The 113336-nt window shown below is 68.2% G+C and carries 110 protein-coding genes and 1 pseudogene (1 of these 111 running past the window's edge); 55 read left to right on the plus strand and 56 right to left on the minus strand.

Annotated features, from left to right (window positions below; translation table 11 throughout):
* Positions 1-47 precede the first annotated feature (47 nt).
* Positions 48-1139 (plus strand): IS630 family transposase, encoded by a 1092-nt coding sequence (locus LFM09_RS25835; protein ID WP_414099122.1) that lies wholly within the window; start codon positions 48-50, stop codon positions 1137-1139.
* 226 nt (positions 1140-1365) lie between these two features.
* Here the strand turns inward: LFM09_RS25835 and paaZ are convergent, their stop codons facing one another.
* Both paaZ and LFM09_RS25845 read right to left on the minus strand, forming a co-directional pair.
* Positions 1366-3387 (minus strand): phenylacetic acid degradation bifunctional protein PaaZ, encoded by a 2022-nt coding sequence (gene paaZ, locus LFM09_RS25840; RefSeq protein ID WP_414099123.1) that lies wholly within the window; start codon positions 3385-3387, stop codon positions 1366-1368.
* A gap of 62 nt (positions 3388-3449) precedes the next feature.
* The gene (locus LFM09_RS25845; protein ID WP_414099124.1) at positions 3450-4355 is read right to left on the minus strand and encodes a LysR family transcriptional regulator; all 906 of its coding nucleotides are present in this window, start codon (positions 4353-4355) and stop codon (positions 3450-3452) included.
* A 72-nt stretch (positions 4356-4427) separates the two neighbouring features.
* On the opposite strand from LFM09_RS25845, the gene LFM09_RS25850 reads away from it, so the two are divergent.
* Both LFM09_RS25850 and LFM09_RS25855 read left to right on the plus strand, forming a co-directional pair.
* Positions 4428-5093, plus strand: coding sequence for a nitroreductase family protein (locus LFM09_RS25850; protein WP_414099125.1), 666 nt, complete (start codon positions 4428-4430; stop codon positions 5091-5093).
* Between the two features lie 29 nt (positions 5094-5122).
* Positions 5123-5986 carry an AraC family transcriptional regulator N-terminal domain-containing protein gene (locus tag LFM09_RS25855; protein ID WP_414099126.1) on the plus strand — a complete coding sequence of 288 codons (864 nt, stop codon included), beginning with the start codon at positions 5123-5125 and terminating at the stop codon, positions 5984-5986.
* On the opposite strand, the gene LFM09_RS25860 is transcribed toward LFM09_RS25855, so the two are convergent.
* From LFM09_RS25860 to LFM09_RS25870, 3 genes are read right to left on the minus strand one after another with little or no spacing between them, the layout of a single operon-like run.
* A complete protein-coding gene (locus tag LFM09_RS25860) occupies positions 5964-7151 on the minus strand; it encodes a hypothetical protein (RefSeq protein WP_414099127.1) in 1188 nt (395 codons plus the stop codon). The genes LFM09_RS25855 and LFM09_RS25860 overlap by 23 nt on opposite strands.
* 3 nt (positions 7152-7154) lie before the next feature.
* Positions 7155-7970, minus strand: coding sequence for an SDR family NAD(P)-dependent oxidoreductase (locus LFM09_RS25865; protein WP_414099128.1), 816 nt, complete (start codon positions 7968-7970; stop codon positions 7155-7157).
* A gap of 34 nt (positions 7971-8004) precedes the next feature.
* Positions 8005-9654, minus strand: a complete 1650-nt coding sequence (locus LFM09_RS25870) for an AMP-binding protein (protein WP_414099129.1) — start codon at positions 9652-9654, stop codon at positions 8005-8007.
* Positions 9655-9733: 79 nt separating this feature from the next.
* Between LFM09_RS25870 and LFM09_RS25875 the strand changes: the two genes are divergently transcribed.
* Together LFM09_RS25875 and LFM09_RS25880 are read left to right on the plus strand one after the other, a co-directional pair.
* On the plus strand, positions 9734-10510 hold the full coding sequence (locus LFM09_RS25875) for a LuxR C-terminal-related transcriptional regulator (protein WP_414099130.1): 777 nt from the start codon (positions 9734-9736) through the stop codon (positions 10508-10510).
* A complete protein-coding gene (locus tag LFM09_RS25880; RefSeq protein WP_414099131.1) occupies positions 10511-10933 on the plus strand; it encodes a nitroreductase family deazaflavin-dependent oxidoreductase in 423 nt (140 codons plus the stop codon).
* On the opposite strand, the gene LFM09_RS25885 is transcribed toward LFM09_RS25880, so the two are convergent.
* From LFM09_RS25885 to LFM09_RS25895, 3 genes are read right to left on the minus strand one after another with little or no spacing between them, the layout of a single operon-like run.
* Positions 10889-11440: a hypothetical protein gene (locus tag LFM09_RS25885; protein WP_414099132.1), complete on the minus strand. Its 552-nt coding sequence runs from the start codon at positions 11438-11440 to the stop codon at positions 10889-10891. The two genes, LFM09_RS25880 and LFM09_RS25885, sit on opposite strands and share 45 nt — an antisense overlap.
* A complete protein-coding gene (locus LFM09_RS25890) occupies positions 11437-12000 on the minus strand; it encodes a TetR/AcrR family transcriptional regulator (protein WP_414099133.1) in 564 nt (187 codons plus the stop codon). Before LFM09_RS25890 ends, LFM09_RS25885 begins: the two co-directional genes overlap by 4 nt.
* Positions 12001-12019: 19 nt before the next feature.
* A complete protein-coding gene (locus LFM09_RS25895; protein ID WP_414099134.1) occupies positions 12020-13201 on the minus strand; it encodes an MFS transporter in 1182 nt (393 codons plus the stop codon).
* A 172-nt stretch (positions 13202-13373) separates the two neighbouring features.
* On the opposite strand from LFM09_RS25895, the gene LFM09_RS25900 reads away from it, so the two are divergent.
* On the plus strand, positions 13374-14291 hold the full coding sequence (locus LFM09_RS25900) for a hypothetical protein (RefSeq protein WP_414099135.1): 918 nt from the start codon (positions 13374-13376) through the stop codon (positions 14289-14291).
* A gap of 141 nt (positions 14292-14432) precedes the next feature.
* Positions 14433-15650, plus strand: a complete 1218-nt coding sequence (locus tag LFM09_RS25905; RefSeq protein WP_414099136.1) for an RICIN domain-containing protein — start codon at positions 14433-14435, stop codon at positions 15648-15650.
* 94 nt (positions 15651-15744) lie between these two features.
* On the opposite strand, the gene LFM09_RS25910 is transcribed toward LFM09_RS25905, so the two are convergent.
* From LFM09_RS25910 to LFM09_RS25920, 3 genes are all read right to left on the minus strand, one after another.
* On the minus strand, positions 15745-16602 hold the full coding sequence (locus LFM09_RS25910; protein WP_414099137.1) for an ornithine cyclodeaminase family protein: 858 nt from the start codon (positions 16600-16602) through the stop codon (positions 15745-15747).
* Positions 16603-16661: 59 nt separating this feature from the next.
* A complete protein-coding gene (locus LFM09_RS25915) occupies positions 16662-17177 on the minus strand; it encodes a hypothetical protein (protein WP_414099138.1) in 516 nt (171 codons plus the stop codon).
* Positions 17178-17259: 82 nt separating this feature from the next.
* Positions 17260-17790, minus strand: a complete 531-nt coding sequence (locus LFM09_RS25920) for a hypothetical protein (RefSeq protein WP_414099139.1) — start codon at positions 17788-17790, stop codon at positions 17260-17262.
* A 115-nt stretch (positions 17791-17905) separates the two neighbouring features.
* On the opposite strand from LFM09_RS25920, the gene LFM09_RS25925 reads away from it, so the two are divergent.
* From LFM09_RS25925 to LFM09_RS25955, 7 genes and pseudogenes are all read left to right on the plus strand, one after another.
* Positions 17906-18583, plus strand: coding sequence for a hypothetical protein (locus LFM09_RS25925; protein WP_414099140.1), 678 nt, complete (start codon positions 17906-17908; stop codon positions 18581-18583).
* A gap of 17 nt (positions 18584-18600) precedes the next feature.
* Positions 18601-18930: pseudogene (locus tag LFM09_RS25930) on the plus strand (ATP-binding protein); the annotation flags it as partial.
* Between the two features lie 1477 nt (positions 18931-20407).
* Positions 20408-20560, plus strand: coding sequence for a helix-turn-helix domain-containing protein (locus tag LFM09_RS25935; protein WP_414099340.1), 153 nt, complete (start codon positions 20408-20410; stop codon positions 20558-20560).
* A 54-nt stretch (positions 20561-20614) separates the two neighbouring features.
* Positions 20615-21862 carry a toll/interleukin-1 receptor domain-containing protein gene (locus LFM09_RS25940; protein ID WP_414099141.1) on the plus strand — a complete coding sequence of 416 codons (1248 nt, stop codon included), beginning with the start codon at positions 20615-20617 and terminating at the stop codon, positions 21860-21862.
* Between the two features lie 13 nt (positions 21863-21875).
* Positions 21876-22778, plus strand: coding sequence for an AAA family ATPase (locus LFM09_RS25945; protein WP_414099142.1), 903 nt, complete (start codon positions 21876-21878; stop codon positions 22776-22778).
* Positions 22779-23011: 233 nt separating this feature from the next.
* A complete protein-coding gene (locus LFM09_RS25950; protein ID WP_414099143.1) occupies positions 23012-23704 on the plus strand; it encodes a hypothetical protein in 693 nt (230 codons plus the stop codon).
* 302 nt (positions 23705-24006) lie between these two features.
* Positions 24007-27498, plus strand: a complete 3492-nt coding sequence (locus LFM09_RS25955) for an esterase/lipase family protein (protein WP_414099144.1) — start codon at positions 24007-24009, stop codon at positions 27496-27498.
* Here LFM09_RS25955 and LFM09_RS25960 read toward each other — a convergent pair.
* Both LFM09_RS25960 and LFM09_RS25965 read right to left on the minus strand, forming a co-directional pair.
* Complete coding sequence (locus LFM09_RS25960; protein ID WP_414099145.1) at positions 27482-27643, minus strand: DUF397 domain-containing protein; 162 nt, start codon at positions 27641-27643, stop codon at positions 27482-27484. The genes LFM09_RS25955 and LFM09_RS25960 overlap by 17 nt on opposite strands.
* Before the next feature lie 10 nt (positions 27644-27653).
* A complete protein-coding gene (locus LFM09_RS25965; RefSeq protein WP_414099146.1) occupies positions 27654-28487 on the minus strand; it encodes a helix-turn-helix domain-containing protein in 834 nt (277 codons plus the stop codon).
* A gap of 118 nt (positions 28488-28605) precedes the next feature.
* Between LFM09_RS25965 and LFM09_RS25970 the strand changes: the two genes are divergently transcribed.
* Both LFM09_RS25970 and LFM09_RS25975 read left to right on the plus strand, forming a co-directional pair.
* Entirely contained in the window at positions 28606-28803 is a 198-nt protein-coding gene (locus LFM09_RS25970) for a zinc finger protein (protein ID WP_414099147.1), read from the plus strand.
* Positions 28785-29027, plus strand: coding sequence for a hypothetical protein (locus LFM09_RS25975; protein WP_414099148.1), 243 nt, complete (start codon positions 28785-28787; stop codon positions 29025-29027). The genes LFM09_RS25970 and LFM09_RS25975 overlap by 19 nt, the downstream gene beginning before the upstream one ends.
* 49 nt (positions 29028-29076) lie before the next feature.
* On the opposite strand, the gene LFM09_RS25980 is transcribed toward LFM09_RS25975, so the two are convergent.
* Together LFM09_RS25980 and LFM09_RS25985 are read right to left on the minus strand one after the other, a co-directional pair.
* Positions 29077-32487, minus strand: a complete 3411-nt coding sequence (locus tag LFM09_RS25980; protein WP_414099149.1) for a DUF4062 domain-containing protein — start codon at positions 32485-32487, stop codon at positions 29077-29079.
* Positions 32488-32542: 55 nt separating this feature from the next.
* Positions 32543-33388, minus strand: coding sequence for a hypothetical protein (locus LFM09_RS25985; protein ID WP_414099151.1), 846 nt, complete (start codon positions 33386-33388; stop codon positions 32543-32545).
* A 23-nt stretch (positions 33389-33411) separates the two neighbouring features.
* Here LFM09_RS25985 and LFM09_RS25990 point away from each other — a divergent pair, with 23 nt between their 5' ends.
* Together LFM09_RS25990 and LFM09_RS25995 are read left to right on the plus strand one after the other, a co-directional pair.
* Positions 33412-36519, plus strand: a complete 3108-nt coding sequence (locus LFM09_RS25990) for a phosphodiester glycosidase family protein (RefSeq protein WP_414099152.1) — start codon at positions 33412-33414, stop codon at positions 36517-36519.
* A gap of 48 nt (positions 36520-36567) precedes the next feature.
* A complete protein-coding gene (locus LFM09_RS25995; RefSeq protein ID WP_414099153.1) occupies positions 36568-38229 on the plus strand; it encodes a DEAD/DEAH box helicase in 1662 nt (553 codons plus the stop codon).
* Here LFM09_RS25995 and LFM09_RS26000 read toward each other — a convergent pair.
* The 6 genes from LFM09_RS26000 to LFM09_RS26025 form a co-directional block, all read right to left on the minus strand.
* Entirely contained in the window at positions 38198-38959 is a 762-nt protein-coding gene (locus tag LFM09_RS26000) for a methyltransferase domain-containing protein (RefSeq protein ID WP_414099154.1), read from the minus strand. The genes LFM09_RS25995 and LFM09_RS26000 overlap by 32 nt on opposite strands.
* A gap of 50 nt (positions 38960-39009) precedes the next feature.
* Entirely contained in the window at positions 39010-39933 is a 924-nt protein-coding gene (locus tag LFM09_RS26005; protein ID WP_414099155.1) for a TIR domain-containing protein, read from the minus strand.
* Positions 39934-40083: 150 nt separating this feature from the next.
* On the minus strand, positions 40084-43506 hold the full coding sequence (locus LFM09_RS26010; RefSeq protein ID WP_414099156.1) for a S8 family peptidase: 3423 nt from the start codon (positions 43504-43506) through the stop codon (positions 40084-40086).
* A gap of 64 nt (positions 43507-43570) precedes the next feature.
* The gene (locus LFM09_RS26015) at positions 43571-43969 is read right to left on the minus strand and encodes a VOC family protein (protein WP_414099157.1); all 399 of its coding nucleotides are present in this window, start codon (positions 43967-43969) and stop codon (positions 43571-43573) included.
* A gap of 16 nt (positions 43970-43985) precedes the next feature.
* Positions 43986-44765 carry a helix-turn-helix domain-containing protein gene (locus tag LFM09_RS26020; RefSeq protein ID WP_414099158.1) on the minus strand — a complete coding sequence of 260 codons (780 nt, stop codon included), beginning with the start codon at positions 44763-44765 and terminating at the stop codon, positions 43986-43988.
* Positions 44766-44774: 9 nt separating this feature from the next.
* The gene (locus LFM09_RS26025) at positions 44775-45752 is read right to left on the minus strand and encodes an ROK family transcriptional regulator (RefSeq protein WP_414099159.1); all 978 of its coding nucleotides are present in this window, start codon (positions 45750-45752) and stop codon (positions 44775-44777) included.
* A 28-nt stretch (positions 45753-45780) separates the two neighbouring features.
* Here LFM09_RS26025 and LFM09_RS26030 point away from each other — a divergent pair, with 28 nt between their 5' ends.
* The 9 genes from LFM09_RS26030 to LFM09_RS26070 all read left to right on the plus strand — a co-directional run bounded on the left by LFM09_RS26030 (position 45781) and on the right by LFM09_RS26070 (position 56344).
* Complete coding sequence (locus LFM09_RS26030; protein WP_414099160.1) at positions 45781-46797, plus strand: Gfo/Idh/MocA family oxidoreductase; 1017 nt, start codon at positions 45781-45783, stop codon at positions 46795-46797.
* A complete protein-coding gene (locus LFM09_RS26035) occupies positions 46794-47261 on the plus strand; it encodes a heme-degrading domain-containing protein (RefSeq protein WP_414099161.1) in 468 nt (155 codons plus the stop codon). The genes LFM09_RS26030 and LFM09_RS26035 overlap by 4 nt, the downstream gene beginning before the upstream one ends.
* Before the next feature lie 405 nt (positions 47262-47666).
* Positions 47667-49073 (plus strand): family 2B encapsulin nanocompartment shell protein, encoded by a 1407-nt coding sequence (locus tag LFM09_RS26040; protein WP_414099162.1) that lies wholly within the window; start codon positions 47667-47669, stop codon positions 49071-49073.
* An 18-nt stretch (positions 49074-49091) separates the two neighbouring features.
* Complete coding sequence (locus LFM09_RS26045) at positions 49092-50177, plus strand: terpene synthase family protein (RefSeq protein ID WP_414099163.1); 1086 nt, start codon at positions 49092-49094, stop codon at positions 50175-50177.
* The gene (locus LFM09_RS26050; protein ID WP_414099164.1) at positions 50170-51183 is read left to right on the plus strand and encodes a terpene synthase family protein; all 1014 of its coding nucleotides are present in this window, start codon (positions 50170-50172) and stop codon (positions 51181-51183) included. The genes LFM09_RS26045 and LFM09_RS26050 overlap by 8 nt, the downstream gene beginning before the upstream one ends.
* A gap of 114 nt (positions 51184-51297) precedes the next feature.
* Complete coding sequence (locus tag LFM09_RS26055) at positions 51298-52656, plus strand: family 2B encapsulin nanocompartment shell protein (protein WP_414099165.1); 1359 nt, start codon at positions 51298-51300, stop codon at positions 52654-52656.
* A 14-nt stretch (positions 52657-52670) separates the two neighbouring features.
* The gene (locus LFM09_RS26060) at positions 52671-53705 is read left to right on the plus strand and encodes a family 2 encapsulin nanocompartment cargo protein polyprenyl transferase (RefSeq protein WP_414099166.1); all 1035 of its coding nucleotides are present in this window, start codon (positions 52671-52673) and stop codon (positions 53703-53705) included.
* A gap of 10 nt (positions 53706-53715) precedes the next feature.
* Positions 53716-54648 (plus strand): 4-hydroxy-3-methylbut-2-enyl diphosphate reductase, encoded by a 933-nt coding sequence (gene ispH / locus LFM09_RS26065; RefSeq protein ID WP_414099167.1) that lies wholly within the window; start codon positions 53716-53718, stop codon positions 54646-54648.
* Positions 54638-56344: a 1-deoxy-D-xylulose-5-phosphate synthase gene (locus tag LFM09_RS26070; RefSeq protein ID WP_414099169.1), complete on the plus strand. Its 1707-nt coding sequence runs from the start codon at positions 54638-54640 to the stop codon at positions 56342-56344. Before ispH ends, LFM09_RS26070 begins: the two co-directional genes overlap by 11 nt.
* Here the strand turns inward: LFM09_RS26070 and LFM09_RS26075 are convergent.
* Positions 56307-57413, minus strand: a complete 1107-nt coding sequence (locus tag LFM09_RS26075) for an acyltransferase family protein (RefSeq protein WP_414099170.1) — start codon at positions 57411-57413, stop codon at positions 56307-56309. The two genes, LFM09_RS26070 and LFM09_RS26075, sit on opposite strands and share 38 nt — an antisense overlap.
* Positions 57414-58901: 1488 nt before the next feature.
* Positions 58902-60023: a citrate synthase gene (locus tag LFM09_RS26080; protein ID WP_414099171.1), complete on the minus strand. Its 1122-nt coding sequence runs from the start codon at positions 60021-60023 to the stop codon at positions 58902-58904.
* Between the two features lie 42 nt (positions 60024-60065).
* Between LFM09_RS26080 and LFM09_RS26085 the strand changes: the two genes are divergently transcribed.
* Entirely contained in the window at positions 60066-60212 is a 147-nt protein-coding gene (locus LFM09_RS26085; protein WP_414099173.1) for a hypothetical protein, read from the plus strand.
* A 9-nt stretch (positions 60213-60221) separates the two neighbouring features.
* Complete coding sequence (locus tag LFM09_RS26090) at positions 60222-61181, plus strand: citrate/2-methylcitrate synthase (protein WP_414099174.1); 960 nt, start codon at positions 60222-60224, stop codon at positions 61179-61181.
* Between the two features lies 1 nt (position 61182).
* On the opposite strand, the gene LFM09_RS26095 is transcribed toward LFM09_RS26090, so the two are convergent.
* The gene (locus tag LFM09_RS26095; protein ID WP_414099175.1) at positions 61183-61332 is read right to left on the minus strand and encodes a hypothetical protein; all 150 of its coding nucleotides are present in this window, start codon (positions 61330-61332) and stop codon (positions 61183-61185) included.
* A 71-nt stretch (positions 61333-61403) separates the two neighbouring features.
* Between LFM09_RS26095 and LFM09_RS26100 the strand changes: the two genes are divergently transcribed.
* Positions 61404-62348, plus strand: a complete 945-nt coding sequence (locus LFM09_RS26100; RefSeq protein ID WP_414099176.1) for a helix-turn-helix domain-containing protein — start codon at positions 61404-61406, stop codon at positions 62346-62348.
* On the opposite strand, the gene LFM09_RS26105 is transcribed toward LFM09_RS26100, so the two are convergent.
* A complete protein-coding gene (locus LFM09_RS26105; RefSeq protein WP_414099177.1) occupies positions 62253-62786 on the minus strand; it encodes a MarR family winged helix-turn-helix transcriptional regulator in 534 nt (177 codons plus the stop codon). The genes LFM09_RS26100 and LFM09_RS26105 overlap by 96 nt on opposite strands.
* Before the next feature lie 95 nt (positions 62787-62881).
* Here LFM09_RS26105 and LFM09_RS26110 point away from each other — a divergent pair, with 95 nt between their 5' ends.
* A complete protein-coding gene (locus tag LFM09_RS26110) occupies positions 62882-63439 on the plus strand; it encodes a YceI family protein (protein WP_414099178.1) in 558 nt (185 codons plus the stop codon).
* Here LFM09_RS26110 and LFM09_RS26115 read toward each other — a convergent pair.
* Positions 63426-64229 carry a universal stress protein gene (locus tag LFM09_RS26115; protein WP_414099179.1) on the minus strand — a complete coding sequence of 268 codons (804 nt, stop codon included), beginning with the start codon at positions 64227-64229 and terminating at the stop codon, positions 63426-63428. The genes LFM09_RS26110 and LFM09_RS26115 overlap by 14 nt on opposite strands.
* 84 nt (positions 64230-64313) lie before the next feature.
* Between LFM09_RS26115 and LFM09_RS26120 the strand changes: the two genes are divergently transcribed.
* Entirely contained in the window at positions 64314-64964 is a 651-nt protein-coding gene (locus tag LFM09_RS26120) for a response regulator transcription factor (RefSeq protein ID WP_330855791.1), read from the plus strand.
* Here LFM09_RS26120 and LFM09_RS26125 read toward each other — a convergent pair.
* Positions 64961-66532, minus strand: coding sequence for a GAF domain-containing sensor histidine kinase (locus LFM09_RS26125; protein WP_414099341.1), 1572 nt, complete (start codon positions 66530-66532; stop codon positions 64961-64963). The two genes, LFM09_RS26120 and LFM09_RS26125, sit on opposite strands and share 4 nt — an antisense overlap.
* 238 nt (positions 66533-66770) lie before the next feature.
* Between LFM09_RS26125 and LFM09_RS26130 the strand changes: the two genes are divergently transcribed.
* The gene (locus LFM09_RS26130; protein ID WP_414099180.1) at positions 66771-67421 is read left to right on the plus strand and encodes a hypothetical protein; all 651 of its coding nucleotides are present in this window, start codon (positions 66771-66773) and stop codon (positions 67419-67421) included.
* 73 nt (positions 67422-67494) lie between these two features.
* Here the strand turns inward: LFM09_RS26130 and LFM09_RS26135 are convergent, their stop codons facing one another.
* From LFM09_RS26135 to LFM09_RS26145, 3 genes are all read right to left on the minus strand, one after another.
* Positions 67495-68184, minus strand: coding sequence for a family 16 glycoside hydrolase (locus LFM09_RS26135; protein WP_414099181.1), 690 nt, complete (start codon positions 68182-68184; stop codon positions 67495-67497).
* A gap of 109 nt (positions 68185-68293) precedes the next feature.
* Positions 68294-69451, minus strand: coding sequence for an alpha/beta fold hydrolase (locus tag LFM09_RS26140; RefSeq protein ID WP_414099182.1), 1158 nt, complete (start codon positions 69449-69451; stop codon positions 68294-68296).
* Positions 69452-69532: 81 nt separating this feature from the next.
* Positions 69533-70096 (minus strand): CGNR zinc finger domain-containing protein, encoded by a 564-nt coding sequence (locus LFM09_RS26145; protein ID WP_414099184.1) that lies wholly within the window; start codon positions 70094-70096, stop codon positions 69533-69535.
* An 82-nt stretch (positions 70097-70178) separates the two neighbouring features.
* On the opposite strand from LFM09_RS26145, the gene LFM09_RS26150 reads away from it, so the two are divergent.
* The gene (locus LFM09_RS26150) at positions 70179-70613 is read left to right on the plus strand and encodes a nuclear transport factor 2 family protein (RefSeq protein WP_414099185.1); all 435 of its coding nucleotides are present in this window, start codon (positions 70179-70181) and stop codon (positions 70611-70613) included.
* A 5-nt stretch (positions 70614-70618) separates the two neighbouring features.
* Positions 70619-71299, plus strand: coding sequence for an MOSC domain-containing protein (locus LFM09_RS26155; RefSeq protein WP_414099186.1), 681 nt, complete (start codon positions 70619-70621; stop codon positions 71297-71299).
* Positions 71300-71302: 3 nt separating this feature from the next.
* Here LFM09_RS26155 and LFM09_RS26160 read toward each other — a convergent pair whose 3' ends face one another.
* Both LFM09_RS26160 and icmF read right to left on the minus strand, forming a co-directional pair.
* Positions 71303-71659 (minus strand): hypothetical protein, encoded by a 357-nt coding sequence (locus LFM09_RS26160; protein WP_414099187.1) that lies wholly within the window; start codon positions 71657-71659, stop codon positions 71303-71305.
* 175 nt (positions 71660-71834) lie between these two features.
* Complete coding sequence (icmF, locus tag LFM09_RS26165; RefSeq protein WP_414099188.1) at positions 71835-75053, minus strand: fused isobutyryl-CoA mutase/GTPase IcmF; 3219 nt, start codon at positions 75051-75053, stop codon at positions 71835-71837.
* Positions 75054-75253: 200 nt separating this feature from the next.
* Here icmF and LFM09_RS26170 point away from each other — a divergent pair, with 200 nt between their 5' ends.
* Positions 75254-75631 (plus strand): hypothetical protein, encoded by a 378-nt coding sequence (locus LFM09_RS26170; protein WP_414099189.1) that lies wholly within the window; start codon positions 75254-75256, stop codon positions 75629-75631.
* Between the two features lie 50 nt (positions 75632-75681).
* Positions 75682-76533: an NAD-dependent epimerase/dehydratase family protein gene (locus LFM09_RS26175; protein ID WP_414099190.1), complete on the plus strand. Its 852-nt coding sequence runs from the start codon at positions 75682-75684 to the stop codon at positions 76531-76533.
* Here the strand turns inward: LFM09_RS26175 and LFM09_RS26180 are convergent.
* Positions 76439-77449: a polyprenyl synthetase family protein gene (locus LFM09_RS26180; RefSeq protein ID WP_414099191.1), complete on the minus strand. Its 1011-nt coding sequence runs from the start codon at positions 77447-77449 to the stop codon at positions 76439-76441. The genes LFM09_RS26175 and LFM09_RS26180 overlap by 95 nt on opposite strands.
* Before the next feature lie 176 nt (positions 77450-77625).
* Here LFM09_RS26180 and LFM09_RS26185 point away from each other — a divergent pair, with 176 nt between their 5' ends.
* Positions 77626-78591, plus strand: coding sequence for an aldo/keto reductase (locus LFM09_RS26185; RefSeq protein ID WP_414099192.1), 966 nt, complete (start codon positions 77626-77628; stop codon positions 78589-78591).
* Here LFM09_RS26185 and LFM09_RS26190 read toward each other — a convergent pair.
* From LFM09_RS26190 to LFM09_RS26205, 4 genes are read right to left on the minus strand one after another with little or no spacing between them, the layout of a single operon-like run.
* Positions 78588-80174: a SulP family inorganic anion transporter gene (locus tag LFM09_RS26190; protein ID WP_414099193.1), complete on the minus strand. Its 1587-nt coding sequence runs from the start codon at positions 80172-80174 to the stop codon at positions 78588-78590. The genes LFM09_RS26185 and LFM09_RS26190 overlap by 4 nt on opposite strands.
* A complete protein-coding gene (locus tag LFM09_RS26195) occupies positions 80171-80503 on the minus strand; it encodes an ArsR/SmtB family transcription factor (RefSeq protein WP_414099194.1) in 333 nt (110 codons plus the stop codon). Before LFM09_RS26195 ends, LFM09_RS26190 begins: the two co-directional genes overlap by 4 nt.
* A gap of 3 nt (positions 80504-80506) precedes the next feature.
* A complete protein-coding gene (locus LFM09_RS26200; protein ID WP_414099195.1) occupies positions 80507-80662 on the minus strand; it encodes a hypothetical protein in 156 nt (51 codons plus the stop codon).
* A 44-nt stretch (positions 80663-80706) separates the two neighbouring features.
* Complete coding sequence (locus LFM09_RS26205; protein WP_414099196.1) at positions 80707-81855, minus strand: ABC transporter substrate-binding protein; 1149 nt, start codon at positions 81853-81855, stop codon at positions 80707-80709.
* A 155-nt stretch (positions 81856-82010) separates the two neighbouring features.
* Between LFM09_RS26205 and LFM09_RS26210 the strand changes: the two genes are divergently transcribed.
* Together LFM09_RS26210 and LFM09_RS26215 are read left to right on the plus strand one after the other, a co-directional pair.
* Complete coding sequence (locus LFM09_RS26210) at positions 82011-82409, plus strand: TOBE domain-containing protein (protein WP_414099197.1); 399 nt, start codon at positions 82011-82013, stop codon at positions 82407-82409.
* Positions 82410-82431: 22 nt separating this feature from the next.
* A complete protein-coding gene (locus tag LFM09_RS26215) occupies positions 82432-83058 on the plus strand; it encodes a pyridoxal 5'-phosphate synthase (RefSeq protein WP_414099198.1) in 627 nt (208 codons plus the stop codon).
* A 1-nt stretch (position 83059) separates the two neighbouring features.
* Here LFM09_RS26215 and LFM09_RS26220 read toward each other — a convergent pair whose 3' ends face one another.
* From LFM09_RS26220 to LFM09_RS26230, 3 genes are read right to left on the minus strand one after another with little or no spacing between them, the layout of a single operon-like run.
* The gene (locus LFM09_RS26220) at positions 83060-83515 is read right to left on the minus strand and encodes an alpha/beta fold hydrolase (RefSeq protein ID WP_414099199.1); all 456 of its coding nucleotides are present in this window, start codon (positions 83513-83515) and stop codon (positions 83060-83062) included.
* 36 nt (positions 83516-83551) lie between these two features.
* Positions 83552-84565 (minus strand): hypothetical protein, encoded by a 1014-nt coding sequence (locus tag LFM09_RS26225; protein WP_414099200.1) that lies wholly within the window; start codon positions 84563-84565, stop codon positions 83552-83554.
* 59 nt (positions 84566-84624) lie between these two features.
* Complete coding sequence (locus tag LFM09_RS26230) at positions 84625-87174, minus strand: BTAD domain-containing putative transcriptional regulator (RefSeq protein WP_414099201.1); 2550 nt, start codon at positions 87172-87174, stop codon at positions 84625-84627.
* 63 nt (positions 87175-87237) lie between these two features.
* Here LFM09_RS26230 and LFM09_RS26235 point away from each other — a divergent pair, with 63 nt between their 5' ends.
* From LFM09_RS26235 to LFM09_RS26245, 3 genes are read left to right on the plus strand one after another with little or no spacing between them, the layout of a single operon-like run.
* A complete protein-coding gene (locus tag LFM09_RS26235) occupies positions 87238-88863 on the plus strand; it encodes a hypothetical protein (protein ID WP_414099202.1) in 1626 nt (541 codons plus the stop codon).
* Between the two features lie 41 nt (positions 88864-88904).
* On the plus strand, positions 88905-89369 hold the full coding sequence (locus tag LFM09_RS26240; protein WP_414099203.1) for a hypothetical protein: 465 nt from the start codon (positions 88905-88907) through the stop codon (positions 89367-89369).
* A complete protein-coding gene (locus LFM09_RS26245) occupies positions 89366-90085 on the plus strand; it encodes an alpha/beta fold hydrolase (RefSeq protein ID WP_414099204.1) in 720 nt (239 codons plus the stop codon). Before LFM09_RS26240 ends, LFM09_RS26245 begins: the two co-directional genes overlap by 4 nt.
* Here the strand turns inward: LFM09_RS26245 and LFM09_RS26250 are convergent.
* The gene (locus LFM09_RS26250; protein ID WP_414099205.1) at positions 90072-90674 is read right to left on the minus strand and encodes a TetR/AcrR family transcriptional regulator; all 603 of its coding nucleotides are present in this window, start codon (positions 90672-90674) and stop codon (positions 90072-90074) included. The two genes, LFM09_RS26245 and LFM09_RS26250, sit on opposite strands and share 14 nt — an antisense overlap.
* A 79-nt stretch (positions 90675-90753) precedes the next feature.
* Between LFM09_RS26250 and LFM09_RS26255 the strand changes: the two genes are divergently transcribed.
* Together LFM09_RS26255 and LFM09_RS26260 are read left to right on the plus strand one after the other, a co-directional pair.
* Positions 90754-91695, plus strand: coding sequence for a beta-ketoacyl-ACP synthase III (locus LFM09_RS26255; RefSeq protein ID WP_414099206.1), 942 nt, complete (start codon positions 90754-90756; stop codon positions 91693-91695).
* A gap of 80 nt (positions 91696-91775) precedes the next feature.
* Positions 91776-92657, plus strand: a complete 882-nt coding sequence (locus tag LFM09_RS26260) for a helix-turn-helix domain-containing protein (RefSeq protein WP_414099207.1) — start codon at positions 91776-91778, stop codon at positions 92655-92657.
* Positions 92658-92687: 30 nt separating this feature from the next.
* On the opposite strand, the gene LFM09_RS26265 is transcribed toward LFM09_RS26260, so the two are convergent.
* Together LFM09_RS26265 and LFM09_RS26270 are read right to left on the minus strand one after the other, a co-directional pair.
* A complete protein-coding gene (locus LFM09_RS26265) occupies positions 92688-94415 on the minus strand; it encodes a proprotein convertase P-domain-containing protein (RefSeq protein ID WP_414099208.1) in 1728 nt (575 codons plus the stop codon).
* Between the two features lie 104 nt (positions 94416-94519).
* Positions 94520-95422 carry a S1 family peptidase gene (locus LFM09_RS26270; RefSeq protein WP_414099209.1) on the minus strand — a complete coding sequence of 301 codons (903 nt, stop codon included), beginning with the start codon at positions 95420-95422 and terminating at the stop codon, positions 94520-94522.
* A gap of 198 nt (positions 95423-95620) precedes the next feature.
* Between LFM09_RS26270 and LFM09_RS26275 the strand changes: the two genes are divergently transcribed.
* Positions 95621-96130, plus strand: a complete 510-nt coding sequence (locus LFM09_RS26275; RefSeq protein ID WP_414099210.1) for a hypothetical protein — start codon at positions 95621-95623, stop codon at positions 96128-96130.
* A gap of 63 nt (positions 96131-96193) precedes the next feature.
* Here the strand turns inward: LFM09_RS26275 and LFM09_RS26280 are convergent, their stop codons facing one another.
* Genes LFM09_RS26280 through LFM09_RS26290 form a run of 3 tightly spaced genes read right to left on the minus strand, consistent with a single transcriptional unit; the run spans position 96194 to position 98924 of the window.
* Positions 96194-96838 carry a response regulator gene (locus LFM09_RS26280; RefSeq protein ID WP_414099342.1) on the minus strand — a complete coding sequence of 215 codons (645 nt, stop codon included), beginning with the start codon at positions 96836-96838 and terminating at the stop codon, positions 96194-96196.
* Positions 96839-96858: 20 nt separating this feature from the next.
* Positions 96859-98397 (minus strand): sensor histidine kinase, encoded by a 1539-nt coding sequence (locus tag LFM09_RS26285; protein ID WP_414099211.1) that lies wholly within the window; start codon positions 98395-98397, stop codon positions 96859-96861.
* A 32-nt stretch (positions 98398-98429) separates the two neighbouring features.
* Complete coding sequence (locus LFM09_RS26290; RefSeq protein WP_414099212.1) at positions 98430-98924, minus strand: hypothetical protein; 495 nt, start codon at positions 98922-98924, stop codon at positions 98430-98432.
* Positions 98925-99061: 137 nt separating this feature from the next.
* Here LFM09_RS26290 and LFM09_RS26295 point away from each other — a divergent pair, with 137 nt between their 5' ends.
* Positions 99062-100312, plus strand: coding sequence for a cation:proton antiporter (locus LFM09_RS26295; RefSeq protein WP_414099213.1), 1251 nt, complete (start codon positions 99062-99064; stop codon positions 100310-100312).
* Between the two features lie 367 nt (positions 100313-100679).
* On the opposite strand, the gene LFM09_RS26300 is transcribed toward LFM09_RS26295, so the two are convergent.
* The 4 genes from LFM09_RS26300 to LFM09_RS26315 form a co-directional block, all read right to left on the minus strand.
* Positions 100680-102062 (minus strand): NAD(P)/FAD-dependent oxidoreductase, encoded by a 1383-nt coding sequence (locus LFM09_RS26300; protein WP_414099214.1) that lies wholly within the window; start codon positions 102060-102062, stop codon positions 100680-100682.
* Complete coding sequence (locus LFM09_RS26305) at positions 102059-102952, minus strand: 4Fe-4S domain-containing protein (protein WP_414099215.1); 894 nt, start codon at positions 102950-102952, stop codon at positions 102059-102061. Before LFM09_RS26305 ends, LFM09_RS26300 begins: the two co-directional genes overlap by 4 nt.
* A 96-nt stretch (positions 102953-103048) precedes the next feature.
* The gene (locus tag LFM09_RS26310; protein WP_414099216.1) at positions 103049-103756 is read right to left on the minus strand and encodes a DUF4142 domain-containing protein; all 708 of its coding nucleotides are present in this window, start codon (positions 103754-103756) and stop codon (positions 103049-103051) included.
* 60 nt (positions 103757-103816) lie between these two features.
* A complete protein-coding gene (locus LFM09_RS26315; protein WP_414099217.1) occupies positions 103817-104413 on the minus strand; it encodes a hypothetical protein in 597 nt (198 codons plus the stop codon).
* 114 nt (positions 104414-104527) lie between these two features.
* Here LFM09_RS26315 and LFM09_RS26320 point away from each other — a divergent pair, with 114 nt between their 5' ends.
* From LFM09_RS26320 to LFM09_RS26335, 4 genes are all read left to right on the plus strand, one after another.
* Positions 104528-105097 carry a sigma-70 family RNA polymerase sigma factor gene (locus tag LFM09_RS26320; protein WP_030468711.1) on the plus strand — a complete coding sequence of 190 codons (570 nt, stop codon included), beginning with the start codon at positions 104528-104530 and terminating at the stop codon, positions 105095-105097.
* Positions 105094-105831 carry an anti-sigma factor family protein gene (locus tag LFM09_RS26325; protein WP_414099218.1) on the plus strand — a complete coding sequence of 246 codons (738 nt, stop codon included), beginning with the start codon at positions 105094-105096 and terminating at the stop codon, positions 105829-105831. Before LFM09_RS26320 ends, LFM09_RS26325 begins: the two co-directional genes overlap by 4 nt.
* An 83-nt stretch (positions 105832-105914) precedes the next feature.
* On the plus strand, positions 105915-106322 hold the full coding sequence (locus LFM09_RS26330) for a hypothetical protein (RefSeq protein WP_414099219.1): 408 nt from the start codon (positions 105915-105917) through the stop codon (positions 106320-106322).
* Entirely contained in the window at positions 106323-106793 is a 471-nt protein-coding gene (locus LFM09_RS26335) for a YkvA family protein (RefSeq protein WP_414099220.1), read from the plus strand. It abuts the gene before it with no gap.
* Here LFM09_RS26335 and LFM09_RS26340 read toward each other — a convergent pair.
* Positions 106728-107213 (minus strand): GNAT family N-acetyltransferase, encoded by a 486-nt coding sequence (locus tag LFM09_RS26340; RefSeq protein WP_414099343.1) that lies wholly within the window; start codon positions 107211-107213, stop codon positions 106728-106730. The genes LFM09_RS26335 and LFM09_RS26340 overlap by 66 nt on opposite strands.
* Before the next feature lie 65 nt (positions 107214-107278).
* On the opposite strand from LFM09_RS26340, the gene LFM09_RS26345 reads away from it, so the two are divergent.
* From LFM09_RS26345 to LFM09_RS26355, 3 genes are read left to right on the plus strand one after another with little or no spacing between them, the layout of a single operon-like run.
* A complete protein-coding gene (locus LFM09_RS26345; RefSeq protein ID WP_414099221.1) occupies positions 107279-108424 on the plus strand; it encodes a PP2C family protein-serine/threonine phosphatase in 1146 nt (381 codons plus the stop codon).
* A complete protein-coding gene (locus LFM09_RS26350; RefSeq protein ID WP_414099222.1) occupies positions 108421-109944 on the plus strand; it encodes a sensor histidine kinase in 1524 nt (507 codons plus the stop codon). The genes LFM09_RS26345 and LFM09_RS26350 overlap by 4 nt, the downstream gene beginning before the upstream one ends.
* Positions 109941-110381 carry a response regulator gene (locus LFM09_RS26355; protein WP_414099223.1) on the plus strand — a complete coding sequence of 147 codons (441 nt, stop codon included), beginning with the start codon at positions 109941-109943 and terminating at the stop codon, positions 110379-110381. Before LFM09_RS26350 ends, LFM09_RS26355 begins: the two co-directional genes overlap by 4 nt.
* Here LFM09_RS26355 and LFM09_RS26360 read toward each other — a convergent pair.
* Genes LFM09_RS26360 through LFM09_RS26380 form a run of 5 tightly spaced genes read right to left on the minus strand, consistent with a single transcriptional unit; the run spans position 110356 to position 113004 of the window.
* Positions 110356-110796, minus strand: a complete 441-nt coding sequence (locus LFM09_RS26360) for a ClpX C4-type zinc finger protein (RefSeq protein WP_414099224.1) — start codon at positions 110794-110796, stop codon at positions 110356-110358. The two genes, LFM09_RS26355 and LFM09_RS26360, sit on opposite strands and share 26 nt — an antisense overlap.
* A gap of 44 nt (positions 110797-110840) precedes the next feature.
* Entirely contained in the window at positions 110841-110993 is a 153-nt protein-coding gene (locus LFM09_RS26365; RefSeq protein ID WP_414099225.1) for a hypothetical protein, read from the minus strand.
* On the minus strand, positions 110990-111715 hold the full coding sequence (locus LFM09_RS26370) for a lysophospholipid acyltransferase family protein (RefSeq protein ID WP_414099226.1): 726 nt from the start codon (positions 111713-111715) through the stop codon (positions 110990-110992). The genes LFM09_RS26365 and LFM09_RS26370 overlap by 4 nt, the downstream gene beginning before the upstream one ends.
* Positions 111712-112701, minus strand: coding sequence for an MBL fold metallo-hydrolase (locus tag LFM09_RS26375; RefSeq protein WP_414099227.1), 990 nt, complete (start codon positions 112699-112701; stop codon positions 111712-111714). Before LFM09_RS26375 ends, LFM09_RS26370 begins: the two co-directional genes overlap by 4 nt.
* A gap of 33 nt (positions 112702-112734) precedes the next feature.
* Positions 112735-113004 (minus strand): GNAT family N-acetyltransferase, encoded by a 270-nt coding sequence (locus LFM09_RS26380; protein ID WP_414099228.1) that lies wholly within the window; start codon positions 113002-113004, stop codon positions 112735-112737.
* 38 nt (positions 113005-113042) lie between these two features.
* Between LFM09_RS26380 and LFM09_RS26385 the strand changes: the two genes are divergently transcribed.
* Positions 113043-113336, plus strand: partial view of an LLM class flavin-dependent oxidoreductase gene (locus LFM09_RS26385; protein ID WP_414099229.1) — the 5' end (the start) only. The gene runs 684 nt beyond the window's last position; only the first 294 of its 978 coding nucleotides appear in the window; the start codon lies at positions 113043-113045; its stop codon lies off the right edge, out of view.

The following is a 113336-nucleotide window of genomic DNA, read 5'->3' on the forward strand; positions in this document are numbered from 1 at the left end:
CTAGTGTCCTGCGCCGGAAATCCCATGACTAAGTCTAGTCTGGGTGGATGGCGCGGACTGGACGGCCGAAGGTCGAGTTGGTGTTGACCGCTGACGAGCGGGAGACGCTGGAGCGGTGGGCGCGACGGGCGACGAGTTCGCAAGCGCTGGCGCTGCGGTGCCGGGTCGTGTTGGCGTGCGCGGAGGGTTTGTCCAATGTGGAGGCCGCGGCCCGGCTGGGTGTGCATCGGACGATGGTGGGCAAGTGGCGTGCCCGGTTCGCGGACGGGCGCCTGGACGCGCTGATGGATGAGGACAGGCCGGGCCGGCCGCCGTCGATCACGGTGGACCAGGTGGAGGAGGTGATCGTGGCGACGCTGGAGGAGATTCCGCGCGATGCCACGCATTGGTCGCGGGCGTCGATGGCGGAGCGGTCGGGGTTGAGCAAGTCGACCATCGGCCGGATCTGGCGTGACTTCGGGCTCAAGCCTCATCGTGCGGACACGTTCAAGCTTTCGACCGATCCGATGTTCGTGGAGAAGGTCGTGGATGTTGTTGGCCTGTATCACAATCCGCCGGAGCGGGCGGTGGTGCTGTGTGTGGACGAGAAGAGTCAGATCCAGGCGCTGGACCGGTCCCAGCCGGTGCTGCCGATGATGCCCGGCATGCCTGAGCGGCGCACGCATGACTACGTCCGCAACGGTGTCACCAGCCTGTTCGCCGCGTTCGACATCGCCGACGGCACGGTGATCGGCGAGCTGCACCGTCAGCACCGTGCCGCCGAGTTCAAGAAGTTCTTGATCACGATCGACAAGACTGTGCCCGCCGAGTTGGACGTGCACCTGATCTGCGACAACTACGGCACCCACAAGACCCCGGCGATCAAAACCTGGCTGGCCCGCCATCCCCGGTTCCACATGCACTTCACCCCGACCGGATCCTCCTGGATCAACCAGGTCGAACGCTGGTTCGGGCTCCTCGCCGAACAGAAAATCAAACGCGGCGCCCACAAGAGCGTGCAGGCACTGGAGAAGGATGTCCGAGCCTGGATCGCAGACTGGAACACCCATCCCCGGCCGTTCCTCTGGACCAAGACCGCCGAAGAGATCCTCGAGTCACTCACCCGATTTTGTAAGCGGATTTCCGGCGCAGGACACTAGTACGAGAGCACCATCTGAGGGTCGGCTTCTTGCGGTTGCGACTAAAGGTTGTCCCGTAACGCCGTCTCGGTGCGATCGATGATCTTGGTGTGGATCAGGTGATCAGTGCGGAGCNGGTCCGGCTCGCAACGTTGACGCGCGAACTCGCGGTCAGACGGGCGCATCGTGGTGCCGCCCCCGCGTCCTGCTCGGCGTGAGTTCACCGCCAACGTTGCGAGTCGCACCACTAACTCTTGGCCACCAACGTCAACACGTCGTACTTCGCGACCGACTCGCCCTTCTGGTTCGCCACGTCGGCGTCCCAGCGGACCTCGCCGTACTCCTGGTCCTCGCGCGGCGTGATCTGCTTGACCGTCAACGTCACCGTCAACGTGTCGCCGGGGAACGTGGGCGTGACGAACCGCAGGTTCTCCAGCCCGTAGTTCGCCAGAACCGGCCCGGGCTCAGGAGAGACGAACAACCCGGCGGCGAACGACACCACCAGGTATCCGTGCGCGACGCGGCTGCCGAAGAACGGGTTGGCAGCGGCGGCTTCCTCGTCCATGTGCGCGTAGAACGTGTCCCCGGTGAACGAAGCGAAGTGCTCGATGTCCTCCAGCGTCACCTCGCGCGGCCCCGCCACGACCGTGTCGCCCAGCCGCAGTTCGGCCAGCGTCTTGCGGAACGGGTGCACCGCGTCCTCGTTGCGCGGTGCTCCGGTGACCCAGCGGTTCGTGATGGCGGCCAACGCGCGCGGGCTGCCCTGCACGGCCGTGCGCTGCATGTGGTGCAGCACGCCCCGCATGCCACCCATCTCCTCGCCACCCCCGGCACGCCCCGGCCCACCGTGCACCAGCATCGGCAACGGCGACCCGTGCCCGGTCGACTCCCCGGCGTCCTCCCGGTCCAGCACCAGCAACCGCCCGTGCCACGGCGCCACACCGATCACGACATCACGCACGAAGTCCGTGTCCGCCGAGACGATCGAGCCGACCAGCGAACCGGCACCACGAGCAGCCAGCTCGACAGCATCCGAAACCGAGTCGTACGGCATCAGCGTCGACACCGGCCCGAACGCCTCGACCTCGTGCGGCTGAACAGCATCGGCAGCGGCACGCAACAACATCGGCGACATGAACGCGCCACGCTCGGCGTCAGCGTCCACAAGCGACAGAGCACCGTCGCCGTAGACCACCGAAGCGTTCTCCTGCAACGCCTTCAACGACCGGCGAACCTCTTCGCGCTGCTCCAACCCGGCCAGCGCACCCATCTTCACCGACTTGTCGGCCGGGTTGCCGATCACGACCTCGGCCAGCTTCGCCGACGTCGCCTCGGCCACCGCGTCCATCAGCGACGCCGGCACCAGCGCGCGCCGGATCGCGGTGCACTTCTGTCCGGCCTTGGTCGTCATCTCGGTCACGAGCTGACCCACGAACAGGTCGAACTCCGGCGTGCCCGGCACCGCGTCCGGCCCCAGGATCGAGCAGTTCAGCGAGTCGGCCTCGGCGTTGAACCGCACCGAGGACCGGATCACGGCCTGGTGCGTGCGCAGGTGCTGGGCGGTCGACGCCGACCCGGTGAACCCGACGAGGTCCTGCGGGGTCAGGTGATCCAGCAGATCACCGGCCGAACCGCAGACCAGCTGCAGCGACCCCTCGGGCAGCAGACCGGAGGCGAGCATCAGCTCGACCATCTTCTCGGTCACGTAAGCGGTCTGCGAGGCAGGCTTGATCAGCGACGGCACCCCGGCGATGAACGCGGGCGCGAACTTCTCCAGCGGCCCCCACATGGGGAAGTTGAAGGCGTTGATCTGCACCGCGACACCGTGCAGCGGCGTGCAGATGTGCTGACCGACGAACGTGCCACCGCGCCCCAACGGCTCAACCGGACCGTCGACGTAGACCTTGTCGTTCGGCAGCTCGCGCTTGGCCTTCGAGGCGTACCCGAGCAGCACGCCGAAGCCACCGTCGATGTCGATCCACGAGTCGGACTTCGTGGCGCCCGTACGCGCAGACAGCGCGTACAGCTCAGCCTTGTGCTCCTTCAGGTACAACCCGAGAGCCTTCAGCAGCTGCGCCCGCTGGTGGAACGTGAGCTCGCGCAACGCGGGCCCTCCGACCTCGCGGCCGTACCGCAGCGCCGCACCCATGTCCACGCCCGCAGATGAGATCCGGGCGATCTCCTCGCCCGTGACGGCGTCGTGCAACGGCGCGCCCTCCACCGAAGGCGTGTGCCATCCACCCGACACGTAACTGCGCAGCAAGCCCATCGAGCCAACCTCCTGAAGCGGGGGCCGACGGATCCGCGTCGACCCGTCCCACCGGCAACGTATCAGGGGCTGAACAGGGTGGTGCAGTGCTCGGCGAACGCCTGCGCACGGCGCGTCAGCGGCCCGTCACCCGCCCAGCCCAGCACGACCGGAGTAGTGGGCACGGCGTCGCGCAACGGCACCGCCACGACCTCCAGCCCCTCGTACGACGAGGTCACGACCGGCTGCTGCACGGTGATCGAATAGCCGATGCCGCGAGCCACGAGCGATCGTGCGAGCTCGAAGCTCCGTGCCCGGTGCGTGACGACCATCTCGACGCCCGCCGCCGCGAACACGGACCGGAAATAGCGCTCGCTCGGCGGGACGTCGAGCAGCACGAACGGGTCGTCCGCGAGCTCTCGCAGCGCGACCGCGCGACGCCGGCGCAACCGGTGGCCGCCGGGCAGCAGGACCTTCGGCGGCTGGTCGTACAGCGTGCGGAACGCGATCCCCGGCATCAGGTCCTGGTCGTAGAGGAACGCCACCTCGCAGCGTCCGGCGATCAGGTCCTCCTGGATCTCGGGCAGGCTCCCCTCGACGAACCGCACGGACACCGCCGGGTGCGCGCGCTCGAACGTGGCGATCGCCGCCGGCAGGTGGAACGGCGCGATCGGCGTGTAGCAGCCAACGGTGAGCACACCGCTGACGTGCTCACGCAGCCCGCGCGCCTCGGCACCCAACTCCCCCATCGCGCCGACCACCCGGCGGGCGTCCGCGAGAACCTGCGTGCCCGCCGCCGTCAACGCGGCTCCACGCCGTGGCGACCGCACGACCAGCTGCAGGCCCAGCACACGCTCAAGCTCGCTCAACGCCAGCGAGATGGCCGACTGCGAGACGTGACACCTCAAGGCCGCCGTGGTCAACGACCCCGTCTCGGCCACCGCGATCAGGTACTCGAGCTGCCGCAGCGTCACGTTGGGCAGATTCACAAGCTGAGCTTATGACTCCAACAAGAAACCTGAGCTGGTCAGAAGAGTGCAGTCCACGGAATCGTGCGACCTGTGACCCGACCGCACCGCCACCCGTTCGTCCCGTACACCCCGCCACGGCTGCCCATCGACGAAGGACTCGACTGCGGCAGGGCTTTCCACCAGCACCTCGACAAGCGCCGCTCCGTGCGCTGGTTCTCGCCGGACCCCGTTCCCAAAGAGGCCATCGAGCTGGCGGTCCGAGCGGCGAACACCGCCCCGAGCGGCGCGCACCAGCAGCCGTGGAGGTTCGTCGCCACCCAGGACCCCGAGCTCAAGAGGCGCATCCGCGAAGCGGCCGAAGAGGAGGAACGCCGCTTCTACGACCGCGAGATCCCCGAGTGGCACGCGGCGCTGGCAAGGCTGGAGACCGACGCGACCAAGGAGTTCCTGGAGATCGCCCCGTGGCTGGTGGTCGCGTTCGCGCAGAAGCACCAGAACGGCCAGAAGACCTACTACACCAACGAAAGCGTCGGCATCGCGTGCGGGTTCTTCATCGCGGCGCTGCACTCGATGGGCCTCGCGACGCTGACCCACACCCCGAACCCGATGACGTTCCTGACCGACCTGCTCGGACGTCCCGGCGAACGGCCGTACATCCTGTTCCCCGTCGGCTACCCCGCGGACGACTGCGAGGTCCCGGACCTGCACCGCAAACCGCTCGACGAAGCCCTCACGTTCGTAGACGGACTTGCCTGATCATCCCACCAGCGAGGACCATCGCTTGAGTGGACGAACTACGCGCGTTGCTGGCCAAGCACGCCCGGCCGGACTTGACCACGGCCATCCCGGACGTACTGGTCTCCAAGACCACCTTCGCAGGTCCACCGGCACCGAGCACGACCGGCACGATCCTCGCGTTCGTCGCCCAGGGCCGAAAACGCATCGCGTTAGGTGAGCGCGTTTACGACTACCAGGCAGGCCAGTACCTGGTGGCCTCGATCGACATGCCGATCACCGGCAACTACGTCGACATCAGCCCGTCCGCACCCGCGCTGGGCCTCGGCCTGGTCCTCCGTCCACAGCAGGTCGCCGAGGTGCTCCGGAGCAACGACCTGCCGCCCACCCAGGGCACCCCGGAAGGCCTCACCGTCAGCGACGCCACGCCGGAGCTGATCGACGCCGTGACCAGGCTCGCCAGGCTCCTCGACCAGCCGCGCGACGCGAGAGCGCTGGCGCCGTTGATCAAGCAGGAGATCCTCTGGCGGGTCATGACCGGTGAACAGGGCGCGACGGTCCGCCAGCTCGGTTCCCAGGACAGCAGCCTCAGCCACATCGCCAAGGCCGTGCAGTGGATCCGGGAGAACTTCGCCGAGTCGTTCAAGGTCGAGAACGTCGCGCGGATCGCGGGCATGAGCGAGTCGGCGTTCTACCGCAACTTCCAAGCCGTCACGGCGATGAGCCCGATCCAGTTCCAGAAGCAGATCCGGCTGCAGGAGGCCCGGCTGCTGCTCGCCACGAACCGGGACGTCACGAGCGTCAGCCACCGGGTCGGCTACGACAGCCCGTCGCAGTTCAGCCGCGAGTACCGGCGCCAGTTCGGCCTGCCGCCGAGCCGCGACGCCCTGCTCAGGCCGGAACCTGCTCTCTGACCTTCAGGTACACCGCGCGGACCTCCAGGGTCCGCTCGACCTTCTCCAGCACCGGCGCGAAGAACTGGCGGCGGTGCTCGCCGTCGCTCATCGAGATCACCGAGAAGTACATGCTGCCGAACGCCGCGAACAGCGTCGCGTTGCGCAACATCGCCGACGGCACGCCGGGGATGATCGACTTCTGCGCCGGCTCGCCGATCCACTGCGCGGCGATCTCGGGTGTCACGACGATCAGTCCCAGCACCACGAAGAACGAGAACAGCCCGAACCCGACCACGGCCGCCTGCACGAGCTGCCGGATCGCGAGCACGACCAGCAGGTTGCGCTGCTGCCGCCCGTTCAACCGCTTGGGCTGCAACGGTTCGGTGATCTCCACCGACTCCAGCGGAGTCCCCTTGCACGCACCCGTCAGGATCTCCGGCCGCAGGTCCTGCTCCACGCGCCCGATCTCGTCACGCAGGCGCGCGGCGGCCGCGAGCACGGTGATCGCGGCGAACAGCAGCACGATCAGCGAGACCCGCGGCCACTTCAGCTTGTCCATCGCCTGCCACAGCTCGCCGGTGAAGAACAGGAACAGCGTCACGAACAGCATCGGCGGCAGCGCTCGCCCCAGCAGATGCACGCTGTTGCGCAGGTCGGCGATGACGTGCCGGATGGCTGCCTTCAACAACGCGCCCAGCCCGTAGGTGGTGGCCAGCATCGTCGCCACGAAAGCCACCCCGAAGAAGAGGACGAACCACACCACGGCGAGAAGCCACTTGTACTCCGGGTCGAACTCCGGAGCTCCGGGCGCGGTCAGCCTGTCGTTGATGATCATTTGCAACACCGGCACGATCACCGGCATCGCCGCGTACCCGACCAGCAGCAGGATGGTCGTGCGGCGCGAAAAACTCGGCAGTCGCCGCACGAACAGCGAGAGCAGGATCCACGCGGACACCATCACCGCGACGATCACGCCGAGCAGCACCCACTTCGACGGCCCCTTGGGACTCAGCAACACGAGCCACGCCAGGCTGCCGACCGCGACGAACGTCAGCGCCGGCAGCATCCGCGGCAGCACGTGCGAGCGGAAGCCGTAGCCCTCGATCATCGTCGGCGCACCCTGCCGGACGAACCACTGTTCAGTGCGCCGCACGAGCGTCGTGGAATCCACGGCGTGGATCATGCCTCAACGGTCGAAGAACCGCGCCATCACGCTGAAGTAGTGCGTCGGGGCGATGCGGGCGAGCGCGTCGAACACGTACGCGTCCGGCCCGACCAGGATCCGCGCCTTACCCCGTTCGACGCCCCGGTGGATGATCTCGGCGGCCTTGTCCGGCGTGGTCAGCGCGACCTTCTCGAAGTCATCCGCCATCTGCTCGTGCGTGCGTCCGCGCCCGTCCGGATCGCTGTGGATGCGCCCGTTGCGGACGATGTTGGTCTTGATGCCGCCGGGGTGCACGGTGACCGCGGAGACCCCGGTGCCGCGCAGCTCCTGCCGCAACGAGTCGGTGAACCCGCGCACGGCGAACTTCGCCGAGCAGTACGCGCTGTTGTTCGGCATCCCGACCAGGCCGTAGACGCTGGACGTGTTCACGATGACGCCGTAGTTCTGCTTGACCAGCTGCGGCAGGAACGCCCGCGTCCCGTTCACCACGCCCCAGTAGTTGATGTCGAACAGCCACGAGTCGTCCTCGGGCACGGCGTTCTGCACGCTCGTCGCGATCGCCACGCCCGCGTTGTTGAACACCGCCGCGAGGGGCAGGTCCAGCCAGGCCTGCACCTCCTTGGCGAAGCGGTGCACGTCGTCCGCGTCCCGCACGTCGAGCACCCGGCTGAGCACCGGGCCCTTCAGCGACGCGGCTGTCTCTTCCAGGCCGGCCTCGTCGACGTCGGCGATGACCACCGGAGAACCGTGCCGGGACAGCCGTTGCGCCAGGCTGCGGCCGATTCCGGAGGCGGCACCGGTGATCACCGCTGGACGACCCGCGATCTTTCGCACCATGGCGTCCAGTAGATCAGCAAGCGCAAGCGCCCGTTCAGGTGCGCAGCTCGGGGAACTGCTCGTCGCGCCAGTCCTGCTCGACGCCCTGCTCCTCACGCGTGCGCAGGTCGACCCGGCGGATCTTGCCGGACACCGTCTTGGGCAGCTCGAAGAACTCCAGTCGCCGGATCCGTTGGTAGGGCGCCAGGTTCGCGCGGGCGTGCCGCAGGATCGCGAGCGCCGTCTCGCGGTTCGGCTCCCAGCCGGTGCTCAGCGCCACGTAGGCCTTGGGCACCGCGAGCCGCAACGGATCCGGCGCCGGCACGACCGCGGCCTCCGTCACCGCCGGGTGCTCGATCAGCACGCTCTCCAGCTCGAACGGCGAGATCTTGTAGTCCGACGCCTTGAACACGTCGTCCGTCCGTCCGATGTAGAACAGGTAGCCGTCGTCGTCACGCGATGCGATGTCGCCCGTGTGGTAGTAACCGCCAGCCATCGCCTCGGCGTTGCGTTCGTCGTCGCCGTGATAGCCGACCATCAGCGACATCGGCCGTTGCGCCAGGTCGATGCAGATCTCGCCTTCTTCCGCCGGTTCGCCGCTGATCGGGTCGACGAGCACGACCGGAACGCCCTGCAGCGGGCGTCCCATCGAGCCGAGCTTGACCTGTGCGCCCGGCACGTTGCCGACCGACAGCGTGGTCTCGGTCTGCCCGAACCCGTCCCGCAGCGTCAGGCCCCACTGCTTCTGGACCTGCTCGATCACCTCGGGGTTCAGCGGCTCTCCGGCGGCCACGACCTCTCGCAGCGACCCCGGCCCACCGCTCAGATCTGCCTTGATCAGCATCCGCCACACGGTCGGGGGCGCGCAGAACGTCGTGACGCCCTTCTCCCGGATCTGGCCGAGCAACGCGGCCGCGTCGAACCGGGCGTAGTTGTGGACGAAGATCGTCGCTTCGGCGAGCCAGGGCGCGAAGAAGCAGCTCCAGGCGTGCTTGGCCCAGCCGGGCGAGCTGATGTTGAGGTGCACGTCGCCGGGCCGGATACCGATCCAGCGCATGGTCGTGAGGTGCCCGACGGGGTACGACGTCTGGGTGTGCTCGACGAGCTTCGGGCGGCTGGTCGTACCGGAGGTGAAGTACAGCAGCAGCCGGTCGTCGGCCCTGGTCTTCGGGTGCGGCAACGGCCCGTCCGGCGCCTCGGCGGTCTCGGCGTAGTCCAGCCAGCCCGGCTCGGCGCCACCGACCGCGATCAGCACCGGGCCGTCCTCGAACTTGTCGGCGTCGGCCTTTCGCGCGATCACGTGCCGGACGTCGCCGCGGGTCAGGCGGTCCGCGAGGTCCGCGGGCCCCAGCGCGGTGGTGGTCGGCATGATCACCGCGCCGAGCTTCATCACCGCGAGCATCGACTCCCACAGCTCGACCTGGTTGCCGAGCATGATCATCACGCTGTCGCCCTTGCCGACGCCGTGCCACGCGAGCCATCGCGCGACCCTGTTCGACCGGCGGCGCAGGTCGTCGTAGGAGTAGGCGCGCTCCGACCCGTCCTCCTCGACGATGTGCAACGCGGTGGCGGTGTTGCCCTCGGCGATGAAGTCGAACCAGTCGTGGGCCCAGTTGAAGCTCGTGGCGAAGCTCGGCCAGCTGAACGACTCGGGATCGGTCAGCATCAGGTCGCGGGCCGCGCGGTAGGTGTCGTGGCTGGACATTGGTCGAGGGTGCGAGGACCTGGGGCGATCGGTATACCCCCGGACGGGGGTGCACCCCTTTTCGAGGGTGCGCCCGTGGGTGAGACTGCGAGACGTGCTGCCAGACCGTTTTCAGGCATTGCTGCCGCAACGCCTGGACATGCTCCGCCGAGCCACCGGGTTGCCCGTCGTGTTCGGCGGCGCCGTCACGCCCGGCCGTGACCTGTTGTTGAGCAGCTTCTACGGAACGCACGGCACGTCGTTGCACGGTCTGCGCGTCGGCACCGGGCGCGGCCTGGGCGGCACGGCGATCGCGATGGGCACGGCGGTCCGCGTCAACGACTACGCCACGACCCGCGCGATCACCCACGAGTTCGACCAGATGGTGGTCGTCAACGAACGCCTGACCTCGGTGTTCGCCTATCCGGTCACGGTGCGCGGCACCGTGCACGGCGTGCTGTACGGCGCCGTGCGCGGGCAGACGACCATCGGTGACCGGTCGATCAGGCTGGCCGGCGCCATCGCGCAGGGCTTCGCACAGGACCTGGACATGCCTTCTCCGCGCTCCCAAGCCGCCCTGCGGGAACTCGCCGAGCTCACCAAGCTCGTCGGCGACCCGGCGTTGCGCGAACGCCTCCGCAAGGTCCACCAGGACCTCGGCGGTGAGGCGATCGTGACCGTCCCGACGGGACTGACCCCGCGCGAACTCGATACGCTCCGCCTGGCCGCGGTGGGTGCGTCGAACCGGGAGATCGCCGCCGAGCTCGGGTTGAGCACCGAAACCGTCAAGGCCTACCTCCGCGGCGCGATGCGCAAGCTGGGGGTGCACAACAGAACCGCCGCGGTCCACGCGGCGAGGTCGACGGGAGCGCTCTGAATGTCGTGGTTCGAGAAGGCCGTGATCGGCACCGACCGCCTGCTCTACAAACTGACCGGCGGCAAGGTCATGACCGTCTCGCTCAGCAAGCAGACAGGGCTGACGTTGATCACCGTCGGGGCGAAGTCCGGTGAGCAGCGGCTGAACCAGGTCCAGTACGTGGCCGACGGGGACGGCATGCTGGTCGTCGGGTCGAACTGGGGCAAGCCGAACCACCCGGCGTGGACCGCGAACCTGCTCAAGACCCCGGACGCCGCCGTGAACGTCCGCGGCGAGGTCCGGGACGTTCACGCGACGTTGCTCTCCGGCGCCGAGCGTGAGACCGCCTGGCGCAAGATGGTGGCGGCGTGGCCTGCGTTCGAGTCCTATGTGGAACGTTCAGGAGGCCGTGAGCTGCGGGTGTTCCGCCTTCTCCCGCGCTAGCCACACGCAACCGACGAGCACGAGCACGCCGTGCGCGATCCTGATCGCGGGCGGGGTGAAGAACTGCGGCAGGAACAACGCGAACCCGGCGGCGAACACCCACGCCGCCGTCGTGCGCAGCTTCAGCGCGACCATGACCGCCGCGACGCCCATGGTGACCAGGCCGAGCGCGAAAGTCGTGACGGCGACCGGGTTGTAGCGCACGGCCTCGGCGAGTTCGAGCAGGTCGGGCTGCGCGGCGATCTCGTGCAGCCCGAAGTTCTCGGCGCCGTAGTACGGCAACGTGAGCCCGGCGCCGACCCAGAACGTGATCGCGGCCGTGCGGTGGATCTCCAGCAACGCGATGGGCACCAGGATGAACCCGATCATCGCGAACAGGTGCGACCAGACCCACGCCTGCGACCCCATCGCGGCGGCGGCACCTGCAGCCGTCGTCTCGTCCTCCCACGGGCGGAATGCGGGGTACAGCAGGAAAAGCAGGCCGGCGGCGGCGAGCGTGACTCTCATCGTTGTCCCCTGAGATCGTTGAGATACATGCGGACGAGCTGGTCGTAGGTGTCATCGAGGCCTTCGGGCAGGCCGAACCCGCCGTTGGACTCGATCGACGCGAAGCCGTGCACGATCACCCGCAGCCGTCGTGTCGCGTGGATGGCCTCGGAGCCCTCCAAGCCGTAGCTGCGCAAGGTCGCGAGCATGACCTCCATGAGCCTCATGCCCGCTTCGCGTTGCTGGTCGTCGTGCAAGGGGTCCATCGGCGCGGCCCCGTACCGCTTCGGGTGTTCTTGGACGTACGCCCGATAGGCGTGCATCAACGCTTCGACTGCCTGGTCGCCCGCGAGGCCGAGGACGGCTTCCGTGAACCGGCCGGTCATCTCCTCCAGCACTCGCACGCCGACATGGCCTCTGAGCTCGCCGAGGCTCGCGACGTGCTTGTACAGCGAAGGCGTGGCGACGCCGGTCCTGGTGGCGACGGCGGCGAGCGTCAGTCCTTCGACACCCTGCTCGTCGACCAGGTCCAGTGCGGCGTCCACGACCTTGGCGGTGGTGAGACGTGGGCGAACAGCCATAGCTCAAAAGCTAATGCCATTAGCCTGCCGTGTCAACACGCTGGGTCAAGCGGCTCCTGACCAGGTGAATGAGCGCGATGACGGCCATCAACGCGACGAGCCCGCACACGCCACGCCAGCCGAACCTGACGTACGCCTGCACTCCCAGCCACGACCCGACAGCGCCGCCGACGTACGCACAGGTCATGTAGGCGGTGTTGAGCCGTCCGCGGTGGGTGTCGCTCAGGGCGTACATGCGAATCGAGTTCGCCACCATCCCGCACTGCATCGCGACGTCGAGCACGAGCGTGCCGAGCACCAGTGCAACCAGCCCACCAACCCCGCCTGCCGCCCCGAACGCCAGCACTCCGGCCGAGGCGATCACCGCCAGCAGGCACACGAGGTTCACCGGATCCGACCCGCGCCGGTCCACGACCCGCCCCGCGATCGGCGTAGCGACCATCGTGACGGCGTTGACCAACGCCAGCAGCCCCACCGCCTGCGCGCCGAGGCCGTACGCCGGCCCGGTGAGCAACAGCGCGACACTCCCCCACACCGCGCTGAACGCCCCGAAGGTCATGGCCTGGTAGAGACACGACCGCCGCAGCTCGGGTTCCTTCTTCAACAACCGCAACGGTTCCAGCAACAGGTCCGGATAGGACTGCCGGGTGTGCGGCTCCGTCACCGGCAACGCCCGCCACAGCGCCACCGCCATCACGAACGCCAACCCAGCCGCCACGAGGTACGGCGCCCGCCAGTCCAGCCACTCGCCGAGCACCCCGCTGAACGTCCGCGCGAGCAACATCCCGCCGATCGACCCGGCGAGCATCGTCCCGCTCGCCGCACCCCGCCTGTCCGGCGCCACCATCCCGGCCACCATCGGCCCGATGATCGGCGCGATCACCGTGGCCACCCCGACCGCGACACCGGCGGCGAACAGCGGTCCGAACGACGGCGCGAACCCGGCCACTGCCAGACCCAGCCCGGTGATCGTGAACAGCGTCGCGATCAGGGGCCGGTACGGCAGCCGGTCGCCCAGCGGCACCAGCAGGAAGATGCCGCACGCGTACCCGATCTGGGCCGCGGTGACGACGAGCGCGGCCTGGTCGACGGGTATGCGCAGGCCCTCCGCCACCAGCGGCGTGATGGCCTGTGGAAAGTAGACGTTGCCGACCGCGACACCACATGCGACCGCCAGCAGCCAGAGCATCCCCCGAGTCATGGCCTTGACGCTGTCCGTCACGACCGTCCGGCGCAATCGGTTTTCCCTGCCGGTTGCAGGCCGTTCGCCCCATTGGCCGCAGGTCAGGTGACAAGTACCGTTGCTTCACGCGGCGTCGGGGCGATCGGCGAGGCGTCGGTCGAAGCCGGGAGTTCACCCCCGGAGGCTTGGCATGCGAGTAGCCAGACGCTGGGCGGCGGCCGCCACCGTCGCCGTCGGCGCAGCCCTGCTGGTTCCCTTCACCGCGAACGCCCACGCGCCCTCGGGCGCGATCTTCACGACGCTGCCGGACGGCAGTGAGGTCAACTTCAACCACTTCCCGTCCAAGCAGGACGTCTACCTGGACGGCGGCCCCGGCCCCGGCGCACCGCAGACGGCCGCCGGCCTCGACGACGGCACGTACGTGTTCCAGGTGACCGACCCGAGCGGCAAGGTGCTGCTGTCGACCGATCCGGCGCGCTGCCGCCAGTTCACCGTCGCGGACGGCGTGATCAGCGGTGTCGTCGACACGGACTGCGAGCACGTGACCGGGTCCGATGTGGACCACGCCGCCACGACCGTCCAGCTCTTCCCGTACCTCGACACGCCCAACAACGGTGGCGTGTACAAGGTCTGGGTCACCACCGTCGAGGACTTCCTCGCGGGCTGCGCGGAGTTCGGTGTCGCGAACGGACTGAACGTCGTCGACTGCGGCAACAAGGGCGGCAACCGGCACGGTTTCGTGCCGGCGCACAGCAAGACCGACAACTTCAAGGTCGGCGACCAGGTGATCGTCGAGATCGACACCCGCTTCTACCGCTGGGACGGCGCCGGACCGCTGGACGGCTACGCCGTGACGTGGACCGACACCAACGGCGCGTCGAACAAGAAGTGGTCCTACTACGCACCTGAACTGTGGGTCATGCACGAGGCGCACGTCGAGGCCGTCGAGGCCGGTCTGCACCAGATCTCGGTGGCGAACCAGCCCGGCTGCACCGTGCTGCGCGTCGACGTGCAGAACCAGCGCCTCAACGGTCCCGGCACCGTCGGCGTGCGAGTGTCCAACATCGGACAGGAAAAGACGATCTTCGTCGACGTCCGCTGCGGTTGATCCTGATCAGGTGGGAGCGCTCCTTGAGAGCGCTCTCATCTGCCTAAAAGCTGAAAACCTTTACACGTTGACCGAGAGTCACGGGGTGACAACACTTCCGAACCACTGGGCGCACAACTAAATCCCGGAAAGGTCGGTTCGATGCAGCGACGCATCGGGACGGCCCTCGCTGCCGCCTTGATGGTGGCCGCGGGGATCACCGTCGCCACCACCACCCAAGCTCCCCCTGCCAATGCGGCGGTGATCTGGGCCGACGAGTTCAACGCCCCCGCAGGCACGGGTGTCGACGGTGGCAAGTGGCAAATGGAAGTTGGCAACAACAACGGCAACAACAAAGAGTTGCAGTGGTACCGGTCGGGTACCTCCAACGCGGCACATGACGGCAACGGCAATCTCGTGATCACCGCCAAGCGCGAGAACCCGGGCCAGCAGTGCTGGAACGGTCCCTGCCAGTACACGTCCGCCCGCATCAACACCGCGGGCAAGTTCACCAGCACCTACGGCCGGTTCGAAGCGCGCATGAAGATGCCGCGCGGCAAGGGCATTTGGCCGGCCTTCTGGATGCTGGGCGCGGACATCAACACCGGCAACCCGTGGCCGGGCTCCGGCGAGATCGACATCATGGAGTTCCTGGGCCACCAGCAGAACACCACGTACGGCACCATCCACGGTCCCGGCTACAGCGGTTCCGGCGGTCTGCTGCACCAGTACAACGGCCCGAACTTCGCCGACGGCTTCCACAACTTCGCCGTCGACTGGCGTCCGGGTGAGATCGTGTGGTCGGTGGACGGCAACGTCTACGGCCGCAAGACTCCCGCCGACCTCGGTGGCCGCCAGTGGGTGTTCAACAAGCCGTTCTTCATCATCATCAACCTCGCGGTCGGTGGTGAGTGGCCGGGCTACCCGGACGGCAGCACGACGTTCCCGCAGCAGCTCCTGGTCGACTGGGTCCGCGTCTCCAACGACAGCCCGCCGCCCAGCGGTGGCACGGAGATCCGCGGCATCGGCGGCAAGTGCGTCGACGTGCCCTGGGCGAACACCGCCAACGGCACGCCCATCCAGATCACCGGGTGCAACGGCAACGCCGCCCAGAAGTGGAGCCGTCCCGGTGACGGCACCATCCGCGCGCTGGGCAAGTGCCTCGACGTGAACGGCGGCGGTGTCGCGAACGGCACCGTGGTCCAGCTCTGGGACTGCAACGGGTCCCCTGCCCAGCAATGGGTCGTCAGCGGAGCACAGGACATCGTGAACCCGCAGGCCAACAAATGCCTGGACGCCGTGGGAGGTTCCTCGGCGGACGGCACAAGACTCCACATCTGGGACTGCCTCGGCGTCGCCAGCCAGAAGTGGCAGGTATGAGGTTTCTCCCGGCCCGGTAGCGCATGACCGGTCCGGGAGATCACTGCGCTGGACGAGAACCCCTGCGGCGGAAGGGTTCGCGTCCAGCGCTTCTTCATGCTCTGAGCCTTGCCACAGCCCAGTCCTGCACGGCAACGCCCACCGACTTGAACACCGTGCGGCCCTCGCGCAACGGCGGATTTCCCAGCGCCGCACCGAGTTCGACGAGCGACTCCAGCCTGAGCACACCTGACCGCACCGCCCGGATGATCTCCCCGGCCTCACTCAGCGCCGCCTCGACCTGGTCCACCACAACGACTCCCGCCGTCGTGAGCAGGTCCTCCGGCAGTTCCCGCATCACCGGCCGGTAGGAGCCGATCGCGTTGACGTGCACCCGTTCCTTGAGCGCGTCCGCACGGAACAAGGGCACCGTCGACGCCGTCGCGCAACACACGACATCCGCGTCCTGGACGGCTTCCTCGGCGTTCGGCGCCAGGTCCATCACCGTGTCCGGCAGCTCGTCCTTCAGGCTCTCCAGCAACGCCTCGGCCTTCTTGGCGTTGCGGTTGAACACGACGAGCTTCTTCAACGGCCGCACGGCGTGCACGGCCCGCACCTGGTCAGCCGCCTGCGCGCCGGCGCCCAGGAGCGCGAGATGTGAGGCGTCCTCGTCCGCGAGCAGATCCGTCGCCACACCGACGACCGCACCCGTGCGCAGCGTGGTGAGCGGCACCGCGTCGGTCGCGAACTGCCCGTCCGGGTGCGAGAAGACGACGGTGCCGGTGATGACCGGGTCGCGCTCGATCTCGATGCTGATCACCTTGACCGCGGTGGACCTCGTCGGCCGGTGGTGCACCGCCATGACCAGCGAACGGCTCTCGCTGAACGCCTGCCGCGGCGGCAGGTCGAACTCCCCCGCGGTCAGTCCGATGAACGCTTCGCGAACGGCTTCGATCGCCGCGGGCATCGTCATGGTTCGGATGGTAACGACCGGGCCCCGGCTGGGGTCCGGGGCCCGGTCGCGGGCTCATCTCAGAAGCACTCGAGCTCGAACTCGTCGTACCGGATGACCTGCGGTGAGTGGTGCTGCGCGCCCATGATGGCCTGCACGTACACGTAGTCCGTGCCGCTCAGGTCGAACCTCCTCGACACGGTCTGCGACCACTGCCCCTGCGGCACGAAGTTCCCGCCGCCGCTGGCGAGCAGCACCCACCCGTTGGGGTTCCACACCTGCAGGGTCATCCGCTCCTCGGAGTTCTGCGGGTTCGCCCAGAACCGCGCCTCGCAGTCCGTGCGATCCGCCCAGTCGCGCACGACGAACTGCCGGGCCTGCGCCGCCCAGCCGCCGCCCGCGAACAGCCAACCGTTGTTCGACCCCTTGTAGGCGTGCACGCCGTCGGTCTCGATGCCGCCGGTCGCGTAACCGCCGGTCTCACCGACCCACCGCTCGCCGTAGTTGCCCTCGTAGCCGTCACTCTCGAAGTTCGGCGCGGCGTGAGCGGTGCCCGTGAACACCGCCATCAACGCCACCACAGCCGTCATCGCCATTGCACGCATGTTTCTCTGTCCCCCAAGGCCAGATCTCCCCTTGGTGGAACCGTACTTGCGCATGCACGGCCGTGTTGCTGGATCAGCCGCACTCCAGCTCGAACTCGTCGAGCCGCACGACCTGCCCCTGCGCGGTGCCGTCGCCGTAAATCCCCTGCACGAACACCGAACCGATGTTGGTCAGGTTGAACGGCCCCGCCACGATCTGCCCGTAGTCCCCGGCCGCCACCTTCTGCGACTTGGACACCACGATCGTCCAGTTGGGCGTCGTGTTGGGGTTCCACACCTGCAGACCCACGTCGGCCGTACGGCTCTCCGGGTTCGCCCACACCCGCGCAAAGCAGTTCGTGCGCGTCGTCCAGTTGTTCACGACGAACTGCCGGCTGTGCGCCGCCGCACCCCCGCTGCGGGCGTACAACCAACCGTTGTTCGACCCCTTGTAGGCGTTCACCTCGTCGGTCTCGATGCCGCCGGTGGCCGCGCCCCAGGTCTGCCCGTGCCAGCGCTCCTCGTACTTGCCCTCGTAGCCGTCGCGGTCGTAGCTCACGTCCGCGTGCGCCGTCCCGGTGAACACCGCCGTCAACGCCAACGCGGCCGCCACTGCTGCACGCATGCTCTGCCCCCTCTTCCGATGTGCGTCCAGTGCACCAACTGCTCTGCGGTCCGCGCGTCGGCACAGGCGGCGGATTTAAGGGCACAACGTTGCCTAGTTAGGCAGAATGATCACCATGGGGACCGTGGATCCGTTCGGAACGTTGCGCAACGCGTTGTGGATCGGCGGGGCCCAGTGGGCCGGCAAGTCGACCGTGGCACGCATTTTGGCTCAACGGCACGGAATAACCGCCTACCACTACGACTTCCACGACGCCCGTGCGCACAATGACCGCCGCATCGCCCGCCGCCTGGCCCTCGGCGAGCCCGCGCCGCCTTCCAACGACGACACGTGGATGCACACGCCGCCTGCGGAGATGGCCGCGAGAACACTGGCCGGGTTCCCGGTCCGGTTCGAGTGGGCGCTCGACGACCTCCGCGCGCTCGTGTCCGGCCGCCCGATCCTCGCCGAGGGCTGGGGACTGCGCCCGGAGCTGGTGGCCCCGATCATCGACTCGCCGCGCCGGATGGTCGTCATGGTGCCGACCGCCGACTTCCGACTGCACCAGATCCACGTACTGCCGCGCGCACAGGCGATCGGCAACCCCGTCAGCGATCCCGCGCTGGGCCAGCGGAACCGTCTGGAACGCGACCGTCTCGTCGCCGAGGACGCGGTGCGACACGCCCGTTCGCTGGGCATCCGTGTGATCGAGGTAGACGGCACCCTTGACGCCAACGCCGTCGCGGACACCCTCACCGACCACTTCTCGCCTTATCTGGCCAGCGGAACAAACGTGGCGCCGCCGCCCGGTTAGCCCGAAAGCTGTACGCCGTGACCCCGCTCTTCGGACGAGACGACCAGCTGGCCGCGTGGACAGACGCGCTGGCGACCGGCCGTTCACTGGAGCTGCACGGCGAACCTGGCATCGGCAAGACCCGCCTTCTCGCCGAGTTCGCCAAGATCGCCCACACCCACGGCTTCACGGTCCTGCGCGGCCGAGCCCTCACCGACGCCCTGCTCCCGGTGACCCGCCGCGGCTGGCCGGAACTCCCCGCCTGCTACCGCGAAGCCCTGGGCGAACTGGTCCCGGAATGGCGCACAGGCGTCGCGGTCTCGCCCGACATCCAAGCCGAGGCCGTGGTCCGCCTGCTCCACACCATCAACGGCGTCCTGCTCCTCGACCACGGGCCCGCTCATCCACATCTCCAGGCGAACGCGGTGGTCGTCACCACTTCACGCGCGACCACCGGCCCCTCCCTGTTGCCTCGCTTGAGCCTGGACGCGTCCCTCGCGTTGATCGCTTCGCTGGGCGGCTCACCGTCTGTCGCTGCCCGCGCCGAAGGCCTCCCACTGGCAATCGTGGAACTGTGCGCCACCGGCTCCTCCCCCACCCTGGAAGCCTTCACGGCTGGGGTTCTGGCGACGTTGAACCCGGCCTGCGCCGAGGTAGCCCACGCCGCAGCCGTCCTGGACGACACCCTGACGTGGCAAGAAGTCCATCCCCTGACCACCCTCGACCCGGACACCGTCGCCGCCGCCCTGCGCGACCTGACCGCCGCGAACCTCCTGACCGGCAACCGCTTCCGCCACGGCCTGATCCGCGAAGCCGTCCTGAACCACGCCTCCCCCACCCGCACCGCCCGAACCTGGACGCTGCTGGGCCGCCACCTGCTCCAGAAGTCACCTTCGAAGGCCGCGGCCGCAGCTTCCCGCGCCGTGGACCTGGCCCCCACCAACGACATCCGCTCCGATGCCGTGGACACCCTCACCTCGGCCCTCGTAGAACTGGGCCGCTTCTCGGAAGCCCTCTCCCACCTGACCGATCCACCCCCGGAGGCCCGCTGCCGAGCCGCCCGCAGCGCCGTAGAACTGGGCGACCACTCGTTGGCTCTGACGCACCTCCTCGAGGCCCCTCTCCTGGACGGCACCGAACTGCTGCTGGCCGCCCGCGAAGCCATGACCGGCGACCCCTCCACCGCCGTAGAACCGTTGACACACCTACGTTCCCTACCAGGCTGGCGCGAACGAGCCGAACTGGAACTGGGCGTGATCGACTGCCTGACCGTCGCCAGCCCCTTCCGCCTCCAACAGGCCACCGCCCACGGCCTGCTGCGCACAATGGCGAACCACCACCTCTGGACCGTGGCAACGCTGTGCGGCGACCCCATCGACCTCCCACCCCCAGCCACCGCCGACCTGTGGCAAGCCCTGCTCACCGCCGACACAGCAGGCGCCCTGCACTACGCCGGCACACTGACCACGTTCCCCGAAACCCGAGGCATCCACGCCCTGCTGTCCACAGTGGACCACAAAGACCACCGCCCAGCCGCAACCCTGCTGGACAACGGCATCGGCTCGTGGACCAACCGAGGCCTGGCCCTGCTGTCCTTCGGCGACAACCACGCCTGGGAAGACCTGGACCGCACCCCCCTTGCTGGCCGCCATCGCCGCGGTCCTGGTCCGCGACCTGCCCCGCATCCGCACAGCCCACAGCACCTTCGTGGCTTCGTCCAACGCCCCCTGGCGCCGCCGCTGCGAACGGGTGATGCGCGAAGCCGGCATCCCAATCCCCCGCCGAGGCCGAGGAGACGCCGCCGTCCCGGCACACCTGCGCTCGCTCGGCGTGACGAGCCGGGAGATGGACGTCCTGCTGTTGATCGCCCAGGGCGCCACCAACGCCGACATCGCCCTCAAGCTCTCGGTGTCGCGGCGCACCGTCGACACGCACGTCCGCAACCTGCTGGCCAAGACGGGCAGCATGCGCCGAACGAACCTCAGCGCTCTCGTGTGAAGGTAACGAATACCGGCTCTCCATCGAGAACCTAGCAAGTCGTGCGAGGAGGGAGTGTCGCGTCTGTGTACCGCAACCCGTCCCAAGGTATTTCTCAGCCACAGCACCAAGGACGACTCAAATGCGGCTGAACTGCGCGAACACCTTGAAACAGCCCTGAAGGACCGCGGCTGGGACGTACTGGTCGACGAGGACGGTCTCAAGGGCGGCGACGAGTGGCGCGGCGTCCTCTACGAGTGGATCGCCGTCTGCGACGCCGCCATCGTGCTCATGACCGACAAGGCCCTCGCCTCGAGCTGGGTGCGCCGCGAGATCAACCTGCTGCTCTGGCGGCGTGCTCTGGGCACGCCTCTGATGATCATCCCGGCGATGGTGGCACCGACGATGGACACCGGCGAACCGGAATTGCGCGACCTCAAGAAACTGCAGTTCGAGCCCAACAAAGGCACGCCAGAAGAGTTCGCAAGCAAGATCGCCGAGCGGCTGCCCGACGTCACCGCCGAGTTCACCAACCCGGTCTGCAACATGCGGCGCTGGATCAGCGACGTGCTCGCGTGCCTGCGTGAGGTGACCGAGCAGGAGATGCTGGAAGCAGCCGCCACCGAGCTGGACGCGCACTACGAGGACCGGAAGTTCACCTCCGTACTCGCCGGCCAGCAGTTCCTCGCGCACTGGCTGCTCGGACCGACGTGCACGAGCAAGCTCCCCGCGGCCATGAAAGCGATCGCCAGGGGCATGTCGGTCAAGCTCGAAGGGCTGATCAGCCTGGTGGTGCCCGTCTGGGTGGACGGATCGTCCGCGCGAGCCTTGCTGCCGACGGGGAACCAGGTCTGCGCCACCTTGAACGCGAACAAGCCCAACACGGCCAAGCAGTACGTCCGCCGGGCGGCCTGTTGCTCGCTCGACTACCACATCGAGGTCCTCGACGTGGTAGTTGGTGAGAATCTGCAGGCCGATCTGCTCCGGGACTGCGAGCAGGCCGTGCGGACCCTGCTCGATCTCCAGGAGCCGTGGCCGATCGAAGGCGTGTCCCCCGTCGACGACGAGGTCTGCTTCCTGGTGATCCATCCGAACGGTTCACCCCTGGGGCCGGTGGCAGCCGTGGTCCGGACGGTGCTCGACCGGTACCCGTGGTTGAACGTGGTCCTGTTGACCGAGGAAGCAGTCGCGGACAAGTCGCTGCTCGACGCGTGGCAGCTGACCGAGGGAATCGTGCTACCCGCGTTGGCTCCTGGCGCGGAACTGCTGGCTGACCAGATGACGATGCGCCTGCGCAGGCTGATCAAGGACATCGCGAGTTGAGGGAGTGCGGCTGATGCCGGATCGTCTTGATGGCCGGGCCTATGTCCTGCCCGACAACCTGAAGCTCGCGGTCGAGGTCGCGTACGCGACGGAAAGACCGTTGTTGCTGCGTGGCCATCCCGGATCCGGAAAGTCGTCCTTGGCAGCACATGTCGCGTGGCTGAAGTCAGCCAGGTACTACGAACTGACTGTCACGTCACGGACGCAAGCACAGGACCTCCTGTGGAGCTTCGACACCGTGCGTCGTCTGGCCGACGCGCAACTGCGTGAGCGCCGTGACGACCACGCATACGTCGAACCAGGTGTGCTCTGGTGGGCGCTCGATCGCGACTCGGCGTTCCGGCGCGGGGCCGACACCGATCTGCCCTCGGCTGTCGAACCGAACGCCGAGTTGAACGCGGATCGTTCACCGGCGCACGCCGTCGTGCTCATCGACGAGATCGACAAAGCCGATCCCGACCTGCCGAACGGTTTGCTGGCGCCGTTCGGCTCGAACCACTTCACGGTGACCGAGACCGGTGTCGTCGTTCAGGTCGGCGACAGCCCGAGCACGCCCGGCGAGAGCAGGCACCTGATCGTGGTCACCACCAACGAGGAGCGCGAACTTCCGCAAGCCTTCCTGCGACGTTGCGTCGTGGTGTGGCTGGAGCACCCCAACGTCGACGGACTCGTCGACATCGCACGCAAGCACCTCAACACCTACGAGAACGGCATGACCGCCGACGAGGAGACACTCGCGCGCGCACTTGCGACGGCGGTAGTGCAGGCACGCGAAGACAAACAGAATCGACCGCCCAGCACAGCGGAGTTTCTCGACGCGCTCACCGCATGCCGGAAGCTCGGCATCTCGACCACCAGCCCTGCCTGGCGGGAACTACACGACATGGCGCTCATCAAGCAACCGCGGCCCAGCTGATGCCGCCCCAAGTGTGGCTGGGTGACCTGTTGCGTGCCATGGCAACGGGTGCGGACGCGCGCAATGCGGCGGAACTGCTCGGACTGGTGGCCCCACGGGACATCTCACCGCACGTTTCCACACCGGATGGCACGTCGAGACCGTCGACATCGGCCTCCAGCAGCGCCACGAGGTCAGCGGAACGAGAAGAACAGCCGGGTGACCCGGTCGAAGCGCCGCGTCAGGCAGTACCGATGTTGACGGAGGTGACCAGCAAGCCCGCGGCGGCGAGCAGTTGGATTCCGGGGCCGTCCCTGCCCCTGCCTGCCGGGGACCAGACGCCACACCCGACCCCCTTGCTGTCGCCTCGCACGACCGCCGCGGTTCTGCACACGGTGTTGTCCACCACCGCAGAGGACGGCCAAGCCGACGTCGAGGCGATCACGCGCCTGTGGGCACGCGGCGAGCCGATCCGCTCGTTGCCGAGAAAACCCCGGCAGACCTTGCGCTTCGGCGTCCAGGTCCTCGTCGATCTGGGCGAAGCCATGCAGCTCTTCGCACGCGATCAACGAGAGTTGGTCGGTCAGATCCGCTCGGTCGCCGGTCTCGAATCCACCTCTGTCGAGTACTTCGCGGACATACCCACCCGTGGTTCCGGCCCTGGCGGCCGACGCACGTGGCGCGACTACACCACACCGAGTCGGGGTAGCCGGATCTTGATCCTGTCGGATTTCGGGATCGGCGGCCCGGCGTTCCATGATCGCCGCGGCAAGCCCGCTGAGTGGCTCAGCTTCTTGAACAAGGTGCGGCGCGAAGGTTGCTCACCGGTCGGCCTGGTGCCGTACCCGCCGTCCCGCCGACCTGCCTGGCTCACTTCCTCGCTGCCTCTGGTGCTGTGGGATCGCAGCACGACCGTGGGGCGAGCGGCGGCGTCGGTGAGGAGGTGACCGTGCTGGAACCGCCTGAGGAGCTCGCGACCGCACTGAGCGTCGCCGTACGAATCGAGCCCGAGCTGATCCGTGCTGTACGCCTGCACGTGTTCCCTCACTTCGATGTCTCAGCCGAAGCCGACCTCTGGTTCAGTCACCTCGTACGGTCGCGCGGCCCGCACGGCATCGTGTTCGTCCAGGAAGAGCTGGCGAACCTGCGCGCTCGCCTGACGTCGTGGCTTGCCACGAAAGGCCCGTCCGATCCGGTGCACCGGATCGGCGACGTGATCGCAGCCGTCCACGAGAACCTCTCGCCCGCTTTGGCGCTGGAAGAGCAGGTGACGTGGCTCGCGGTGACCGGCCGCGACGACGAGATCGACGATGCGCTGCGACCGGCGCTCAAGGCGCTGGTGGAGGAGAACCGCAGCGGGGTCGGCGACTGGTTCACCGCGGCCTGGCACAGGTTGCCCGCCAATGCCCGCCGATCGCTGACCGCGTGGAAGCTCGCCCAGGTCGTCCGGCCGGCCCAGCTTGGCCGCACACCGTCCCTTGGACTCGTGCGTGGCGAGGTGGCAGGCCGGGATCTCGCGGACATCGTCAAGCACTTGCCATCTGTTCGGCTGCTGCTGCGGCGCAACGGGAACACCCTGACGGTAGGCGACTTCGAGCCGACCGCGGACACCGTGGGAGTCATGGTGCCCGACACCGACCCACGGCTGCTGGACGTCTCAGGCAGGCAGGTCGATGTGCGGCGCGGCGCCAGCAAACAGGTCTCCGTCAAGCCAGGACCGGTTCGAGTGACCACCGCACGCGGTGCGGTGTACGAGGTCGCCCCGCCGAGACGTCCGGTCAACCGGTTCGTGGGCATGGAGGCCACCGAGATCCTGGCCACGCTGAGGCACCCACCGTCACGCGCCGATCTCCTGAAACTCGCAAGCTCACTCGGCGATCTCTACGACACTTCCGTCCGGCAGGCCCCCGACAGAAACGATGTGCTCGAGGAGCTGCGGACGCTGAGAGCGTCTAAAGTAGACAGTGGTTCGATCGTCGTGGTGTGGAGAGGTCCCGTTCGGCAGGCCGAGCCTCTGAACGAACTCGTGCTGAGTCTCAGCGAGGAGCCGACCGAAGCCGAGCTTGTGGGCCTCGACCTGATCCTCGACGCCTGTGTTTCCACCGGCGCCGCACAGATCCTGTTCGTGCTCGAGCTCATGGTGCTCGACACCGCGGCGTCCGGCGACTATGAGCTCGGACTCGGGCGTCGAATCGCCGACAGCTTGCTGCGCCATTGCCCGCAGAACGTGTCGTTCGGGGCGGTCGTCGCGAGGGCGGGCTCTCACGACTCCCTTGTGCCGAAGATCATCGACATGCTCGAGAGCGGACCGTCCCACCCCGAGGGTCGGCTGCGGTGGTCCTCCCTGGGCGAGTACGTGTCCGGTCGCGATGTCGTGCGCGAGTTGGCAACCGACAGTGCAGTGGCGAATGTGTTCACTGGCCTGAAAGGGCCGATGTTCCGCAACCCCTTGCACGGCAAGGTCCTGGAACACGAGCCCACGCCTCGGTTGCCGGGTTGGCGTGCCGAGGTGGCAGTCGTACTCGGATGGGTGCGATCCCGCAGACCAGGACTGAGAGTGATCAGCGGCTGGAACCGACACACCAGGGACGCCATTCTCTACGAAGTCCAACTCCGGCTCGGCCACGACAACGTCAGGTTCTTCGAACTCACGTTTGCTCCGACGGGCGAGGACTTCGATGAGATGCGCCGAAACCTGGACGCTCTCCCACTCGACGATGTGGATGTCGTGGTGGTGCGCGATCCCAACACGCAGCTTGGCTTCGTGTCGACGTTGATCACACACCTGTTGAACACGTACGCGAACACTATCTTCCTCGTGTCGACGAATTACGCGTCGCCTCTCTTGCAGGCACTGGCTATCCCAGGCCCTGGCCTCGACCTGGACACTGATGTCCTGACCAACACGATGCGCCAGCTCGCTGGCACACACCCAGGGATGTTCGCGCGCACGATCGCAACTTTCCTGGTGGAACAGCAGAAGATGCCGCCCCCGTTGGTCAACCGGCTGGTGGATCAGCTGATTCAGCGTCCGGTGCGCACCGATGCGGCCGACTGGCAGGACGAGATCCTCGACAACCTGCGACGGGTGATCGACGAGGATCTGGCCACCATGCCGGCCGCGCGGCATCTCCTTCTGCCCTTGGCGTGGGCTGCTGAGCCTGGCATGCCGATGGCCGAGTGGATCTCATGTGCCAACGCCATCCGTGCGGGGCGCGATGACCTCTACGATGGTCACAGCATCCGGGAGGCCTTGACGGACTTCGAGCACTACGTGACGAGCAGCCGAGGGGTGTACCGGATCGCCCAGGTCAGCCTCGCCGACCATCTTCGGCAGGCCACCTCGCCTCAGACGTTGCGGCAGATCGTGACCGCGCTGATCGAACTCGCAGGCACGAGCGGGCCTGTCAGCGACTATCTGCGGCGCAATCTCGCCCGCCATGTCGCCGACGTCGGCGAGGACGGGTTGAGACAACTCCGTCTACTGGCTGAACGAGATCAGCGGTGGAGCCCGTCCCTCGCTCGGGCCGCACACGAACTCGCGGAACTCGACGGCGGGGAAGACGGACTCGCTTTTGCCCGCGAGGCCGCGGCAGTCTGGAGTCAACTCGCCGACGACGATCCAAGCTTCGGGGACGAACTCACGCGATCGAACGAACTCCTCAGGCACTTGCTGAACGGTGCCGCGCGGTCAGGAACAACCCTGTCGATCACGATCGTGATCTCAGTAAATGCGCCATCGCTGGCCGCACTGGTGAAGCGCGCGCTCGACCAGCAGCGCCCGAAGCGGCCGCCAAGCGGTCGTGGCGAGATTCGTTCCCAGGACATGGTCGTTGTCGTGCCAGGAGTGAGGGGCAACCTGCTCTACGGTCCGGACGGCCAACCGACCGCAGCTCCGCCGTTGCCTGATGACATCGGCGACGAACATCCGGACGACGGCGTCGTACCGGGCAGGCTCTCTCGAACCGGATACGGAAGCCTGCTCGACAGGCTCGGACAACTGGGATACGACGAGAGCAAAGGCAACCTGCTTGCCGTGCCGTACGACTGGAGACTCTCCCACCGCTGGACCGGGCGGTGGCTCGGAGAACAGGTCAGCGGTGCACTGGCTCGATGGCGTGACCGGAGTGACGCGGACGCCAAGGTCGTGTTCGTCTGCGTTTCCACTGGCGGACTACCGGTCAGGTGGTACGTCGAGAAGTGCGGCGGCGCACAGATCACCGCGCACACCATCATGATCGGATGCCCTCGACTGGGCTCGATGAAGGCGTTGCTGCGGTTGGCCAACCGCAAACGTGACTCGGCGGCCACGACGTTCTGGCGCAGCCTTCCCTCCATGTATCAGTCTCTGCCGATTTACCCGTGCATCGACGTGGGCGGCCACCTCTCCGCCGTGACCGATGTCGAGCTGCCGAACTTGCCGCGTCACCGCGTGGCCGACGGGACGGCGTTCTTGCACGACCTGCTTGAGGCCGAAGAATCCCGGCCGCACAGCACGAAGATCACATCGTCGATCGTCGGGATGACCAAGTCGACGCCAATCACTGCGCAAGTCGACAACGCCAGGCTTCAGGTGGTTCAGGCATCGGAATCCGGCGACGGATACGTGCCGTGGTTCTCAGCTCACACGTATGGCCGAGCTGAGTCTGCTGACGACCGTGTAGCTGAAGCGCATGACAACCTTCACCGCAACGACGAGGTGCTGGAGGCTGTGTCACGCCTGCTCAACGTCCGCGTTTGACCGCTGCGAGAAACCCCTCCCAAGCGCTTGCACCGACCCCGATGTGAGCAACGGGCGCCTTGCTGTCCCGGATACCGATGCCGGCGGCAACCTCGACGCAGTTACCCGCGTTCCCACTCCGGGTGCTCTTGCGCCACTCGGCCATCGGTGTCTCCTCAAGTCAGCAGCCGCTTGATCAGCCCTTTCGATTGTTCCGCATCCAAGGCGATCTCATCGAGCGCCTCCAGCACCCGCTCGTACGACTTCACGGCGTACGGCGCCTCGATGATCAGGCTGGAGTTCTCGCTGTCCAGGAACACGACCGGCTCGTACTTGTCGAACGTCAACATGTCGAACGCCCCCGCGAGCCCTGCGTGCGCACCGACCGAAATCGGCACGATCCGGATATCGATGTACGACCGCGCCGCCATTTTGAGCAGGTGCTCCAACTGCGCCTCCATCGCCTGGCGCCCACCGACCGGCGACAGCAGAGCCGATTCGTGGATGTAGAAGACGCACTTCAACCCCTTGCGCAGTAACACTGTCTGCCGCTCGATGCGCGCCCGCACGCGCTCCTCGACCTCGTCCTCTGGCACGTTCACGCACGACGCGATGACAGCCCGCGCGTACTCCGGCAGCTGGATCAGGGCCTGCACCAGCGAAACCTGCCAGCTGATCAGCTTCTTCGCCGCGCGCTCGTGCTCGATCAACGTGCGCGGCCGGATCGGCGTGCAGGCCCCGTGCTCCTGCCACCAGCCCTTGAGGTTCATCTCGTTGAAGAGCGACAGCAGGTGGTCGCGTTCCTGCGGCGGTGTCCGGCACACACCCAGCAGCAGCGCGACTTCCAGCTCGGTCGCCCCTCCCTTGCCGTTCACGAGGTCCGACACCTTGGCCTCCTGCCAGCCCACGAGCTCGGCGACAGCGCGTGAGGTCAAGCCGGTGTTCGCGATGGCGGAACGCAGTCCATCACCGAACTCCCGCCCCCTTGCAGTGGAGAATCTTTTCGGCATGCCAGGGAAGGTAGACCCATTCTCAACGGTTCTAGAACGTTTGGTCGCAACATAACCCAAAAGGGCGTTAGCTTGGAGGCCCTCCAAGTCGGAGAATAATTCAGTGAGATTTCGTTGGATGCCCCACCGGGGGCGACGTCACGCCGTCACCGACGAGCCGGCCAGGGGGCAGCTCGTCGAGACACTGTGCGGCGACCCCGTTGCACCACAAGGGCAAAGCCTGTGGCGAGACAAGAACGTGTGGCCGACCTGCTGGGACTGCGACGGCGTCTGGCGAGAGAACGAGGGGATCCTGCCATGGCCGCGGAAATCCTGACCGAGGACCTGCTCCGGATATCTCTTCAGCGCCTCTCGCGTGAGGTGGTGAAGACTTATCCACAGTTCGGGGAGATGCTTGCACAAAATATGTTGCGCACGTGCGGCCTGATTCCCGACGTCGCGCGCGCGGAGCACTATCAGGAACTCGGCACGCTTCTGATCGACCTCGGCCGGCTGTACCTGGCCGAGGCCGACGCACTGCGCACCGTGGAGCCGACTTGACTCACTTACGCCTCAACGAATCTCTGACCGCCCAGCACCTGAAGGCGTGCTATGGCAACCGCCGTTCCGCCAGTTCTCGCAGGCGGCGCATCGCGGCCGCCGCCTTCAGGGCTTCTTCGTCGTCCGGGTCTTCGCGCAGGTACTCCTCGATCTCCGCCTCCGCTTCGTCCGCGAACCCGAGGACGACATCGACGAACCGCACGTCCTCCGGTTCCACGACCAAGCCCTCGCGGAGCCGCTCGCCGAGGCGCACGATCATCTGCTCGGCGAACTCGAAGTGGCCGAAGCGTCCCGCGGCACGCATCGTCATCATCAACATCATGAGCTCAGCCAGCTGCGTCGTGTCGGTGTCGAGAGTTCCGGGTCGCTGATCGATCTCAGCCGCGAACCGCTCGATCACCGGCCGCGGATCGTTGTCGACAAAGGCGTCGTGGCACCACTTCAGCCAATCCATCGCCCCCAGGACGTAGGCGGGCCAGCCCATCAGGTCGACCGCGTGCCTGGCCGTGAGCGCGGGGAGCCCTGCCGAGCGGGCCGACCCCAGCTGACCGCACATCTCCAGCACCCTCATGTGCAGCACCCGGCACTGGATCATGCGGAGCTCGACGAGGATCGCATGAGGAGTCAGGAACCGCTGTACGTCCAACTCCCAGATCGCTTCGTCCAGGTACTTCAACGCATCCTGCAGCAACGGCGATGAAAAGTCGTCGGGCATGCTCTCGAGACACGCGAGCGCATGCAGGCGTGCGGCCACCCCGAGCAGGCCCACCACATCCGGACTGCCTCGATGCTTGTCGATGAGTGCGAGCACCTGGGCGAAGTCGGATTCGTCCGCCGTGAAGCCGTGGTCCGGCCATGCCAGCAGCAATGCCCGTTCGGTGAGTTTCAGCTGGAGCTCGAGGAACTTGCCGGTCGACTTGTCCGGCCACGGCACCCACTCCAGCAGACGCCGCCAATACTCCAGTCGCGACGCGGCTTCGGTTGCGTCGCCGGGTGCCGGGTTCACCGCTTCCAGGCACACGGCGACCGCGTACTCGGTGAGCACGGCCGTACCGGTGATCGCGCGCATCCTCGTCACCAGATCGGTCGCGTCTGCGGGCACAGCGGGCAAGTCGGCGACTGAACCCACTCCACTTCGCATCGCCTCGTCCAACCAAGCACCCTCCACGTTCTCGCCCACGTCGGCCGAGAACGGATCGAGGGTCAGCGCATCGATCAGTGCGGCGAGATCCTCGGCGGTGTGTCCGAACCGGCTGGTCGCGGTGGAGGACGCGGAAGCGATCGCGATGCGACAGGCGTCGGCGATCCTCATCCCGATGTCACGGCTGGACATCGGGATCAGGTTCGGTGCCAGCACCGCCACAGAGGTCAACCGCTCGCGGTCGTTGGCGCCCGCCCCGACCAGCGGCGAGACCATCTCAAGTGGTCCGCCACCGCGGACAAATCCCATCAGGAACACGCAGAAGATGCGCACGCTGTCATCTGTCGCTCGTTCCTCATCGGCGAGGAACGCGGCCAGAGTCGGCAAAGCACCGGCCATGAGCAGCTGCGGCAGGAGTTCGCGCGAGCGCGAGACATCTGTGACCGGGCGCATCAGCAGCGCGCGGATGAACAGGTTGCGGTAGCCGAGTTCCACGTCCGTCTCCACTGCTTCGGACGCCTCGGCGACCAAGCGGTCGACGCCGACCTCCACGGTGTCGTGGGCGAACGTCCAGCGGCTGTCCTGAATCCTGATGAACGCCGACAGGACATCGCGGAACAACGCCATGTCCGCGGAACTCATCGAGGGCATCCCGCTTCCCTCGACCACGGCGTGCAGATCATCTTCTGTCACCCCGTACACCGACACGCCAACCACGCAGAGCAGCAGGCCCAACCTGACGTCGACGAGGTCGAGCAGTCGATACATCGCCGTCAGCTGCAGGTCGCCCACGTCCGGCGGCAGATCCTCGACGGTCTCTTCGAGCAGCTGCCGAAGCGCGACCTCGGGATCGGTGCCGCCTAGGTCGGCGTTGCGCAGCACCATGTAGTCGTGCGCCATCAACGTCGCTAGCAGCTCGCTCGCGACAACGAGCCAGCGTGCGAACGTCGAGCGGCTGACGAGCCGTTGCACCAGTGCGGCCGGTACTGCTTTGTGGTGCCCTGTCAGGCGTTTCGCCACCAAGACCACCGCGTCCCGCACGCGGAGTTCGCCGATGTCCATCACCTGGGTGGCCGGCCTCACCCTGAGCAAGTCCGCCTCGAACGAGCCCTCTGCGGCGGAGACCAGCAGCCGGACGCGATCGCCCAGGTCGATCGGCAGCCATGCCAGCGCGTGAGACTCGGTCAGCTCACCGCCGAACCTGTCGAGGCCGTCGACGACGACCAGCGGTCCGTGGAGCCGCATCGATCCACGCAACGTCTCCAGCCACGGTTCGAGCACGTCGTCTAGCCGCAGCTCGGCGGGGCCGTGCCGGCGGGCGATCTCCTGTGCGCGCTCCGCCTCCAGCTGGGCCAGCAACAGCAGGACGCACACCGCGATGCTCTCGCTCGCCGGGGTCGCCCCGACACGGACGTAGGCTTTCTCGGTTATCTCGTACCCGGCGAGGCCGTGGAACTTCATCCTGGTCGCGGCCATCGCCATGAGCGCGGACTTGCCGGAGCCGGACGGCCCGACCAGCGCCAATGCCGTCGGCGCGAACTGCTTGCGCCGCCGGAACACCGGGTGATCGGGGTCGTCCCCGCTCGACATGTCGGACAGGTGGGTCCGGTAGTCCCAGTACTCGTTGATGTGGCTGAGCTCGTCCGCACGGCCGACGAAGTGCTCTGCTTCCTGCTCCGCCGCCCACCGGTGCGCCCGCAGCTCGTCGGTCAACCAGTCGCCCGGCACCGGTGGCGCGAGCACGAAGTCCAGCAACCGCACCAGTTCCGCGGTCGCCGTCGCGGTGAACGCCTCGGGCTCGTACGCAATCGGCAGATCCCTCAGGTGGTGCCGGAACCGCTTCTGCGCCGGGACTTCCTCGGCACCGGTACGCGCGAGCAGCACCGGCGCGGCGCCGTCGGTCACGCTTTCGCGGACTGCGGCCAAGATCTCCAGCGCGGTGACGGACAGGGGAAAGCCCGGATCGGCCACTCCGGCGGCGGTGCGGGCCTCCTCGCCGAGGTGGGGCGGCGGCACCCAGCCGTACTCGCCGCCGAGCAGGCCGAGGAAGAGCGGGCGGCACCGGCGCACCTCACCGGCGCACACCTGCAGGATCACCCGCTGCCGCGTCTCGGCGTCGAAGCGGTCGTCGGTCTTGACACCCCAACGCAGGTCGACCGGGTAGATGGACACGCCGTGCCCGCGTTCACGCAGGCGTTCGTTCACGCTGGGGATCACGACGCGGGCGAGCAGGTCGCGTTCGCGGTCCATGTCGCGGAACGTCGAGGCGACGAAGAGCGGCATCCTCCGCCACGGCGCGTGGCTGTCGGTCGGTGTCACGGCGGCTCTCCGTTCCCGGTAGTGCGATGGGAAGTCGCGCCGCTCCGGGGAGCCGTTACTCGGACATCACGACCGCGCGGCCGGAAGTGTCGAACTCGTGCGCCAAGGTCGTCAGGGCCTGCCCACCGGCGGCCCACGCCGCCGTCCAGGTGAGGCACTCCGCCGCCCCGTTCCCGCCGCGCTCGACCAGGTCAGCGCCGATCGAGTCGAGCCAATCCCACGACGTTCCGCCGACACCGGCCAGGAAGGACTCGTCCCACGTGCGCACCAGCTCGCGGATCGTGCCCTCAGCGCGAGCCTTCTCGTTGACCGACTTGATCCACGCCTGGCGCTCCTCCTCCGTGAGCACCACGCCCGTCTCGGGTTCGCGGAAGCCCGGCAGGTCATGCGCCAGACCGCCGGATCCGATGTACAGAACGCGCCGATCCGAGAAGAACTCCCCGACGCGGCGTCCCAGCGAAGCCGCGCGGCGGAAGGACGCGTGCGGTGGCGAGGCGCAGTTGATGAAGATCGGCAGCACGGGCTTCGCCGAGATCGAACCCAGCAGGTCGCGGGCCGTGTGGCCGAAGGCGTGATCCAGCGCGGCCTCGTACGCCGTGGCGATGTCGAAGTCGTGCGCCACCAGATCTGCCACCAGCGAACGGCCCAGGTCCGAGGGCACGTCGTAGGTTCCGACCGGGCCTGCGACGTCGCCCTGGGCCTCGGCCGAGAGCACCACGGCGAAGGTGGGGACCACGGTGCGGAACGCGCGGCGGTGGTCGGTTCCGAAGAAGACCACCAGTTCCGGATCGAACTCCAAGACAGCCGAGCGGGCCGTGGCGATCGCCGAGCGCACCGGGCCGTGGGGAGCGCTTGGCAGGGTGATCAGGTGCGAGGCGCAGACCGTTAGGCGATTCTTCACCGGGCCAGTCTAAGTTCCGCGGCGTGACGAGACGTGCACTTGCGGTGATCATCACCGCTGCCCTCATTGCGCCCGTTTTCCCTGCTCACGCCGACATCACGAGACGCATCGAGACCGAACGGACCGAGAGACCGGTCGCTCCCGGCGTCACCCACAGCTCCTTCGACTGGTACGCGCCCGACGGCTGGATCCGCGGCGACGCCCTCGCGATCGACCTCACCAGGTCCCAGGTCGGGTACGTCGATCCCGGCACCGTCAGCCAGGCCGCTCCCCTCTCGCAGCAGACGAACAGAGCGGTCGCCGCGATCAACGGGGACTTCTTCGACATCAACAACAGCAACGCGCCGGAAGGTGTCGGCGTCAAAGACGGTCAGCTCGTCAAGTCCGGCAGAGGACGCGCGGTCGGGATCGACGCGGCAGGCGTCGGCAGCGTGATGGAGACCTTCTTCGAAGGCACGCTCAACGGCACGCACAAGCTGACACAGCTCAACAGCGCACGTATCGACGTGGACGGCATCGGCGTCTTCAACCCTTTGTGGGGCACCTACAGCCGAGCGCGCGCTACCCAAGGTGCGACCAACACGGCCGAAGTGATCCTGCAAGACGACATCGTCCAGACCGTCGGTGACCCCAGCGCTACCCCCGTCATGGGTTACGCGCTCGTCGGCCGCGACAAAGGCGCCGATGTGCTCAAGCAGCTCAAGCCCGGCGACAAAGTCCAAGTCAGCTACCAGAGCCGCACCAGCAACGGCAGCCAGCCGAAAACGGCCATCGGCGGCCGGCAACTGCTCGTCAAGGACGGCAAGAACGTCGCCCCCGCCGACCCGCTGCACCCGCGCACGGCGGTGGGTTTCTCCGCGGACGGCAAGAAGATGGTGATGCTGACCGTCGACGGACGGCAGGGCCCGTTCCTGCTCGGCCTGAACCTCGAAGACCTCGCCGACGCCATGATCGAGCTCGGCGCGCACAACGCCCTCAACCTCGACGGCGGCGGCTCGTCGACGATGCTCGCCCGTGAACCCGGCACCACCGAGCTCAAGGTCGTCAACACCCCCTCCGACGGCGGCGAACGCCCCATCCCCAACGGCCTCGCGCTCTACGCGCCCACCGGCACCGGCCGCCTGACCGGGTTCAACGTCAGCACGAAAGACAAGCGCGTCTTCCCCGGCTTGACCCGCCGGATGACCGTCGAGGGCCACGACGAGACGTACGGCCCGGCCAGCGACGCACACCTCGCCCGCGCGACCGGTGGCTGGGCGATCGGCGACACCTTCCACGCCGCACCGCACACCGGAAACGCCACCTTCACGGCGTTCCGAGGCTCGGTCTCCAAGACCGCCGACCTCCAAGTGCTGGGCAAACTCGCACGACTCGCACCGGCAACCCCCAGGATCAGCCTGAACCCGAACGAGCGGAAACCGTTGGAGATCAACGGCTTCGACGCACGCGGATTCAGCGCCAAGATCGAACGTGCCGACCTCGACCTCAGCTACGACCGGTCGATCATCGAGGTCACCCCGGACCTGCAGATCATCGCGCGCAAGACCGGCGCCACCACGCTGAAGTCCAGAGCTCAAGGCAAGGAGACCCAGGTCGCGATCACCGTCGGCGTCAACGACGAGCTGGTCGCCGGCTTCGACGACGCTCCACAGTGGACATTTGGCTCGGCACGCGCGACCGGCTCGGTGGCACCGGAAACGGGCCGCACCGGCACCGGCCTGAAGCTGAGCTACGACTTCACCCAGTCGACCGGCACCCGCACCGCCTACGCCATCCCGCCGAAGCCGCTCCAGGTCGACGGGCAACCCCTGTCGCTCGCCGCCTGGGTGCACGGCAGCGGCAAGGGTGAGTGGACGGCGTTCACCGTGACCGACGCGACCGGCCAGTCGAGATCGCTCTACGGTCCGCACATCACCTGGAACGGCTGGAAACAGCTCGAGGTCGCGCTTCCGGCCGAGCTGAAGTTCCCCATCCAGGTCACCAGGTTCTACACGATCGAAACCAAGGCCGACCGCTCCTACCAGGGTGAGGTGATCGTCGACGACATCACCGCACGCGTCCCTCCCGAGATGACCCTGCCACCCACCCCTGACCTGCGCGAGAAAGTGATCGGCGCAGCGGAGGGCTGGAAGTTCGCGGTCATGTCCGACGCCCAGTTCGTGGCCCGCAACCCCGACAGCGATCTGGTCAGATCCGCTCGCCGGACCCTGAGAGAGATCAAGAAGTCCGGCGCCGAGTTCGTTGTGATCAACGGCGACCTGGTGGACGAGGCGGCGCCGGAAGACCTCAGGCTGGCGCGCAGGATCCTGACCGAGGAGCTCGGCGACTTCCCCTGGTACTACGTGCCGGGCAACCACGAGATCATGGGTCCGGGCACGATCGACAACTTCCGCCGCGAGTTCGGCGCCACCAACCGCACGTTCGACCACAAGGGCACCAGGTTCGTGCTGCTCGACTCGTCGACGGGAACGTTGCGAGGCGGCGGCTTCGACCAGATGGAGATGCTCCGCACGGCCCTGCAGACCGCCGAGGGCCAGGCCGTCGTGATGATGCACCACCCGCCGAACGACCCCACTCCCGCGCGCACGAGCCAGCTCTCCGACCGCGCGGAGGCGGCGTACTTCGAGAAGCTGTTGTCCGAACGCGACAAGCCGACGACGTTCGTCGGCGGCCACGTCGGCGGCTTCTTCGCGTCCACTGTGGATGGTGTGCCGCACGTGATCAACGGCAACTCCGGCAAGGCACCTGCTGAGACGGGAGGTTTCACCGGCTGGACGCTCGTCGGTGTGTCCAAGAACAACCTCAAGGCGGAGATCCGGCCGCATGTGGACGCACTGCACGTGCAGGTGCCCGAGGACGTCAGGTTCGGCAAGCCGGAAATGGTTGCGGCGACGTTGAAACAGGGGTCCCGGACGTTGCCGGTGAAGTACCCGATGCACGTGGAGTGGGATGGGTCACCCGGTTTGCACGTGGGCGAGCGGACCGGCATCAGGCCGTGGCACGTCGCGTGGCTCGACCCCGGCACGGGTGTCCTCACCGGCATCAGGCCTGGTCAGGTCAAGATCTCGGCGACGGTCAACGGCGTGACGAACAGCGCGGACGTGCGAATCAGCCTGCCGGAGGTGGCCTGACCTGGTCTGAGTGAGTGCGATGTCGGGCGGTGGGGGAAGATACTCGTCATGACCACCGCCGACAACGGTTTCGCCGACCTGGGGCTCAGGCCCGACATCCTCAACGCTCTCACGACCCTGGGCTACGAGGAGCCGACGCCGATCCAGAGTGAAGCGATCCCGCCGCTGCTCGCGGGCAACGACCTGCTCGGGCAGGCCGCCACGGGCACGGGCAAGACGGCGGCGTTCGCGTTGCCCCTGCTCGAACGCATCGCCGACCGGATCGGCAAGGGCGAGAAGCCACTCGCCCTCGTCCTCGCCCCCACCCGTGAGCTGGCCGTGCAGGTGTGCGAGGCGGTGCACCGCTACGGCCGCCACATGGGCGCGCGCGTCCTGCCGATCTACGGCGGCCAGCCCATCGGCCGCCAGCTCCGCGAGCTGTCCCGCGGCGTCGACGTGGTGGTCGCGACCCCGGGCCGCGCGATCGACCACTTGCAGCGCGGCACCCTGCAGCTCGGCGACCTGCAGGTCGTCGTGCTCGACGAGGCCGACGAGATGCTCGACATGGGCTTCGCGGAGGACATCGACGCGATCCTGAGCGAGACCCCGGCCGAACGGCAGACCGTGCTGTTCTCGGCCACGATGCCGCCGCGCATCGACCGCATGGCCAAGAGCCACCTGCGCGAGCCGGTGCTGATCCAGATCGAGCGCGAGAAGACCGAGCCGGGCGAGGCCCCGCGCGTCCGGCAGACCGCGTACCTGGTGCGCCGCGAGCACAAGCCCGCCGCCCTGGGCCGCGTGCTGGACGTCGAGTCGCCCACGGCGGCCGTCGTCTTCTGCCGCACCCGCGACGAGGTCGACCAGCTCACCGAGACGTTGAACGGCCGCGGCTACCGCGCAGAGTCATTGCACGGCGGCATCAGCCAGGAGCAGCGCGACCGCGTGATGGCCCGCCTCCGCTCCGGCACGGCCGACCTGCTGGTCGCGACCGACGTGGCCGCCCGCGGCCTCGACATCGAGCAGCTGACGCACGTCGTGAACTACAACGTGCCGTCCGCCCCCGAGGCGTACACGCACCGCATCGGCCGAGTCGGCCGCGCGGGCCGCGAGGGCGTCGCCATCACGTTGGTGGAGCCGCGCGAGAACTCGATGCTCAAGACCATCGAGCGCGTCACCAAGACCAAGATCCCGATGGAGAAGGTCCCCACCGTCGCCGACCTGCGCGCCCGCCAGCTGGAGCTGACCCGCTCCTCGCTGCAGGAATCGCTGATGGAAGACGACCTCTCGCGCTTCCGCGTGGTCGTCGAAACCCTCGCCGACGAGTTCGACGTCATGGACATCGCCCTGGCCGCCGTGAAGCTCGCCCACGAGGCCTCCGGCGCGGCAGCCGACGAGGAAGAGATCCCCGAGGTCCGCCCGCGCGAGGACCGCGGCCCGCGCCGCGACGGCCCGCCCGGCCCCCGCCGCGAGCGCCGCGGCCCGTCCGAGGGCATGACCAGGCTGTTCCTGGGCGCCGGCCGCTCGTCCGGCATCCGCCCGCAGGACATCGTCGGCGCCATCACCGGCGAGACGAACCTGAAGGGCCGCGACATCGGCGCGATCGAGATCGCGGACCGCTTCTCGCTGGTCGAGGTGCCCGGCCCGAGCGCGAACGCCGTGATCGAGCAGCTGCGCGACGCCACCATCAAGGGCAAGCGCGTCACGATCCGCCGCGAGCGCCAGCCCCGCTGAGCGTGGCCTCGATCAGGAACCGCTGAGAGGTGCTCTCGAACCGGCCGTGCTCCTGGATGTGCTCGTGCATGTCCAGGAGCCGGTCGCGGTAGCCCTCGACCGTGAATCCCGGCACGGTCCACAGCACTTTGCGCAAGAAGTGGACCACCGCGCCGACGTCGAAGAACTGCACCTTCAGCGCCACCGGTTCCAGCTGCAGCACCTCGAACCCGGCGGCCTCGGCCTCCGCGCGGGCCCGCTCGAGAACATGACCGTTGCCCACCGGTTGCGGCCCCATCATGAACTCCGTGAGCTCGCGGTTCGTCCGCTCGCCGATCTGCTGTGAGAAGTAGGTCCCGCCCGGCTTGAGCACCCGCGCGATCTCCGCCCACGGCGTGGCCACCGGATGCCGGCTGATCACCAGGTCGAACACCGAGGACCGGAACGGCAGCGGCCCGGCATCCGGTGCCCGCACGACCAACGGCAGGTTCCGGGCGGCGACGCGGGCGTTCGGCGGCCACGACTCGGTGGCCGCCATCAGCGCCGGCAAGACGGGTGCGGACGCCGTCACCTCGCCGCCACCTGTCTGCAAGTCCAACGCGGACTCCACCGCCGCGAGCCGAGCCGCGATCAACGAGGCGTAGCCCCACGGCGGGCGTTCCTCGGTGGCACGGCCCTCGAACCACGAGAAGTCCCAGCCCTCCAGCGGTACCGCGTCGCCCTCGGCCACCAGGTCTTCGAAGATCCCCATGGCCCGACATGCCACCACAGGTGGGCAGAAGCGGCCACCGAAAAACGGTGTCACCCAGCCGGCTTCGGACCCTGGTAGTCGTTCGTCACGATCACGATCAGACCGGGCGCCGCACCGGTGATGGCGTCGAACCTTGGCGCGACCTGCAAGCGGAGCAGGTCGCCGAGCTCGCGAGCTTCGGCTTCCTCGTTCGTACCGCCGCGGTAGTAAACGGCGCTCGTGGGGATCTTCCCCTGGCTGAAGTTGCCGGTCTCGACCACGTTCCAGCCGAGCGCGTCCGCGTCGTCGCACACGACGGTTGCCAGGCCGGCGATGGTGCTGTTGTTGTAGCAGCGCACATCGCCGCGGACCGGCGCTACCGATGTGGACGATGTGGTGCGCGGCGGTGAGGTCGTCGAGCCGGTTGTCGAAGCCACGGTCGTCTGCTGATCGGCGGAACCCCCACCACCAACGAGCTTCGGCCACCACACCACGCCGAGCACGCCGAAGACCATCACGACGACCACGATCGCGATGACCTCCCGCACGGGCTGCCGCTTCGTCGCGACTGGCGCTGCCGGTGGCCGAGGTCGTAGCCCGGCCTTCTCCCGCAGGTCCGCGACGAACCGGTCTCCTGGCATGGCGCCGCCACGCACGTCCTCGTACTGCACGTTCTGGAACCCGAAGATCGGGGAGCCCTTCAGCAGCAACGGCAGCACGCGCTTGCCCCGGCTCCGCGCCCGAGCCAGCTCCTCGCCCACCCAGTGCGAGCTCTCCGCCTCCGGGGTCATCACCAGGATCAGCGCGGCGCACTCGTCGATCTTGCGGCACACGACCCGGTCCCACCGGTCTCCGGTGTCCAGCTCGTAGTCGAACCAGACGTCGACCCCGGCGACCTCACGCAGGTGGGCGGCGAGCCGGCGTACGTAAGGCCGCTCCTCGCGGCTGTAGCTGATGAAGACCAGCGTCAACGGTGTCCGATCATCGGTGAGCACTGACCGTTGAATCGCGGAGTCACCCACCACCGTTTCGCCACCGAAAAATGGCGGCACCTGCCCGTGGCTGCGAGACGCCGCGTCCTTCTTCGTCTCGCGCACAACAGGGCAGGTGCCGCAGGGGGTTACAACGACCGAACGGCCGCCGGGTTACGCCCTAAGGCGGTATGCCCGAAGGACCGTTTGGTCGACCGAGCTCCCGTCCGCATCCACCGCCACAACGCGTAGCGACACGTAACCCCCAGGCTTCCCACCAGGGGGAACGAGGGACTTCACGGGCACCCAGTTGGCACCGTCGTCGAACGACGCGTAAGCGCGAAGTTCACGGACGGTGGCCGAACCCGCGCCAGGCTGACGCGACGCGGTGAACTTCACCGGCATCGGCGCCCCGGCCCGCCAGCTGTTGCGCAGGTCGACCGGCAGCACGTAGTCCACCTCCAGCAGCGGGAGCTTGCCGTCAGCAGAAGCCGCGAACTCCCACACCGTGTGCACCGAAGTGGACAGAGCCGACGTGTCGCGGGCCGCGTCCAGCGTCAGCGTGTACCGGCCGTCCCGCGCAGGAGCATGGAAAGAGCCCTCCCGCACGTCCGCGTAGCCCAGCACGTCCGAGCCACGGCGCAGTTCCACCGAGCCGTAGCCGCTGTAGCGCCAGTTCTCCACCCAGCCCGAGCCGCCGAACGGCGAGATCCGCGTGTTGATCGTGTCGCCAGAACGGACCACACCGCCGCCCCACGACCACGAGACCAGGGACGGGCGGCCGAACCGCGGTGAGGACACCGCGCGGAGGTTCGAGCGCTCGTACTTGTGGCCCGGCACGTAGGTCACCGGCAACAGGTCCGCCCACGACGTGACGACGGGATCGTCGCCCGCGCCGGAACCGCGGCCGTCGAAGCCCTCCTGGAACCAGCTGACGCCCTTGCCCGCCGAGAAGTACTCGGTGCGTTCCACGGGCGCGGTCAGCGGTTCGTCCAGCGCACCGATGCCGGTGGGCACGGCACCACCGACCACGGGGTAGGTCCGCTGCACGACCTGGCCGTCCCCGCCGGAGGTGTAGTAGCGCGTCTTGACCTCGGCGAGTTCGGAACGACGCACGACCCGCGTTCCGGACGGAAGCGTTCCCTTGTCCTGCAAGAGCAACGAGTACGACACCGGCGAACCGGCGATCGCCCGCAGGGTCAGCCGCGATGCAACGACGTGGTGCTCCGCCACCGCGACCACCGGGATCACGGTCTGCGCGGACTGGGGGAACGGCACCGGTCCGGCCCACAGCACGGCAACCGCGCCCGCTGCCTGCATCTCACGTGCGACCGCGAAGAGGTCCTCGTCACCCGCGGTGCGGACGAGAGCCAGCTTGCCGCGCACGTCCGAACCACGCGCAGCCACGTCGAGCTGGTACGTCCCCGGCTCGAAGTACCTGCTGCTTTCGTAGTACCGCACCGGGATCTCCCCCACCGAAACCCGCGGCTGACCGCCCTTCAACGCGCTGTCGTAGGTCAGCTGCGGCAACGCCGGACCGAACTGCAGCCCGTACGACGGCACACGGCCGTCGATGATGCTGGAGATCGCGTGGATCTTGTCCGCCTTGAACGGCACACGCACCTCGGACTCGCGGTGCCACACCACGGACGAATCCGGCAGCTCGACCCGGATCTGCTTGCCCTGCTTCAGATCCAGCGCCAGCGACACGTCACCACCAAGCGACACCCGACCTGCCACCTCGGTCGCCGACACCGGCGAGTACCAGTCGTAGTTCGCGGTCCGCTCGTCGATCCGGCCGATGATCGCGTAGTCGCCCACAGCGATCCGCGCCGAACCCCGGCCCTCAGCGTCCAGGCTGAGCAGCGTGGCTTCCTGCGACGTGAGGTGTACCGCCACGACGAACTGCCCAGCAGCGGGCTTGCCGTCACGCCCGGTGATCGACACCGACAACGTGTGGCGCTCCTCCTGCACGTACGCGCCAACCGAGGTGGTCAGCGAGACACCAGGAGCAGAAGCCTTGATGTGGCCGTAGAAAGTGCCGTTCGCCTTGCGCGGATCCAGCACCACGTCGACCGACGCCGTACCACCCGCAGGCACCGAAACCGAAGCCGGAACCGTGAAGCTGGCACCCAGATCATGCTCCAACGCAAGAGAAACAGGAGCAGCAGAAGAGTTCGTGTACACAACGGTCCGGGTGACCGGCGAGGTGTGCGGGAACTCCAGCAACCCGTAGGACAGGCTGCCCACCGAAGCGCGCACCGGCTGCGAGACCGCACGAGAAACATCAAGCAACCCGGTACCGACAGCCGAAGGCGAGTCGGCCACGGGCTTGACCGTGCCCATGAGGTGCGCCTTCAGCTCAGCAGCCGACCAGGACGGGTTGCGCTGAGCCAGAACCGCAGCCGCACCAGCGACGTGCGGCGACGCCATCGAAGTACCGGTCAGACGAGCGTGCAGATCGTCGACCGCGTGCTCCCACAAGGTGTTCTCGGCCCGCGCCGCCACGATGTCCGTGCCCGGCGCCGCGATGTCCGGCTTGACCGCGTGGTCACGCAGTCGCGGCCCGCGCGACGACCACTCGTTGACGGCACCGGACTTGGTCAGGTTCGCCACCGCCAGCACTGAGTCGCCGGCGGCAGGTCCGCCGATCTTGACCCGGTCGCCGTAGTTGCCCGCCGCCGCGACGAACAACGCACCGGTCTCCGCCGTCAGCTCGTTCGCCTTCAAAGACAACGGATCCGTGCCGTCAGAGGCATTGCCGCCCAACGACATGTTGACGACCCGGGCCCGAACCTCGCGCGCCGCCCACTCCATGCCGGCGATCACCGCGCTGTCGAAGCAGAACTCGGTCTCACAGACCCGGCCGACCGCCAAGGACGCACCGCGAGCAACACCGACGTACTTCCCACCGCGGCCGGCGATCGTGGCCGCGACGTGCGTGCCGTGTCCGACGTCGTCCTGGATGCCGGACGGCGTGAAGTCCTTCGCCACCGACACCACACCCGCGAGCTCCGGGTGCTTCTGGTCGTAGCCCGTGTCCAGCACCGCGACCGTGACGCCGGTGCCGTCGAACCCGGCCTCCCACGCCGCGGGCGCCCCCACCATCGGCACGCTCTGGTCCAGCGAGACCTTCGACTTGCCGTCGAGCCACAGCTTCTCAGCGCGCAACGCGGCAACACGTCGCGGCGCCCACTGTGCGGCGGCGTCCTTCTTCAGAACCGCCGAAGCAGCACGGAAGCCGTTGCTCAGCAACGGAATCCGGTCGATCTTGTCATCCGTGTACCCGAACGAGCTCAACGACGTGACGTCGAAGAAGCGCTTGTCGACGCGGTCCTGCCCCAACGCATCGACGGCGTCCGCCGGCACGACGTACTGGTGGTCGTCCCGCACGTACTTGGCGAACGACATGCCGGGTCGTCCCTCAACGCGGACGAGCGCCCCTCGCTCGTCCACGACGACCTTGTCCCCGCTGATCAGCGTGATGGTCTTGAGAGATCCGGTGGTAACTCTCGATGGATCCGCCTGTGCGGCCGCCACCGGGCTGATCAGCCCGGCGACGAGCACAGTGGCCACAAAACAGCGTGCTGAACGCACCTGTCCTCCCCTAGGTGTGAACCTCTCCACCCGAGGAGACTCCGAACGTTGCGTGCAGGTTGCTTCACGCACCGCGATAGGTGCCGAAACTCCAGCGGTTGCCCTCGGGATCGGCGACGGTGAAGCCGCGCGAGCCGTAGTCCTCGTCGCGCAGCCCGCGGATCAAGGAGGCTCCCTGAGCCGTGCACTGCGCGTGGATCTCGTCGGGCCGATCGGTCACGACGTAGATGGACCCGGCGCCGACAGCGGTCGCCTCGACCTCTCCGACCGAGCGCTGAGCGGATCCCAGCATCACGCCGCCGCCCTCGGGCCAGACCATCTCGCAGTGCACGACCTCGCCGTCGGCCTCACCGGGCACGACGAGGTGTTCCTTGAACCCGAACGCCTCCACCAGGAAGCGGATCGCGGCGGGAGCGTCGCGATAGGACAACGTGGGCCAACAGGTAGGTGCAGGTGTGGTCATGCCACAACCCTGCGCCCTAGGCCCCCTCGGTGCCTTGTACGAATGGAAGCTCGGCGGCCATCCACTCGGTCGGAGTGGCGCCGCACAACGCCCGCCAGTCCCGGTTGAAGTGCGCCTGGTCGGTGTAACCGCAGGCAGCGGCCACCTCGGTCAAGGTCGGCCGGCGCTCGCCGCGCAGCATCCGGTTCGCCCGCTCGAACCGCATCACCCGGCCCATGACCTTGGGCGTCAGCCCGTACTCCGTCGCGAACCGCGCGCTCAGGTGCTGCCGGCTCCACCCGACCTCGGCGGCGATCTCGCCCACCGGCAGTCCCTCGGAGAGCCGTTGCCACGCCCACGCGACCTCGACCTGCTGGCGAACCGGCCGGACCAGCCGCCCCAGTACCAGATCCAGCTGCGAGAACCGGTCCAGCCACGTCGTCGCGGTCTGGAGCCGTTCCCGCACTTCCACCGCCGGAGCGGCCAGCAAGCCGAGATCGACAGTGGTCCCCGCGAGCTCGCCGGCAGGCAGGCCGAAGAACGCCCGCGCGCCCAACGGCGTGAGGTCGCACTGGACTCCGTGCTGGAACCCGTCGTGGGTGATGATCACCGCTTCGTCGTGCAGCCCACCGCACAACGTCGCGAACCGGCCCTCGGACAGGTCGACCGTGCCGTCCAGCGTCACGACGAGCGTGAGCGAGCGCGACGGCAGGCCGCGGTGCACGCCGGGTTCGGTGCGCATCCGATACCCGGAGTACCGCGTCACGAACGGCCGCAGCCGCGGGTGCGGCAGGCCGACGACGTGCTCGACGTCCACGAACCGATGCTAGAACAACTCGCCCAGCACCAGCAGCCCAGCGCCGACGGGCACCAGGTCGACGCCGTACGACGTGACGCTCACGTCCACCTCCGGCATCGCGCGCAGATACAGATCAGGCGACCGCAGCACCTTTCGTCCACTCAGGACGATCTGGTCCAGGTCCAGCAGCTGAACCAGGTTCTGCACCGCCGCACCGAGCACCCGCGCCGCCTCCACCCCAGAAGAAGCAGCAGCGTGAACCGCTTCGACACAACCCCTCCGGCCACAAACGCACAACGGCCCGTTCAACTGAATGGTGGTGTGCCCGAACTCGCCCGCCCCGGAGCGCGCGCCGCGGTGCACCTCACCGTCGAGGAGCAACCCGACACCCAGACCGGTGCCGACGAACACCAGAGCCGCATCCCGCAGAGGTCTTCGCCACGCCTCGGCGAGCACGGCGGCGTTGGTGTCCTTGTCGACCACGACCGGCAGCCCCAGCCGCTCCTCGGCCAAAGCACGCAACGGCACGGAAGACCACCCCGGCAGACCATGAGGCGACACAACGCCGTCGCGGAAGTCCAGCGGACCGGCGATCCCGATGCCGAGCCCGAGCACCTTCTCCCCCGGCTCGATCAACGGTTCCAACGCGTCCAGCACGTCGGACGGCGTGAACATCGGCGCCAACGGCACGACCGACGTCGACACCACCTCACCGGTCAGATCGAGCCGCACCACCCTCAGCTCGTCGCGGTCGACGTACGCCCCATGAGCACACGCCCCGTCAGCACGCAGCTGAAGCGCCATCCGCGGCTTGCCCCGGCCCCCGTCGCGCACCGCACCGGTCTCCTCCAGCAGCCCGGCGGAGATGAGCCGCGCCACGATCTTCGACACCGCCTGCGGGGTCAAATCCGCCTCGGCAGCGATAGAAGCCCTGCTCAGAGCCCCTGAGCGGACCAGGCGAAGGACTTTCCGGTCGTTGTGCGAACGCAGCGAGGTGAGGTCCACGTAGCAATTATGCAACAGCGTTGCTTTAATGAGAAGCATGACACGAGTCGGACTGCTGGGCTACGGCATCGCGGGACGGGTCTTCCACGCCCCGCTCATCACCTCGACAGAGGGCATGGAACTCGTCGCGATCGTCACGGCGAACCCGGAGCGGCAGGCACAGGCGAGCGCCGCGCACCCGGCCGCCAAGATCGTCACCGCCGACGAGCTGTTCGAACTGGACCTCGACCTCATCGTCGTCGCCACCCCGAACCGAACTCACGTCGAGTACGCGCGTCGGGCGATCGAGAAGGGCGTCGCGGTCGTCGTCGACAAGCCGTTCGCACCGACGAGTGCCGAGGCAAAGGATCTTGTGGCCTCAGCGGAAGCAAAAGGCGTGCCACTCACGGTCTTCCAGAACCGCCGCTGGGACAGCGACTTCCTCACCGTGCGCAAGATCATCGGCCAACTGGGCGACATCCGGCGGTTCGAGTCTCGATACGAGCGCTGGGTGCCGGAGATCTGGGACAACTGGCGCGAGTTCGGCGCTCCCGAAGAGGCCGGCGGGCTGCTCTACGACCTCGGCGCCCACCTCGTCGACCAGGCGCTGCAGCTCTTCGGACCGGTCGCGAGGGTCTACGCCGAACTGGACCGCCGCCGCCCCGGCGCGCAGGTCGACGACGACGTCTTCGTGGCCCTCACCCACAAGAGCGGTGTTCGCTCCCACCTGTGGGCGAACGCGCACGCCGCCAACGCGGGCCCGCGGTTCCGGGTTCTCGGCAGCAAGGGCGCGTTCGTGATCAGCGGCCTGGACGAGCAGGAGGACGCGCTCGACGCCGGCCGTCGCCCGACCGATCCGAACTGGGGCCACGAGGACCGCACCGGTCAGCTCGGTGTCCTCGGCGAGACCACGGACATCGCGGTAGAACCCGGCGCCTACCAGAACTTCTACGCCGAACTGCAGGCCGGACGGATCCCCGTCGACCCCGCGAGCAGCGTCGACGCACTGGAAGTCATCGAGGCCGCCTTCACGTCCGCGCGCGAGAACCGGGTGGTGGAACTGTGACCACGAGCGAAGAACTCCTCGCCCAGGAACGCCGCCTGCAGTTCACGCGATTCGGCAACGACGTCGCGATCGAGCTCGGCCTGCACCTGCTCGACGCCGCCCGTGAGCAGGGCCTGCCGATCGCGATCTCGGTGCAGCGCAACGGACATCGGCTCTTCCACGCCGCGTTGCCCGGCACCGCGCCGAACAACGACAGGTGGCTGGAGCGCAAGGCCCGTGTTGTCGAGCTGTTCGGCCACAGTTCGTTCTACGTTGGCACAACGTTCCGCGAAAAGGGATCGACGTTCGAGGCCGAGTCACGGCTCGATCCGGACCTTTACGCGGCGCACGGCGGCGTCTTCCCGGTCATCCTGCGCGGCACCGGACCGGTCGGCACGGTCGGCGTGTCCGGACTGCCGCAGGCCGAGGACCACGCGTTCGTGGTGACTCAGCTGGAATCGTTCCTGGACTCCCGCGACGCGTAATAGCACGAATAGTCGTTGGTACAAAATCCGGACATCCGTTTCGAGTCACACCGAGAGGCGCAGCGTTGTATTGATACACACCACTTCGAGTGGTTTTCGATCCACTCGTAGTGGTGTTGTATAGCATCTGAGCAAGCCTCACCAATGCGCACAAAAGGGTGATCCTACTGGGCCAAACGAGTACCCTATTCCACACATATACGAATAGAGACGGGTCACCCGCCTGCCGATACACAACTCGTTGCGTAGGGCACCAGTTGTACGCTCCGTAGCAACGGTAGGCGTAAGACACCCACCCGAATGTCGCCTTCTTGGCCCCTTCACAGCCATCAATCGCGAGAACTAACGTCCGTTCCGGCTTATCGGATTGGTCCATTAGCGCATTGAGATAGGTGGGTGTGGGTTGTGACTGTGACGGATTCTGACCTCAATGAGGGCCGTCAGCAGCTGAGTTTGGGCACGGCCGCCGCTCGTAATCTGGCCACGACCACGAAGTCCGTCCCGCAGATGCAGGGAATCACTTCCCGCTGGCTGCTCAAGGTGTTGCCCTGGGTTCAGGCCGCTGGTGGTGCATACCGCGTCAACCGCCGTCTCACCTACACGTTGGGCGATGGCCGCGTTTCGTTCACCAACACGGGCGCCGAGATCCGCGTCGTCCCGATGGAGCTCACCGAACTGTCGCTGTTGAAGGGCTTCGACGACGACGCCGTTCTCACCGCGCTGGCCGGCCGCTTCCAGCAGCACGAGTACGGCATCGGCGACCTCATCGTCGAGAAGGGCCGTCCGAAGGACACCGTCGTGCTGATCGCGCACGGCAAGGTCGACAAGATCGGCACCGGTGAGTACGGCGGCGACACCGTGCTCGGCAACCTGGCCGACGGCGAGTACTTCGGCGAGACCGTGCTGGCCGGGCCGCAGGGCGAGTGGGAGTACTCCGCCAAGGCCGTCACCCCGGTCACCGTGCTCACGTTGTCATGGAACGACTTCCAGGCCCTCAACGGCGAAGCCGGCGGCCTGCGCGCGCACATCCAGCAGGCCTTCAACAGCCGCAACAAGCCGCAGAACGACTTCGGCGAGGCCGAGATCGGCATGTCGGCGGGCCACGACGGCGAGCCGGTGCTGCCCGGCACGTTCGTCGACTACGAGCTCTCGCCGCGCGAGTACGAGCTGAGCGTCGCGCAGACCGTGCTGCAGGTCCACACGCGTGTCGCGGACCTCTACAACCAGCCGATGGACCAGGTCGAGCAGCAGTTGCGGCTCACGATCGAAGCCCTGCGCGAGCGCCAGGAGCACGAGATCGTCAACAACCGGTCGTTCGGTCTGCTGCACAACGCGGACCTCAAGCAGCGCATCCACACCCGCTCCGGCCCGCCCACCCCGGACGACTTCGACGAGCTGCTGTCGATCGTGTGGAAGGACCCCGGTTACTTCCTCGCCCACCCGCGCACCATCGCGGCGTTCGGCCGTGAGCTCAACAAGCGCGGCATCTACCCGCAGCACATCGACTTCAACGGCCAGCAGGTGCCGGCGTGGCGGGGCATCCCGGTGCTGCCGTGCAACAAGATCCCGGTCTCGGACACCCGCACGTCGTCGGTGATGCTGATCCGCACCGGCGAGCAGAACCAGGGCGTCATCGGCCTGCACCAGACCGGCATCCCGGACGAGTACCAGCCTGGTCTGTCGGTGCGGTTCATGGGCATCAACGACCAGGCGATCATCAACTACCTGGTCAGCGCCTACTACTCGGCCGCCATCATGGTGCCCGACGCGATCGGCGTCCTGGAGCACGTCGAGCTCGGTCGCGAGGGCTAAGCGTTGGCGTCCTTCACCATGCCGGAGTTCTACGTGCCGCACCCGGCACGGATGAACCCGCACCTCGAACGCGCCCGCGTCCACTCGACACAGTGGGCGCGGGACATGGGGATGCTCGACACCGGGGTGTGGACCGAGGAGATCCTCGCGGGCGACGACTACGGGTTCATGTGCGCGTGGACCCACCCCGACGCCCCCGCGGAGATCCTCGACCTCATCACGGACTGGTACGTCTGGGTCTTCTACTTCGACGACGAGTTCTTCGCCCTGTTCAAGGATGAAATACAGCTCAAGAAGTCCACGGACGTGGCTCGGGCCAAGGCGTACCTGGACCGGTTGCCGGCGTTCATGCCGATCAACGGCACCGACCCGTCGCCGGAACCGGTCAACCCGACCGAACGCGGTCTCGTCGACCTCTGGCAGCGGACGATCCCGCTGATGTCGGAGGACTGGCGGCGCCGGTTCACCACGAGCACCCACAACCTGTTGCTCGAGTGCATGTGGGAAATCAAGAACATGGCGTCCGGCACCGTCGCCAACCCGATCGAGTACATCGAGATGCGCCGCAAGGTGGGCGGCGCGCCGTGGTCGGCGAACCTGGTGGAGGTCTCCGAGGCTGCTGAGGTGCCCGCGTCCATCGCGGGCACCCGGCCGCTGCGGGTCCTCTCCGACACGTTCTCCGACGCGATCCACCTGCGCAACGACATCTTCTCGTACGAACGGGAAGTGCAGCGCGAGGGCGAGAACTCCAACGGAGTGCTCGTGTTCGAGAAGTTCTTCGGCCACGACACGCAGACCGCGGTCGAGGCCGTGAACACGCTGCTGACCTCCCGGCTGCACCAGTTCGAGAACACCGTCTTCACCGAGCTGCCGACGCTCTTCGCGGAGCACGGGGTCGACCCGCTGGAGCAGGCTCGGGTGCTCAAGTACGTGAAGGGCCTGCAGGACTGGCAGTCCGGCGGGCACGAGTGGCACCTGCACGCCGGCCGCTACACGAAGGTCGAAGGCGGCGGCGCGGGCAATTCCGCGTTCTTCCGCACGATCCTGCGCGGGCCGACCGGCCTGGGCACGTCCGGTGCGTGGCTGGGGGTGGCACGTGGTTGAGTTCGACATGCCGTTCGCGGCAAGGCTTTCACCCCATGTCGACCGCGTCCGCCAGCACACCAAGACGTGGGTACGGGACATGGGCATGCTCAACGGCGCGCCCTGGACCGAGGCGTTCTACGACGCGGCGGACTACGGCGGGTTCGGCCCGCTGACCCACCCGACCGCGTCGCTGGACGACCTGAAGCACATCAACGACTGGCACACGTGGGGTTTCTACCTGCACGACACGTTCCGGGAGGGCTTCCTCCGGCCGCGCAACGTCGCGGGCGGCAGGGCGTTCGTCGCACGGCTCAAGGAGATCCTCGGCAACCCGTCGGTGCTGCCGATGATCCCCGCCGAGAAGGGGTTCGCGGACCTGGTGTCGCGGTCCACTTTGGACTCCAATGACCGGGACGGCGTCATCGGCCTGCTGGACGGACTGCTCTGGGAGCTCCACAACACCGCCCAGGGCCGCGTGCCGGACCCGATCGACCTCGTCGAGATGCGCCGCAAGACCAACGGCGGTGACCTGTCGGCGGCGCTCGCGCAGAAGTCCGTGGGCGCCGAGCTGCCCGCGGAGTTGTTGAGCAACTCCACGATGCGGGCGCTGGTCGACTCGTTCGGCGACGTTCCCGGGCTGCGCCAGGAGATTCTCGGGTTCGACGTCCTGTACGGCACGGGCGCCAGCACGACCAGCGCGGTGCTCGCGGTGCAGCAGTTCTTCGAGTGCGAGCTGCAGCAGGCCGTCTCCGTTGTCGGTGACCTGGTCGCGGCGCGGTTGCGGCAGATCGGCTCGATCATCGCCGAGCTGCCGTCGATCGCGGACGAGTACGCGCTCGACGAGGCCGCACGTGCCGGGCTGCACCGGTACGTCGAAGCTCTGAAGTCGTGGCTCGCCGGTGAGCTGCTCTGGTCGCAGAGATCCGGCAGATTCAGCTTCTCCCCCAACCCCACCCGGAAGTTCCACTCCCCCACCGGACTCGGCACACAGGCACATCAAATACGCCGAAAAGCAGGTGTTTGAGGTCGAGCCGACGAAAAGCATGTCGGCTCGACCTCAAACACCGTCCTGGTTCGTCAATAGATTGGAATCGCAGTGACTGTTACCGATCCGGGCCTTGGGGTCGAGGACCAGCAGATGAGCCTGTCGCGGGCCGCTGCGCGCAACCTCGCGACGACCACCAAGTCCGCACCGCAGATGCAGGGGATCTCGCCCCGCTGGCTGCTGCGAATGCTGCCGTGGGTCGAGGCCAAGGGTGGCGCGTTCCGGGTCAACCGGCGCCTGAGCTACGCCGTCGGTGACGGTCGTGTCACGTTCACCAGCGTCGGTTCCGAGGTGCGGGTCGTGCCGCAGGAGCTGTGCGAGTTCCCGCTGCTGCGCGGGTTCGAGGACGAGGCCGCGCTGACCGCGCTCGCCAACCGCTTCGAGCAGCGCGAGTACGAACCGGGTGAGGTGATCGCGGAGCGCGGCCACCCCGCCGACTCGATCATCGTGATCGCCCACGGCAAGGTGACCAAGACAGGCCTCGGCGAGTACGGCGACGAGGTGTCGCTGGGCACCGTCGCGGACGGGGAGCACTTCGGTGACAACGAGGTGCTCGCCGGTGTCGAGGCGGAGTGGGGCTTCACCGCGCGTGCGCTGACACCGACCACGGTGGTGGTGCTGTCGCGGGCCACGTTCAACCAGCTCAACGGGCAGGTCGAGCCGTTGCGCGACCACATCGCGCAGCAACTGGCGAACCCGTCGAACGCGGCGAACAAGCACGGTGAGGCGGAGATCCGCCTGGCGTCCGGCCACGACGGCGAACCGGTGCTGCCCGGCACGTTCGTGGACTACGAGCTGCGTCCACGTGAGTACGAACTCTCGGTGGCGCAGACGATCCTGCGCGTCCACACGCGTGTGGCGGACCTCTACAGCCAGCCGATGGACCAGGTCGAGCACCAGTTGAGGCTGACGATCGAGGCCCTGCGCGAGCGGCAGGAGTTCGAGCTCATCAACAACAAGGAGTTCGGCCTCATCGCGAACGCCGACCTCAAGCAGCGTGTCAGCACCAAGTCCGGCCCGGTCACGCCGGACGACATGGACGAGCTGATCTCGCGGCGCCGCAACACCAAGCTGATCCTGGCGCACCCCAAGGCGATCGCGGCTCTGGGCCGGCAGCTGTCGTCGCGCGGGCTGTACGCGCCGACCGTCGAGGTCGAGGGCAAGCCGCTGCAGTCGTGGCGGGGCATCCCCATCGCGCCGTGCGACAAGATCCCGGTCAACAAGAACGGCACCACGTCGATCCTCGCCATGCGCCTGGGCGAGGAGAAGCAGGGCGTCATCGGCCTGCGCCAGACCGGTATCCCGGACGAGTACGAGCCCGGCCTGAACGTGCGGTTCATGGGCATCGACGAGCACGCGATGCTCAAGTACCTGGTGTCGACGTACTACTCGGCCGCCATCCTGGTGCCGGACGCGCTGGGCGTGCTGGAGAACGTGGAGATCGGTCTCTAGCGATGACAGCGGAAATGACCGAACCCCTTGCCGCCGGGAGACCGGCGGGCGAGGTGCTCGCGTGGAGCCGGGGGCTCGTGCTCCCGGCTCTGCGCAAGGCCGTCGAACAGCTGCCGCCGTCGATGCGCACGATCGCGGAGTACCACCACGGGTGGCGCGACGAGTACGGCAACCCGGTGCTGGAGAACGGCGGCAAGGCGATCCGGCCGGCGTTGGTGCTGCTGGCGGCCGAGGCCGTCGGCGGCTCCGCCGCCTCCGCGGTGCCGGCGGCGGTCGCGGTGGAGCTGATCCACAACTTCTCGCTGCTGCACGACGACGTGATGGACCGCGACACGATCCGCCGCCACCGCGCCACGGCGTGGACGGTGTTCGGTGTCAACGCGGCGATCCTGGCCGGTGACGCCTTGCAGACGTTGGCCGTGGACGTGCTTGCTGCGTCCGGACATCCGCGTGCGCTGGACGCGATCCGGACGTTGGGTGACGCGGTGGTGGCGTTGCTCGACGGGCAGGCCTTCGATCTCGACTTCGAGACGCGGACCGACGTCGTGGTGTCCGAAGTGGAGCAGATGGCGCGCGGCAAGACCGGTGCTTTGCTGGGTGCGTCAACGGCTCTGGGCGCGCTGTACGGCGACGGCACCGACGAGCAGGTCGAGGCCATGCGCGGCTACGGCGCCGAGCTGGGTCTGGCGTTCCAGCACGTGGACGACCTGCTCGGCATCTGGGGTGACCCGGCGGTGACGGGCAAGGCCGCGCACTCGGACCTGGCCAACCGCAAGAAGTCCCTGCCGGTCGTGCATGCGCTGACCGCGGGTGTTCCGGCTTCCGGCGAGCTCGCGTCGCTCTACTTCGGCATGCAGGAGATGAACGCGGAAACGCTTGCGCGGGCTGCCTGTCTGGTCGACGCGGCTGGTGGCCGGGCGTGGAGCCAGACACAGGCCGACGAGCTGCACACGCAGGCGTTGGTTCATCTCGGCGAGGCCTCCCCGACCGCGCGTGCGGCGGTGGAGCTCGGCACGCTCGCCCAACTGGTCACCCACCGCGACCACTGAAAGGCCCTTGATGACGGAAAATCCGCCGCGTTCGGTGCTGCTCGCCTCACCCCGGTCGTTCTGCGCCGGGGTGGAGCGCGCCATCGAGATCGTGGAACGACTGCTCGACCAGCGTGGCGGCCCGATCTACGTGCGCAAGCAGATCGTGCACAACGTCCACGTGGTGCGCGGCCTGGAAGCTCGTGGCGCCGTGTTCGTGGAGGAGCTGTCCGAGGTGCCTCCCGGTGCCACGGCGGTCTTCTCGGCGCACGGCGTCTCCCCCGCCGTGCGCGCTGAGGCCGTCGAACGGTCGTTGGAGGTCCTCGACGCGACGTGCCCGCTGGTGGCGAAGGTGCACACCGAGGCGCGCCGGTTCGCCGAGCGCGGTGACACCATTGTGTTGGTCGGACACGCCGGGCACGAGGAGGTCGAAGGGACGCTGGGCGAAGCTCCCGACCAGATGGTGCTGGTGGAGACCGTCGAGGACGTTGAGGCGTTGGAGATCACCGGGCCGGTGTCGTACCTGACGCAGACGACGCTGGCCGTGGACGAGACGGCCGAGGTGATCGAGGCACTGCAGCGGAAGTTCCCTGAACTGCGCGGACCTGGGTCTGACGACATCTGTTACGCCACCACGAATCGGCAAATCGCGATCAGGGACGTTGCCGAGCAGTCGGACCTGGTTCTGGTGGTGGGCTCGAAGAACTCGTCCAACTCGGTGCGGATGGTGGAGCTTGCTTTGCGCACCGGCACGCCCGCCTACCTGATCGACGACGCCTCGGAGATCGACCCGGCCTGGCTGGTCGGGGTGTCGCGAGTCGGGTTGTCCGCCGGCGCTTCGGCTCCTCCCGAGCTGGTGGACGAGGTCGTGGCGGCGTTGGGGTCGGTTTCCGTGTCCACGCACACGACCGCGGTCGAGACGATCTCCTTCACGGTGCCGCTGGCGGTGCGCCGTGCTGGCTGACATCACCTCGCCCGCTGACGTTCGGGCGCTTGCTTCATCCTCGCTCTGCTCGCTGGCCGAGGAGATCCGGTCGTTCCTGATCTCGAAGGTGCACCGGACCGGCGGTCATCTCGGGCCGAACCTCGGTGCCGTCGAGCTGACGATCGCGGTGCACCGGGTCTTCACCTCGCCGGCTGACGTGGTGTTGTTCGACACCGGGCACCAGTCCTACGTGCACAAGATGCTGACCGGGCGTTGCTCGGACTTCGACTCGCTGCGCCAGGCGGGTGGGCTGTCCGGCTATCCCTCCGCGGCCGAGTCCGCGCACGACGTCATCGAGAACTCGCACGCGTCCACGGCACTGTCCTATGCGGACGGTCTGGCGAAGGCCTTCGAGCTGGGCGGCGCCGACCGCCGGGTGGTCGCGATCGTCGGCGACGGTGCGCTGACGGGCGGGATGTGCTGGGAGGCGTTGAACAACATCGGCGGCTCTTCACGGCCGGTCGTGGTGCTGCTGAACGACAACGGACGCTCTTACGACCCCACTGCGGGCGGGTTCGCGGCCTCGTTGCTCAACGGTTCGGCACGTGGGCTGTTCGAGGCTTTGGGGTTGGCCTACATCGGTGAAGTCGACGGGCACGACGTACACGCGGTCGAGAACGCCCTGTGGGAAGCGAAATCTCTCGGGCGGCCTGTCGTCGTGCACTGCAAGACCGTGAAGGGCAAGGGATACACAGCCGCCGAGACCGATGAGGCGGATCGCATGCACGCGGTCGGAGCCTCTGGTTCTGCTGGTGGCCGCACGTGGACCGATGCCTTCTCCGACGAGATCGCGGCCATCGGCGCGGAACGGCCGGACGTCGTCTGCCTGACCGCGGCGATGCTGGAACCGGTGGGGTTGCGGCCGTTCTCCTTGAAGTTCCCTTCGCGGGTCTTCGACGTGGGGATCGCCGAGCAGCACGCCGTGACGTCCGCCGCCGGGATGGCGATGGGCGGGCTGCACCCGGTCGTCTGCGTCTACGCGACGTTCCTGTCGCGGGCGTTCGACCAGTTGCTGATGGACGTCGCGCTGCACCGGCTGCCGGTGACGTTTGTGCTGGACCGGGCGGGTGTCACCGGCCCGGACGGCGCTTCGCACCACGGCATGTGGGACGCCTCGGTGCTGCCTGTCGTTCCCGGACTCCGGCTGGCTGCTCCGCGTGATCCGGCCTCTTTGGCCGAGTTGCTGCGTGAAGCCGTCTCCGTGTCCGACGGCCCAACGGTTCTGCGCTATCCCAAGGCTTCGGTGGGGCCTGACATTCCCGCTGTGCGGCGGGTGAGCCACTTCGACGTGTTGCGCGAGGTTCCGGACGCAGAGGTGCTGCTGATCGCGGTGGGTCCGTTGGCCGGCCAGTGCCTGGCCGCGGCGGAAGAGCTTGCCGCGCACGACGTCCGCGTCAACGTGGTCGACCCGCGCTGGATCGCGCCGCTGGATCCGCACCTCGTCAAGTACAGCGGTCAGCACCGCCTGGTCCTGGCGGTCGAGGACACCACTTCCACCGGTGCCTTGGGCTCGCGGTTGGGTCAAGCTCTGGCTGGGAGTGGTACATGCGTCGCGACCTTCGCCTTGCCACCGCGGTTCCTGCCGCACGACTCACGCGCTCGCATCCTGCGCGCGCACGGGTTGGACGCGGCCGGCATCACGACGAGCGTGCTGAAGCGCCTCGGCGTGAAGTGACGTACCACCCGATCGCAAAACTCACCGCGATCGCCCCCACACCCACGACCGGCGCCTTGACCTCCGCGGGCAGGTCGAGCGGGCGCATCGCCGTGGCGAGGCTGAGCAGAATCGGCCCCTGCACGATGAACGCGACGTAGGCGGACCGCGCCAGGCCTTCAGTGAACGACCCCTGGCCGGTCAACCTGCGCTGGGCCAGCCCGATGAGCCACAGACTGCCCGCCACGACCAGAATCCCCTCGATCAACGCCAGCGCCAGCGCCTGCCACTTCCATCCGCCGAGGAACGGTTCGGCGTTCGTGGCGAGGTCGAGCACTCCCATCGCGGCCGCGGCGATCGGCAACACCGCGATCGTGCCGATGACGACGTTGCGAGTGGCCTTGTAGATCTCGTCCGGCACCCGTTCCGCGAGCTTGCGGCCACCGATCGCGCCCAACAGGAACATGCCGAGGCACTGCGGCCACCACCACAGGTGCAGGTCGCCGACCTGCCCGCTCCTGGCCGGGAAGACCAGCCTGGTCAGGAACGTGGTGCCGGCCACCAGCATCGTCATACCCACCACGGTCTTCGTGGTGATGGCGTGCTCTTTGATCGGCGGTCCGAGGGCCACCAGGACGCTGAAGATGAGCAGCACGCCCACGAACCACAGCGATCCGCTGTCCAGCAACGGATCCCGGTGCGTCAACGCGTGCCACCAGCTGACATGCTGCCCCGCCCCGTTGTAGGCGATCCACACGAACGTCGGCCAGACGACGACCGCGCTGACCACCCACGGCACCCCGAGCCGGACGAGCCGGTCGAGGATGAACCTGCTGCGTCCTTTGCGCTCAACCGAGCCGGGCGTGAAGATGCCGGCCATGAAGTAGAAGGTGCCCATGAAGAACAACCCGGACGGCCCGATCAACGCCGCCAGCACGGTCTCCACGCCGGGGTGGAACGTGACTTCGTTGACCTCGTCGTACGGCCAGCCGCCGATCGCGGCGTAGCCCAGCAGCGCGTGGCCGCCGATGACCCACGCCACGAGGATCACCTTCAGGTTGTCCACAGCGGACAATCTCACGCTTTCCATGGTCCGCTTCTGGGCGCGCTCGCGCCAGCGGCCAAGGGGCGGACGACTCCCCGCTCACCGTTGGTGTGCGCACGGTTCAGTTCTGTGGCCGGAGAACGGCCCGACCCAGCACCCAGCCCGACCCAGCCCAACTCAGAGCTCCGTTCAACTCAGCGCTCAGCGCGTTCAGGGCTCGTGCCGTCCAAGGAGCTCGACGCGACCTGGCGCTCCGCCCTGCTCAGAGGACTCTCGGCTACTCAGCGCTCGATCAGACTCAGGGCTCGACGCGGCTCATGACCGGCCGCGGCTCGGCACAGAACCCGGCACGGCCCGACGCCACGCCCGATCCACCGCCCGGCCCGACCCCAGGACTCGACGCTGCCCAGCATCCGGCCCGAATCACCAGCTGGCTCGGGCCCCAGCGCCCAACCAAACTCAGCGCTCGACACGGCTCACGACCAAGCTCGGCTCAACGCTCGACACGGCTCACAACCGGCCGCGACTCGGCACAGAATCCGGCACGGCCCGGCGCCAGGCCCCGACGCCAGGCCCGACCCAGCACCCCGCACGCCCCAAGACTCGACGCGGCCCAAGACTCGACGCGGCCCAAGACTCGACGCGGCCCAGCATCCGGCCTGAATCACCACCTTGCTCGGCCCCAGCGCCCGACTCGGCTCAGCGCCCGACCCAGCCCACCAGACGACCCAGCCCACCAGACGACCCAGCCCACCAGACGACCCAGCCCACCAGACGACCCAGCCCACCAGACGACCCAGCCCACCAGACGACCCAGCCCACCAGACGACCCAGCCCACCAGACGACCCAGCCCACCAGACGACCCAGCCCACCAGACGACCCAGCCCACCAGACGACCCAGCCCACCAGACGACCCAGCCCACCAGACGACCCAGCCCACCAGACGACCCAGCCCACCAGACGACCCAGCCCACCAGACGACCCAGCCCACCAGACGACCCAGCCCACCAGACGACCCAGCCCACCAGACGACCCAGCCCACCAGACGACCCAGCCCACCAGACGACCCAGCCCACCAGACGACCCAGCCCACCAGACGACCCAGCCCACCAGACGACCCAGCCCACCAGACGACCCAGCCCACCAGACGACCCAGCCCACCAGACGACCCAGCCCACCAGACGACCCAGCCCACCAGACGACCCAGCCCACCAGACGACCCAGCCCACCAGACGACCCAGCCCACCAGACGACCCAGCCCACCAGACGACCCAGCCCACCAGACGACCCAGCCCACCAGACGACCCAGCCCACCAGACGACCCAGCCCACCAGACGACCCAGCCCACCAGACGACCCAGCCCACCAGACGACCCAGCCCACCAGACGACCCAGCCCACCAGACGACCCAGCCCACCAGACGACCCAGCCCACCAGACGACCCAGCCCACCAGACGACCCAGCCCACCAGACGACCCAGCCCCGCCCATGACGCAGCCCTGCCCACGACGCAGCCCTGCCCACGAAGCCTGCCTACGGGCGGTCGCCGGTGTACACGCCCAGCGCGCGGAACCGCAGCCCCGGCTCGGTGTACTCCTCCATCGCGTGCGCGATCCACCCCACGATCCGGGCGATCGCGAAGATGGCCTCCCCCGCGTCCGGCGGCATCTCGAACATCAGGCCGAGCTGGGCCAGCGCGAGGTCGATGTTCGGGAACGTCTGCTGTTGCGTGGCGATCACTTTGTCCGCCACCAGGTCGCCGTGGCTCCTCAGCACGGCGAGCAGGTGGTCGGCGCGCGGGTCGCGGAACTCGTAGACGCGGTGACCGAAGCCCGGGATGGGGCGGCCGGAACGCAGGTACTCGGCCACGGCGCTCATCGGGTCGGCTTCGGCCTGGGCCAGGAACCGGTGCGCGATGGTGACTGCGGTGCCGTGCTTCTGGCCCTCCATCGCGCCCAGGCCGGCGCCGACCACGGCGTACGGGTGGGCGCGGGCCGAGGCGGCCACGCGGGCGGCCATGGTCGAGATGGCCAGGTCGTGGTCCGCCAGCAGGATCAGGGCCGCGTTGAGCACGTCTGGCTGTGCCGGCAGGGGTGAGAGGCGAGCCCAGAGGCGGTCGGCGATGTCGGTGCCCTGTGGTTTGCTGACCAGAGGCAGGGATTCGACTACGTCGGCGATCAGGGCCTTGGCCGTCGTGATCGCGCGGGCCAGGTCGAAGCGGAGCGGGTCGCCGGCGCTGGCGATCGCCACGGCCACGCGGATGCGGTCGGTGAGGTTGGCGCTGTCCGGCAGCGCCATCCAGATCTCCTGGCCCTCGGGGAACTGCATGCCGACGGTGTCGATCTCGGTCCACAGCCAGTGGGCGACGTCCTCGAAGCGCTTCGTGCCGCTCAGCTCCGGGACCGAGCGGCCGCGGTAGTAGAGGCGGTCGTTCTCCAGCAGCGAGATGCGCGTGCGGATGCGATCGGTCACAGCGGCCACTGCTCCGCGTGCACCAGTGCGTTGGGCCAGGGCTTCTACCTCGGCCACGTCGAACATGCTCTGACGGTTGCGCTTTGTGCTGGTCAGGAGCCCGCGACTGACGTACGCGTACACCGTCGCCGGCTTCACGCCCAGGCGCCGGGCAGCTTGATTCGTCGTCAACATTGATTCCATCAACATTGACTGTACATGACATGTTGACGGAGCCTGTTGTCCATGTTGATTGATGCACCCAAAGGGCTTAAAGATGTCGTCGTCACCACGACCCTGATCGGGGACGTGAACGGTGCCGCGGGCTACTACCACTACCGCGAGCACGACGCGATCGAGCTGGCCAGGACGCGGACGTTCGAGGAGGTGTAGTTCCTCTTCGTGGAGGGGCGGCTGCCGAGCCCCGAGGAGGCCGCGCTCTTCGCCACGCAGACTGCGACTCAACGCCACTTACCAGCGACTATCAGCGAGGTGCTGCCCGCGATCGCGCGGTCGGGCTGCACGGCGCTCGCGGGACTGAGGACGGCGCTGTCGATGTTGCCGTCGCAGCCGATGTGGGACGCGCCGATGAGCAGCAGGAAGGCGGACGCGCTCCGGGTCAGCGCGATGACGCCGACGATCCTGGCTGCACTGCATCGACTCAAGCTCGGACTTGATCCAGTCAACCCCAGGGTTGATTTGTCAACGTCGGCGAACTGGTTGTACATGTTGACTGGACTGGAGCCGTCAACGTGGACGAGTCGTGCAGTAGAGCAGTACTTGATCGCGACGATCGACCACGGGTTCAACGCGTCAACGTTCACTGCACGCGTGGTGGCCAGCGCGGGAGCCGACGTCGTGTCGGCGGTGACGGCGGCGATCGGGACGTTCTCGGGGCCGTTGCACGGAGGCGCGCCGGACCGGGCGCTGGAGGCGCTGGACCTCATCGGCACGCCGGACAACATCGATCCCTGGGTCCGGGAACGCATCGAGCAGGGCGACCGGATCATGGGTTTCGGCCACGCCGTCTACAAGACCGAGGACCCGCGGGCGCGCCTGCTCAAGGAGATCGCGCTCGAGAACCCGAACGAGCTGACGACCTTCGCCGTCACGGTCGAGCGCCGCGTGACAGAGCTGCTGGCCGAGCTCAAGCCCGGCCGGCAGCTGTACGCGAACGTGGAGTTCTACGCCGGCGTGGTGATGGAGCTGTGCGACATCCCGCGGGAGATGTTCACGCCGACGTTCGCGTGCAGCCGGGTGATCGGGTGGTGTGCCAACGCGCTCGAACAGTCCGAGGACACGAAGATCATCCGCCCGGTCGCCCGCTACACGGGGCCCGTGCCCAGGGTGAACCAGCATTGAATCAAGTGAGGTACCGCAGGTCGTTGCGCACGCGGATGCGGTCGCGGTCGGTGACGTCGGTCGAGCCTGCCAGACCGGTGTTGCGGTCGCGGTGCCGGTCGAGCCAGACGGAGACAACTGCCAGGACTAGGACGATCGCTGCAAGAGTCATGGCACTAAGTTTGCTACCCACTAGATCCTGCCAACAGTGGCAGATCTGACGTGGTGCGCTAATATTCTGCCATGCTGCGATCGGTGGCGGTTCCGCTCATCGACGGCGTCGCGCCGTTCGAGTTCGGCCTGCTCTGCGAGGTGTTCGGGATCGACCGGACCGAGGAGGGTGTGCCGCCGATCGACTTCCGCGTCTGCGGCGAGTACCCGAACCAACCGGTGCCCATGAGCATCCGCGGGGTCTCGATCACGCCCGAGCACGGGTTCGACGCACTGCTGGACGCCGACCTGGTCGCCCTCCCGGCCGCCCGCGTGCGCGACCACTACCCGGAGAAGCTGGTGAAAGCGCTGCAGGAGACCGGCGCGAGCCTGCTCAGCGTGTGCAGCGGGGCGTTCATCCTGGGTGCGGCGGGGCTGCTGGACGACCGGCGCTGCACCACGCACTGGCGTGAGGTGCGGCAGTTCAAGGAACGCTTCCCGAAGGCCGACGTGGACCCCGACGTGCTGTTCGTCGACGACGGCAACATCATCACCAGCGCCGGCACGGCGGCGGGCATCGACGCCTGCCTGCACCTCGTGCGCAGGGAGCTCGGCACCAAGGTCGCCAACATCATCGCGCGCCGGATGGTCGTGGCGCCGCAGCGCGACGGCGGTCAGCGGCAGTTCGTGGAGCTCCCCATCCCGGAGTGCAGCTCGGACAGCCTCGAACCGGTGCTGGAAGAGGTGCTCGACACGATCGCGGACAACCACACGGTGGCGTCGATGGCGAAGCTCGCCGTCATGTCCGAGCGGACGTTCGCGCGCAGGTTCGTCGCGGAGACCGGCACCACCCCGAACAAGTGGCTTTCACTCCAACGAGTGCTTCACGCACGCCGGCTGCTCGAAGAGACCGACCTGGACGTCGACGCCGTCGCAGCCAGGTCAGGCTTCGGCACCGCCGCACTCCTCCGACACCACTTCCATCGGGTCGTCGGCATCGCACCGAGCGATTACCGCCGCACATTCTCCTGTCGTTAGGCGCGTGAAGACTTTCTCCGAGATCTCCCGCAGCGCCTCGACCTCGGCGCCGGAGAGCTGGTCGAACACCAGGTGACGCACGGTCTCGGCGTGCGAGGGTGCGGCCTCCTCGATCGCCGACCGGCCCTGGTCCGTCAGCACGACGAACGACCCGCGGCCGTCGTCGCGGCAGTTCTCCCGGCGCACCAGGCCGCGCTTCTCCATCCGGGCCACGTGATGTGAGATGCGACTCTTCTCCCAGTGCAACGATCGTGCGAGCTCCAGCACGCGCACGCGTCCGTCGACGGTGTCGGTGAGCTGCACCAGCACGGCGAAGTCGGCCATCGAGATCTCCGAATCGACCGACATCTGCCTGCTCAGATGCGCGTTGAGCTCCCCCTGCATGCGGACGTAGGCACGCCACGCCCGCTGCTGCTCTGGTTCCAGCCATCGTGTCACGGGTTCAGCATACGGGAATAGTTGACACATCATCCACGTTCCGGCAGGGTGGATGACACATCAACCGAATCGAACGACCGAAGGACTGACTCACCATGACCACCGCCACCAACCTCTCCGAACTGACCGGCGTCTACGTCATCGACGGCTCGCACTCCCGCATCGGCTTCGTCGCCCGCCACGCGATGGTCACCAAGGTTCGTGGTGCGTTCAACGAGTTCGACGGCAAGATCAACATCGATGGTGACAAGCCGGAGAACACCACGGCCGAGGTGACCCTGAAGGTCGCGAGCATCGACACCCGCAACGCTCAGCGCGACGGTCACCTGACCACCAACGACTTCCTCGACGTCGAGACCTACCCGGAGATCAAGTTCGTCTCGACCTCCGCGAAGCAGATCGACGACGACAACTTCGAGATCACCGGTGACCTGACCATCAAGGACGTCACCAAGAGCATCACGATCCCGTTCGCCTTCGAGGGCGTGGCCGTCGACCCGTTCGGCAACACCCGCGTGGGCTTCGAGGGCTCGCACACCATCAACCGCAAGGACTACGGCGTGACCTGGAACGCCGCGCTCGAGACCGGCGGCGTGCTGGTGAGCGAGAAGGTCGTCCTGGAGTTCGAGATCTCCGCGATCAAGCAGGCCTGACCACGGCCACCGGGCACGGGGCGTGGTAGATCAGGGCCTGCGAGGTAGATCCGAGCAGCATCCCGGCGAATCCGCCACGCCCCCGTGAACCCACCACCAGCAGTCCGGCCCGTTCCCCGAGCTCCAGCAGCAGAGGAATGGGCCGCTCGCCCACGGTGAGCAGTTCGACCGCGACGTCCGGGTACTTCTCCAGCCACCCGGACATGCGCGTGCTCAGCAACGACGACTGCTCGTCCACGTGCGCCAACGCCGCAATCAACGGCACGCGCCGTGCCACAGCCTCCTCGAACCCGAAGCCCAGCGCCGGATCCGACTCAGGCGAGAGATCGACGCCCACCACCACGGGCCCGTCATGGTTGTTGCCCCGCACCACCACTACAGGGCACTCACCGTGAATCGACAGCGCAACAGCCGTTGAGCCCACCAGTGCTCCGGTGAACCCGCCCAGTCCCTGTGACCCGACCACCACCGTGCGCGCGCGTGCAGACTCCGCGAGCAACACGGGCGTTGGGTGTTCCATACGTAGGTCATGCTCAACAGGCACATCAGGCGCTTCTGACCGTGCGACGGCCACAGCCTGAGACAGCCACATCCGCCCTTGGTCGTACATGGCAGACCGCAACTCACGGGCAGACGAAATCACTTCCGGATACCCGCGCGTGGGCAACGTGTACGCGTGCACCAGCCGCAACGGCGCGCTGTGCACCGCACACGATCGAGCAGCCCACGCCACCGCAGCCAGCGCGGACGAGGAACCGTCGACTCCGACGACAACGGGAAGACCGCTCATGATCCCAAAGTAGGCCCGAACGATGTAGCGAGCCGCGTGCCGATGGTCCCCTTCTGTCAGGGTCTTTGGGCTACCGTGACCTCCATGGCGACGCGTGTCTTCCTCGTCGACGACCATGAGATCGTCCGCCGCGGCATCGCGGACCTGCTCGGCGAGGAATCCGATCTCGAAGTGGTCGGTGACGCCGCGTCGGTCACGGAGGCCCTGGCCAAGGTGCCGGGCGCCCAGGCCGACGTGGCGGTGCTCGACATCAGGCTGCCCGACGGCAACGGCATCGAACTGTGCCGCGAGCTCCGCAGCCGCCTACCCGGCCTGCAGTGCCTGATGCTGACGAGCTTCGCGGACGACGAGGCCCTCTTCGACGCGATCATGGCCGGCGCCTCCGGCTTCGTGCTCAAGCAGATCCTGGGTGCCGACCTGGTCAACGCCGTCCGCACGGTGGCGGCCGGCCAGTCCCTCCTCGACGCCCGCACCACCTCGGCCCTGCTGAACCGCATCCGGCGGGAGCGCGAGGAAGGCGACCCGCTGCGCATGCTCAGCGAGCAGGAGCGCACGGTCCTCGACCTCATCGGCGAGGGCCTGACGAACCGGCAGATCGCGGAGCGCATGTTCCTGGCCGAGAAGACCGTCAAGAACTACGTCTCGCACCTGCTGGCGAAGCTCGGCATGCAACGCCGCACGCAGGCCGCGGTGTTCGCCTCCCAGTTCCGCAAGGACGGCGAGAAGCCCCGCTAGGAGGCCGGGAGCGGGACCCGCCACACCACGCAGGCGCCGCCGCCCTCGGTCCCCCGCACCGCGAGCGTCCCGCCGAACTTGGCCGCCCGGTGCGCGAGGTTGCGCAACCCGCTGCGCGAGGCGTCGGACGGGATGCCGACCCCGTTGTCCTGCACCGTGATCACGACGTCGTCACCGGCGTCGATGAGCACGGTCAGCTCGGTCGCCTCCGCGTGCCGGACGGCGTTCGTGACGGCTTCGCGCACGACGGCCTCGACGTGTTCGGCGAGCTCCGGCGGCACGGAGTTGTCCACGGTGCCGGACATCCGCACGGCCGGCGACAGGTGCGTGGACTCGGTCAGGCCGGCCACGAGGTCCAGGAGGCGGCGGCGCAGTGAGGTGTTGTCCGTCGAGTGCAGGTCGAAGATGGACGTGCGGATCTCGCGAACGGTCTCGTCGAGCTGCTCCACGGCGGTCTGCAGGCGGGCGGCGACCTCGGGCTCGGTGATGCGGCGCATGGTGGCCTGGAGGGTCAGGCCCGTGACGAACAAGCGCTGGATGACGTGGTCGTGCAGGTCGCGGGCGATGCGGTCGCGGTCTTCGAGGACGTCCAGCAAGCGTTGGGAGCGTTGCTGTTCGGCGAACTCCAGGGCGACTGCCGCCTGGTCCGCGAACGACGCCAGCACCGGCACCTGGTCGGGGAGGAAGCGGGTCTCGCCGCCGCGGCGCAGAACGACCAGGGCGCCTGTGACGACCGGGCCGGAGCGCAGTGGCACGGCCAGCGCCGGGCCGAACGCGGAGCCCAGGTCGTCGACCAGCAGCGGGATGCCTGAGCGGATCACCTCGTCTACGGCGAAGTCGGCGGCGTCGAAGTCCTCGATCTTCAGGCCGGCCTGTGCGGCCACGGTCAGGGGTGTGTGCTGGGAGTCGCCCAGCACGACGAGTGCGGACTCGGCGCCGGCAAGTTCTACGCAGCGCTGGGTGATCAGGCGCAGCGCGTACTCGCCGGACGCGCCGCCCAGCAGTTCGGAGTTGACCTCGCCGATCGCTTCCAGCCAGCGTTCGCGCATGCGGGACTTCTCGAACAGGCGGGCGTTCTCGATCGCGATGCCGGCGGCGGCCGCCAGGGCTAGCAGCACGGCCTCGTCGTCGGCGGTGAACTCGGCGGCGCCGATCTTCTCGGTCATGTAGAGGTTGCCGAACACCTCGTCGCGCACGCGTACGGGTACGCCGAGGAAGCTGTGCATCGGCGGGTGGTTCGGCGGGAAACCGACCGACATCTCGTGCTGGCTGAGATCGCGCAGACGCAGCGGGGTCGGGTCCTTGATCAGCAGCCCGAGCAGGCCCTTGCCCTCCGGGAGGTGGCCCATCTTCGAGCGAGTCACGTCGTCGACGCCGACGTGGAGGAACTCGGACAGGTCGTCGCGGGTGCCGAGCACGCCGAGTGCGCCGTAACGGGCGCCGACGAGATCTACCGCGGCCTGGACGATGCGTTGCAGCGTCGACTCGAGCTCCAGACCCGACGCTACCGCGAGGACGGCGCCGAGCAGCTCCTGCATGTGGTCGCGGGTGGTGACGATCTCGTCCATGCGGTCACGGACCTCGTCGAGCAGCTCGTCGAGGCCTCGGCGACCGGGCACGTCAGACACACCGACTAGATTCGCACATTTTTGCTCGTCGCACGGACCCAGCCGGCCATCGCAGGGCAGGGCCTGTTCCACCGGTCTCGTTCGATGAGAGTCGCGGACAGGGTCGGTGAAACAGGCCCTATCAAGAGAGGACCTTCGACCGTGGCCTACCTGCCGCCCCCGGCCGGACAGTGTGAGCATGACGATCGCCATGCCCGACTCACTCGGACTCGCGGGTGAGGACGTGCGCGGCGTCCTTGCGCTCGCGAGAGCCTCCACGCCCGGTGTCCGGTTCGAGGTGCGTCCCGAGCAGATCGAGCTGCACACGACCAGGCCGCACAGCAGGGAGACGCGGATCGCCGGCGGGATGGCGCTGCTCAACGTGCGGCTGGCGTTGCAGGGACACGGGATTCGTCCACTGGTGACGCTGCTGCCCGGGCCGAGCGCCAACGACGCCGCCGCCGCAGTGCGGCTCGGCGGGTATCAGGAGCCGAGCCCGGACGTGCTGGCGTTGCTGCACGCGTTGCGCACGAACCGTCGCACGTGGACCACGTTCCCCGAACTGGCCTCCTGGCGCGGGCTGTTGTCGCGGGCGGCCGAAGTGGAACGGGCGTGGCTGCACGTCAAGAGCGGCAACGAGCTGGTGCTGTGCACGTTCAACCAGGGGGCCGCGGCGGAAATCCGTGCGGGGCAAGCGATGCAGCGCGTCGTGCTGACCGCGGGGACGGTCGGCATCGCGGTGAACCCCGCTCTCGACCCGGTGAGCCTGTCCGCGTTGCGCGCGGACCTGCGCCCGTGCCTGGGCAACACGCTGGTACCGCAGATGGTCCTGCGGCTGGGCGCGGGATAGACCGTGTCCGTCCCACGTCGCGCGGGGGTCAGATGACTCGCGGCGCGGGACGGACACGGCACATCACCGCTATCTATGTGGTGATGAACTTCGTCGGGTCTGCCACCGGAGATTCGACGACGAGGTCCTTGTACTCGTCCTCGATGCCCTTGTTGTGGATCTGGATCGCCAGCGGCGCCACGCGGCCAGCCGGTTCCTTCTTGTCCTCGAACTTCAGGACTTCCTGCGCCTTGCACTTCGTGGCGCCGTCGGGCAGCGGGCAGCACGCCATGCGCGCGATTCCGGTGTCACCGTTGGCGAGGATCTCGCACTGCGCCCACTTCTTGATGTCCCAGCGCGGATGCGGGTACTTGGTGAACAGGCCCTTGCCGCCGTTGTTGTGGCCGGGGCGGTAGTCCCACGCGCCACCGTTGGGCGGCTGGAACTGGATGGCGCCGAGGCCGTTCAACGGAGGTGTCTGGATCTTGCCCCAGATCAGCACGGTCGGCTGGTGGTCGCCGGAGACCTGGCGGACCTTGAAGATCCACCGGAAGCTCTTGTACTGCGCCTTGTTGTAGTAGATCCAGCCGCGCGAGGCGTTCTTCTGGCTGTGGATCGCGCCGTTCTTCACGACCCAGGCGTCTTTCGCGTGGCCGGTCCACCCGTCGAGGGTCTTGCCGTCGAACATGGGCACCAGCACGGGATCCGCGGCCCGCGCCGGTGTCATGCCGGCGACCAGGGCCAGCACGAAGGCAGCGGCTATCCACAATGGACGACGAAACATTTGTTACCGTCCTCGGCTCCGAGGTTTTCGGCAGCGACGGTGCATCCCACGTTAGGGCCGAGACATCGGAGCAGTCAACGGAAACGCGTGTTTCTGAAAACGGACAATCCTAGCGGGCAAGCACCGCCTTCCAGAGCAGCCGGGCCAATTCCGTGTGACAGATGTCGTTGTGGGCGCCCGCGATCCCGTCGATGCGGCGGATCACCGACGTGCAGTCGACGTTGTGCACCTGACCCCTGAGGAGCTCCCCAGGAGATCCGATGTTGTGCCCGTGCGCGTACGTGCCCTGCACGCCGTGCGAACCGATGCCGCCGTACTTCGGGTACGAGTCGAGGTCGACCTGACGGCCCGAGCGCGCGGCGAGCGGGTAGAAGCGGCCGATCGCGTGGTCGTGCGAGGAAGTCGTGACGATGATCGGGCCCGGCACCCGGCCGAGCACGCCGCGGAAGTAGCCGGAGCCGGGTTCACCGGGCAGCCGTTCCGCGAACGACCACAGCGACATCGCGCCCTGCACCAACGTCAGCGTCGCGGCCGGCACGACGTTCGCCATCGCGGTCGCGGTGATGCAGCCGAAGCTGTGGCCCATCAGGTGGATGCGCGCGTGCGGAGCGGCCTGGGCGACCTCGCGGGCGATCCGCGCCGCGCCGCTCTCCCCGAACACCCTGGCGCGCCGCTTCATCTTCCAGAAAGTCAGGATCCGCAGCGGCGACAGGATCCCGCCCAGCGCCGGATCCTCCAGGCACGCGCGGTAGAGCTGCTCGGCGTCGAAGGCCATCCCGTCCTCGCCCGGCAGGTCCGGAACCGAGCTCTCCAGGTAGTCGTAGGCCTGCTTGACCGTCGCGGACATCCGGCACGGGTGTTGCCGCGCGGCCTCGACGATCGTGCGCACCGCGGCGGTGCGGCCGGCGCCCCCGCCGAGCCGCTGGGCCTGCGCCTTGATGAACTCGTCGGACCGCACGTCCTCGTCGCCCCAGGCCTTCGACGGCCAGTGCAGGCCGACGAGCAGGGACTTGAAACCGCCGGGAAGCCGGTGCGCCGCTTCACGTTCGGCGCGGCAGTCGGCCATCGTCTTGACCCACTGCCCGTACTGGAGACGGGCGGCCGGGACGTCGCCGTTCCACCCGTGTATGAAGAAGAACACGTCGGTGACGCCTTGGCGGGCGTCGTACACGACGTCCGCGCTTTCGCGCCCCCGCTCGTTGCCGGTCTCGTCGAAGCAGACGAGGTGATAGCTGATGTCGTGGCCTGGCACGGATTCTCGGGACATCGCGGATCACCACCACACACAAACGCGCCCAACTCTTACCCCGTTATCGGAACTGGGGCGGCTCATGTGTAGCCCGTGCGATCAGGAAAACCCGTTCGGACCAGGCGATTCACCCCGATTGCGCCGGTAGTGTCGTGCCGCGCGAACCCTGTTGCCACAAGATGGCGAACACCATTCGCGGCGCGGGTGGTCCTTCACGAAGTACAGCACGCAGCCTGGCGCATAACAGGCGCGCAACAGCACACGGTCCTCGCCGGTGAACAGTTCGACGGCCTGCGCGGCGATCGAGGCTCGCTCCCGGTCGGCGAGCGAGCCTTCACTTTCGTTGTGCCGCACCAGTTCCCCGTCTTTGACGGCCAACTGCGGCCACTGTCGGGCGATGCGCGCCGCGCGGTTCACCTCAGCCACCGCACGCGCCAGATCACGGCCTTGCGCGACCGCGCGCGTGTCTTCCGTGAGCACGCCTGCGAGATCCCTGAGCGCCTGTCGCAGCTCGCGGAAGGCCTTCAGGTCGTCCTGATCGGCCGGCACGCCCAGGAAGTCGCGGAGTCCACCCACAGTGGTCAGGTCATCGTGCACCTGCGACCGGTTGGCCCAGATGGTGTTCATCAGCAGGACCGGACGGGGCTCGTCGGGCGTCAGCACGTCTAACGGTAACACAGGCTTGCATCCGTTAGACGCACGTTCTAACGTTTGCTGCGTCGCCCAACCGTTGGAAGGACCTCCCGTGAAGCTCGTTCCCCCGTTCGACACCGAGACCGCCCGGCTCAAGGTCCAGGCCGCCCAGGACGCCTGGAACACCCGCTCGCCAGAGCGGGTCGCGGGCGCCTACACCCCGGATTCGGTGTGGCGCAACAGGTCTGAGTTCGTCCGCGGCACCGACGAGATCGTCGCGTTCCTGACTGAGAAGTGGGAGCGCGAGCACGAGTACGTGCTGCGCAAGTCGTTGTGGGCCTTCGGCGACGACCGGATCGCCGTGCGCTTCCAGTACGAGTGGCACGACGACGAGGGCCAGTGGTGGCGCAGCTACGGCAACGAGAACTGGGAGTTCGCGCCGTCCGGCCTGATGTCGCGGCGCGAGGCGAGCATCAACGACGTGCGGATCGCGGAGTCCGAGCGCCGCATCGACCCCGATTCGACCTACGACATCCCGACGGAGTAACTCAGATGCACGTCTCAGGCCTGTGGCGTTATCCAGTCAAGTCGCTCGGCGGTGAGGAGCTGCAGTCGGCCACATTCACGTCGGACGGCGTCGAGGGCGATCGGCTCGTGCACGTCCAGGGGCCGCGGGGAGTCCTCACCGGACGCACCCGGTACGGCCTGCTCACCATCCCGGCTTCCACCGGACCTTCCGGTCCCCTGGTGGACGGACATCCTTGGGACAGCTGGGAAGCCCACGCGCTGGTGCTCCCCCACGGTGGCCGGCTGACGCCTTATGCCGGGCCGGAGCGCTTTGACGTGCTCAACGTGCTGGTGGCCACGGACGGGCAGGTCGCGGCCGCCGGGTTGGACGTGCGGCGGTTGCGGCCCAACATCCTCATCGGCGGGGTCGAGGCCGGGGCTGAGGACTCCTGGCCGGGGCACGCTCTGGTGATCGGTGACGTGGTCATCGGGATGTACACCAAGCGCGCCCGGTGCGTGGTCACGACGATCGACCCGGACACCGGCGCGCAGGACCTCGACGTGCACCGGCGGATCCGGCACGAGTTCGGCGGCAAGTTGTGCCTGGACAGCTGGGTGATGCGGCCGGGCGTCGTCAACGTCGGCGACACCGTGGAGCTGGTGCCGACCGACGAACTACCCGAGCACGTGGGTGGGTGGATCGTCGGCCGGCCCTACGCGGTCTAACGGTCACTCAGAAGCCGTGATGCGAATCGCGTCGATGAAGCACCAGTCACACCCGGTGTCCGCACGGGGCGTGAACACCTTGTGGAACGGGGTGCCGTGCTGATCACGGAACCAGATCTCGCCCCAGTTGGACCCACTGTTGAACCAGGTGATGCCGGCCAGGCCGGTGTTGAGCTTGTTGCCGATCTGCGGGCTCTCACCGGCGTAGCAGTACTTGTCCATCGGGTCGTTGTGGCGATAGAAGTGCACGAACTCGAAGGAGTTGTTGCACTCCACCTGCGACGTCACCTTGTGCGTGGCCGACGCGGGCGCGGCCATTCCGACGGTCAGCGCCAGGGCAGCACCAAGCGCGGCAACCATTGCGCGCATTTTCACGCGAATCCCCAATAACAGTTGACGATTCCCCATTGCCATCAACTTCAGTTGATAGCGACATCAGACTGCCCGAGGGTGCACGACGCTGTCAAGATGGGCTCAAATGAGACGCTCCTCCATAAACTGAAGTTTATGGAGGAGCGTCTTGCCGTTGGTATGTCTAGATGTTGCGGCGGTACTGGCCGCCCACCTCGAAGAACGCCTCGGTGATCTGACCGAGCGTGCAGACGCGCGCAGCGTCCATCAGCACGGCGAACACGTTCTCGTTCGTCTGCGCGACCTCACGCAGGCGGGCGAGAGCCTTCTGGGCCTCGTCGCGGTGCGCGGCCTGATAGGCGCGGGTCCGCTCGACCTGGGAGGACTTCTCCTCCTCGGTGGCGCGGGCGAGCTCGATCTTCACGATCTCGCGCTCCCCGCCCTCGGGCAGGAAGGTGTTGACGCCGATCAACGGCAGCGAGCCGTCGTGCTTGCGCTGTTCGTAGAGCATCGACTCGTCCTGGATGCGGCCGCGCTGGTAGCCGGTCTCCATCGCGCCGAGCACGCCGCCGCGTTCGGAGATGCGGTCGAACTCCATCAGCACGGCCTCTTCGACGAGGTCGGTCAGCTCGTCGATGACGAACGAGCCCTGCAGCGGGTTCTCGTTCGCGGACAGGCCCCACTCCTTGTTGATGATCATCTGGATGGCCATCGCGCGGCGGACGGACGACTCCGTGGGAGTGGTGATCGCCTCGTCGTAAGCGTTGGTGTGCAAGGAGTTGCAGTTGTCGTAGAGAGCGCAGAGAGCCTGCAGCGTGGTGCGGATGTCGTTGAAGTCCATCTCCTGCGCGTGCAGCGAGCGGCCCGAGGTCTGCACGTGGTACTTGAACTTCTGCGAACGTTCTGCGGCGCCGTAGCGGTCGCGCATGGCCACGGCCCAGATGCGGCGGGCCACGCGGCCGATCACGCTGTACTCGGCGTCCATGCCGTTGGAGAAGAAGAAGCTCAGATTCGGCGCGAAGTCGTCGATGTTCATGCCGCGCGCCAGGTACGACTCGACGTAGGTGAAACCGTTGGCGAGCGTGAAGGCCAGCTGGCTGATGGGGTTCGCGCCGGCCTCGGCGATGTGGTAGCCGGAGATCGACACCGAGTAGAAGTTGCGGACCTGCTGCTGGATGAACCACTCCTGGATGTCCGCCATCATGCGCAGCGAGAACTCCGTGGAGAAGATGCAGGTGTTCTGGCCCTGGTCCTCCTTGAGGATGTCGGCCTGCACCGTGCCGCGGACGTTCGCCAGCGCGAACCTGCGGAGCTGTTCGTACTCCGTGGCGTCCGGCTCGCGGTCGTGCTCCTCGCGGAACTTGGTGACCTGCTGGTCGATCACCGTGTTCAGGAAGTAGGCGAGGATCGTCGGCGCCGGGCCGTTGATCGTCATCGACACGCTCGTGGTCGGCGCGACGAGGTCGAAGCCGTCGTAGAGCGCCTTCATGTCGTCGAGCGACGCGATCGAGACGCCGGACGTGCCGATCTTGCCGTAGACGTCCGGCGGGGTGTCGGGGTCGCGGCCGTAGAGCGTCACCGAGTCGAACGCGGTCGACAGGCGCGTGGCCGGGTTGCCCTTCGACAGGTACTTGAAGCGGCGGTTGGTGCGGAACGCGTCGCCCTCGCCCGCGAACATGCGCGCCGGGTCCTCACCCTCGCGCTTGAACGGGAAAACGCCTGCGGTGTAGGGGAAGAAGCCCGGCAGGTTCTCCTTGCGCAGGAACCGCAGCAGCGAGCCCTCGTCGTCGTAGCGGGGCAGGCTGACCCGGCGGACCTGGTTGCCGGACAACGTCTCCCGCGTCAGCTTGGTGTGGATCTCCTTGTCCCGCACCTTGAACACGAGCTCGTCGCCGGAGTACTGCTCGCGCGTCTCGGGCCAGGTCTTGAGCAGCTCGGCGACGTCGCGGTCGACCTTGCGCCCGGCTTCCTCCGCGAGCTCGGCGATGTCGGCCGTGGTCTTGTCGGCCGCTTCCAACGCCTTCTGCGCGGCGGTGAGCTGGATGTGCGTGCGGACCGCCGCGACCTGCTCGTCGGTCTTGCGGTGGTAGTTCCTGACGGTGTCCGAGATGTCGCTGAGGTAGCGCGCGCGAGAAGCCGGCACGACCGTGGACGCGCTGGTGGACGTCTTGCCGTTGACCGTCGCGAGAGAGCCTTCCTCAACGGTCAGACCGTGGGAGACCAGGCCGTCACGGAGGAACTGGTACAGCGCGGTGACGCCGTCGTCGTTGAACGTGGCCGCGGACGTGCCGTACACCGGCATGTCCTCCCACTTGACGCCGAACGCCTCGCGGTTGCGCACCATCTGTCGTGCGACATCGCGGCGCGCATCCTCGGCACCGCGGCGTTCGAACTTGTTGATCGCCACGGCGTCCGCGTAGTCGAGCATGTCGATCTTCTCGAGCTGCGACGCGGCACCGAACTCCGGCGTCATCACGTACAGCGAGAAGTCGACGAACGGCACGATCGCCGCGTCGCCCTGACCGATACCTGGCGTCTCGACGATGACGAGGTCCGCGCCAGACGCCTTGCACGCCGCGATGGCCTGCTCCAGGCCGTCCGGGATCTCACTGCCCGCACGGCGCGTGGCCAGCGAACGGAAGAACACCCGGTCACCGTCGAGGCAGTTCATCCGGATCCGGTCGCCTAGGAGCGCGCCACCACCACGGCGGCGCGTCGGGTCGACCGCGAGCACGGCGATGCGCAGCTTGTCCTGCTGGTCGAGCCGGAACCGGCGCACCAGCTCGTCGGTGAGCGACGACTTGCCCGAGCCACCGGTGCCGGTGATGCCCAGCACCGGAACCGTGCGCGTGGTGTCGACGTCGACCGCCTGACCGGCCTCGATGTGCGTGATCGCGCGCGCGAGGGCCTCGTCCGCACCGGTCAGCAGGGCGTCGTGGCTGAACGGCTCGGTGAGCGCGTGGTCGCACTCCTCGATCATCAGGTTGATCATGCGTGCGAGGCCCAGCGTCTGCCCGTCGTGCGGCGAGAAGATCCGCGCGACACCACGCGAGTGCAGCAGCTCGATCTCCTCGGGGACGATGACGCCGCCACCGCCGCCGTAGACCCGGATGTGCCCGGCGCCGCGCTCGTTCAGCAGCTCGACCAGGTACGAGAAGTACTCGACGTGCCCGCCCTGGTAGGCGCTGATGGCGATGCCCTGCACGTCCTCCTGGATCGCGGCGTTGACGACCTCCGCCACCGACCGGTTGTGGCCGAGGTGGATGACCTCCGCACCCTGCGACTGCAGGATCCGCCGCATGATGTTGATGGCCGCGTCGTGGCCGTCGAACAGGCTGGACGCGGTCACGAACCGGACCGGGTTGACCGGCTTGTGCAGTGGGCCAGGAGACGACGTCGTCATGAGAATAGTTTGACTTCCTACTATTGGACGTGCAACCGAGGGTGGTCCAGGTCTCTGTATCGAGCAGGAAACCGCAGGTCGATGTCCGGTCGTTGATGTCCGCCGGTCACCGTCCGGCACCGGACAAGTGCAATCGCACTACACCTGACTCGACATCCGCCAGCAACTCGGCGGACCTTCGAGAGCAGGGGGAACGACCCGTGGAACTGAAACGAATGCTGGCCGTGGGGGCGGTGACCGTGGGCGCACTCGCAGGCATGGCGCCGACAGCGATGGCTCACGACGCCTACGACGACATCATGATCTGCGGCGGCAACGGCGACAAGCGCTGCGGCTACGGCGGCGTGACGAACTCGCACACCCGCGTCTACTCGTGTGACACGAACGGAGACAACGGCGGCTTCCGCACCAACTACTGGCTGCGCGACGGCCGGACGGGTTTCGTGGACGACCCCAACGGCAGCGACTCCGGCTGCGGCGCGAAGGTCCCGGGCACCGCGGCCAACCCGGTCGTCCAGTTCCAGGTGGTCTGGAAGGCGACGGGCGGTTGGGTCGCCAAGAAGCCGAAGCCCGCCTAGGCAGGCTCGAGGTACCAGCGTCGAGTCATCGTCAGGCAATAATTTGACTCATGACTCAACGTGTCGTGGTGACCGGAGGCAGCGGCAAGCTCGGGCGAGCTGTCGTGGCCGACCTGATCGAGCACGGCTGGGAGGTCCACAACCTCGACCAGGCCGCTCCTCCGGCACCTCAGGGGTGCGAGTTCACGCGCGTCGACCTGACCGACTACGGCCAGGTCGTGGAGGTGCTGAGCGGGATCGACGACCGGTACGACGGGCTCGACGCCGTGGTGCACCTGGCAGCGATTCCGGGGCCGGGCGTCGCGCCCAACGCCAAGACGTTCCACAACAACGTGACGAGCACTTACAACGTGTTCGCGGCGGCACGGCTCGCGAAGGTGCGCAATGTCGTGTGGGCATCGAGCGAGACGGTGCTGGGACTGCCGTTCGACACTCCCCCGCCGTACATCCCGATCGACGAGGAGTACGCGGGCCGGCCGGAGACGTCGTACTCGCTCGGCAAGCTGGTCGACGAGACGCTGGCGCAGCAGTTCTGCCGGTGGGAGCCGGCGATGAAGATCATCGGGCTGCGGTTCTCGAACGTCATGGAGCCGCACGACTACGAACGCTTCCCGTTCGACGCGGACCCGCTCTCGCGCAAGTGGAACCTCTGGTCGTACATCGATGCACGCGACGGTGCGCAGGCCGTGCGCAAGGCGCTAGCGCACGACGCGACGGGGTTCGACGTGTTCATCATCGCGAACGCCGACACGTGCATGACGACGCCGAACGACGAGCTGGTCGCGAAGGTCTATCCGGGCGTGCCGATCAAGAGGGAGTTCGGTCCGCACGAGACTCTGCTGTCGATTGAGAAGGCACGGCGGGTGCTGGGGTTCGAGCCGGAGCACACCTGGCGATCGTGATCTCCCTGGCGAGCCCGGACAGCTCGTCCGCCGCCCGTGCCCTCGGTTTCACCTGCCGCAGGTGGTTGAGGGCGCGGGCGAGGAGCAGCTCGGCCTGCTGCTCGCACCACTTCCGGCCGCCGGCCTGTTCGATCAGGTCGGCGAGCTCCTGCGGTTCCAGGTCAACCCCGTACACGTCGGCGCCGGCGTCGATGGCCGCGACCACGGGCAGCGTGCGGCGGCGGTGCACGAGATCGTCGTAGCGCGGCCTGCCGCTGATGGTCGCGCCGCCCCAGATCGCCAGCACGTCGTCCACGTGCTTGCGCGCGAGGCCGATGTCGTCGCCGAACTCCCGGAAGTGGTCGGCCTGGCTCCTGCTCGCGCCCGCCGCCAGCGCGCCGAGCTCGCACGCGCACGCGAGCAGCGCCGAGTGCTTCGCCGCCGCCACGCCCAGGTACTCGGCGACGTCGACGTCGTCCCGTTCGTCCATCTCGACTTCCTGGACATAACCGTCCACAACGGACAGCAGGGCGACGTTGAGGACCATCACCTCGGACCTGGAGAGCTGGGCGAAGGCCAGCGAGACCAGGGCGTCGGCCGCCGAGACCGCCCGGTCGTCGCCGAACTCCACCCACGCGCTCGGCTGGTGGCCTCGGCTGACCGCGCGGGTCATCAGGTCGGCGTGCAGCTGTTCGTGCTGCTGAGCGAGTTCCAGCGCGGTCGCGACCCCGATCGCCTGGGTGGCGTCGCCGATCGTCTCGGCGGCGAGCAACGCCAGCGCGGCGGTGGAGAAGTCCTGCTGGGTGAGGTTGTACTCGACCACCTCGCGGGTCTCGTCCGGGAGTTCGGCCAGCGCGGTGTGCAGCGGTGTCTCGACCATGGCGCGGCTCCACGCCAACACGTCCTGCGGCGCGGTGACCACGTCGATGCTCGTCATGCGCTTCCTCTCACGGCCCGGGATGAGAAGCTAGACCCGCAGGTCAGGTGTGACAGCTCAGATGCCACTGTCGTGTTAAAGAGGGGCACGATCCGGCGAGCGGGACTACGTTGATGTTGAACGGGTTGTTGTCGCCATCACCCGACCGTGACCGTCGTTTTCCTGAGGGGCCTACCGTGCGCTACACCAAGCTCGCCGGCATGGACGTGTCGGCGATCTGTCTCGGCATGATGAGTTACGGAGATCCGTCGCTGGGCAACCACGCGTGGTCGATGCCGGAGGACGAGTCGCGGCCGTTCATCAAGGCCGCCGTCGACGCGGGCATCAACTTCTTCGACACCGCGAACGTCTACTCGGACGGTTCCTCGGAGGAGATCACCGGCCGCGCGCTGAAGGACTTCGCCCGCCGTGAGGAGATCGTCCTCGCCACGAAGGTCCACGGCCGGATGCGCCGCGGACCGAACGGCGCGGGTCTGTCCCGCAAGGCGATCTTCGCCGAGATCGACGCGTCGCTGCGCCGGCTGGGCACGGATTACGTTGACCTCTACCAGATCCACCGGTTCGACAAGACCGTTCCGCTGGAGGAGACGCTCGAAGCGCTGCACGACGTCGTGAAGTCCGGCAAGGCGCGCTACATCGGTGCGTCGTCGATGTACGCGTGGCAGTTCGCCAAGTCGTTGTTCGTGCAGGACCTGAACGGCTGGACGCGCTTCGTGTCGATGCAGAACCACTACAACCTCCTCTACCGCGAGGAGGAGCGCGAGATGCTGCCGCTGTGCGCGGACCAGGGCATCGCCGTGATCCCGTGGAGCCCGCTGGCCCGCGGCCGGCTGACCCGCGACTGGGACTCACGAACCGCACGCACCGAGACCGACGAGTTCGGGTCCACTTTGTACGTCGAGTCGGACCGCGCGATCGTCGAACAGGTCGCGGCGGTGGCGGCGGCTCGTGGCGTGTCACGGGCCCAGGTGGCGCTGGCGTGGCTGCACCGCAACCCGGCCGTCACGGCACCGATCGTCGGCGTCACCAAGCCCGCGCACCTCGACGACGCGGTGGCCTCGCTGGAGGTGGAGCTGACTGACGACGAGGTGCAGCTCCTGGAGTCGTCCTACGAACCGCACCGCATCGCCGGACACGCCTAAGAGGGCAGCATTCCGGACCGCCGCGCGAACTCGATCGCTTCGGGTGTGGTGGCGAACATCGGCACGCCGTGGATCTCCAGCTGCCGCCGGTGTTCGTCCCGCACGCCGGACAGCAGGACGGTGACGCCGCGGTGTTCCAGCCGGTCCACGGCGTCGCGCAGCACTGCCGCACCCGTGCCGTCCATCGTCGTCACGTGCGACATCCGCAGGATCACCACCGACACCGCGGTGATCTCGGTCAGCTCCAGCAGGAACCGGTGCGCGGCCGCGAAGAACAGCGGTCCGTCGAGCCGGTAGGCGACGATGTGCTCGGCGAGCAGAGCACGTTCCTCCTGCGAGTGGTCGCCGGTCTCCAGCGGCACCTCGTCGATCCGCACCGACCTCGCCACCGCCCGCAACGCGAGCGCGCCCGCCACGACCAGGCCGAGGATCACCGCGGTCACCAGGTCGAGCGCGAGCGTCGCGGCCGCGGTGAGGACGAGCACGAGCGCGTCGGCGCGGTTCGCCCGCACGAGCACGCGCACAGATCCCACTTCGACCATGCGGATCGCCGTCGCCAGCAGCACGCCGGCGAGCACGGCCAACGGGATGCGGCCGACCAGCGACGCCGCGACCAGCATGATGAGGGCGAGCGTCGCGGCGTGCACGAGTGACGCCAGCCGTGACCCGGCGCCGGAGCGGACGTTGACGGCGGTCCTGGCGATCGCCGCGGTCGCGGGCACGCCGCCGAACATCGGGGTGACCACGTTCGCGATCCCCTGGCCGAACAGCTCCCGGTCCGGGTCGTGCCGCTGGTTCACGCTCATGCCGTCCGCAACCGTCGCCGACAGCAGGCTTTCCAGCGCCGCCAGCGCGGCAACGGCCACCGCCGACGGCAGCAACGACCACAGCGCGTTGAGGTCCACAAAGGACAATGTCGGAGCCGGCAGGGTGGCCGGCAACGCGCCGATCCTGGTCACCGGCAGGGACCAGAGCTCCGCCACGACGGTTCCCGCGGCCACCGCGAGCAGCGAGAACGGGATCGCGGGCCGCCACCGTGCGCCGACGAGCACGACCAGCACCACGCCCGCGGCGAGCGCGACCGCGGCCACGACCGGACCTTGCCCGAACGCGCGCACGGCGTTCACCACCACGTTGTGCCCGTCCGGAGCGGGCACGCCGAGTGCGGCGGGAACCTGTTGCAGGGCGATCACCGCGGCGATGCCGATCGTGAAGCCCTCGACCACCGGCGCCGGCACGTAACGCATGTACCGCCCGGCTTTCGCGACAGCGAGCCCGATCAGGATCACTCCCGCCAGCAGCCCGACGGTGAGCACACCGCCAGGCCCGAACTGAGCCACGATCGGGACCAGCACGACCGTCATCGCGCCGGTCGGCCCCGACACCTGCAGGCTCGAACCGCCGAACACGGCCGCCAGCGCGCCCGCGACGATCGCCGTCACGAGCCCGGCAGCGGCCCCGAGTCCCGACGCCACCCCGAACCCGAGCGCGAGCGGCAGCGCCACCACCGCGACCGTGAGCCCCGCGAGGAGGTCCTTCGGCCGCGCCGTCGTCCAGTCCCCTCTGGTGGGCAGAAAGCTCACACCGGTTCCTCACGGAGCTGGGCCAGCAGTTCGTTCTGTCCGGCCAGCAGCTCCGTGAGGATGCGTCTGGCGGCTCTGAGCAGCTCGGCCACGTCACCACCCGCGAGGGCGTACACCACGGTCGAGCCCTCGCGCGTGGCCGTGACGATCCCGGACCTGCGCAGCACGGCGAGCTGGGCGGAGAGGTTGGACGCCTCCACGTCGATCTCGGCGAGCAGGTCGCGCACGGCCTTCGGCCCGTCCTGCAGCAGCTCGAGCACCCGGATGCGCACCGGGTGCCCGAGCATGCGGAAGAACTCGGCCTTCGCCTGGTACAGCGGAACCGGCACGGCTCACTTCACCCCGTGCTCGGCGGCCAGGCGCCGGAGGTTGGCGAGGTCGGCGCCGTGCACCTCGGCGGCGTAGGCGTCCTGCTGCTCCACCGCCAGGCGCACGGCTTCCTCCGCCTGCTCGATGCGGGCCAGGAGGTTGTCCCTGAACTCGTTCACGACACCACAACCTGTCGAATTGAAGATTTCTTCAATTCGACAGGTTACCCCAGCTTCGCGACCTCGATGAAGTCCGGAATCTGGGCCTTCAACGCACCGTTCGGCTGGAACCGGTAGAACAGGACCGCGGTGCTGCACGCCGAGTTGCCGAACCAGGCGTGGTCGCAGGTGATCTGCGGGCCGAGGAAGCTGTCGAGGTTCTTCACCGCCCGCAGGGCCTGTTCCGGCGAACGGTCCGAAGTGGACAGCACCCTGGCCAGCGTCATCATGTCCGCGAACGAGACCACCGCCCCCGCAACGGGTTCGTCGTGTCCCGCCTGGCGCATGGCCTCGCGGTACTCGTCGATCTCGTCCTGGTTGGCAGGCGGCGCGGACAGCGGGTCCGTGGGGTGCCAGAAGTCCGAGGACAGCTCGACGCCGATCGACTGGTTCCCGACCGACCGCGGCAGCCCGGTGCACGACGCGGCGAGGATCCGGCCGTCGTAGTTGGCTTCCCGCAACGCTTTCACGATGTGCGTGCACTGCTCTTCGGTGGCGGCGATGCTGCCAGACGCCTCCGCGGTCTGCACGGTTCGCGCGAGCCCGGCCCAGTCGGGGTTGCCGGCCGGGTAGTAGACCGAGCGGTAGTTGAGGCCGAAGCGCTTGGCGGCCGGCGCGAGCACGGTGTCGGTGAAGCCGCGCGTGGTCGGCGACTCGGGCAGCAGCCAGGCCACCGTCCGCACGCCCTGGTCGGCGTAGTACTTGAGCGCCGCCGTGCCGTACGCGACGGCTGCGGCACCGAAGAAGAAGGCGTTCTTGTGGTTCATCAGGCCGGGCGTGAACTGGACGTGCCCGACCAGTGGGATCGCGGCCTCCACGAGCTTGGGCATCGCGGCGTCGGCCCCGGTGTCCACGCCCTGCACGACCACTTTCACGTTGTCCGCGACGAACTTGTCGGCACAGGCGGCGGACTGCTCCGGCGTGCCGTCCGTCGGACAGGTGACGAGCTCGAACGGCCGGTTCTTGACCCCGCCCTTGCGGTTGAGGTGGGCGACGGCGACCTCGGCCCCGATCTGCAGCTCCGGGACCGCGAACGCGCCGGCCGCGTTGTTGAGGTATCCGATCCTGATGGGTTCGCCGCTGGGACCTCTCTCCTGTTCGGCAGCACATCCCGTGACTAGTAGGAGGACAGCGGCTACGACCCTTAAGTGCATGACTAACGGCTCCCCTATGAGCATCGGCGGTGATGCGAAGCGCCGATGCTCACCAGGTGAGACGCCACCGATAAGTCGGGTTCTCCCGACAGCTATGACTTTCGACCTCAACAAACGGTTGATTGTTCCGCAGAAGCGGAGTTATTGTTTGATTCGTGCCGAATTTGCGGATCAGTGAAGCCGCCGCGTTGCTCGGGGTCAGCGATGACACCGTGCGCCGGTGGATAGATCAGGGGCGCCTGGAGTCCGTTGTGCTCGGCAACGGGCGCAAGGGCGTCAGCGGAACCGAGCTCGCCGCGTTCGCCCAGCAGATGACGGAGACGGCCGAACCCGGTGCGACCGTAGCCGCTTCGGCGCGCAACCGCATGAAGGGCATCGTCACGCGCGTGCTCAAGGACGGGGTCATGGCGCAGGTCGACATGCAGGCCGGGCCGTTCCGCATCACGTCGCTGATGAGCCGTGAGTCCGCCGACGAGCTCGGTCTCGAGGTGGGCAGCGTGGCCGTCGCGTCCATCAAGTCCACCCATGTCGTCGTTGAGATCCCAGAGGCCTGACAGGACACCTATCCTCGTCGGCATGACCGTCGCCTCCCTGCTGCGCGGCCTGCCTTCGCTGGCCGGACCGTTACCCGCGTTCGACTCCGCGCCCGCGTCTCCGGACGAGCTGTTCACCTCGTGGCTGTCGGACGCGATCAACGCCGGCGTCGTCGAGCCGCACGCGCTGACGTTGTCCACTGTGGACCCCGCAGGCCGGCCGTCCGCGCGTGTGCTGATCCTCAAGGACCTGGTCGACGGGGTGTGGCACTTCGCGTCCAGTGCGTTGAGCCGCAAGGGCAAGGAGCTCGCGAACACCCCGTTCGCCGCGCTCACGTTCTACTGGCCCGCGCTCGGCCGCCAGGTCCGGGTGCGTGGTGCGGTGAGCGTGGCGAACGCCGAGGACAGCGCTCGTGACTTCCTGGCTCGTTCTGCCAGCGCCCGCGCAAACGCTTTGCTGGGACGGCAAAGCGACGTCCTGACCGACCGCGCGGAGCTGGACGCGGCGCTCGCGGAGGTCGATGCCGACGCCGTCGCTCCCGCGTGGACGCTCTACCACCTCACGGCGGACGAAGTGGAGTTCTGGCAGGGCGATCCGGGCCGCAAGCACGTCCGCGTCCAGTACACCCGCTCTGCTGCCGGGTGGGCCCGGTCGTTGCTCTGGCCCTAGATCACCCTGAGCAGCGCGTCGGCGAAGTCCCGCGGCTGCTCGACGTGCCCGAAGTGCCCGCTGGGTGTCGAGGACGTGCAACCGGGACGCGGGCATTTCGCGGTGCAGCTCGTGCGCCCACTTGGACGGGCAGATGAAGTCCGAGGTACCGGCGATGATCAGCGTGCGGGTGGCCGAGGAAGTACGGGCGGTCCACGCCGAGGTGCGCGATGAGCTTGCGCGCGAAGTCCGCGTACCGCGCCACGCTGTAGTCGCCGCCGGGCACCAGACCGCTGCGCCGCGTGCCGACCGGGTCGAGGTAGACCATCGCGAGCCGCTCTTCCAGCAGCGGCATCCGCAGGTAGCCGGAGTGAACACCCGGCCCGCCGGAGTGCACGAGGCAGACAGGCCCGGTGCCCACCACCTCGTACGCCTGCGTGACCCCGTCGATCTGCACGCTGTGCTCGCCAGGTTCCATGCAGAACTGGACAAGGTGGCGGGCCGGGTTGTGACCTCACACCTTCCTGAGCACGAACTCGTCGCTGCGGCCCGGCAGCACGTCCAACCGGCCCGCGACCGCGTAGACGCCGCACGGGGTGTTCGTGAGGGTCGTGGGTGCCTTGTCCGGCCACTTCACCTCGCGGACGATCTCGATGCTCTGCCAGTTGTCTTCGGTGCGGACCTCGACGATCCGGTTGGCGGCGGTGTTGTCGACCAGCAGGAGCCGGTTGCGTCCCAACGCGAGCAGGCCGTCCGGTGCACCGATCGCGGCGGCGATGGTGGTGACGTTCGACGGGTTGGCCAGCGGGATCACGGCGAGCTTGCGGGCACCGGACAGGGCGGCGACCAGCTTGTCACCGAGGTGCGCGATGCCGTTGAGACCCCAGCCGCCGGTCGTGGGCTGGGCGAGGTCGGGGTGCTGGACGAGCGTCGAGGCGGTGCCGTTCGGGGTGACGCGGTGGATCGTGCCGGAGATGGAGTCGGTGACGTAGGCGGTGCCGTCCGGGGCAAGGGCGACGTCGTTGGCGAAGTGGCCTCGGCCGGTGGCCAGCGTGATGCGGTGGATCGCGCGGCCGGTGCGCAGGTCGTAGATGCCGAGGCCGGCGAACGCCCTGGTGGTCTCGGGCTTGCTGCGGTCGGCGATGCCGAGGTCGGCGTTGGTGACGAGGAGGCGGCCGCGGTGGCGGTCGACCGCCAGGCCCATAGTGGTGATCAGCCAGGGGTCGTCCACGAGGGTGTGCGCCTTGCCGTCGGGGGCGACTCGGGAGACCGTGCCGTGGGTGACCGAGCCGACGAGGAAGCGGTGGCGGATCGGGTCGTAGGTGACGCCTTCGGGGTGGAGGGACGGGCCGGTCCCGTTGACGACCGGTCGGCAACTCCCCGCAGAGGAGGCCGGGTCCGCGGAGGCCAGGTCCGCGGAGGCCAGGTCCGCGGAGGCCGGCGCGGCGGTGGCCGGGGCGGCGGTGGCCGGGGATGCGGTGGCTGGAAGCAGCAGCAGGGCGATCAGCGAGATCAGGACTCTCGTCATCTTGTTGATCCTCACCAGCCCAACCCGGCCCGGCTACCTTCTTTCGGCCAGAACCCAGGTCAGTCGGCGGCCAACGAGGCCAGCCTGCGTGCCGCCTCCGACTCGCCCCACCGGAACCCGATCCGCCGCGACAACTCCACAGCCTCGCCGTACGACACCTTGGCCTCGGCAGCCCGCCCCGCGAGCTCGTGCACGATCCCGCGATCGAGCAACACCCCGGCCTCGATCTGCCGGTCCCCCACCGAACGCGCCAGCTGCAGCGCCTCCGCGGACAGCTCCAACGCCTGGTCCAGCGACCCGAGCTGCCGATGCGCGTCGGCCATGTTCGCCAACGCGTGCAGCTCGCCAGATCGATCACCACACGAACGGAAGGTCGTGAGCGTCTCCTCGTAACATCCCAGCGCGGCAGGCAGATCACCCAGCGCCGCGTGCACCAACCCGAGGTTCGTTCGCACATAAGCCGCGCCCTGCGAGTCGGAGAGCTCCTCCCGCAAGGCCAAAGAAGCCTGCAGCGAAGTCACCGCCGCGGGCAGGTCACGACGCCGCCAGTGCACGATGCCGAGGTTGTTGAGCGTCACGGCTTCGAGCTGCCGATCACCCAGCGAGCGAGCCAGCTCCAAAGCCGCCGCCCAGTGCTGCTGAGCCTCCGCGAACTTGAAGCCGCGCTCATACGCCGCGCCAAGTTCCTTCAACGCCAACGCTTCCGCACGAACGTCACGCAACGAACGCGCGGCCTCCAACGCGAGCGTGTTCAACGCGGCCCAGTCCGCGACCTCGGAACGCCGCCGGAAGTACCAAGACAACCCGGCGGCGAACGCGATCGCGTCGGCCGGCGACGCCTGGTGCGCGGCGGCCAGCAGGTTGTCGCGTTCCTCGGCCAGCCACAGATCGGCCGGGTTGTCCGCCAGCGCTTCCAGATAGTGCTTGTGCAGCCGCTCCAACGCCAAAGACCGCTCGTCCGAAGACTCAGACCCGCGGCAACGCTCCCGCGCGAACAACCGCAGCAGATCGTGCAGGGCGAACCGGCCGGGAACAGGTTCCTCGACCAGATGCGCGTCGGCCAGCTCGGCCAGCAACTCCTCGACGTCCGGCACGTCGGTCAACGCCCGCGCCGCCGCCACCGAGAAATCCGGCCCGTCCAGCAGCCCGAGCAACCGGAAAACCCGTGCCACCGCAGGAGATCCGAGCTCGGCGTAGCTGACCTCGAAGGCCGACCGCACCGCGACGTCGCCCAGCCGGAGCTCGTCCAGCCGGCGCGCCTCGTCGGCCAGCCTCGCCGCCAGCAGAGGGGCAGTCCACTGTGGACGAGCGGCGAGCCGGGCGCCTGCGATCCGCAGCGCCAACGGCAGCCCGCCGCACCAGCGCACGAGCTCGGTGGCGTCGTCGACGTGGCCCGCCACGCCCGCCAGCAGCTGGAAGGCGTCCTCCAGCGGCAGCGCGCCGAGCTTCACGTACGAAGCGCCGTGCAACGAGGTGAGGGGGCGCCGGGACGTGATCAGCACCGCCGAGCCGGGGCCGGTCGGCAGCAGGCGTTTGACCTGGGCCGCGGTGGCAACGTTGTCCAGCACCACGAGCAGCCGCCGTGAGGCCGTCAAAGACCGGTAGCGCAGGGCTTCCTCGTCGCCGGGCCGTTCGCCGAGCGCCCGCAGGAACTGGCTCAGGATGCGGTCCGAGGCGCCGTCGGAGAGGTCGGCGTAGAGCTGGCCGTCCGGAAAACCCGCGGCGACCTCGTGCGCCGCCCGCACCGCCAGCGCCGACTTGCCGATGCCCGCCTGACCGGTGATCACGCACACCGCGACCCGGTCCTGGCGGGTCTGCGTCTTGATCAGCGCGAGCTCGCGCGACCGTCCGGCGAACGTCACCACGTCCGGCGGCAGCTGGCGGATCGCCGACACGCCAACGGGTTTCGCGCGCAGGATCTCCGCCTGCAGCCGCCGCAGCGACTCCCCCGGCTCGACGCCCAGCTCGTCCAGCAGCACCCGGCGGCACTCCTGGTAGGCCGCCAGCGCCTCGGCCGGACGTCCGGCGCGGTGCAGCGCGACCATCTGCTGTTCGCGCAGGCGTTCGTTCAACGGGTGTTCGCGGACCCACTCGTTCAGGTCGGCGACGATCTCCACGTGCCGCCCGAGATCCAGCTCCGCCTCGGCGCACTCGACCCGCGCCGCCAGCCGCAGCTCCTCCAGCTGTGCGACGACCCCGCGCAACAGGCCAGAGGCGGCGAGATCGGCCAGCGCCGGCCCGCGCCACAACGCGAGCGCCTCTCGATAACGCTCCGGCGTGCGCTCCCGCCGGGCCACGTCGAGCAGCTCGGAGAACCGGGTGAGGTCCAGTTCCGCGGGATCGATCGACATCAGGTAGCCGGGCGGACGCGACAGCAGCCGCGAGCCGACGATCTTGCGCAGCTGGTAGACGTAGACCTGCAGGTTCTTCAGCGCGGTCTTGGGCGGAGCGTCGTCCCACAGCACGCTGATCAGCCGGTCGACCGACAGCACCCGGCCCGGTTGGGCGAGCAGCAGCGCCAGCACGGCTCGTTGTTTGGGCGGGCCAAGGCTCAGGCGCACGCCTTCATCGGCGTAGCACTCCACCGGCCCCAGCACCCGGAACTCCACAACGCCTGATCGTAACTACCGAACGCATACCGGACACATGCCACGCGCCAGGACGTTTGATCCATGACGAAAACATCACTGGTGTTGGTGGTGGCACTCGGCACTTTGGCCGCCGTCGTGTCCCCCGCCCAGGCCGCAGAGCCCTACTCCGAGAACCCGTCCCTGTCGAAGGCCGTCCGCTCGGGCGACGGCTACGACGTGATCGTCGGCGGCGTCAAAAGAGCCACCGTCAACGTCAGCGACCCCGCCTACTCGATCCGCACTACGTCCTCTTCCGACGGCGCGGCGGCCGCCGTGATCGCGGACTTCGACGGCACCCGCGGCACATCCCTGCAGCTCGTCGACCGTTACGGCAAGTCTCGTTCCGTGGCACGCGGCGCGATCACCTCGGCCGTCTTCCACGGTTCCACGCTGGCCTACGCGGACGGCGAGAACGTCGTGGTGGACGGTGTGGTCGCGGGCAAGCTCAAGGGCCGCGCGCCCGAACTGCTCGGCTTCACCTCCGACGGCACCGGGTTGCTCGCGGTGCAGCACCCGGACGCGGCCGACGAGAGCACCTACACCGCGTCCCTGGTCCGCTTCGACCTGAAGTCCGGCGCCGCGAAGCCGTTGATCACGTCCGACGCCACGGCCCTGTACCGCGACTTCAAGCTCGTCGACATCAACGGCTCGCGGCACGTCAGCTTCATCAAGCACAACGAGATCTACCGCTGCGGCGGCTCTGACCCGCAGTGGCTGGGCCTCGCCACCGAGGACGGCTCGGTCCGCGAGCTGATCGGCGAGACCAAGCACCACTACCGCAGCGCGGTGTGGAGCACAGACGGCTCGCGGGTGGCGTACGAGGTCATGGGGTGCGTGACCGACAAGAAGCTCGGCGCTCATCAGTTCGACGGCTTCAACGGCGTTTACGTGCAGGACCGCGCCACGAAGAAGGCTTCCCGGGTCGTCGAAGGCCTGTCGTTCAACTACGCGCTCGCCGGCATCGACGGCTCGTCGGCGGTCATCGGCACCCCCGAACGCGGTTACCTCAAGGCATCCGGGTTGAAGGCCGACACTTTGGACGCCGCCGCCCGTCCGTCCAACGTCACCGCGAACCGCATCAACCGCGCCGAGTTCATCCACCAGCTGTGGGACACCCGTGACGACTTCCACGGCGGCTCCTCGTGCGGCCCGACCAGCGCCGTGATCGACCTGGTCACCTACCAGCTGCCGAACCAGTTCCCGGTGACCGTCAGCCAGCCGCAGGCCCACGTGTCGAAGTGGGGCCGCTACATCACCGACCAGTTCAGCAACGCCGGCAACACGTTCAACCGCGCGCAGAACGACTGGACCGGCACCGGCAGCTGGAAGGGCGCGCACGGCTGGATCACCGGCTACTACTGCGGCGGCAACCGCCCCTGCGCCTCCTGGGAGTCCGAGCGCGACTTCCTGGCCCGCAACGGCGCCGCCGTCCAGCAGGGCATGTTCACCGCCGCCCAGGTCCGCGCGTTCATCGACCAGGGCAAGTTCGTGATCATGAGCGGCCGCTGGGGCTCGACCGCAGGCCACCTGTCGGTCGTCATCGGCTACGAGGGCGACATGTTCGTCGTCCACGACACGTACGGCGCGGGCACGGACGGCAGCTGGGACGGCGCCCACCAGCGCTACACGTGGGGTTACATCGCCCCGGCCCAGATGTGGGCGGCCTGATACTTGACGCCAACCGTCAAGTACTTGCTATCGTCTGTCAAGTGGCGACCACCTCGGAACACGTGGACCTGCGCGACGACCTGATCCGGCTCGTGACGAGCCGGCTGCTGGACCCGCTGGAAATCCTCCTGCCGCAGGCCGACCTCGTTGGCCTGCGGCAGTCCGTCGAGGCGGACGCCGAGATGTGGGCGGCCCAGCTGCTCGGCGCGGACGATGCGCTGGCCATGCAGGTCGCGGTCCGGCTCATGGCCGTGCTCCACCCCGGCGACGCCCCGTTCGACCCGCCCGACACGTGGTGGGCGACGCCGCTCGGCCGCGTCACCGCACGGCGTGCCGGTCACCCCAGCAAGGAACGCGTGTCCTTCGGGGTGGCCGGCGCGATGCTCGGCATCACCCGCCAGGGCGTGCACGACCTGGTCAGCCGCGACAAGCTGCGCCGCCACCCCGACGGCGGCGTCACCGTCGCCTCGATCCAGGCCCGACTCGACCAACGGAGAGAACAGTGATCCTCGCGGCGCACGAGCAGGGCGAAGGCCGGCCGATCCTCCTGCTGCACGGCGCGGGCGGCGACCTCACGGCGTGGGAAACGCTTGCACCCCAGCTGAACGGGCGCACGTTGGCGGTCGACCTGCGTGGACACGGCAAGTCGGGCGACGGCCCCTGGGAGTGGGAGGCGGTGCTCGACGACATCGAGGAAACGATCGTCCACTTCGGACTCGTCAACCCGGTCGCCGTCGGCCACTCGCTGGGCGGCATGGTCGCCGGCATGTGGGCGCGCCGGCACCCCGACTGCCCGGCCGTGATCAGTCTGGACGGACACCGGGCCGCGGCAACGGATCCGGCGAACTACGCGGGCCTCGCGCCGGAACAGGTCGAGGCCGACCTCGCGAAGCTCACCGCCATCTTCAACGCCCAGCAGGAGACGATCACACGACCGAACCGCGAGATCACCGAAGCACTGCGCAAGTCAGCGGAGTTCGCCGACTCGCTGCCGATCTTCGCCGCGGTCACCACGCCGTTCCTGCTGGTGCTGGCCATGAAGAACCTGCCGGTCCCGCCCGACCTGATCGGGTTGATGGACGCCCACCGCGCCGGCCTGCGCCGCGACCTCCCGGCCATCTGCCCCGACGTGGAGGTCCACGAGATGGACGCGACACACGGCATGGTCTACACGCAGCCCACCGAGACAGCCGCGATCATCAACGAGTTCATCGGCCGCTGAGCAGCCGCTCCAACGCCCGCCGAGCCCGAGCAGGAGCCGCACTGTCCTGCTCCAGCTGCAGGAAGTGGTTGAGCGCCAACATGATCCCGACGATCTCGTAGATCAACTGGTCCACATCCGTTTCAGCGCCCAGCTCACCGAAGCTCACCGCCCGCCGGATGTGAATCCGCAGATCCCGGCGCCACAACGCGTTCATCCCCGCCAGCGCGTCTCGCACCCGCCCCCGGCGCCCGTCGAACTCGGTCGTCGCCGCGGTGAAGAAACACCCACCGGGCAACACCTCGCGTTCCAGGTACGACACCCAGGCCTCGCAGACCGCCCGCAGGTGCGGCAGCCCGGACGGCGCCTGCTTGACGCGCCCCGGCACCTCGCGCGAGAACACCGCCGCGGCCTCGTCGACCACCGCCAGCTGCAGGCCCTCCTTGGTGCCGAAGTGGCCGAGCAGCCCGGCTTTGCTCATCCCCAGCTCGTCCGCGAGCCGGCCGATCGTGAGGCCCTCCAGGCCCTCGGCCGAGGCGATGGCGAGGCTGCGGTCCAGGATGCGCTGCCGCGTCTCGAGGGTGTCGGCGACCGATCGGCGTGGGCTCACACACACCATTCTAACGACCCTTTAGCTACCGACCGATCGGTTGCTATATTCGCCGCGCCCGCCTCGGAAGGAGCACACCTTGTCCGGATCACGTGTCGTCGCGCTCGGCCACCACCAGCCGCAACGCGTGCTGACCAACGCCGACCTGGAGAAGATGGTCGACACCAACGACGAGTGGATCCGTCAGCGGACGGGCATCGCGACCCGTCGCATCGCGGACGACGAGTCGGTCGCGGACATGGCAGCCAGCGCCGCGGCGAAGGCGCTCGCGAACTCCGGGCTGGAGCCCGCCGAGATCGGTCAGGTCATCGTCGCCACCTGCAGTGCCATCGACCGTTGTCCGTCGATCGCCGCCCAGGTCGCGAACCGCCTGAGCATCCCCAACGCGGTCTGCTTCGACCTCAACAACGCCTGCGCCGGCTTCTGCACGGCTCTCGCCACCGCCGACCACACGCTGCGAGCGGGCGCCGCGCGGCACGCGTTGGTCGTCGGGGCCGAGAAGATGTCCGACCTGGTCGACTGGACCGACCGCGCCAACTGCATCCTGCTCGGCGACGGTGCGGGCGCCGCGGTGCTCAGCGCCGACGACGACACGCTGATCGGGCCCGTGGCCTGGGGCAGTGACCCCACCCGCAACAACGCCGTGCGGCTGGTCGACCAGTGGCAGCCGCGGTTCGCCCAGGAGGGCCAGGCCGTGTTCCGCTGGGCCACCAGCGAACTTCCCGCCATCGCCAGGCAGGCGTGCGAACGAGCGGGCATCGCCACCAAGGATCTCGCCGGGATCGTCACGCACCAGGCCAACCTGCGCATCATCGAGGCGCTGACCCGCAAGCTCGACCTGCGCGACGACGTGGTGATCGCGCGCGACGTCGTGGACTCCGGCAACACCTCGGCCGCGTCCGTGCCGCTCGCACTGTCCAAAATGGTCGAACGCGGCGAGCTGCCGTCCGGTCGGCCGGTGCTGCTCTTCGCCTTCGGCGGCGGGCTGTCGTGGGCGGGCCAGGTCATCACCAGCCCGTAAAAAAGGCAATTCACTTTTAAGTCCTGACTTCCACTGCGCTATCCGGCGGAATACCGTCGGACAGCGCCCTGGAGGTCTCGATGCTCATTTCTCCCGAACCACCGGTTTTCGCGGAAACCCTGCGCGCGGCGATCGCGGCCCGCGGCCTTTCTCTCGACCGGATCCGCGACCACCTCGCCCGCCGCGGCGTGTCGGTCAGCCTCGCCACGCTGAGCTACTGGCAGACCGGCCGCAGCCAGCCGGACCGGCGTGCGTCGCTGGTCGCGCTCGAACACCTCGAACAGGTGCTCTGGCTCGAACCGGGCACCCTCAACGAGCTCCTGGCCGCGCCCGCGCACCGGGGCAGACGCCGTGAGGACAACGCGATCAGCGCGTTGTGGCCCGTCCCGGCCGTGATCGACGACGTAGTAGGAGAGGTCGACACACGCTGGGACGCCCGCCTCACGCGCATCAGCCAGCACGACCACGTGACGGTCGGACCGGAGCGCGGCGAGCGTTCGTTCATGTCACGACAGGTGCTGCGCGCGGAGGAGGACGGCCCCGACCGCTGGGTGGTGATCGTGCACCTGGACGAGCACGACCGTCCGTTGCCGCTGATCAGGCCGTTGCGCAACTGCAGGCTGGGCCGCGTCGTCACCCGGCCGGAGGACGGTCTGCTGGTGGCCGAGCTGCTGTTCCGCGGGCCGTTGCGCCGCGGCCAGACCGTCATCACCGAGCACGAGCTGGTGAACCGCGCCCCGTACCCGTTGGCGACGAACTACGAGCGCAAGTTCCGGCGTCCGGTGCACGAGTACGTCCTGGAGGTCACCTTCGCCACCGTGCCCAGGACGTGCACGCAGTACGTCCAGGACGTCGACGGCACCCGCCAGTCCCACCGGGTGCGCCCCGACGAGGGCAACTCCGTGCTCGGCGTCGCGCTCAGGTTCGGCCCCGGCTGCTACGGCTTCGAGTGGAGCTGGTGAGCGGGCCCGCACCCGCTCACCAGCCCTCCCCTACACGACCAGCGACCAGCCGCTCAGCACACCGGTGTCACCTGGACCGTTGTCACCGATGCGCAGCGTCCACTGGCCGCCGGCGCCCTCCCCCGCCGCGGGCACGACGGTGAACGTCTTCGCCGCCGGGAACGGCGTGCAGTCGTAGAAACCACCGGGCGTCCGCATGAGCGGGTACCACCTGCCGCTGGGCGCCACCAGCGTCACGTTCAGGTCCTCCAGGCAGGTGTGCGTGGCGTCGACCCGCACCTGGACGGGGTTCGTGGCGCTGCCGGTCGCCGTGGACCGCACCGGGCTGACCGCCACCTGGAAGTCGCGGATCGGGAAGTCCGTGTCGCTGCTGAACTTCCGGCCACCACCCGGCGAGCCTGGCGCCGTCCGCGCGGTCACGGCGTCGGAGTGCTTCGACCTGTTGCCCGCCGCGTCCTTCGCCAGCACGGTGAACGAGTACTCGGTGTCCGGCTTGAGCCCGGTGACCGTCGCGTTCGTGCCCGCGACCGTCGCGGCGAGCCCCTCACCGTTGTAGACCTCGTACCCGGTCACGCCCACGTTGTCGGTCGACGCGTCCCAGGCCAGCGCGACGCTGGACGACGTCGTTGCGGTGGCACGAGGGTTGCCCGGCACCGAGGGCGCCTCGGTGTCGTCGCGGTCGCCGGTGACCAGCGTCAACGACCACTTCTGCAACGCCTCGTTGACCGGCTGGAAGATCGACAGCTCGTCGTCGGCCGGGTTCTGCACGCACTGCGACGGACCGCCGTCGTGCAACCCGACCGCCTTGTCGCCGAGCAGCCACCCGCCGCCGGAGTCGCCGCCGAGCGAGCACGCGGTGGTCCACGTCAGGTCCTCGATGATCAGTCCGCCGCCGTAGTCGACGGCCTTGTGCGTGTACTTGACCTCACCGCACTGCCACTTGGAGGTGTTGCCGGAGTGGCAGACCCGGTCACCGACCATGGCCTCGGCCGACCCGGTCACGGTGATCGCGGGCTCGCCCCAGGTGTTGACCGCCGCCGACAGGTTCCAGCCAGCCTCGGTCACCGCGACCACGCCCATGTCTCCTTCTCGGGCGTTCACGCTGCGGGTGCCGCCGACGTTCGACGTGCCGATCCGGTTCTGCTGCCCGCTCTGCCCGTACGCGGCCTGGTCGGCGTTGTTCGTGCAGTGCCCGGCGGTCAGGAAGTGCTTGCCCCCGTTGGCATCGATGGCGCTGAACCCGACCGAGCAGTTCGACTCCGACCCCGGCCACCACGGGCTGCCGGTCTGCACGATCCCGGCCTGTTGCCGCTGCTGGGACCGCGTCTCGACGACGTTGACGCCGAGCTTGCGCACCTCTGCCACGAACCGCTCGGTGGCCTGGGTCTTCCTCGTGGTGTTGACCGTGACGTCGACCTGGTTGTCGCGCACGTCGACGCCCCAGCTGTAGACGCCGGGAACGCCGTCGCCGACCAGCTTCCGCACCTCCGCGAGCTGCCGGTCCAACTCGACCTGGCTCCGCTGGACCTTGGTCACCGCGATCCCCAGCGCTGTCGCCTGGGCGGCGGCCTCGTCGGTCGTGACGGCCACGGTCAGCGCACCGGCCTCGGCGTCGAACCAGTGGCCGGCGAGCTGACCGCGCAGGGACTGGGGCATCGCCTTGAACCGCTGGTGCGCCTGGTCCTGCGCGCTCACCGACGGCGGGTCGTCGGGCTGGGCGATGGCCGATCCGGTCTGGATTACCGCCATCACACTCATGACGGCAATGATTCCGCGCAATTGCATGGCTCTCCTTCAGGCAGGGTCCCGGAAAAATATGACCGGGACCCTGCCCGCGGACAGCCGCGAAAGCGTTTAACTGTTCAGTTCCCGATGGTCGCACCCACTGCGGCCAACGCTTTTGTCACCGGCTGGAAGAACGTGACGCCACCGCCGCGGCAGTCACCGCTGCCGCCCGACGTCAGCCCGATCGCCTCGCCGTTGCGGGTGAACAACGGCCCGCCGCTGTCACCGCCTTCCGCGCACACCGTCGTCTGGATCAACCCGGTCACGGCGCCCTCCGGGTAGTTCACCGTGGCGTTGAGCCCGGTGACGCGGCCGGAGCGCAGGCCCGTCGTGCTGCCCATCCGCTGCACCTGCCGGCCGACCCGCGCCTCGGCCGCACGCCGGATCCGCACCGTGCCGTCACCGGTGTCGACCTCGCTGGGGGCGTCGACGTTGCGGCCGTTGTAGGTGAGCAGCGCGAAGTCGCCGTTGCCGGGGAAGGTCGACTCCACGACGGTGGCAGCGGGTCTTCCGTTGGCGGACAGGGAGAACTGCCGTCCCGCAGCCGTGCAGTGGCCCGCGGTGAGGAAGCCGGGGCGGCCGTCGCCGGTCACCACGTTGAAGCCGAGCGAACATCGGCTGCGGCCCGCGAAGATGGCGTCACCGCCCTCGGCGAACAGGCGGAACGTCCCCGGCGCCCGTTCCAGCCGCACGCCGTCGCCCATCGACTCCACGGTGGACACCAGGTTGTCCCACCTCGCCCCGGTCACCGTGCTGTCCGCGGTCACGATGACCTCGTTCGTCTGCAGGTCGACCGCCCACGCGGTGCCCGGCGTGGAAGCCTTCTGCCGCAACGTCGCGGTCGCCGCAGCGGGATCCAGCCGGTCGTCGGGTGCCGCCTGGCTCGCGGTGAACGTCGTGGCGGTGATCCCCACCGCCACCGCTGCCACGCACGCCGCGATCACCTTGGCCCTGCGGTTGTCGTTGTGGTGCTTGCCCATGTAGGTGCCCTCTCGTGAAGTCCGCTGCTTGAACCGTGGATCCGTTGCGCGGCAACGACAAGTTGCCGATCGTCTCGACCTCGTGGCCCTTCGTCCCACTCCTCGCCCCGATCGTTTCGAGGCGGCGGATCCGGTGAACGCCAGGTGTCGGAGGCCGCGTACTCCCGACCAAGTGACCGATCGAGAGAGGAAGCGGAAATGCTGGGATACAACGCAAAGCGGGCCGTGCTGGCGGCGGTGCTCGGCGGGGCCGTGAGTCTCGGGCTCGCCACCGGCACGGCTTTCGCAAGCCCCGCACCGAGTTCCAGTGCGGCACCGAGTTCGAGCGCGGCACCGAGCAGCAACAACAACAACCGTGCTGCGTGCAACGCACAGCAGCGCCAGGCGGCGAACCAAGCTGCGAACAACGCCCGCAACCAGGCCGCACGGACGCAGCGCGCGGCCAAGCGGGTCGCGAACACCTCCAAGCGCGCCCAGCAGCGGGCGAACCAGGCGAACCAGGCAGCCCAGGCCGCGACGCGGAAGGCACAGCAGTCCGGGCAGCAGGCCGACCGCGACCGCGCGAACCAGGCCACCGCTCAGGCGAACCGGGCGAAGCAGCAGGCGGCGGCGCAGGCGAAGCGGGCCGCGCAGGCGCGCAAGGTCGTGGCCCAGCAGAACAACCGCGCTCAGCAGGCAGCTGCCGCAGCGCGCAGGTGTGCCGCCTAGCCACAGCGGCGTGGGAGGAGCCCGGGAACGGCGGTCCCGGGCTCCTTTTCCTGGGTGGTGAGGTCATCCGGCCGGCAGCATTCCGGCGTCGTGGGCGATGATCGCCGCCTGCACGCGGTTGACGCAGCCCAGCTTGGCGAGGATCCGGCTGACGTAGGTCTTGACCGTGCCCTCTCCCATGTACAGCAGCCGGGCGGCTTCCGCGTTCGAGGCGCCCACACCGACCAGGACGAGCACGTCGCGCTCGCGCTCGTTCAACGAGTCCACCAGCCGCTGCGCCTTCACCGTCCGGCTGTCGCCCGCCATCACGTGCGTCGCGATGAGGTCCTTGGTGATCCGGGGCGAGAGGATGGCACCGCCGTGAGCCGCCGCCCGCACCGCGTGGATGAGTTCCTGCGGCCCGCTGTCCTTCAGGAGAAACCCGGCGGCCCCCGCCCGCAGCGCCCGCGTGATGTACTCCTGTTCACCGAACGTCGTCAGCATCACGACCTTGACCGCCGGCGCCTGCTCGGCCATGAGCTCGGCCGCGGTCAGGCCGTCGGTGCCCGGCATGCGGATGTCCACCAGCGCCACGTCGACCGGCCGTTCGCACGCCAGCCGCGCCGCCTCCGCGCCGTCGCCCGCCTCTGCGACCACCTCGATGTCCTCGGCGTGCCGCAGGACCAGCCGGACGCCTTCGCGCAGCAGCTGTTCGTCGTCGGCCAGCATCACCCTGATCCGCTCCACGATCAGACCGCCGGCAGGGCGAACCGGGTCTTCTCGACGAGAAGATCTCTCCGGAAGCAGAAGCGCTCGATCATGGCGGCCCCGTTCTCTTCGAAGTAGGTGTAGGAGCAGTCGGAGTTCGGCGGTGGCAACGGTTCGACACCCCGCGACGCCACACGGGCGATCGTGCTGTCCGGCCCGGCGTACTCGGCGACCTGGTCGCGCGTGCTGCCGAGCGAGAGCGTCTCGTAGGGAGGCTGGGCGCTCTCGTCGGGAAGCTGGAACATCACGGTGTTGAAGGTGACGACGAGGATCGCGACCGCGCCGATCAGCCCGGTCGCGAGCACCGCCGACATCCCCGCTCGCGCGAAGCCCTCGTCGGTGGCGCCGTCCGGTGTCTCAGCGGCCGGCGCCGTCGGGGTGAGGGACAGCTCGGCCGTGACCCGGAACCCCTTTCCCGGCAAGGGTCCGGCCGCGAAGCTCCCGCCGAGCAGCCGGACGCGTTCCTGCACGCCGGCGAGACCGAGCCCGGTGCCCGGTGCCGCGGCAGCCGCGCGGCCGTCGTCGAACACCCCGACACGAACGTGGTCGCTTCCGTGCTCCACCACGACTTCCGCCTGCGCGTCGGGCGCGTGACGGCACACGTTGGTGAGTCCTTCGCGCACGATCCGGTGCACCGCCTGCCGAACCGGTCTGACCACTTCGGACAGATCGTCACCGGTCCAGGTCAGCGTGACCCGGACTCCGCCGTCCTGGGCCTGCCGCACGAGCTGGAAGATGTCCGCCCGCGTGCCCGTCTGGTCGGCGGGACTGGTGGCCGCGGGCTCCGGCTGACGCAGGATGCCCAGCGTCGCCCTCAGCTCCTCCATCGCGGTGCGCACCGTCGTCCTGATGAGCCGCGCAGGTTCGCTGACCTGCCGCGTCGCGTCGAGCTCCAGACTCCCCGCGTACAACGAGATCAGGCTCAGCCGGTGCCCCAGCAGGTCGTGCATCTCCTGCGCGATGCGAGACCGTTCCTGCAGCCGCGCGGTCGATCCGGCGTAACGCGACTGCTCGCGCAACGCACCGACCAACTGCTCCCGTTGCGCGAGCAGGGTTTGCACCGCGACCGGCCCGACCACGGTCACCAGCGCCGCGATGCCGAACTCGATGAACACGACCTTCCACTGGTACCCGGACCCGACCAGCCCGATCGAGAACGGCAGCAGAGCCGCCACCGCGACCACCACGGCCCGCCACCGCGTCTGCTGCACGCGTGCGGCCACGCTGTAGGAGGCCAGCGCCAGCGCGATGCCGGTCGCCGGGTACCAGCCGAACAACGCCGCCGCGACCAGCACCGCCCCTTCGGGAAGGTGCCTGCGCAGCAACACCGGCACCACTGAGGCACCCGCCACGACAGCCCCGACCGCCGGGTCGTCGCACGGCGCCGGCCCCCAGTCCACCGTCACGTACTGGGTCGCCATGTAGGTGACCACGCCGACGAACGCCAGCAGCGCCAGCTCACGCCCCAGTGCCGCGACCCGGGGAGTGAGCCGCGGCACGAGGGAGTGAGATCCGCTCATGTCTGGGTGTACGTACGCCGCCACCTCGCGGTTTAGGCCGGTACCCGGTGCACGGGCGAAAGGCAGTAAGTGGTGGGTGGTTCGGCGTAGACGATCGAGACGAGATCGTCGCCGTCGGGGCACTCACCGTCGGCCACCGCGATCACCTCGGTGACCTTGACGGTCTCCTCCCCGGCGCAGTCCGACCGGCCCCAGCTGTCGTCGTTGTCGGCCGGCCGGTAGCACGCGCCCTCGACGAGGTTGGGCAGCAGGCACAGCTTGCCGCCGGACCTGGGAACGACCTGGATGTACTCGTCGTCGCCCGCGGGACAGCTCCCGCCGGCGTCGCTGAGCACCGTGCCCACCTTGAACCTCGCGTTGTCCGCGCCGCAGCCCGTGCTCGCGACCTCGGCGCCGTTTCCCGAGGCGTTGGTGAGCGTCACGCACTCGCCCGCTTTCGCCTGCGGTCCACCGGTGAACTGGAAGAAGACGAGTCCCGCGGCGGCCACGACCGCCAGTGCCGCGAGGACCAGAACAGGTTTCCTCATGTGGAGGAGTACGGGCGCGGTGGGCGGCCGGGGCGACGGCGAACGTCTCCGCGATCGAGACGATGTGAGACTTGCGCCACCGGCAAACGCGCGGTATCAGCAAGTCCTCTTAGGACGGGTTGCGTCAAGATGGGTGCATGAACTCGTTGTTGCTCGCCGCGGCGTTCGCGATGGTCGTGCGATCGCTGGCGGCCTCAAGGCTCGACCGGTGGAACCTCGGCGCACCGATCCTGATGGTGCTGGCCGGCGTCGCGGTCGGGCTGTCCAACGAGAACTCCATCGCCGCCGTGCTGAACACCGAGGCGGTACAGCACATCGCCGAGATCATCCTCGCGGTGCTGCTGTTCGTCGACGCCACGGAGGTGCGCGCGGGCCGGTTGTGGGGCGCCTACCCCGGCCTCGTGGCCAGGGTGCTGCTCGTCGCGATGCCGGTGAGCCTCGCGCTGGCCGCGGTGCTGGGCTGGCTGCTGTTCCCGACGCTGCCGTGGGCGGTCCTGCTGCTGATCGCGTGCGTCACCGTGCCGACCGACTTCGCCCCGGCGGAACGGGTGGTCCGCGACCCGGCTCTGTCGGTGCGCGTCCGGAGCACGTTGAACGTCGAGAGCGGCTACAACGACGGCATCGTCTCGCCGTTGTTCCTGTTCGCGCTGATCCTGGCCGGCGACCAGTCCCAGAAACGGACGCCGCTCGAAGCGCTGGCGACGGTGCTGCCGTTCGCCGTGAAGGCCGTCATCGCCGGGGTCGTGATCGGCCTCGCCCTCGGCTGGCTGATGGACCGGGCTCACCAGGCGGGCTGGGTGAACGCCCAGTCGGCGCGGGTGGCGGTGTTGCTGACGCCGCTGCTGACGTACACGGCGACGGTCGCCATCGACGGCAACGGTTTCGTCGCGTCGTTCGTGTGCGGCATCGCCTTCCGCTACGTGCACCGGCTGCTCAAGGCCCGCCGGGTCCACCAGGGCAAGGCCGATCGGGCGGACATCCGCGCCGACGCGCTCAACACCGACCTGCACCTGCTGGAGGACGTCACCGGTCTGCTCACGATGACGATGTGGTTCGTCGTCGGCATCGCGGCCGTGCTCACCTTCTACATCGGCATCTCGTGGCAGGTGGTGCTCTTCTGCCTCGCCGTCCTCACGGTGATCCGCCTCGTGCCGGTGTTCGCGGCGTTCACGGGATCGAGGACGTCCGGACGCGAACGGCTGCTCATCGGTGCGCTGGGGCCGAGGGGTACGACGACGATCGTGTTCGGCCTGCTGGCCTTCAACAAGCTTCCGGAGGGCGAGGCGGCCGACACGATCCTGATCATCACGGTGATCTGCGTGCTGGGCAGCGTGCTGCTGCACGGCATGGGCGCCGGACCGATGGCGCGTCTGCTGGCCCGTAAGTAGTGCCGTGGCCGGCGGCCTTTGCCCCGTGTTCGGCGGTCAGACGGGTGCATCGTGGTACCGGCCACACGTCCTCGTCCTGGTTGGCTGTGTTGGTTGCTGGGCGCGGGGAGGTGCCACGAGGTGCCCTGCTGAGCGTCGAACACGCGGTGAAGGTCGGCGGTCACAGCACTAGGCCGGTGTGGCGGCTCGGGAGCCCGCCGAGCCGCCACACCGTTGGTGACGCACGAGATGGAGGTTTGCCTGCCGGCGCGGGAACGAGCGCATCGCTACCGTGACGTCATCGGTCCGCCACCTGGCCACAGCAGCGACGTCGGAGTTCGCCGTCCCCGCTTGCCCTGTGCCGGCAAGCAAATTCCTCCTGACCGGGTTAAGGCCTCGCGCGTCCTCCGCCCACTCGCACCATCTCCGGCCTCGAACGTGAATGCCGCCGCCGCTGCAAAGGCGGGGACATCGACGACGAGACGGACGGGGGAACGGATGATGCGCGGGCGGCGACCGGTTCGGGAACCGGGATCTGGGTGGTGGGCAGAACTTCCGGGGTGGCAGCGACCTTGGTCTCCTCGGCCGGCTGGGTCCACACCGTCTTGTTCGTCTCCACCTCGTTCTGCCGGAAGAGTTCCGGGGTCTCGGTGATGATCTTGCCGGGGGACTCCAGGCCCACGATGCCGACGAGCTTGCCGTTGGCGATGAAGCCGGTGAGTCCGTTCACGTCCGTGGTGTCGGTGCCGAGAACCGGCAACCCGGCGCCCTGGACGCGCATGCCGTACTGCTCGGTCCAGAAGCGCGGGACCGGCGTGTAGGGCTTGGAGTGGTTGCGGCCGACCAGCAGGTTCTCGGCGGCGGCACGACCACCTTCCACCGCGTTGAGCCAGTGCTCGACCCGGCGCACCGCGCCGTTGAAGCGCATGTTGGGCCAACGGGCGACGTCACCGCAGGCGACGAGGTTCTCGGCGCCGATCACGTGGTTCGTCTCGTCGCACAGCACGCCGTCGGAGATGTCGAGGCCGGAGCCGCGCATCCAGTCGGTGGCAGGCGATGCCCCGACCGCCAGGACCACGCACGAGGCGAAGAACACCTGGCCGTCCGACAGGTGGATGCCGATGCCGCCGGGCTGGCGCACCCAGTGCTTGATGCCGACGCCGGTGGCGAGCCGCACACCGTGCTCGACGTGCGCTTCGGTGATCTTCTTGCCGATGTTGTCACCGACGACACCGCCGAGCAGCGCCGGCGAGCGGACGATGAGGGCCACGTCGCGGCCCATGTGCCGGACGGAGCAGGCGAGCTCGCAGCCGATGAACCCACCGCCGATGACGGCGACGAGTCCCTGCGACTGCCGGATGTTCCTGCGGATCGCGACCGCGTCGTCCAACGTCCGCAGCACGTGCACCCGCGGGTCGTGACGCGGAGCCCCGCCCATCGCCCTGGCGTCGACGCCGGTGGCGATGATCATGCCGTCGTACTTGATCTCCTCGCCACCGGGCACCCAGACGGACTGCTTCTTCGGGTCCAGGTGCAGGGCCGGGGAGTTCAGCCGCCACTCGGCGTCGAGGTCGCCCGAGAACGACAGCAACGCGTCGTCGGGGGTCCACTCACCGGTGATGATCTGCTTCGACAGGCACGGGCGGTGATACGGGAGGTGCCGTTCGGCGGACAGGATCGTGATCTGCCCGTCGAAACCCATCTCCCGCAGCCGTTCCGCGGAACGGACTCCTCCGAGCCCGCCGCCGACGACCACGATCCGTTCGCTCACTTCACTCGCTCCCTGATCTCGATCGCGCGCATCGGGCACGCACGCTGTGCCGCTCGGGCCTGAGCGAAGTGCTCCTCGGGCGGGCGGCGGTTGTAGGTCAGGCGGTTGTCCTCGATCAGCTGGAAGACATCCGGGGCCTCCGCCTGGCAGGTGCCGTAGCGGTGGCATTTCTCGTTGTTGACGCTCACGTCCATCGCGTCGCCCTCACCGACACCGGGTTCCTTGCCGCGCTCGGAGTCGAGCATGCCGATGCGCATGAGCATCTCGGCGGGCAGGAAGCGGGCCAGTGCCAGGGTCACGGTCGGGACGAGGACGGTGAGGCCGCCGAGCCACAGAACGGACAGGTTGCCGTTCGCGATGGCGCCGAACCAGGAGTGCACCACGGTGATGCCCACCGCGATGTACGCCGTTTGGTGGAACCGCAACCACTTGCGGTAGAAGACTTTGTGCCGCATCGAGGCGAGCACGGCGATCGCGAGCATGACCTCCAGGCCGAGGATGCCGAGCGCGTGCCGGAACAGACCGCCGTCGATGAACGGGAGGATCAGCTTGACGATGCCGAGAGGGGAAACCTGCAGCAGTGAGAAGGCGAACGCGTGGATGCAGCCGAACGCGATCGCCAGGGACGCGAGCACCATGTGCCCGTTCTTCAGACCTTCACGGCCGGTGAGCTTCTCGGCCCACCCGGTCGCGATCAGCACACCCCAGGACAAGGTGGCGCACATCAGGACGTAAGCCAGCCTGGCGGAGATCTGGGCCATCTTCTTGACACCCGAGTCGAACTCGGCTGACTGGGCCACCAGGAGCGGAATCTGGCTCGACAACAACTCTTCCTCCGGAAAGAACTTCTCGCGGGAACCCGCCCGGTCCTGTCGTGCAGGAGTGGACACATCAGGTCCGGGCGGGTGGGAACAGGTCCGCGTTGGAGTGCCTCTGACCTTGGGACACCACCTCCGTTTCCCGTTACAGAACGGGGTCTTGCAGACTCACCGCACCGGTCGTCGCGGGCGGAGAACTCGGAGCAGGAGGATCGTGAGGACCGCGCCGGCGGCGCTGACCGTCAGGATCACCCACATGTTCGGCCCCTCACCGGAGGCCAGTGAGGCGTTGATGATGCCGCCGGCGGGCGTGGGTTCGGCGAAGGCGTTGTCGCCCGCGATCCCGGTGCTCTCCAGCAACGTCATGTGCTTCATCACCACGTCGATGCCGGCCTGGGCGAACGGCCGGATCGTGTCGTTGCGCGTCCCTGAACGCACCTTCGCGATGAACATGAAGACCTGGCCGTGCGCGGCACGCAGCCTCGCGACGAACGCCTGGTCGAACGCGTCGCCTTCCAGGGCGTTGATCTCCTCCATCCACGACTGCTGCGCCGGGCTCGGCAGGTCGGGAATGGTCACACCCAGCTGACCTGCGGCTTTCTTCGTCGCCGCGTCCAGCATCATGTGGTCAAGCATGATCATCTTGCCGATCTGCTTGACCCTGGCGTTCGACGCCTTGGTGGCGGTGAGCTCACCCATCGGCATCTCCCACAAGCCTGCCTGGCGCACCTTCACCAGCAGCTCGCGGTCGTTCGCGGTCAACGGTCCCGTCGGGGTGTCCTGCACTCCACCGGTGTCCGCCGGCTGTGCCTGTGCCGGGGCCATACCTGAGAAGAGGAAGAACAGCGCCAAGACGGTGGCGAGGGCTCTGGTCATCGTCTTGAAGTCCTCGTTGTTCAATGGGAGTCGGTAGGGGTCGAAGATCGAGCAGTGGGCTCAGTAGCCGGGCGCACCGGAGGTCGGCGCAGACGGCGGTGTCTGACCGTTGCCGGGGCGGGGGGACGTGCTCGGCGTGCTGCTGCTCTTGCTGTTGTTCTGCGCTTTTCCGCCGGTGATCTTGGCGCCGTTGGGGGCGGTGACCCACCACACGCCGCCCTTTCCCTGGCCTTTCATGTCACCTGCCACCTTGTCCTCGGCGAAGGTGTACTGCGGCCAGCCGGCGATGGTGAGCTGCTTGGTGCCGTCCGGCCTGGTCAGGACGCCCATGGAGATCGGGTCCACCCCGGTCGCCATCGGTGCCTTGTCCGCGAGGACCGGCTTCCAGGCCTTCGCGCACTCGCCCTCGCAGTTGGACTTGGACGGCTTCTGGACGTCCTTGTCGTAGCGGTAGAGCGGGAGCCCGTCGGCGTCGGTCACGAACCAGCCCATCTGGTCCGTGTTCGCGATGAAGTAGTTGTTCGTGTTGCTCAGATCAGCGGGATTCGCCTGCAAGCCGCCCGTCGCGACCCCACCAGGGGGCTCGTTGGTGCTGCCGCACGCGGTGAGGCTGACAGCCAGTGCCGCCAGGGCGGTGATGGCTTGACCACGTCGCATCGGCAGGTCCTTTCTCGGCTTGGGTACCGAGGAGTACGGACACGATCCGGCAACGGTTCACGAACTTCGTGAGGAATATTTGCCTCTCGACTTGAGACGCTTCATGGGGCAAGGATGTCCCCCGTGGCGCGGCATAGACGTCAACGTGAGTTAGACGAACAATCACCAAGACCGGGATCCCTCGAGGAAGAGTTGATCCGTCGGCTGTACGAGGAATTCGGCAGTGCCCTGCTCGGACACTGCATGAGGTTGACTGGCCATGATCGTCAGTGGGCAGAGGACATCGTGCAGGAAACCCTGGTCAGGGCATGGCGCAACGCCGAGAAACTCGAGCGTGACCCCGTGCTCTTGCGGTCGTGGTTGTTCACGGTGGCAAGGCGGTTGGTCATTGACGACAGACGTAAGAGAAGCGTCCGTCCGCAGGAGTTCGAACTGACCCCTTCGGACGAGTCGCCTTCGGGCGGCGAGGAGGATCGCACCCTCGCGGCGATCGTCGTCGCTGAGGCGATGAACGGTCTCTCAGAAGAACACCGGGAGGCTATTCTCGAGACATACCTGCGGGACCGCACTGTCGGTGAGGCCGCGGCGGCACTGGGTGTGCCACCGGGAACGGTCAAGTCGAGGGTGTACTACGCGCTCCGTGCGTTGCGGCGTGCGTTGCACGATCGGGGAGAGACGCGGTGACAACGGCACCAGATCACCTCGACGTCGCCGCCTACGTGCTCGGCATCCTCGATGCCGATGAGGTGGAGGCGTTCGAGAACCACCTGACGGAATGCCGCAGGTGTGCCCTTGACCTGCGCGACTTCGCGGTGGTGCCGGACCTCATCGACGAGGCCGACGCGGGCGGGATGCTGCGCGGAACAGCACCGGAACGCCCGGACGGCAAGTCGGTGCGGGTCATGCTCGACGCTGTGGCCGCGCGCAGGCGGCGCAGACGATGGTTCGTCGCTCAGGGCGTCGCGGCCGCCGCCGCCGGCGTCGTGGCGGTGACCGCCGTTGTCACGACCCTGGTCGTGCGCAACGACAACGACGGCTCGAACCAGGCCGCGGGCCCCACCACGTCCACGTCGCAGACCAGGGTGGCGAACAACTCCACCGAAGCGACGATGGAGGTCAAGCAGCAGGACCCGAACAGCGGCGTCTTCACGAAGATCGTCGCCTCCGACGAGGCCTGGGGCACGTCGATGGACATCGAGGTCAGCGGCATGTCCGGGCCGGGCAAGGGATCGCTCGTCGCCGTCGGACGCGCGGGCCGCGTCGCCCAGGTCACGTCCTGGTACGCGCCCGAACCGGTGGCCGGCGACTCCAAGACGATCCGGCTGCAGGCCAACGTGGCCATGCGCTGGCACGAGATCTCGACGTTCCGCATCATCGACGAGAACGGCAAGACCCTGCTGGAAGCGGTCGCTTCCTGACGCTTCCCGACACCAGACCACTGCCCTCACCGGATCCGTGAGATCCTGTGGGGGCAGTTGTCGTTTCGGGGAGGCTAAAACACGTGGCGATAGGCCCGTCAGCGGTCGAGCGTTGGCTCGATCTGTCCACTGAGGAGCTGCGAGCTCAGGTCAAGCAGCTCGTGGCCGCCCGCCTGCCGGGTGATCACTCGGTGTGGCAGGCGATCCGGCGTCATCCAGCACTCGTCCCACGCATCCGCGGTGTCCTCTCCGGACTCGCGGCTAGCGCGGCCGGGAGCAAGGACGAGGCCATGCAGAAGGTCTGGATCTCCAAGGCGCGCAGCGCTCTGGACCAGGAGTACGTCGCGCCGGTGAAGGCCGCGCGCAAGCCGGTGGTGAAGGAAGAGCCGGTGCCGGAACCAGAACCGGTCATCGAGCTGAAAGAGCCGGAGCCGCAACAGAAGCAGCCGCACAAAGCCATCCCCACGATGCTCTTCCAGGAGCCCAGTTAGATGGTTGTCCTCGGGTCACTCATCTCGTTGTCGGGTCTCGCGATCCTGCTGTTCCGCACGGCAAGTCTCGGCGGCCTCAGCCCCGCGCTCGTCGGCTGGGTGATGATCCCGTTGGGCCTGCTCTTCGCGGGCCTGGGCGTCCTTCGCAACCGCCGCAAGCGCGCGAAGAAGGGGCCCGGCCCGGTCGGCAACCCCATCCAGCGCGCGAAGGCGTTGCCGCGGCTGTGGAAGGTCTGGCGCAGCGGCAAGTACCCGGAGCTGCAACGCAGCCAGGTCGTGCTGTGGGCGGCGGCGCTGGTCTACCTCGTGTCGCCGATCGACGTCATCCCGGAGCTGTTGCCGGTGATCGGCGTGACCGACGACGCGGGTGTGCTGGTGTGGCTGCTCAGCAGCCTGTCGGTGGCCTCAGGGGGTTTCCTGCGCTGGGAGAAGGACCATCGCGACCCGAGTCGCGGGATCGAGGCCCCTTGAGGCCTCCTCGCGCATGATTTCGGCGAGGCCGGGCGAAGTTTCGACGACCGTCCGGAATCCGAGGCGCTCGTAGTACGGCGCGTTCCACGGCACGTCGCGGAACGTCGTCAGCGTCACAGCGCGGGAAGCCCGCGTGACGTGCTCGATCAGCGCCGCGCCGATCCCCTGACGGGCGTGCGACGGGTGCACGCAGACCTGGTGGACGTGCGTCGCACCGTCCACCTCGCCGACGGCGATGAACCCGACGGGCACGCCCCGCTCCCCCACCGCCACCCAGACCTCGTGGTCAGCGAGGTCCTCCAGCGACATCGGGTCGTCGTCGGCGATCTCCGGCATGCCGACGTCGCGGAACGGTTCCCCGGACGCGATTTCGATCTCCTGGAGGTACGGCAGTTCGGCTGGTTGGGCGAGACGGATCAACACGCGCGCAATCCTGGTAGGTCGGACGCGAACCCCGCACCTGAATAACGTTAAAGTCCGACCTGATGCGAACCAAGACCGTGCGCGTCCTCCTGGTCGAGGACGACGATGGCGACGCCCTGCTCGTCGAAGCGCTGCTCGAAGAGGCGAGGGCGCCGTTCATCCTGTCGCGGGCTCGCACGCTCGCGGAGTCGGAGGGCATGCTCGGCGACGCCGAGTGCGTGCTGCTCGACCTCGGCCTGCCCGACTCCCAGGGGCTGGACAGCCTCTACCGGCTGCTGAGCAAACCGGAAGCGCCGGCGATCCTCGTGCTGACGGGGCTCAACGACGAACGCGAGGGCATCGAGGCGGTCGCCTCGGGTGCCGAGGACTACCTCATCAAGGGCCAGGTCGACGGCGAACTGCTGCTGCGCGGCGTCCGGTACGCGGTCGAACGCCGCCGCTCCGAGGAGGCCCAGCGCCAGCTCCGCGAGGCCAAGCTGATCGCCGCCGAACGGTCGCGGCTGGAACGCGGCCTGCTCCCTCCCCCGCTGCTCAAGGGCTCGGACCTCGACCTGGAGGTCCGCTACCAGCCCGGTGGCCAGCGGATGCTGCTCGGAGGCGACTTCTACGACGCGGTCGGTCTGCCGGACGGCTCGGTGCACGCGATCATCGGCGACGTCTGCGGCCACGGCCCGGACGAGGCCGCGCTCGGGGTCTGCCTGCGGATCGCGTGGCGCGCGCTGGTGCTCGCAGGCGAACCACCGGAGAAGGTGCTGCGGACACTGGACCAGGTGCTGGTCGCGGAACGGCACGGCGAGGGCATCTTCACCACGGCCTGCGTGGTCACCGTGGCCCCGGACCGGCGATCGGCGCGCTACTTCCTCGCCGGGCACCCCGAGCCGTTGCTCGTGGTGGGCCAGCAGATCCTGGACCTGCCACAGTCGAAGGTCGGTGTGCCGCTGGGGGTGTTGCCGGACTACGCGTGGACCGGTGTGGACGTGCCGTTGCCGCCCGGCTGGTCACTTGTCTGCTACACGGATGGATTGATCGAGGGCCGGGTACCCGACGACACCGATCGGCTCGGCGTCGAGCGCCTGTGCGAGATCCTGCGCGGACTTCTGCGGCGGGGCCCGGACTGGCTCGACCCCCTGATCGCGGAGGTGACGGAGCTCAACGGAGGGGAACTCGACGACGACATGGCCGTGCTGCTGCTGAAGGACCCGAGTTGAAACTGCCGGAGAGGCTGCCGGCCAGCCGCCTGCTCGTCGTCATCGTGGTGATCCTCCTGGCCATGACCGCTGTCGCGATCGCGTCGACGGTGGTGTCGCTCAACGCCCTCAGCGACGCGCGGGCGCGGTCGGTCGACCAGGTCGAGCCGGCGGCGCGCCGGGCGAGTGACCTCAACCGCGCGCTGCTCGACGAGGAGACCGGTCTGCGAGGCTTCGTGCTGACCGCCGAGGAGGACTTCCTCCAGCCGTACTTCGACGGGCGGACCGAGGAGCTCAAGGCCGCGGACGACGTGCGAGCGCTCGTGGGCGACGTCAACGGCCGCGTGGGCCGCATCGAGGAAACGGCACGGCAGTGGCGCTCGCAGTACGCGGAGCCCACGATCATCGGCATCCGGTTGTCCGGCCCGGTCATCACGCCCGCGCAGGAGACCGACCGCGGCAAGGTGCTGTTCGACCAGCTCCGCAGTGAGGTGGCGGCGCTGCAGGCCGACATCGGCGGGCTCGGACGCACGGCCCGTGACGACCTCAGCCACGCGTCGAACGTCGTGCTGTGGCTGGTGATCGGCATGGGCGTGCTGCTGGTGGCGGTGATCGCCGGGCTGTCGTTGTTGTTGCACCGCCTGCTGATCGCGCCGCTCTCGAAGCTCGCCGAGCAGGTCAGGCAGGTCGCGTCCGGAGAGTTCGACCACGAGATCGACGCGCACGGTCCGCTTGAGACGGTGATGCTCGGCGAGGACGTCAACGCCATGCGCCGCCGGATCGTGCAGGAGCTGGCGACGCTGGACGCGGCAACTGTTGAGCTGCAACGGTCGAACTCCGAGCTGGAGCAGTTCGCCTACGTCGCGTCGCACGACCTGCAGGAGCCGCTGCGCAAGGTCGCGTCGTTCTGCCAGCTGCTGCAACGACGCTACGGCAACAAACTCGACGAACGCGCGGACCAGTACATCGAGTTCGCCGTCGACGGCGCGAAGCGGATGCAGGTGCTGATCAACGACCTGCTGGCGTTCTCCCGCGTCGGCCGGATCACCCGCGAGCGCACGATGATCGACCTCGGCGAGCTGGTGGGCCAGGTCGTGGACAGCTTCTCCGAGCGCGTCGAGGAGACCGGGGCGAACATCGTCGTCGGCGATCTGCCTTCCGTGCGAGGTGAGGCGTCTCTGCTCAGCGCGGTGTTCCAGAACCTGATAAGCAATGCGTTGAAGTTCAAGGGCCCGTCCGACCCGGTGGTCACGATCGACGCCGAACGCGACGGGGAGCTGTGGAAGTTCTCGGTGCGCGACAACGGCATCGGGATCGAGCCGGAGTACGCTGACCGGATCTTCGTCATCTTCCAGCGGCTGCACCCGAAAGACGCCTATCCCGGCACGGGCATCGGGCTGGCGATGTGCCGGAAGATCGTCGAGTACCACGGCGGCACCATCTGGCTGAAGACCGATGTGGACTCCGGGACCACCTTCGAGTTCACCTTGCCCGTCGCCCCGGAAGACGCCACCGAAGAGCTTGTCGAGGTAACCGCATGAGTGAAATGCCGCTGAGCGTGATCGACGTCCTGCTGGTCGAGGACGACCCGGGCGACGCGTTGATGACGCAGGAGGCGTTCGAGCACCACAAGATCCGCAACACGCTGCACGTGGTGAAGGACGGCGTGGAGGCGCTGGCTTTCCTGCGGCGCGAGGGCGAGTACGAGAACGCGCCGCGGCCGGGGCTGATCCTGCTCGACCTGAACCTGCCCCGCAAGGACGGGCGCGAGGTGCTGGCCGAGGTGAAGGCGGACGCCGAGCTCCGGTCGATTCCCGTGGTGGTGCTGACGACCTCGGACGCCGAAGAGGACATCCTGCGCAGCTACAGCCTGTACGCCAACGCTTACGTCACCAAACCGGTGGACTTCGACCGGTTCATCGAGGTCGTGCGCCAGATCGACGACTTTTTTGTCACCGTGGTGAAGTTGCCGCGCTGATGACGGCGGCGCTGAAGTCCAGGCAGGACCGGCAGATCTTCGCCGACTCCCCCTCGTGCACCGGCTTGGTCTCGCTGCAGAACGAGCAGTCGCCGGCCTCGCCGACCTGAGCCGCGGCCACGCAGATGTCGCAGATGAGCGCGGCGGGCCCGGCCATCATCTTGTCGACCTCGTCCGCGCCGCGCCCGCAGAACCAGCAGCGCTCGGTCCGCTTGGACTGCTCGACGATCTGGTGCACGCGCTGGTGGCTGATCTTCAACGCCTCCGCGATCTCGCGCATCGACCCACCGGCGCGGTGCAACCGCAGCACGTGGTGGTGATAGACGGCTTTCGCGATGTCGGCCTGGTCCTGAGCAGCGGCCGCGACCGTGCTGGCCTTGCGCGCCGCTGCCAGAAGTTCCTCGTCGAGCGTCATGGCGTCTAGTCTAGCTAGACGCGTCTAGTGCGTCTAGACAGAACTCAGTCTTCGCCGCGGACGATCAACGGGTCGTCGCCGTCCTGGACGACCCACTCCTCGTCACCGCGGCGCGGCGGGATCACCGGCGCCCAGATTCCCGTCCCACCGGGACGGACGACGTCCTTGGTCGCAACAACTTCTTCTAACGCACTCATGCCTTCTGGCTACCCGTTTGCGCGGAACGTATGCCGGACAGCATGGTGGTGATGGCCTCCATGACCCGAGCCGTGGCCTCGTCCAGCACCTCGGCGGTCAGTTCCCGGTCGTACAGGTCGGACAGGTCGACCGGCGCGCCCGCGACCACCTCGACCGTCTTGCGCGGCAACAACCTCGGCAGGATCGTGCCCTTGGGCAACAGGTCCTGGGTCCCCCACTCGGCCACCGGCACCACGGGAACGCGGGATTCGAGGGCCATCCGCGCTACACCGGACTTGCCCTTCATCGGCCAGTTGTCGGGGTCCGTCGTGAACGTGCCCTCGGGGAACACCATCACGCATTCGCCGTCCCGCAACGCCTCGACCGCCGGTTTCAGCGCCTCTGACGCCTTCACCGTGCCGCGCTCGACCGGGATGTGGCCGCCGGAGCGCATGACCCAGCCGATGACCGGGGTGCGCCACAACGACGCCTTCGCGAGCACGCGCGGCACCCGGTTCGACATCAGCGCGAACACCACCGCGGCCACGGTGTCGGAGTTCGACAGGTGGTTGAACGCGAGGATCACACCACCGTTGCCGGGCACGTGGTGCCTGCCACGCACCCGCAGACGCACGAACAGCACCACGATCGGCCACAGCACGTCGATCGCCAGCGAGAACCAGAACCCCCGGCCTCTGCGGGGCATCTTCCAGGTCCAGGCGGCCAGCTCAAGCGGTCTCACACGTGGTATTCGAGCACGCCGGCGTTCACCGTTCGGGTCAATTCGCCACGTTCGACCAGAACATCGAGGTGCGCGGCCGTCTCACCGATCGCCAGCACCTGGTTGAACATGTCCAGATCGTCGAACCGGCGCTGGCGGCGGGTCCACCCGATCTTGCGGGCGGTCTCGAACGCGCTGCCGCTCACCGCCTTGAGGATCTCCTCCAGGCGCTGCTCGTGGTGGTGCAGCAGCTCGTCCACGCGGGCGTGGCTGCTGTCGGTCACGGGGCCGTGCGCCGGCAACAGCTTCAGGTCCGGCAGCTCGCGGGTGAGCCTCAGCGACGTCATGTAGTCGCCCAGCGGCAGTTCGGGCCTGAGCGGCTCGAAGCCGATCGACGGCGTGATGTGCGGGAGCACGTGGTCGCCCGAGAACAGCACCTTCGCGGTGTGGTCGACGAACACGACGTGGCCGCGGGTGTGGCCGGGCGTCGGGACGACTTCGAGCCTGCGGTGTTCGAGGTCGATCGTGGCCGGCGTGAGCCACTCGTCCGGTTCCTCGTAGTCGCGCAGGGCGTCGTCGCGGTTGACGTGGTGCATGATCTTGATCCACGTCTCGGCCAGCTCGGCGGCGCCCCATTTGCGCAGGTCGTCGACGTGCTGGTCCTCCTGCCCGTGCAGGATGTGCCGCAGCGACGGCTGCTCGCCGAGGCCGAGCCCGATCTTGGCGCCGAACATCCTGCGCAACGCCACGGCCATCGTGAAGTGGTCGCGGTGCACGTGCGTGACGAGGAACCTCTTGATGTCCTCGAAGCCCTTGTTCAACGTGCCGAGCGCGGCTTCGAGCTGGTCGCGCGCCTCGTCCAGCGCCCAGCCCGAGTCGACCATGACGAGTCCGTCGCCGTCCTCGATCGCGTACACGTTGACCGCGCGCAGCCCGTCGTTCGGCAGCGGCAGCGGGATGCGGTGCACTCCTGGTGCCACCTCGAACGCGCCCGGTTCACTCCACACGCCCGCTCACCTCATTGTTAGCGATGGCAACTATTACCGGACAGTAACACGGTATTCCGGGTGCTTGTCGATGTACTTCGCCACAAACGGGCAAAGCGGCGAGATCTTGATATCACGGGCCTTCGCGTCGTCGAGCGCGAACTTGGCGAGCTGCCCGCCGAGGCCCTGACCGGCGTAGGCCTCGTCGACCTCGGTGTGCACCAGCGCGATGACGTCACCGATGGTCCGGTACTCCAGGAAGCCGGCGACCGCACCGTCGACGTGGACCTCGTAGCGGCTCTCGGCCTCGTTGTTGATGACCATGCAACCATCTTGCCCCGGACGGATGGAAAATGTCGCTCATGGACGTCTACCTCCTGATCCTGGGTGACCACCTGCCCAACCCGTGCACGGGCGAGGAGGTCCCCCAGGCCGACCGGTTGCGCGCGATGGTCGAGCAGGCGGTGGTGGCCGAGGAGTCGGGGTTCGCGGGCGTCGCGATCGGCGAGCACCACTTCACCCGCTACATCGTGTCCGCGCCCGAGCTGCTGCTGGCGGCGGTCGCGGCGCGGACGTCCACGTTGCGGCTCTCGACCGGGGTCACCCTGCTCGCCCACCGCGACCCCGTGCTGGTCGCCGAGGCGCTGGCCACGTTG

The organism is Lentzea alba, assembly GCF_047445655.1.
Taxonomy (GTDB): domain Bacteria; phylum Actinomycetota; class Actinomycetes; order Mycobacteriales; family Pseudonocardiaceae; genus Lentzea; species Lentzea alba_A.

What these genes read in the sequence shown, in the direction of transcription:
- LFM09_RS26260 (WP_414099207.1), top strand. Translation starts at nt 91,776, where the DNA reads ATGCTCATTTCTCCCGAACCACCGGTTTTCGCGGAAACCCTGCGCGCG.
- LFM09_RS26015 (WP_414099157.1), bottom strand. Translation starts at nt 43,969, where the DNA reads ATGACCACACCTGCACCTACCTGTTGGCCCACGTTGTCCTATCGCGAC.
- LFM09_RS25910 (WP_414099137.1), bottom strand. Translation starts at nt 16,602, where the DNA reads ATGACGATGCCCGCGGCGATCGAAGCCGTTCGCGAAGCGTTCATCGGA.
- LFM09_RS25975 (WP_414099148.1), top strand. Translation starts at nt 28,785, where the DNA reads ATGGCCGCGGAAATCCTGACCGAGGACCTGCTCCGGATATCTCTTCAG.
- LFM09_RS26295 (WP_414099213.1), top strand. Translation starts at nt 99,062, where the DNA reads ATGAACTCGTTGTTGCTCGCCGCGGCGTTCGCGATGGTCGTGCGATCG.
- LFM09_RS25960 (WP_414099145.1), bottom strand. Translation starts at nt 27,643, where the DNA reads ATGGCCGAGTGGCGCAAGAGCACCCGGAGTGGGAACGCGGGTAACTGC.
- LFM09_RS26160 (WP_414099187.1), bottom strand. Translation starts at nt 71,659, where the DNA reads ATGGTTGCCGCGCTTGGTGCTGCCCTGGCGCTGACCGTCGGAATGGCC.
- LFM09_RS26030 (WP_414099160.1), top strand. Translation starts at nt 45,781, where the DNA reads ATGAGAAGCATGACACGAGTCGGACTGCTGGGCTACGGCATCGCGGGA.
- LFM09_RS25920 (WP_414099139.1), bottom strand. Translation starts at nt 17,790, where the DNA reads ATGCGTGCAGCAGTGGCGGCCGCGTTGGCGTTGACGGCGGTGTTCACC.
- LFM09_RS25995 (WP_414099153.1), top strand. Translation starts at nt 36,568, where the DNA reads ATGACCACCGCCGACAACGGTTTCGCCGACCTGGGGCTCAGGCCCGAC.
- LFM09_RS26315 (WP_414099217.1), bottom strand. Translation starts at nt 104,413, where the DNA reads ATGCGACGTGGTCAAGCCATCACCGCCCTGGCGGCACTGGCTGTCAGC.
- LFM09_RS25880 (WP_414099131.1), top strand. Translation starts at nt 10,511, where the DNA reads ATGTCGTGGTTCGAGAAGGCCGTGATCGGCACCGACCGCCTGCTCTAC.
- LFM09_RS25835 (WP_414099122.1), top strand. Translation starts at nt 48, where the DNA reads ATGGCGCGGACTGGACGGCCGAAGGTCGAGTTGGTGTTGACCGCTGAC.
- LFM09_RS26130 (WP_414099180.1), top strand. Translation starts at nt 66,771, where the DNA reads ATGACGATCGCCATGCCCGACTCACTCGGACTCGCGGGTGAGGACGTG.
- LFM09_RS26365 (WP_414099225.1), bottom strand. Translation starts at nt 110,993, where the DNA reads ATGAGTGCGTTAGAAGAAGTTGTTGCGACCAAGGACGTCGTCCGTCCC.
- LFM09_RS26265 (WP_414099208.1), bottom strand. Translation starts at nt 94,415, where the DNA reads ATGAGTGTGATGGCGGTAATCCAGACCGGATCGGCCATCGCCCAGCCC.
- LFM09_RS26320 (WP_030468711.1), top strand. Translation starts at nt 104,528, where the DNA reads ATGTCCCCCGTGGCGCGGCATAGACGTCAACGTGAGTTAGACGAACAA.
- paaZ (WP_414099123.1), bottom strand. Translation starts at nt 3,387, where the DNA reads ATGGGCTTGCTGCGCAGTTACGTGTCGGGTGGATGGCACACGCCTTCG.
- LFM09_RS26290 (WP_414099212.1), bottom strand. Translation starts at nt 98,924, where the DNA reads ATGAGGAAACCTGTTCTGGTCCTCGCGGCACTGGCGGTCGTGGCCGCC.
- LFM09_RS26345 (WP_414099221.1), top strand. Translation starts at nt 107,279, where the DNA reads ATGCGAACCAAGACCGTGCGCGTCCTCCTGGTCGAGGACGACGATGGC.
- LFM09_RS26220 (WP_414099199.1), bottom strand. Translation starts at nt 83,515, where the DNA reads ATGGAACCTGGCGAGCACAGCGTGCAGATCGACGGGGTCACGCAGGCG.
- LFM09_RS26225 (WP_414099200.1), bottom strand. Translation starts at nt 84,565, where the DNA reads ATGACGAGAGTCCTGATCTCGCTGATCGCCCTGCTGCTGCTTCCAGCC.
- LFM09_RS26060 (WP_414099166.1), top strand. Translation starts at nt 52,671, where the DNA reads ATGACCGAACCCCTTGCCGCCGGGAGACCGGCGGGCGAGGTGCTCGCG.
- LFM09_RS25965 (WP_414099146.1), bottom strand. Translation starts at nt 28,487, where the DNA reads ATGCCGAAAAGATTCTCCACTGCAAGGGGGCGGGAGTTCGGTGATGGA.
- LFM09_RS26180 (WP_414099191.1), bottom strand. Translation starts at nt 77,449, where the DNA reads ATGACGAGCATCGACGTGGTCACCGCGCCGCAGGACGTGTTGGCGTGG.
- LFM09_RS26095 (WP_414099175.1), bottom strand. Translation starts at nt 61,332, where the DNA reads ATGACTCTTGCAGCGATCGTCCTAGTCCTGGCAGTTGTCTCCGTCTGG.
- LFM09_RS25970 (WP_414099147.1), top strand. Translation starts at nt 28,606, where the DNA reads ATGCCCCACCGGGGGCGACGTCACGCCGTCACCGACGAGCCGGCCAGG.
- LFM09_RS26355 (WP_414099223.1), top strand. Translation starts at nt 109,941, where the DNA reads ATGAGTGAAATGCCGCTGAGCGTGATCGACGTCCTGCTGGTCGAGGAC.
- LFM09_RS25935 (WP_414099340.1), top strand. Translation starts at nt 20,408, where the DNA reads ATGGACGTCCTGCTGTTGATCGCCCAGGGCGCCACCAACGCCGACATC.
- LFM09_RS25895 (WP_414099134.1), bottom strand. Translation starts at nt 13,201, where the DNA reads ATGACTCGGGGGATGCTCTGGCTGCTGGCGGTCGCATGTGGTGTCGCG.
- LFM09_RS25925 (WP_414099140.1), top strand. Translation starts at nt 17,906, where the DNA reads ATGGGGACCGTGGATCCGTTCGGAACGTTGCGCAACGCGTTGTGGATC.
- LFM09_RS25950 (WP_414099143.1), top strand. Translation starts at nt 23,012, where the DNA reads ATGTTGACGGAGGTGACCAGCAAGCCCGCGGCGGCGAGCAGTTGGATT.
- LFM09_RS26125 (WP_414099341.1), bottom strand. Translation starts at nt 66,532, where the DNA reads ATGGACGAGATCGTCACCACCCGCGACCACATGCAGGAGCTGCTCGGC.
- LFM09_RS26055 (WP_414099165.1), top strand. Translation starts at nt 51,298, where the DNA reads ATGAGCCTGTCGCGGGCCGCTGCGCGCAACCTCGCGACGACCACCAAG.
- LFM09_RS26120 (WP_330855791.1), top strand. Translation starts at nt 64,314, where the DNA reads ATGGCGACGCGTGTCTTCCTCGTCGACGACCATGAGATCGTCCGCCGC.
- LFM09_RS26155 (WP_414099186.1), top strand. Translation starts at nt 70,619, where the DNA reads ATGCACGTCTCAGGCCTGTGGCGTTATCCAGTCAAGTCGCTCGGCGGT.
- LFM09_RS26110 (WP_414099178.1), top strand. Translation starts at nt 62,882, where the DNA reads ATGACCACCGCCACCAACCTCTCCGAACTGACCGGCGTCTACGTCATC.
- LFM09_RS26205 (WP_414099196.1), bottom strand. Translation starts at nt 81,855, where the DNA reads ATGCACTTAAGGGTCGTAGCCGCTGTCCTCCTACTAGTCACGGGATGT.
- LFM09_RS26135 (WP_414099181.1), bottom strand. Translation starts at nt 68,184, where the DNA reads ATGTTTCGTCGTCCATTGTGGATAGCCGCTGCCTTCGTGCTGGCCCTG.
- LFM09_RS26215 (WP_414099198.1), top strand. Translation starts at nt 82,432, where the DNA reads ATGACCGTCGCCTCCCTGCTGCGCGGCCTGCCTTCGCTGGCCGGACCG.
- LFM09_RS26380 (WP_414099228.1), bottom strand. Translation starts at nt 113,004, where the DNA reads ATGGTCATCAACAACGAGGCCGAGAGCCGCTACGAGGTCCACGTCGAC.
- LFM09_RS25890 (WP_414099133.1), bottom strand. Translation starts at nt 12,000, where the DNA reads ATGGCTGTTCGCCCACGTCTCACCACCGCCAAGGTCGTGGACGCCGCA.
- LFM09_RS25860 (WP_414099127.1), bottom strand. Translation starts at nt 7,151, where the DNA reads ATGATCCACGCCGTGGATTCCACGACGCTCGTGCGGCGCACTGAACAG.
- LFM09_RS26335 (WP_414099220.1), top strand. Translation starts at nt 106,323, where the DNA reads ATGGTTGTCCTCGGGTCACTCATCTCGTTGTCGGGTCTCGCGATCCTG.
- LFM09_RS26000 (WP_414099154.1), bottom strand. Translation starts at nt 38,959, where the DNA reads ATGGGGATCTTCGAAGACCTGGTGGCCGAGGGCGACGCGGTACCGCTG.
- LFM09_RS25885 (WP_414099132.1), bottom strand. Translation starts at nt 11,440, where the DNA reads ATGAGAGTCACGCTCGCCGCCGCCGGCCTGCTTTTCCTGCTGTACCCC.
- LFM09_RS26235 (WP_414099202.1), top strand. Translation starts at nt 87,238, where the DNA reads ATGACGAAAACATCACTGGTGTTGGTGGTGGCACTCGGCACTTTGGCC.
- icmF (WP_414099188.1), bottom strand. Translation starts at nt 75,053, where the DNA reads ATGACGACGTCGTCTCCTGGCCCACTGCACAAGCCGGTCAACCCGGTC.
- LFM09_RS26100 (WP_414099176.1), top strand. Translation starts at nt 61,404, where the DNA reads ATGCTGCGATCGGTGGCGGTTCCGCTCATCGACGGCGTCGCGCCGTTC.
- LFM09_RS26080 (WP_414099171.1), bottom strand. Translation starts at nt 60,023, where the DNA reads ATGGAATCAATGTTGACGACGAATCAAGCTGCCCGGCGCCTGGGCGTG.
- LFM09_RS26175 (WP_414099190.1), top strand. Translation starts at nt 75,682, where the DNA reads ATGACTCAACGTGTCGTGGTGACCGGAGGCAGCGGCAAGCTCGGGCGA.
- LFM09_RS26085 (WP_414099173.1), top strand. Translation starts at nt 60,066, where the DNA reads ATGTTGATTGATGCACCCAAAGGGCTTAAAGATGTCGTCGTCACCACG.
- LFM09_RS25900 (WP_414099135.1), top strand. Translation starts at nt 13,374, where the DNA reads ATGCGAGTAGCCAGACGCTGGGCGGCGGCCGCCACCGTCGCCGTCGGC.
- LFM09_RS25865 (WP_414099128.1), bottom strand. Translation starts at nt 7,970, where the DNA reads ATGGTGCGAAAGATCGCGGGTCGTCCAGCGGTGATCACCGGTGCCGCC.
- LFM09_RS26275 (WP_414099210.1), top strand. Translation starts at nt 95,621, where the DNA reads ATGCTGGGATACAACGCAAAGCGGGCCGTGCTGGCGGCGGTGCTCGGC.
- LFM09_RS26310 (WP_414099216.1), bottom strand. Translation starts at nt 103,756, where the DNA reads ATGACCAGAGCCCTCGCCACCGTCTTGGCGCTGTTCTTCCTCTTCTCA.
- LFM09_RS26140 (WP_414099182.1), bottom strand. Translation starts at nt 69,451, where the DNA reads ATGTCCCGAGAATCCGTGCCAGGCCACGACATCAGCTATCACCTCGTC.
- LFM09_RS25945 (WP_414099142.1), top strand. Translation starts at nt 21,876, where the DNA reads ATGCCGGATCGTCTTGATGGCCGGGCCTATGTCCTGCCCGACAACCTG.
- LFM09_RS26360 (WP_414099224.1), bottom strand. Translation starts at nt 110,796, where the DNA reads ATGACGCTCGACGAGGAACTTCTGGCAGCGGCGCGCAAGGCCAGCACG.
- LFM09_RS25870 (WP_414099129.1), bottom strand. Translation starts at nt 9,654, where the DNA reads ATGTCCAGCCACGACACCTACCGCGCGGCCCGCGACCTGATGCTGACC.
- LFM09_RS25905 (WP_414099136.1), top strand. Translation starts at nt 14,433, where the DNA reads ATGCAGCGACGCATCGGGACGGCCCTCGCTGCCGCCTTGATGGTGGCC.
- LFM09_RS26270 (WP_414099209.1), bottom strand. Translation starts at nt 95,422, where the DNA reads ATGGGCAAGCACCACAACGACAACCGCAGGGCCAAGGTGATCGCGGCG.
- LFM09_RS26280 (WP_414099342.1), bottom strand. Translation starts at nt 96,838, where the DNA reads ATGCTGGCCGACGACGAACAGCTGCTGCGCGAAGGCGTCCGGCTGGTC.
- LFM09_RS25915 (WP_414099138.1), bottom strand. Translation starts at nt 17,177, where the DNA reads ATGGCGATGACGGCTGTGGTGGCGTTGATGGCGGTGTTCACGGGCACC.
- ispH (WP_414099167.1), top strand. Translation starts at nt 53,716, where the DNA reads ATGACGGAAAATCCGCCGCGTTCGGTGCTGCTCGCCTCACCCCGGTCG.
- LFM09_RS26045 (WP_414099163.1), top strand. Translation starts at nt 49,092, where the DNA reads ATGCCGGAGTTCTACGTGCCGCACCCGGCACGGATGAACCCGCACCTC.
- LFM09_RS26075 (WP_414099170.1), bottom strand. Translation starts at nt 57,413, where the DNA reads ATGGAAAGCGTGAGATTGTCCGCTGTGGACAACCTGAAGGTGATCCTC.
- LFM09_RS26115 (WP_414099179.1), bottom strand. Translation starts at nt 64,229, where the DNA reads ATGAGCGGTCTTCCCGTTGTCGTCGGAGTCGACGGTTCCTCGTCCGCG.
- LFM09_RS26285 (WP_414099211.1), bottom strand. Translation starts at nt 98,397, where the DNA reads ATGAGCGGATCTCACTCCCTCGTGCCGCGGCTCACTCCCCGGGTCGCG.